Source organism: Paractinoplanes pyxinae, from assembly GCF_026626335.1.
Classification (GTDB): Bacteria; Actinomycetota; Actinomycetes; order Mycobacteriales; family Micromonosporaceae; genus Actinoplanes; species Actinoplanes pyxinae.
Map to the genome: position 1 here is coordinate 451750 of NZ_JAPNTZ010000001.1, position 115343 is coordinate 567092.

The 115343-nt window shown below is 71.0% G+C and carries 77 protein-coding genes and 1 pseudogene (2 of these 78 only partly in view); 45 read left to right on the plus strand and 33 right to left on the minus strand.

What is annotated here, in order from left to right; all coding sequences use genetic code 11:
* A protein-coding gene (locus tag OWR29_RS02040) for a helix-turn-helix transcriptional regulator (protein ID WP_267560532.1) crosses the window boundary here: on the minus strand, positions 1 to 576 show its 5' portion. The gene continues 357 nt to the left of window position 1, outside the view; only the first 576 of its 933 coding nucleotides appear in the window; the start codon lies at positions 574 to 576; its stop codon lies off the left edge, out of view.
* A 103-nt stretch (positions 577 to 679) separates the two neighbouring features.
* Between OWR29_RS02040 and OWR29_RS02045 the strand changes: the two genes are divergently transcribed.
* The 3 genes from OWR29_RS02045 to OWR29_RS02055 are packed head-to-tail and all read left to right on the plus strand — an operon-like array spanning position 680 to position 2916.
* Positions 680 to 1366 (plus strand): SDR family NAD(P)-dependent oxidoreductase, encoded by a 687-nt coding sequence (locus OWR29_RS02045; RefSeq protein WP_267560533.1) that lies wholly within the window; start codon positions 680 to 682, stop codon positions 1364 to 1366.
* Between the two features lie 23 nt (positions 1367 to 1389).
* On the plus strand, positions 1390 to 1830 hold the full coding sequence (locus tag OWR29_RS02050) for an OsmC family protein (RefSeq protein ID WP_267560534.1): 441 nt from the start codon (positions 1390 to 1392) through the stop codon (positions 1828 to 1830).
* Between the two features lie 60 nt (positions 1831 to 1890).
* A complete protein-coding gene (locus tag OWR29_RS02055) occupies positions 1891 to 2916 on the plus strand; it encodes a magnesium and cobalt transport protein CorA (RefSeq protein WP_267560536.1) in 1026 nt (341 codons plus the stop codon).
* 413 nt (positions 2917 to 3329) lie between these two features.
* On the opposite strand, the gene OWR29_RS02060 is transcribed toward OWR29_RS02055, so the two are convergent.
* Entirely contained in the window at positions 3330 to 4367 is a 1038-nt protein-coding gene (locus OWR29_RS02060; RefSeq protein ID WP_267560537.1) for a helix-turn-helix domain-containing protein, read from the minus strand.
* 120 nt (positions 4368 to 4487) lie between these two features.
* Here OWR29_RS02060 and OWR29_RS02065 point away from each other — a divergent pair, with 120 nt between their 5' ends.
* The 4 genes from OWR29_RS02065 (at position 4488) to OWR29_RS02080 (ending at position 8182) form a co-directional block, all read left to right on the plus strand.
* Entirely contained in the window at positions 4488 to 4973 is a 486-nt protein-coding gene (locus OWR29_RS02065) for a hypothetical protein (RefSeq protein ID WP_267560538.1), read from the plus strand.
* 54 nt (positions 4974 to 5027) lie between these two features.
* The gene (locus OWR29_RS02070) at positions 5028 to 5858 is read left to right on the plus strand and encodes an oxidoreductase (RefSeq protein WP_267560539.1); all 831 of its coding nucleotides are present in this window, start codon (positions 5028 to 5030) and stop codon (positions 5856 to 5858) included.
* 25 nt (positions 5859 to 5883) lie between these two features.
* The gene (locus OWR29_RS02075) at positions 5884 to 7038 is read left to right on the plus strand and encodes a hypothetical protein (protein ID WP_267560540.1); all 1155 of its coding nucleotides are present in this window, start codon (positions 5884 to 5886) and stop codon (positions 7036 to 7038) included.
* Positions 7039 to 7216: 178 nt separating this feature from the next.
* A complete protein-coding gene (locus OWR29_RS02080; RefSeq protein ID WP_267560541.1) occupies positions 7217 to 8182 on the plus strand; it encodes a hypothetical protein in 966 nt (321 codons plus the stop codon).
* A gap of 106 nt (positions 8183 to 8288) precedes the next feature.
* Here OWR29_RS02080 and OWR29_RS02085 read toward each other — a convergent pair whose 3' ends face one another.
* From OWR29_RS02085 to OWR29_RS02100, 4 genes are all read right to left on the minus strand, one after another.
* The gene (locus tag OWR29_RS02085) at positions 8289 to 8777 is read right to left on the minus strand and encodes an NUDIX hydrolase (RefSeq protein ID WP_324291212.1); all 489 of its coding nucleotides are present in this window, start codon (positions 8775 to 8777) and stop codon (positions 8289 to 8291) included.
* Between the two features lie 373 nt (positions 8778 to 9150).
* On the minus strand, positions 9151 to 10494 hold the full coding sequence (locus OWR29_RS02090) for a DNA polymerase IV (RefSeq protein ID WP_267560542.1): 1344 nt from the start codon (positions 10492 to 10494) through the stop codon (positions 9151 to 9153).
* A 35-nt stretch (positions 10495 to 10529) separates the two neighbouring features.
* Positions 10530 to 11105, minus strand: a complete 576-nt coding sequence (locus OWR29_RS02095) for a dihydrofolate reductase family protein (protein ID WP_267560543.1) — start codon at positions 11103 to 11105, stop codon at positions 10530 to 10532.
* A gap of 29 nt (positions 11106 to 11134) precedes the next feature.
* The gene (locus tag OWR29_RS02100) at positions 11135 to 11533 is read right to left on the minus strand and encodes a cupin domain-containing protein (RefSeq protein ID WP_267560544.1); all 399 of its coding nucleotides are present in this window, start codon (positions 11531 to 11533) and stop codon (positions 11135 to 11137) included.
* 109 nt (positions 11534 to 11642) lie between these two features.
* Between OWR29_RS02100 and OWR29_RS02105 the strand changes: the two genes are divergently transcribed.
* The 5 genes from OWR29_RS02105 (at position 11643) to OWR29_RS02125 (ending at position 18209) form a co-directional block, all read left to right on the plus strand.
* Complete coding sequence (locus tag OWR29_RS02105) at positions 11643 to 12797, plus strand: cellulose-binding domain-containing protein (RefSeq protein ID WP_267560545.1); 1155 nt, start codon at positions 11643 to 11645, stop codon at positions 12795 to 12797.
* Positions 12798 to 12868: 71 nt separating this feature from the next.
* Positions 12869 to 14038, plus strand: coding sequence for a Cys-Gln thioester bond-forming surface protein (locus OWR29_RS02110; RefSeq protein WP_267560547.1), 1170 nt, complete (start codon positions 12869 to 12871; stop codon positions 14036 to 14038).
* Between the two features lie 64 nt (positions 14039 to 14102).
* Positions 14103 to 17123: an ATP-binding protein gene (locus OWR29_RS02115; RefSeq protein ID WP_267560549.1), complete on the plus strand. Its 3021-nt coding sequence runs from the start codon at positions 14103 to 14105 to the stop codon at positions 17121 to 17123.
* Between the two features lie 72 nt (positions 17124 to 17195).
* Complete coding sequence (locus OWR29_RS02120) at positions 17196 to 17573, plus strand: response regulator transcription factor (protein ID WP_267560550.1); 378 nt, start codon at positions 17196 to 17198, stop codon at positions 17571 to 17573.
* A gap of 75 nt (positions 17574 to 17648) precedes the next feature.
* Positions 17649 to 18209 (plus strand): dihydrofolate reductase family protein, encoded by a 561-nt coding sequence (locus OWR29_RS02125; RefSeq protein WP_267560551.1) that lies wholly within the window; start codon positions 17649 to 17651, stop codon positions 18207 to 18209.
* A gap of 55 nt (positions 18210 to 18264) precedes the next feature.
* On the opposite strand, the gene OWR29_RS02130 is transcribed toward OWR29_RS02125, so the two are convergent.
* The 3 genes from OWR29_RS02130 to OWR29_RS02140 all read right to left on the minus strand — a co-directional run bounded on the left by OWR29_RS02130 (position 18265) and on the right by OWR29_RS02140 (position 25835).
* On the minus strand, positions 18265 to 23484 hold the full coding sequence (locus tag OWR29_RS02130) for a diguanylate cyclase (RefSeq protein ID WP_267560553.1): 5220 nt from the start codon (positions 23482 to 23484) through the stop codon (positions 18265 to 18267).
* 73 nt (positions 23485 to 23557) lie between these two features.
* The gene (locus OWR29_RS02135) at positions 23558 to 24118 is read right to left on the minus strand and encodes an RNA polymerase sigma factor (RefSeq protein ID WP_267560554.1); all 561 of its coding nucleotides are present in this window, start codon (positions 24116 to 24118) and stop codon (positions 23558 to 23560) included.
* Between the two features lies 1 nt (position 24119).
* Positions 24120 to 25835: a zf-HC2 domain-containing protein gene (locus OWR29_RS02140; protein ID WP_369077348.1), complete on the minus strand. Its 1716-nt coding sequence runs from the start codon at positions 25833 to 25835 to the stop codon at positions 24120 to 24122.
* On the opposite strand from OWR29_RS02140, the gene OWR29_RS02145 reads away from it, so the two are divergent.
* On the plus strand, positions 25730 to 29245 hold the full coding sequence (locus OWR29_RS02145; RefSeq protein ID WP_267560556.1) for a penicillin acylase family protein: 3516 nt from the start codon (positions 25730 to 25732) through the stop codon (positions 29243 to 29245). The two genes, OWR29_RS02140 and OWR29_RS02145, sit on opposite strands and share 106 nt — an antisense overlap.
* Here the strand turns inward: OWR29_RS02145 and OWR29_RS02150 are convergent.
* From OWR29_RS02150 to OWR29_RS02170, 5 genes are all read right to left on the minus strand, one after another.
* Positions 29240 to 29461 (minus strand): 2TM domain-containing protein, encoded by a 222-nt coding sequence (locus OWR29_RS02150; RefSeq protein WP_267560557.1) that lies wholly within the window; start codon positions 29459 to 29461, stop codon positions 29240 to 29242. The genes OWR29_RS02145 and OWR29_RS02150 overlap by 6 nt on opposite strands.
* 59 nt (positions 29462 to 29520) lie before the next feature.
* Positions 29521 to 31032 carry a hypothetical protein gene (locus OWR29_RS02155; protein ID WP_267560558.1) on the minus strand — a complete coding sequence of 504 codons (1512 nt, stop codon included), beginning with the start codon at positions 31030 to 31032 and terminating at the stop codon, positions 29521 to 29523.
* 1 nt (position 31033) lies between these two features.
* Complete coding sequence (locus OWR29_RS02160; RefSeq protein WP_267560559.1) at positions 31034 to 33076, minus strand: hypothetical protein; 2043 nt, start codon at positions 33074 to 33076, stop codon at positions 31034 to 31036.
* 62 nt (positions 33077 to 33138) lie between these two features.
* Positions 33139 to 34893, minus strand: a complete 1755-nt coding sequence (locus OWR29_RS02165) for a trypsin-like serine protease (RefSeq protein WP_267560560.1) — start codon at positions 34891 to 34893, stop codon at positions 33139 to 33141.
* A gap of 67 nt (positions 34894 to 34960) precedes the next feature.
* Positions 34961 to 35920 carry a helix-turn-helix transcriptional regulator gene (locus OWR29_RS02170; RefSeq protein WP_267560561.1) on the minus strand — a complete coding sequence of 320 codons (960 nt, stop codon included), beginning with the start codon at positions 35918 to 35920 and terminating at the stop codon, positions 34961 to 34963.
* Between the two features lie 53 nt (positions 35921 to 35973).
* On the opposite strand from OWR29_RS02170, the gene OWR29_RS02175 reads away from it, so the two are divergent.
* A complete protein-coding gene (locus OWR29_RS02175; RefSeq protein WP_267560562.1) occupies positions 35974 to 37068 on the plus strand; it encodes an epoxide hydrolase family protein in 1095 nt (364 codons plus the stop codon).
* On the opposite strand, the gene OWR29_RS02180 is transcribed toward OWR29_RS02175, so the two are convergent.
* Both OWR29_RS02180 and OWR29_RS02185 read right to left on the minus strand, forming a co-directional pair.
* Positions 37069 to 39012, minus strand: coding sequence for an elongation factor G (locus OWR29_RS02180; RefSeq protein ID WP_267560563.1), 1944 nt, complete (start codon positions 39010 to 39012; stop codon positions 37069 to 37071).
* Positions 39013 to 39129: 117 nt separating this feature from the next.
* Positions 39130 to 39738 (minus strand): dihydrofolate reductase family protein, encoded by a 609-nt coding sequence (locus OWR29_RS02185; RefSeq protein WP_267561171.1) that lies wholly within the window; start codon positions 39736 to 39738, stop codon positions 39130 to 39132.
* A 57-nt stretch (positions 39739 to 39795) separates the two neighbouring features.
* Here OWR29_RS02185 and OWR29_RS02190 point away from each other — a divergent pair, with 57 nt between their 5' ends.
* Positions 39796 to 40503 (plus strand): helix-turn-helix domain-containing protein, encoded by a 708-nt coding sequence (locus OWR29_RS02190; protein ID WP_267560564.1) that lies wholly within the window; start codon positions 39796 to 39798, stop codon positions 40501 to 40503.
* Here OWR29_RS02190 and OWR29_RS02195 read toward each other — a convergent pair.
* Entirely contained in the window at positions 40488 to 41060 is a 573-nt protein-coding gene (locus tag OWR29_RS02195; protein ID WP_267560565.1) for a dihydrofolate reductase family protein, read from the minus strand. The genes OWR29_RS02190 and OWR29_RS02195 overlap by 16 nt on opposite strands.
* 156 nt (positions 41061 to 41216) lie before the next feature.
* On the opposite strand from OWR29_RS02195, the gene OWR29_RS02200 reads away from it, so the two are divergent.
* The 10 genes from OWR29_RS02200 to menC all read left to right on the plus strand — a co-directional run bounded on the left by OWR29_RS02200 (position 41217) and on the right by menC (position 55840).
* Positions 41217 to 42764, plus strand: a complete 1548-nt coding sequence (locus OWR29_RS02200; protein WP_267560566.1) for an ABC transporter substrate-binding protein — start codon at positions 41217 to 41219, stop codon at positions 42762 to 42764.
* 3 nt (positions 42765 to 42767) lie between these two features.
* Complete coding sequence (locus tag OWR29_RS02205) at positions 42768 to 43736, plus strand: ABC transporter permease (RefSeq protein ID WP_267560568.1); 969 nt, start codon at positions 42768 to 42770, stop codon at positions 43734 to 43736.
* Positions 43736 to 45754: a dipeptide/oligopeptide/nickel ABC transporter permease/ATP-binding protein gene (locus OWR29_RS02210; protein ID WP_267560570.1), complete on the plus strand. Its 2019-nt coding sequence runs from the start codon at positions 43736 to 43738 to the stop codon at positions 45752 to 45754. Before OWR29_RS02205 ends, OWR29_RS02210 begins: the two co-directional genes overlap by 1 nt.
* Positions 45751 to 47103 carry a serine hydrolase domain-containing protein gene (locus OWR29_RS02215; protein ID WP_267560571.1) on the plus strand — a complete coding sequence of 451 codons (1353 nt, stop codon included), beginning with the start codon at positions 45751 to 45753 and terminating at the stop codon, positions 47101 to 47103. Before OWR29_RS02210 ends, OWR29_RS02215 begins: the two co-directional genes overlap by 4 nt.
* A complete protein-coding gene (locus OWR29_RS02220) occupies positions 47091 to 47828 on the plus strand; it encodes an ABC transporter ATP-binding protein (protein WP_267560572.1) in 738 nt (245 codons plus the stop codon). Before OWR29_RS02215 ends, OWR29_RS02220 begins: the two co-directional genes overlap by 13 nt.
* 24 nt (positions 47829 to 47852) lie before the next feature.
* A complete protein-coding gene (locus tag OWR29_RS02225) occupies positions 47853 to 49460 on the plus strand; it encodes a PucR family transcriptional regulator (protein WP_267560573.1) in 1608 nt (535 codons plus the stop codon).
* A gap of 99 nt (positions 49461 to 49559) precedes the next feature.
* The gene (locus OWR29_RS02230) at positions 49560 to 52817 is read left to right on the plus strand and encodes a serine hydrolase (protein WP_267560574.1); all 3258 of its coding nucleotides are present in this window, start codon (positions 49560 to 49562) and stop codon (positions 52815 to 52817) included.
* A 1-nt stretch (position 52818) separates the two neighbouring features.
* The gene (locus tag OWR29_RS02235) at positions 52819 to 53898 is read left to right on the plus strand and encodes a M20 family metallopeptidase (protein WP_267560575.1); all 1080 of its coding nucleotides are present in this window, start codon (positions 52819 to 52821) and stop codon (positions 53896 to 53898) included.
* Positions 53895 to 54737, plus strand: a complete 843-nt coding sequence (locus OWR29_RS02240; protein WP_267560577.1) for a GNAT family N-acetyltransferase — start codon at positions 53895 to 53897, stop codon at positions 54735 to 54737. The genes OWR29_RS02235 and OWR29_RS02240 overlap by 4 nt, the downstream gene beginning before the upstream one ends.
* Complete coding sequence (menC, locus tag OWR29_RS02245; protein ID WP_267560579.1) at positions 54734 to 55840, plus strand: o-succinylbenzoate synthase; 1107 nt, start codon at positions 54734 to 54736, stop codon at positions 55838 to 55840. Before OWR29_RS02240 ends, menC begins: the two co-directional genes overlap by 4 nt.
* An 83-nt stretch (positions 55841 to 55923) precedes the next feature.
* Here menC and OWR29_RS02250 read toward each other — a convergent pair whose 3' ends face one another.
* The 3 genes from OWR29_RS02250 to OWR29_RS02260 form a co-directional block, all read right to left on the minus strand.
* Positions 55924 to 56487, minus strand: a complete 564-nt coding sequence (locus OWR29_RS02250; RefSeq protein ID WP_267560581.1) for a hypothetical protein — start codon at positions 56485 to 56487, stop codon at positions 55924 to 55926.
* A gap of 98 nt (positions 56488 to 56585) precedes the next feature.
* A complete protein-coding gene (locus OWR29_RS02255; protein WP_267560583.1) occupies positions 56586 to 57194 on the minus strand; it encodes a response regulator transcription factor in 609 nt (202 codons plus the stop codon).
* A 135-nt stretch (positions 57195 to 57329) separates the two neighbouring features.
* The gene (locus OWR29_RS02260; RefSeq protein ID WP_267560584.1) at positions 57330 to 59744 is read right to left on the minus strand and encodes a hypothetical protein; all 2415 of its coding nucleotides are present in this window, start codon (positions 59742 to 59744) and stop codon (positions 57330 to 57332) included.
* Between the two features lie 186 nt (positions 59745 to 59930).
* Between OWR29_RS02260 and OWR29_RS02265 the strand changes: the two genes are divergently transcribed.
* Positions 59931 to 60062: a hypothetical protein gene (locus tag OWR29_RS02265; protein WP_267560585.1), complete on the plus strand. Its 132-nt coding sequence runs from the start codon at positions 59931 to 59933 to the stop codon at positions 60060 to 60062.
* Positions 60063 to 60128: 66 nt separating this feature from the next.
* On the opposite strand, the gene OWR29_RS02270 is transcribed toward OWR29_RS02265, so the two are convergent.
* Positions 60129 to 61025 (minus strand): hydroxymethylglutaryl-CoA lyase, encoded by an 897-nt coding sequence (locus OWR29_RS02270; protein WP_267560586.1) that lies wholly within the window; start codon positions 61023 to 61025, stop codon positions 60129 to 60131.
* 91 nt (positions 61026 to 61116) lie between these two features.
* On the opposite strand from OWR29_RS02270, the gene OWR29_RS02275 reads away from it, so the two are divergent.
* The 7 genes from OWR29_RS02275 to OWR29_RS02305 all read left to right on the plus strand — a co-directional run bounded on the left by OWR29_RS02275 (position 61117) and on the right by OWR29_RS02305 (position 70693).
* Positions 61117 to 62094 carry a GntR family transcriptional regulator gene (locus tag OWR29_RS02275; protein ID WP_267560587.1) on the plus strand — a complete coding sequence of 326 codons (978 nt, stop codon included), beginning with the start codon at positions 61117 to 61119 and terminating at the stop codon, positions 62092 to 62094.
* Positions 62091 to 63284 (plus strand): CaiB/BaiF CoA transferase family protein, encoded by a 1194-nt coding sequence (locus OWR29_RS02280; RefSeq protein WP_267560588.1) that lies wholly within the window; start codon positions 62091 to 62093, stop codon positions 63282 to 63284. The genes OWR29_RS02275 and OWR29_RS02280 overlap by 4 nt, the downstream gene beginning before the upstream one ends.
* 8 nt (positions 63285 to 63292) lie before the next feature.
* Positions 63293 to 65335, plus strand: coding sequence for a hydantoinase/oxoprolinase family protein (locus OWR29_RS02285; protein WP_267560589.1), 2043 nt, complete (start codon positions 63293 to 63295; stop codon positions 65333 to 65335).
* A 104-nt stretch (positions 65336 to 65439) separates the two neighbouring features.
* On the plus strand, positions 65440 to 67308 hold the full coding sequence (locus OWR29_RS02290) for a hydantoinase B/oxoprolinase family protein (protein WP_267560590.1): 1869 nt from the start codon (positions 65440 to 65442) through the stop codon (positions 67306 to 67308).
* 31 nt (positions 67309 to 67339) lie between these two features.
* Positions 67340 to 67861: an isochorismatase family protein gene (locus OWR29_RS02295; RefSeq protein WP_267560592.1), complete on the plus strand. Its 522-nt coding sequence runs from the start codon at positions 67340 to 67342 to the stop codon at positions 67859 to 67861.
* Between the two features lie 284 nt (positions 67862 to 68145).
* Entirely contained in the window at positions 68146 to 69303 is a 1158-nt protein-coding gene (locus tag OWR29_RS02300) for a tryptophan dimethylallyltransferase family protein (RefSeq protein WP_267560593.1), read from the plus strand.
* A 16-nt stretch (positions 69304 to 69319) separates the two neighbouring features.
* Positions 69320 to 70693, plus strand: a complete 1374-nt coding sequence (locus OWR29_RS02305) for a tryptophanase (protein WP_267560595.1) — start codon at positions 69320 to 69322, stop codon at positions 70691 to 70693.
* On the opposite strand, the gene OWR29_RS02310 is transcribed toward OWR29_RS02305, so the two are convergent.
* From OWR29_RS02310 to OWR29_RS02335, 6 genes are all read right to left on the minus strand, one after another.
* Positions 70683 to 71237: a GTP-binding protein gene (locus OWR29_RS02310; protein WP_267560596.1), complete on the minus strand. Its 555-nt coding sequence runs from the start codon at positions 71235 to 71237 to the stop codon at positions 70683 to 70685. The genes OWR29_RS02305 and OWR29_RS02310 overlap by 11 nt on opposite strands.
* 16 nt (positions 71238 to 71253) lie before the next feature.
* A complete protein-coding gene (locus OWR29_RS02315) occupies positions 71254 to 71619 on the minus strand; it encodes a DUF742 domain-containing protein (protein ID WP_267560597.1) in 366 nt (121 codons plus the stop codon).
* Positions 71616 to 72026 carry a roadblock/LC7 domain-containing protein gene (locus tag OWR29_RS02320; RefSeq protein ID WP_267560598.1) on the minus strand — a complete coding sequence of 137 codons (411 nt, stop codon included), beginning with the start codon at positions 72024 to 72026 and terminating at the stop codon, positions 71616 to 71618. The genes OWR29_RS02315 and OWR29_RS02320 overlap by 4 nt, the downstream gene beginning before the upstream one ends.
* Complete coding sequence (locus OWR29_RS02325; protein WP_267560599.1) at positions 72023 to 74329, minus strand: sensor histidine kinase; 2307 nt, start codon at positions 74327 to 74329, stop codon at positions 72023 to 72025. The genes OWR29_RS02320 and OWR29_RS02325 overlap by 4 nt, the downstream gene beginning before the upstream one ends.
* Before the next feature lie 175 nt (positions 74330 to 74504).
* Entirely contained in the window at positions 74505 to 75284 is a 780-nt protein-coding gene (locus OWR29_RS02330; RefSeq protein ID WP_267560600.1) for a hypothetical protein, read from the minus strand.
* 242 nt (positions 75285 to 75526) lie between these two features.
* The gene (locus OWR29_RS02335; protein WP_267560601.1) at positions 75527 to 75883 is read right to left on the minus strand and encodes a hypothetical protein; all 357 of its coding nucleotides are present in this window, start codon (positions 75881 to 75883) and stop codon (positions 75527 to 75529) included.
* Positions 75884 to 76033: 150 nt separating this feature from the next.
* Here OWR29_RS02335 and OWR29_RS02340 point away from each other — a divergent pair, with 150 nt between their 5' ends.
* From OWR29_RS02340 to OWR29_RS02350, 3 genes are all read left to right on the plus strand, one after another.
* Positions 76034 to 77110, plus strand: a complete 1077-nt coding sequence (locus OWR29_RS02340; protein WP_267560602.1) for a hypothetical protein — start codon at positions 76034 to 76036, stop codon at positions 77108 to 77110.
* Between the two features lie 67 nt (positions 77111 to 77177).
* Entirely contained in the window at positions 77178 to 79439 is a 2262-nt protein-coding gene (locus OWR29_RS02345) for a putative bifunctional diguanylate cyclase/phosphodiesterase (RefSeq protein WP_267560603.1), read from the plus strand.
* A 19-nt stretch (positions 79440 to 79458) separates the two neighbouring features.
* On the plus strand, positions 79459 to 80691 hold the full coding sequence (locus OWR29_RS02350; RefSeq protein ID WP_267560604.1) for an alpha-hydroxy acid oxidase: 1233 nt from the start codon (positions 79459 to 79461) through the stop codon (positions 80689 to 80691).
* Here OWR29_RS02350 and OWR29_RS02355 read toward each other — a convergent pair.
* A complete protein-coding gene (locus OWR29_RS02355) occupies positions 80684 to 81625 on the minus strand; it encodes an endonuclease/exonuclease/phosphatase family protein (protein WP_267560605.1) in 942 nt (313 codons plus the stop codon). The genes OWR29_RS02350 and OWR29_RS02355 overlap by 8 nt on opposite strands.
* Before the next feature lie 75 nt (positions 81626 to 81700).
* Here OWR29_RS02355 and OWR29_RS02360 point away from each other — a divergent pair, with 75 nt between their 5' ends.
* Complete coding sequence (locus OWR29_RS02360) at positions 81701 to 82612, plus strand: GNAT family N-acetyltransferase (protein WP_267560606.1); 912 nt, start codon at positions 81701 to 81703, stop codon at positions 82610 to 82612.
* Here OWR29_RS02360 and OWR29_RS02365 read toward each other — a convergent pair.
* Together OWR29_RS02365 and OWR29_RS02370 are read right to left on the minus strand one after the other, a co-directional pair.
* Positions 82569 to 83069 carry a GNAT family N-acetyltransferase gene (locus OWR29_RS02365; protein WP_267561172.1) on the minus strand — a complete coding sequence of 167 codons (501 nt, stop codon included), beginning with the start codon at positions 83067 to 83069 and terminating at the stop codon, positions 82569 to 82571. The genes OWR29_RS02360 and OWR29_RS02365 overlap by 44 nt on opposite strands.
* A 186-nt stretch (positions 83070 to 83255) precedes the next feature.
* On the minus strand, positions 83256 to 83552 hold the full coding sequence (locus tag OWR29_RS02370) for a hypothetical protein (RefSeq protein ID WP_267560607.1): 297 nt from the start codon (positions 83550 to 83552) through the stop codon (positions 83256 to 83258).
* 419 nt (positions 83553 to 83971) lie between these two features.
* Here OWR29_RS02370 and OWR29_RS02375 point away from each other — a divergent pair.
* Positions 83972 to 84298 (plus strand): annotated as a pseudogene (locus OWR29_RS02375) (AAA family ATPase); the annotation flags it as partial.
* Here OWR29_RS02375 and OWR29_RS02380 read toward each other — a convergent pair.
* A complete protein-coding gene (locus OWR29_RS02380; protein ID WP_267561188.1) occupies positions 84260 to 84697 on the minus strand; it encodes a hypothetical protein in 438 nt (145 codons plus the stop codon). The pseudogene OWR29_RS02375 and the gene OWR29_RS02380 sit on opposite strands and share 39 nt — an antisense overlap.
* Positions 84698 to 84730: 33 nt before the next feature.
* Positions 84731 to 86377 (minus strand): cytochrome bc1 complex cytochrome b subunit, encoded by a 1647-nt coding sequence (gene qcrB / locus OWR29_RS02385; RefSeq protein ID WP_438872545.1) that lies wholly within the window; start codon positions 86375 to 86377, stop codon positions 84731 to 84733.
* Between the two features lie 102 nt (positions 86378 to 86479).
* Between qcrB and OWR29_RS02390 the strand changes: the two genes are divergently transcribed.
* The 3 genes from OWR29_RS02390 to fxsT all read left to right on the plus strand — a co-directional run bounded on the left by OWR29_RS02390 (position 86480) and on the right by fxsT (position 93487).
* A complete protein-coding gene (locus OWR29_RS02390) occupies positions 86480 to 87328 on the plus strand; it encodes an alpha/beta fold hydrolase (protein ID WP_267560609.1) in 849 nt (282 codons plus the stop codon).
* A 156-nt stretch (positions 87329 to 87484) separates the two neighbouring features.
* Positions 87485 to 89800 (plus strand): DUF4062 domain-containing protein, encoded by a 2316-nt coding sequence (locus OWR29_RS02395; RefSeq protein ID WP_267560610.1) that lies wholly within the window; start codon positions 87485 to 87487, stop codon positions 89798 to 89800.
* 6 nt (positions 89801 to 89806) lie between these two features.
* Positions 89807 to 93487 (plus strand): FxSxx-COOH system tetratricopeptide repeat protein, encoded by a 3681-nt coding sequence (gene fxsT, locus OWR29_RS02400; RefSeq protein ID WP_267560611.1) that lies wholly within the window; start codon positions 89807 to 89809, stop codon positions 93485 to 93487.
* A 19-nt stretch (positions 93488 to 93506) separates the two neighbouring features.
* On the opposite strand, the gene OWR29_RS02405 is transcribed toward fxsT, so the two are convergent.
* Positions 93507 to 94817, minus strand: coding sequence for a lysine N(6)-hydroxylase/L-ornithine N(5)-oxygenase family protein (locus tag OWR29_RS02405; RefSeq protein ID WP_267560612.1), 1311 nt, complete (start codon positions 94815 to 94817; stop codon positions 93507 to 93509).
* Positions 94818 to 94958: 141 nt separating this feature from the next.
* Here OWR29_RS02405 and OWR29_RS02410 point away from each other — a divergent pair, with 141 nt between their 5' ends.
* The 4 genes from OWR29_RS02410 to OWR29_RS02425 form a co-directional block, all read left to right on the plus strand.
* Positions 94959 to 95903 carry a methionyl-tRNA formyltransferase gene (locus OWR29_RS02410; protein WP_267560613.1) on the plus strand — a complete coding sequence of 315 codons (945 nt, stop codon included), beginning with the start codon at positions 94959 to 94961 and terminating at the stop codon, positions 95901 to 95903.
* Between the two features lie 69 nt (positions 95904 to 95972).
* The gene (locus tag OWR29_RS02415; protein ID WP_267560614.1) at positions 95973 to 100136 is read left to right on the plus strand and encodes a non-ribosomal peptide synthetase; all 4164 of its coding nucleotides are present in this window, start codon (positions 95973 to 95975) and stop codon (positions 100134 to 100136) included.
* Positions 100133 to 110407, plus strand: coding sequence for a non-ribosomal peptide synthetase (locus OWR29_RS02420; protein WP_267560615.1), 10275 nt, complete (start codon positions 100133 to 100135; stop codon positions 110405 to 110407). The genes OWR29_RS02415 and OWR29_RS02420 overlap by 4 nt, the downstream gene beginning before the upstream one ends.
* Positions 110404 to 115343: the 5' portion of a non-ribosomal peptide synthetase gene (locus OWR29_RS02425; RefSeq protein ID WP_267560616.1), read on the plus strand. It continues 6703 nt past the right edge of the window; 4940 of the gene's 11643 nt are visible here — the first part of the coding sequence; its start codon is at positions 110404 to 110406; its stop codon lies beyond the right edge, outside the window. The genes OWR29_RS02420 and OWR29_RS02425 overlap by 4 nt, the downstream gene beginning before the upstream one ends.

The window sequence follows — 115343 nt, forward strand, 5'->3', positions numbered from 1 at the left end:
GATGAAGCGGGGGTCGTCGGTGTCCGTGCCGACCGCCTGGCGCAGGTTGGCGATGAAGCACTCGGTGACCTGTTTCCACTCCGGGTGCAGGGCCTGCTCGCTCGGGTCGAGGAACAGGTCGCGCATCTGGTTGCCGCCTGCGTCGAGGCGCGGCGACAGCGCCCGGGCCAGATCGTTCGAGGCCAGGATGTCGAAGTAGCGGTCCTCGATGAAGGCCGGCTGGATGAGCGAGTGCAGCAGTTTCAGCGCGCCCGGCGGCGGGGTCTCGCGGCGAGGCCGGCGCCGCCGCGGCCGGTGCGGCTCGGCGACCAGGGTCAGCAGGTGGGCCACGTGGTCGTCGTCCAGCTGCAGCACCCGGGCGATCGACTCGAGCACCTGCACCGACGGGTTGCGGTCGCGGCCGCGCTCGAGCCGCAGGTAGTAGTCGGCGCTGATGCCGGCCAGCATGGCGACCTCCTCGCGCCGCAGACCGGGCACCCGGCGCACCCCGACCTCGGGGATGCCGGCCTGCTCGGGCGTCACCAGCTCGCGCCGGGCCCGCAGGAAGGCGCCGAGGGCGTTGGTCGTCTCGCTCACGGAACCAGCCTAGGTCGGCCCGCCGGGACAGAGGGGGTCCTGCCGCACCCCAGGCTGAAGGGGGCTCTGGGTCCGGCGTCCGGCCGTTCCTAGCTTGGGTCCCATGACCGTCACACTGATCACCGGCGCCAACAAGGGCATCGGCTTCGAAACCGCCCGCCAGCTGCTCGAACTGGGCCACACCGTCTATGTCGGGTCCCGTGACGCCGTACGGGGTGAGAAAGCCGCAGCCGACCTCGGAGCGCAGTTCGTGCAGCTCGACGTGACGGACGACGCCTCCGTCAACGCCGCCCTGGCGCACATCGGCGAGGCCGAGGGCCATCTTGACGTGCTGGTCAACAACGCCGGCATCCTGGCCGACGGACCGGTCGACGGGCCGGCCGCCCTGCGCGCCTTCGACACCAACGCCGTCGGCATCGTGCGCGTCACCGAGGCCGCGCTGCCGCTGTTGCGAAAATCGTCCAACCCGACAGTCGTCACCGTCTCGAGCAGCATGGGCTCGTTCTGGGCCGTCACCAACCCCGACCGCCCCGAGTACGGCATGCCGCTCGCCCTGTACGCGGCGTCCAAGGCGGCCGCCACCATGCTGACCCTGCAGTACGCCAAGTCCGAGCCGGCCGTCAAGTTCAACGCGCTCGAGCCCGGCACGACCGCCACCGACATGACCGCCGCCTTCGGCATCGGCCGCGCCGTCGAAGAGAGCGCCCGCGTGGTCGTCGGCCTGGCCACCCTGGGTCCGGACGGCCCGACCGGCACCCTGCGCGACGAAGCCGGCGAGCTGCCCTGGTAGATCGCCGGGTAGCGTCGGCCGGCATGACGAACGAGAGCATCCGGTCGGTCGAGATCGAGCGGACCAGCGCCGGCCAGTACGACGTGCGCAACGTCCGCGGCGGGGTCATCCCGATGGGTTCGGGCGACGACGAGCGTTTCACCCCGGTCGAGCTGCTGCTGGCCGCGCTGGGCGGCTGCTCCGGGATCGACGTCGACCTGGTGGCCAGCCGCAAGACCGAGCCGTCGCGGTTCGTGATCCGCGTGCGCGGCACCAAGGTGAAGACCGAGGAGGGCGAGAACCGGCTCGAGAACCTGGAGATCGAGTTCGACCTCACCTTCCCGGACGGCCCCGAGGGCGACCGGGCGCGCCAGGTCGTGCCCCGCGTCATGCGCCAGTCCCACGACAAGCTGTGCACCGTCACCCGAACCGTCGAGACCGGCACACCGGTGGCAACCTTCGAGCGCGAGGACGCCGGGAAGTAGGCTCCGGTCCGGGGGTGACTCTTGGACGGGCGACGCACCTGGCAACCGCCGCGGCCGGTCGTGCGGGGACGCGCTGACCACACCGCCATCGTGGGCTGCGAGCTGTACGTCGACGGGCTCGCCGTCGAGAGCCCGGGCCCCGCCGCCGACCTGGCCGACCTGTACGCGCGGGCCCAGGAGCGGGAGGACGCCTTCGTCTGGCTCGGCCTGCACGAACCGACCGAGGCCGCGCTCAACCGCGTGGCCGAGGTGTTCGGGCTGCACCCGCTGGCCGTCGAGGACATCCTGCACCGCGAGCAGAGAATCAAAATTGAGCGGTACGAGGATGTGGTGTTCCTGGTCGTCCGGGCTGCCCAATACGTCGAGCACGAGCGCGTCACCGCGACCAGCGAGATCGTCAGCACCGGCTTCGTCCGGCTCTTCATCGGCCCGCACTTCGTGATCACCGTCCGCCAGGGCACGGTCATGGAGCTCAGCTCGCTGCGGGCCGACCTCAGCCACGACCAGCAGGCGCTGTCCCACGGCCCGTGGTCGGTGGTGCACGCCATCCTCGACCGCCTGGTCGACGCGTACGTGGACATAGCGGCCGCCATGCAGACCGACTTCGAGCTGACCGAGGCGGCCGTGTTCGCCCCCGGCACCCCCGTCACGGTCGAGCAGATCTACCAGCTGAAGCGCCAGCTCATGAAGTTCAAGGCAGCCGTGCTCCCGCTGCAGCGCCCACTGGCCGCCCTGGCCGGCAAGCAGTTCGCCGACCTGCCCAAAGAGACCCGCCGCTACTTCAACGACGTGGCCGACCACCACGCCGCCGCCGTCGAGCAGGTGGTCGCCTTCGACGACGTGCTCAACGCGTTGCTGCAGGCCCGCCTGGCCCAGCTGACCGTCGAGCAGAACAACGACCTCCGCAAGATCGCCGCCTGGGCCGCCATAGCCGCACTGCCGACCGCGATCGCCGGCATCTACGGCATGAACTTCACCCACATGCCCGAGCTGACGTCCCGCTACGGCTACCCCAGCGTCCTCCTGCTCCTGCTGGTGAGCGCCTTCATCCTGCACCGAGTCCTACGCCGAGCAGGCTGGCTCTGACCCACCACGGACCCGCCTCACATTGACATGTTGACGTGTTGATTATGTGTATCAACATGTATCAACACGTCAACATGTACCCGTCATCCACAGGCCACGCGCAGTCATCGGCTTGCTCGGCGCCGCTGGTGCTGATCGTGCCGAACCCTCAAGACGCGTGACCCCGCCCGCGATCGGCCTCCCTACCTAGTTCCTAGCCTCCTAGGATGCTCTAGCGGCGGTGCCGCACCCCACAAAGGACGCCTTCGGCGCCGAGTTCACAGTTTCCAGTCCAGCCGCCGCTGCCTTGTTCATCACGACGGGCCGCCGCCGGCTCGGTCGCCGGGGTGGGCTGCCGTTGCTGAGCGCGCCGCGGTCATTCGCGCCGGCAGTCGGTCGCCGGGGCGGGGCGTCGTTGCTGAGCGCCGCCGGGGTCATCCGCCCAGGCAGGCCGTTGTGGCTGAGCCGCCGCCGGCGGAGGAGTGGACCGTGACTGTGATTTCGACCGGGCCCGGGCCGACGAGCAGGATGTCGCCGTACACGGCCTGGCCGTCGAACGTTGCGGTGAACGGGGTGCCGACCGTGTGGGTGGACGGGCGGGCGGCGACGATCGTGACGGTTGCCTCCAAGCGCAGGTAGAGCATGCGGTCGCTGGGCAAGAAGCGGCCCCAAGCTGCCCGGTGGGTCGGCGCGTGCCGCAGCTCGGCCACCCCCAGCAGTTCTTGGCGGGCGGTGTGCACCTCGACGCGGTCAAGAGTCACGATGCCGGCCGGGTCGTCGGCGCAGCCGCTGCGCTTGGGGTCGGCGTTGTCGGCAACGGGCTCGCAGCGGCCCACGAAGCGCGGCGTCCGTGCCGACTCGGTCCCAGGGCGCGCCTCTTTATCCACAGGTCCGCAACTACGACGGCTCCCGGCCCGAGTAGGGTCCTCGACCGGCATCCCCGGCACGAGTCGCGGGCGGCGAATCGGTTCGCCAGCGGTGGACGGCGACGATCCCGGCGCGAGCCGCGGGTCGCGAATCGGCTTGCCGGCGGTGGACGGCGACGTTCCCGGCGCGAGCCGCAGGTCGTGAATCGGTTTGCCGGCGGTGGACGGCGGCGGTCCCGGTGCGAACTGTGGGGCGCGGATTGGTTCGTCTCCGGTGCGTGCCTCCCTGCGCGACGGCGACGACCCCGGCGTGCGGGCCTTCGGGTCCGGCGACAGGCCAAGCTCGATCCGAGCGTCCTGCCACCGTTGAAGCCAGGCGTCGACGTTGCCGTTGCAGGCTTGGACGAAGCCGCTTGTCACCTCCCAGGTTGGCAGGCGGCGGCCGCTTGCGGCTTCGGAGAGGCTGGCCTTCGAGCACAGAGCCCGCGGCGCGAGCTGGCGGTAGGTGGGCCCCCCGGCTTCGCGGCGTAGGGCTCTCAGGGCCTCGGCGAAGCGCACCACCACGGCGTGGGCGGCCGGGTCGAACGGGCGCTCGGGCCGGGCCATCGGACCTTCCCTTCGTACGAGGAAATTGTCCAGCCTTTGATTGTCCAAGCCGTCGCTTGTTTCGGCCAATACCCGGAAATGCCACTCTGGCCGACAGGTACGCAGGGGAGGAGTGTCCACATGACAGTTTCTCGAGGCCTGGCGGTTGTGGCAGCGCTGATGATTGCGGCTGCCGGTTGTGACGTGTCGGTGCGGCCGGCTCCGGAGACCACGGTTGCCCCCTCGCCCTCGCCGGCGCGTAAGGCCGCCATCGGCAAGAAGATCGACGTGCAGCGGGGCAACCTCAAGCTCTCGGCCACCCTGAAGCCGACGGACGGACCGGACGGCCCGGAGGGTGAGGACGCGCTGTTCTTCGAGCTTTCGATCGCCGTACGGTCGGGGTCTTACGTCTTTTTCCCGAGCCTCCTGAAGTACTACGGCTCCGAGGACAAGCCGCCTCAGCCCCGGGACACCGGCTACGACGAGGCCATGGTGCTCATCCTCCAAGGCGGCAGCGAGCAGCGCACGGTGTCGGTTTCGAACCCGGCGTCCGGTCCCAACGGCGACCTCGTGGTGGCCCTCTACCACCAGGACGGGACCCGGCTCGCGACCTGGACCGACAGGTGATGACATGGGGTGTGCCGATCGGCACGCCGACAGTCGCGCTTGAGGGAGTTCGAGATGGCCACCTGGCTGATCACCGGATCGTCGACCGGGCTGGGGCGGGCGCTGGCTGAGGCCGTGCTCGCTCGCGGGGACAACGCGGTCGTCACCGCGCGGAACACCGGCTCGGTGGGTGATCTCGTCACGACGTACCCGGGAAGCGCTCTGGCCTTGGAATTGGACGTGACCGACCCTGGTGCCGTGGCCGAGGTGGTGGCGCAGGGGGAGAGTCGCTTCGGGGGCGTGGACGTGCTGGTCAACAACGCCGGATACGGGTATCGGGCGGCCGTCGAGGAAGGTGACGACGAGGATGTGCGGCGGCTGTTCGCGACGAACTTCTTCGGGCCGGTCGCGTTGATCAAGGCGGTTCTTCCGGGCATGCGGCAGCGCCGGAGCGGGACGATCGTGAACATCTCGTCGATCGGGGCCAAGGTGTGCCCGCCGGGGTCGGGCTACTACGCGGCCAGCAAGGCGGCTCTGGAAGGCGTGTCCGGCTCGCTGCGGCAAGAGCTGGCGCCGCTCGGCATCAACGTCATCGCGGTCGAGCCGGGCGGGTTCCGCACCGACTTCGCCGGGCGGTCGCTCACCCAGTCGGCCACCGTGATCGACGACTACGCGGACACGGCGGGCAAGCGCCGCAAAGAGCATGACACCGCGCACGGCAACCAGCCCGGCGACCCGGTCAAGGCGGCGCAGGCCCTGATCACCGCCGCCGAGTCCGACCGGCCGCCGGCTCTGCTGATGCTCGGCACCGACGCCGTGACCGCGGCGACCGCCGTTCTCGACGGCCAGCTGGCCGAGATCGACCAGTGGCGCGAGCTGAGCGTGTCGACCGACCTCACCGACTGATGGGGTTCATGGTTCGATCGTGCGCGTGAGCGGATCACTCGCGGCGACCCTGAACCGTACTGAGCGCTGGTTCGTGCGGGCCGCGCTGCCCCAGATGATTGCCGACTTCTCGGCCCGGGCCCAGGTGGTGCCGCGGATGCTGCCGCTGCTGAGCGGGGCCACCGTGTACTGGCTGCTGCAGGTGGCCTCGGTGCCGACGTTCCTCACGCTGGTGCTGGGTTTGCTGGTGGTCGCGGCTATCTGGCCGTTCACGGCCGGGCTCAACGGGCGCCGGCCGCCGCGGCTGAGTCGGGGCGGGCTGATCGGGGTGGCGGTCTTCTTCGGTGTGCTGTTCGTGGTCGGCGGGCCGCTGGTGCACGCGGCATGGCCGGGCGCGTTCAGCGAAGAGCTCGCCGGCCCTTCGGGCGACGTCTCGCTGATCGTCGGGCTGGCCGGGCTTTTCATCTATCTGGCCGTCTTCGCGGGCGCCTATCTTGCTACCGCGTACGGTGTTGTGGCGGCCCTTCGTCACGCCCTCGGTGACTTGGCCAAAGGCCTGGCCGACGTTCCGCGTTCGTTCGGCCGCTCGCTGCCGGTGGTGCTGTTCGGCACGCTGTTCCTGTTCTTCACCGGCGAGCTGTGGCAACTTCTCGACAGGCTTTCCTGGGTACGGGTCTGGCTCGTTCTGGCGCTGCTGACCGTCATTGTCGGGCTGGCGACCTGGCGGGTGGTCAAGGGCTACGACGAGGACCCGGTGGGCCCGACCCCGACGCCGCAGGACCTGGCCGAGGCGTGCGAGGGCACCCCGCTGGCCGGGGTCGACGTGCCGCCGGCCGAACTGCAGCCGTTGCAGCACTCGCAGGAAATCAACGTGCTGGTGCTGCTGACCGTCCGCCAGCTGGTGCAGGCGGCGGTCATCGGGCTCGGCCTGTTCCTGTTCTTCGTGGCGTTGGGCCTGATCACCGTCCAGCCCGAGACGGCCGAGACGTGGATCGGGCACGAGCCGACCCTGCAGATCGGCCTGCCGGTCGCCCTGTTCAAGCTGGCCGCGCTGCTCGCCTCGTTCGGCGGGGTCTCGTTCTCGACCACGTCGATGACCAACCCCGACTACCGCCAGGAGTTCTTCGAACCCGTCCTGCGAAGCGTCCGCCGCCCCATCCTGGTGCACTCGGTCTACCAGGCCCTTCTGCGCCGCAGCTGATTCCGCGGGCCGTCACCCGGGGCGGCCAGTACCTGATCCATCCGGCCGGTTCAACGCGCTGCCGGAACGCCACCTAGACGCAGCTTGCGCCTTTTCGGGGCCGGTCCCGATCGAACCTTCGCGGGCCCGAGCGCCGTACCTCCAGGCGACCCTGACGGCCGCAGCGAGGAGATCCCCGATGGACGGGCTCGACGACCCGACCGAGACCTACCCGTTGCTGTCCGGCGCGGCCGGCTTCGCCTACCGAGCCGAGCAGCCCGGTGACCCCTCACCGGGCGCGGCCGGCTCCGCCTACCGAGACGAGGCCGCTCAGCCCGTTGATCGATCGCTGGATTCGGCCGGCGGGCGCAGCGGCCCGACCCGGCCGACGTCCGACGCGGCGGCGGCTCGGCCGGATGAGGAACCGCCCACGGAGGAGTTCGACGTGGTTCCGGACGCGCGGACGGAACCGTCGACGGGCGGGCTGCGGTTGAAGGTGCTGGCGGTGGCCGGCGTCGCGGTTCTGGTCGGGGTGGCCGCCCTGGTCATCTCCACCTCGTCGACGCCGGCGACGTCGGTGGGTAGTAGCGGCCCGGCGTTCGCCGCGGGAACGTTTGACCTGGCCAGCAACGTGACCGAGCTGAACCTGACATTAGGCCGGCCCGCCGACAGCCCGATCCGGGTCAGCACACCGACCGGCAGCGCCCTGAACCCCGCTGCCACCGTGGACGGCACCGACGTGCGGCTCACCACCCGCCCGACCGGCTCTGAGGGCGACGGCCGCCTCGACGTGCAACTGGACGACCGAATTGCCTGGACGATCCGCATGAACGGAGGCGTGCGGGCAGCGACGTTCGTGCTGACCGGCGGCACAGTCCGCGAGGTAGACCTGTCGGGCGGCGCCGACCGCGTCCACCTGACTTTGCCCGGCTCCGACCAGCCCCTGCCCATTCGCATGTCCGGTGGCGTCCGCGAGTGGAGCATCGATACCGAGGGTGAAGTCCCGGTCCGGGTCCAGGCCCGCTCCGGCGCCGGCGAGGTGAGCCTCTACGGCAAACGCGAACGCGGCATAGCCCAGAACACCGTCCTGACCACCGGCGACGGCTCCGGCCTGGACGTGACCGCGGCCGCCGGCTTCGGCTCCCTGGCCATCACCTCACGCTGACCACTTCCCGCCTGATGAGCGCGCAGTTGCCCGCCCACGCGATGTGCCGCCTGAGGATCGCACTCACACGCTGAACACCCAGCGCGCTGGCCGCTCGAGACAGCGATCACGCCGGCGCGGGCGGCTGCAGGCGGCCCTCTAAGGCCAGGTGGGTGAAGAGGGCGCGGTTGTAGGCGTTCATCTCTGGCAGTTCGAGCGGGTCGAAGAACTCGAGGTCGGTGGTTTCGGGGTCGGCCCGGTCGAGATGCCCAGACCAGGACTCGGCGCGGTAGGTCAGGGAGATCACCTGGCACTGGTCACCGTTGGGGTAGACCAGGAAGCACTCCGGGCCGGATCGGGCCGACAGCAGGGTGAGCTTTCCGGCGACGAGGCCGGTTTCCTCGCGAAGTTCCCGCCGGGCGGCGTCTTCGAGCTGTTCGCCCGGCTCCACGGCCCCTCCGGGAATGCACCAGGTCTGGTCGTCGGAGCGCTTCTGAAGCAGCACCCTCCGCCGGTCGTCCCAGACGAGCACGCCGGCCGCCGCCACCACGAGCGGTTCGCGGCCGACCAACGCTCGCATGCGCTCCACGTAGGACCGCGTCCCGACCTCACTCATGATCGCAGGATAGGCGGCCGGCTCCAGGGAGCGGCATCGGTCGGCGGGCGCGCCACGCGACACAGGCCGAACGCGCGGGGCGACGCGATCCGAATGCGCGGGGCGACGCGAACCGGACGCGCGGCGACGCGATCCGAACGCGCGGGGCGACGCGATCCGAACGCGCGGGGCGACGCGATCCGAACGCGCGCGGCGACGCGAACCGAACGCGCGCGGCGACGCGAACCGAACGCGCGCGGCGACGCGAACTGTACGCAAGCGGCGACGCGATCCGAACGCACGCGGCGACGCAAACCGAACGCGCCGGGCGACGCAAACCGAACGCACCGGGCGACGCGGGCGGAACGCGTCGGACGATGGGGTGGTCGGGCAGTTACAGCGGTGGCCTCCAGTCGGGTGGGTCGGCGGGGTGGAGGGTGGGGTCGTCGACGGGGAAAGTGCGGACCGGGCCGGGCGGCGTGAGCGGCCCCTCGAAGCGGACGGTCACCCGGCCGCGGCCGCTGCCCCAGACCCAGCCGGGGCCGTGTTCGTCGTGGTGGACGTCCTGGCCGGGGCGCCATTCGGCCGCCGCGGCTGGGGCCGGCGTAACCGAAGCTTCCGGTTCGAGGGGTTCGGGTTCGGTGGTGGTGGCCGCGGCGCCGAAGAGGTCGTCCTGGACGAAGTCGGCCAGGGTGGTCGCGCCGACTCCCAGCAGGCGGATGCCGGATGAGGTGTCGACCTCGGCGAGCAGGCGGCGGGCGAACTGGGCGACCAGCCTCGGGTCGTCAGTGGGCTGGGAGCGGGTGGCCGAGCGGGTGATCGTCGTGAAGTCGTGGTGTCGCACCTTGATGGTGACCGTGCGGGCGGAGAGGCCGCCGGCTCGTAGGCGGCCGCCGACTCGGGTGGCCAGCAGGTCGATCTCGTGGTTGAGGCGGTTGCGGTCGGTGAGGTCGACGTCGAACGTTTCTTCGGCCGAGACGGACTTGGCCTCGCGTTCGCCGACGATCGGGCGGTCGTCGTCGGCGCGGGCCAGCCGGTAGAGGCCGGCGCCGTGGGCCTGGCCGAACCAGTCGATCAGCTCGGGCAGTTCGACGCGGGCCAGGTCGCCGATGGTGTGGCGGCCGGCGCGGCGCAGCCGTTCGGCGGTGGCCGGGCCGACGCCGGGCAGGCGGGTGACCGGCAGCGGGTGCAGCAGCGCCTGCTCGTCGCCGGGGGCGGCCACCGTCAGCCCGTCCGGCTTGTTCAGGTCGGATCCGATCTTCGCGACCAGCTTGGACGTGCCGAGGCCGATCGACGCCGTGACCCCGCCGGTGGCGACGGCGATTTCCGCCCGGACCTGCTCGGCGAGCTTGGTGACCGCCTCGACGGTGAGGTCGTGCCCGGCGGCGGCCAGATCGACGTACGCCTCATCGATGGAAACCTGCTCGACCAGGGGCGACACCTCGGCCAACAGCGCCATGACGACCTCGCTGGTCTTGCGGTAGGCGGCGAAGCGGGGCGCCAGGAAAGCCGTGCCGGACGGGCAGCGGCGGCGAGCCTCGGCGGTGGGCATGGCCGACCGCGCCCCGAACCGCCTGGCCTCGTACGACGCTGTCGCCACGACGCCGCGACCGGCAACCCCGCCCACGATGACCGGGCGGCCGCGCAGCGACACCTTGTCGCGCTGCTCGACCGCCGCGAACATCGCGTCCAGGTCGACGTGGGCCACACTCGCCTCACGCCTTCGTCCACCGCTCACCCGACAAGTGTCCGCCGGGGGTACGACAAGAATCGTCAGCCGTGCCGGGTCGGGCGGTAGACCAGTTCCTGCGTACGCCCGTCGAGCGTCCGGGTGTCGACGAGTTCCAGGTCGAAATCCTCGGCACCCCGGAAGATCGGGTCCTGCCCGTTCCGGCCGGTGATCACGGGGAACAGGCTGACCTGCACGAAGTCGACCAGGCCGGCCGCCATCAGGGCCCGGTTCATCGACAGGCTGCCGTGCGAGCGCAGCGGCACGTCCGACTCCTGCTTGAGCCGGGCCACGACGTCGACGGCGTCACCGGTCGCGATGGTGCCGTCGGCCCACTCGAGCGGGCCCTGCAGGGTGTTCGACACCACCGTGGCCGGCAGGTTGATCATCTTGGTCACCCACGGATCGCGTGCGGCTTGCTCCTCGTCCGAACCGAGCAGCTGCACGAAGGCCCGGTACGTGTTGGCTCCGAAGACCATCCGTTGCTCCCGCTCGTACTGGGAAAGCCGGTGATTCAGCAGTTCGGGGCCTTGCTTGCCCCAGTAGCCGGTCCAGTCGCCGGTGGCCGTGCCGAAGCCGTCGAGGCTGGAGAAGACGTCGAAGGTGTAGGTAGCAGTCATACCGGTTGGACCACCTTCGACGCCGGATCTCATCGCTCGCTGAAGCGCAGATGTTTGCGTTCGGCCAGTTCCTCCTCGCTGACCACGGTGAGGATCGGCGTCCCGGGCGGCGCGAACATGATGACCAGGAGCTGTGACTGCGCGTCGGCGAGATTGTTGGCGCCCACGTAGTGGATCGTGTCGCCGCCCGGCTCGAACAGCGACTCGCCCGCCTTGATCACGCGCGGCGGCTGCCCTTCCAGCTCGAACAGGATCTCGCCCTGGGTCACGTAGCCGAAGACGGGACCGGGATGCCGATGCGGTGGGGCGCCCGGATCGCCGGGGCTGAGCGTGACGGTGATGGTTCTGGCCTCGGCGCCGTCCGGGATGAGGGCGGTCGCGTCGGGCCGGGTCGAGACGAGGTCGACCCCTGGTGGTAGCTGATTCATGTCTGCCTCCTTGAACAGCCAGGACAGGGCGGCCGCTGATTTCGTGACAACGCGCCCGTACGCAACTACAGTCATCGATGTATGGGAGCGCTCCCAAGGAGGTTGAGCCGTGCGCGTGAGGGTTCTGGCAGTCATGACGGCGGCCGCGGCAGCGGTCGCGGCCGGGTTCGTGGGTTCACAGTCGGCGTCGGCCGCGCCGGCCTGCACCGTGGGGTGGACGGCCAACAGTTGGTCCAGCGGGTTCACGGCCGACGTGCAGGTCACCAACGGCGGCGCCCCGGTCACCTCGTGGACGCTCTCGTGGACCTTCGCCGGGAACCAGCGCGTCACGAGCGGCTGGAACGCCACGGTAACCCAGACCGGCAACGCCGTCAGCGCGACCAGCGTCGGCTGGAACGGCCCCCTCGCGACCGGCGCATCCACCCGCTTCGGCTTCCAGGCGACGTACTCGGGCACCAACACGGCGCCGACGGACTTCAGCTTCAACGGCGTCTCCTGCAACGGCGACACCCCCACCCCGACGCCCACAACCCCAGCGCCCACCACTCCGGCACCCACAACACCGCCACCCACCACCCCGCCGCCGACGCAGGGCGGAGGCGACAGCTTCGAGGATCAGACCGGCAGCGTCCCGGGCGGCAACTGGGCCGTCACCTACCCCGACTGCTCCGGCGCCGGCACCGCCGCCATCGACCGCACGGTCGCGCACAGCGGCTCAACTTCCTTGCGCATCAACGGCGCCGCCGGCTACTGCAACCACGTCTTCGTCCGCAACACCCAGATCCTCGGCACGGCGGCCAACGCTTGGTACGTACGGTTCTGGGTCCGGCACACGACCGCGCTGCCCGCCGCCCACGTCACCGCCGTGGCCATGCGGGACTCGGCCGACGGCAACCGGGATCTGCGCTTCGGCGGCCAGAACGGCGCCCTGCAGTTCAACCGGGCCTCGGACGACGCCACGCTGCCCGAGCAGAGCCCGGCCGGCGTTGCTCTCTCCAGCCCGCTTCCGGTGAACACGTGGAACTGCGTGGAGTACAAGGTCGACGGACGCGACGGCACCATCGAGACCTGGCTGAACAACACGTCCGTGCCCGGGCTGCTCGAGGACGGCGTGCCGACGCACGACATCGACAGCCAGTGGCTCAACCGCACGTGGCGCCCGGCCCTGACCGATCTGCGCCTGGGCTGGGAGAGTTACGGCGACGGCGCGGACACCCTCTGGTACGACGACGTGGCCGTGAGTGGCACGCGAAACGGCTGCTGAACCAGGCCGCAGCGGGAACCCGGTGAACGTGGTTGAATGCCCCGGCACACGTGATCACGGGGGAGAAGTAAGTGAGAAATCGTTTGTCGGGGCTGATTCCTGCCCTCCTGGCCGGCGCCGGGCTCGTGCTCGGCGCGGCCGCGCCGGCGATGGCGGCCGACGAGCCGCTGACGGCCGTCGCCTGGCCCGACGGGACATCGCGCACGCTGCTGCTGGGCGGGACGCCGACGGTCGTTCGTGGGCTGCAGATGGCGGAGACGCGCGGTCCGTCCGTTCCCGCCTTCTCGCTCGAGTTCAGCCGCACGGCCCCGGCCGGCTCGGACGATTACGCCAACGTGACCTGGGCCGAGGCCGGCAACAACAATCTGGCGTACGCGCAATGGGTGATCGAGCACGGCTACCCGTCCGTCGGCCGCGACCAGCTCGTCGCGGCCGCCGGCGCGAAGGTGCCGCCGCGCGCCTCGGCCGCGACCGTCAACCAGCTGCTGCGCCTGGGCACGCAGGCCGCCATCTGGAAGCGCACCGACAACGTGACGCTCGGCGCCTGGCGCGCCAATGCCGGCCTGGGTGCCGAGAACGAGTACGCCGTCATCAAGAAGGTGTACGACTACCTGACCCGGGCCCGCGAGGCGACGGGCGAGCCGCACCGCACGGTGACCTTCGAGGAGCCGGGCTACGTCGACGCCCCCGAGCTGGTCGTCAACGGCCCCGGCCGGATGGCGCTGACCGTCGAGAACGGCTACGCCATCACCGACAGCCGCTACGACGGCGGCACCTGGCTGATCACCCACGTGATCAACGGAGGCGGGGTGGCGTTCGTCCGCTCGATCGACCCCGACCGGATCACCAAGGTGACGGCCACCGCCGAGCACGGCGTCACGCCCGGCCTGGTCTTCCAGGCCGACGACGCCCCGCTGGTCACGCCGGCCCGCGCCTACGGCGACCCGGTCTCGGGCACCTTCGAGAAGAACTACCCGAAGTACAACGGCCCGGTCCCGACGCCCAGCCCCGCTCCCGGCGGCGGCGGCACCACCGAACCCACCGCGCCGGCCTCGCCGAGCGCGTCCCCGACGAAGACGGCCGCCCCGGCTCCGGCGCCCACGGACGGCGGCGAGGGCGGCGGCCTGCCGGTCACCGGCGCCCCGACCGGCGCCGTGCTGGGCGGCGGCGCGCTGCTGCTGGCCGCGGGCGCCGTCGCGGTGCTGCTCGTGCGGCGCCGACGGCTGCGCTTCACCGCCTGACGGCTCAGCCGGTGGTTCCCGGTGCCGATGGGTCTTGAGAGACCACACGCAGGACGGGGGACCCATGAGCTGGCGCTCGTCGGCGGCGCGCACGCTGGGGTTCTCGCTCGCCTTCCTGGCCGCGACCTGGGCCGGCCGGCTGACGGTCATGGACGAGACCAACCTGAGCCTGGTCTGGCCGGCGGCGGGCGTCTCCGCGGTGTGGTTCCTGGTGCAGTTCGAGTCGCGGTGGCGCTCGGCCGACGTCGCCGCCCTGAGCTTGATCACTATCGTGGTCAACATGGCCACCGGGGCCTCGCTCTCGCTGGCGGTCTGGTTCGTGCTGGCCAACGTCGTGCAGGCCGGGTTGTTCGCCTGGCTGGTTCGCCGATGGGTGGTGCAACCCCTTACTCGTACGCGGGAACTGTGGCGATTGATGGCGGTCGCCCTCGTCAGTACGGCGGGCGGGGCGCTCATCGGGCCGACCGGCGTGTGGGCGGTCTCCGGCTCGTACTCGTGGCCGGCCACCGCGGTCTGGATGACCCGCAACACCGTGAGCATTCTGGTGCTCGCCGCGGTCTGGTTCACCTGGAGCCACGCCCGCGAATTGCGACTGCGTCTCGAGTACGTCGCAGTAGTGGCGTTGTCGGTCGGGGCTTACGCCGCTGTCTTCGGCATCAACCACCACCTCCCGCTGGCCTTCACCGTCATCGGCCTGACCGTGTGGGCCGGCTCGCGCCTGAACACCGCCTTCGTCGTCCTGCACGGCCTGGTCTTCGGCACGACGGCGGTGCTGTTCACGCTGCACGGCTCGGGGGCGTTCGCGTTCATCGGCTCGCACCCGGCCCGGGCGTTGGTCGCGCAGGCCTTCGTCGGCATGATCGCCGTGGTCGGCCTGGCCCTGGCGCTGGGCCGCGACGAACGGGTCGCCCTGGTCCGGCAGCTGCGCACCGAGCAGGAGGCCACCGCCGACCAGGCCCGGCTGATGACCGCCATCGTCAACTCGATGGTCGAGGGCCTGCACGTCGTCGACGATCAGGGCCGGCTGCTGCTGCGCAACCCGGCCGTCCGGCGGCTGATGGGCGGGGTGGTCAGCGATTCCGAGCACATCGGCCGGCCGGACTACTACGGCCTGTTCCACCCGGACGGAACCCCGGTGGCGCCCGAAGACGTGCCGCACCGACGCGCCCTGGCCGGCACCGACGTACGAGGGATGGACATTCTCGTCCGCAATCCCGGTGTTCCCCAGGGCCGTCTGCTCAGCGTCAGTTCGGCCGTGGTGCCCGGCGACCGGAACGGCGCCCGCTGTGCCGTCACCGTGTTCCACGACGTCACCGCCGAGCGCCGGCACCGCGACGAGCTGGCCGCCTTCGCCGGGGTCGTGGCCCACGACCTGCTCAACCCGCTGGCCACCGTCGAGGGCTGGACGGACTGGCTGACCGACGCCCTCGACGAGCCCGGCACGCCCGACGACCCGCAGGCCCGCGACGGGCTGGGCCGGATCAGCCGGGCCGCCCGGCGGATGCGCGGCATGATCGACGACCTGCTGGCGTACACCACCGCCCGCGACGCCGCCCTGACCCCGACCCTGGTCGACCTGGGCGCGCTGGCCAACGACATCGCGATCGCCCGCATCGACCAGGCGCAGAGCGCGGGCACGCCGGTGCCGGCCTTCGACATCGGCGAGCTGAGCCCGGTCTACGCCGACCCGGTGCTCGTGCGGCAGCTGCTGGAGAACCTGATCAGCAACGCGATCAAGTACACGGACGCGGGAGTGGTCCCACGGCTGCGCATCCGCACCGAGCACGCCAACCACCTGGTCACCGTGACGATCGACGACAACGGCATCGGCATCCCCGAAGGCCAGCACGAAAGCATCTTCGAGAGCTTCCACCGGGCGCACCGCGCCGCCGGCTACAGCGGCACCGGGCTCGGCCTGGGTATCTGCAAACGCATCGTGGAACGGCACGGCGGCCACATCTCGGCTTCCGCCTCTCCGGAGGGCGACGGCTCCCGCTTCACGTTCACCCTGCCCGCCGACGCCACCATCGCGCCCCCGCCCGAGGAGGAGGCGCCCGCGCCCGGCGTCACGCCGCCGTCCTCGTCGTCGCCGTCCTCGTCGTCTCCGGACGGGGAGGAGGAACAGCTTTTCGCGGCGGCCGGCTTCGAACACGCCTCGCAGCTCGTGCTCGACTACCTGCACGAGCAGCTGCCGCTGGCGTTCTGGGCGGTCACCCGCGTCGAGAACGGCCGGCAGACCTACCTGTATCTGGACTCGGACAACGGGTACGGGCTGCGCCAAGGCCAGAGCCATCCGTGGGAGGACAGCTTCTGCATCCACATGGCCGCCGGTGACACCCCGGCCGTGGCGGTGGACGCTCAAGCCGTACCCGCGTACGCGAAGGCCGGGGTCAACAAGCTGATCAACATCGGCACGTACGCCGGGGCGGCCATCACCGAGCCGGACGGCACGTTGTTCGGGGCGATCTGCGGGCTGGACCCCGAGGTGCGCGCCAACGACCCGCGGCTGGCCGAGGCCGAACCGCTGCTCGTGCTGCTGGGCCGGCTGCTCACCGCCGCGTTGGCCAACGACCGCCTGCAGGACCTGGCCACCAACGCGCTGCTGCGCGAGCAGCTGAGCGCCGACACCGACGCTCTGACCGGGCTGCCCGACCGGCGCGGCTGGCAGCGCATCGTCGAACGCAACCAGGCCCGCTTCGAACGGCTGGCCGACCCGACGGTGGTGGCCGTGATCGACCTGGACGGGATCAAGACGATCAACGACACCCGCGGTCAGGCCACCGGCGACGCCTACATCAAGGCCGCAGCGGTGGTGGCTCGGCGGGCCGTACGCGACACCGACTTCGTGGCCCGCATCGGCGGCGACGAGTTCGGCCTGGTGCTGCCCGGATGCACGCCGGCCGGCGCCGAGGCCGTCATGAGCCGCATCGCCGCCGAGCTCGACGCGGCCATGGTCGGCGCCTCGGTCGGCTGGGCGGCGGCCGAGCCCGGGGAGGGTCTGGAGGCCGCCCTGGACCGGGCCGACGCCGCCCTGTACGCGGCGAAGCAACGGAAACGCTCCCAACTGCTCTCGTCCCGCTACTGAGAAGGTCTCGTACGGCGGCGGGCCCGCCCGATAGATGTGGGCATCAGCCCCCTCTCCCCAGGAGCGTCCGCCATGACCTCAACCGTGCTGATCGCCGAGGACGACGAGGACGTCCGCGACCTCGTGGCCCTGCGCCTCGCCGCGGCCGGATACCAGACCGTGACGGTCAACAACGGCAACGACGCGTTGACCGCGGCCAACTTCCAGCACCCCGACCTGGTCGTGCTCGACATCGACATGCCCGGCCTGGACGGGCTCTCGGTCTGCCAGCAGCTGCAGGGCATGGCCCGTACGTCTCGCATCCCCGTGCTGATCCTCAGTGCCCGGGGCCGCGACCTCGACGCGAGCTACGGCCGCTCGATCGGCGCCAGCGAGTACATGGCCAAGCCGTTCGACTCGGCCGACCTGGTCGAGCGGGTCGGCCGCCTGCTGGACGACGCCCGCCGCTGAGCGGTTGCATTTCGCAAGCAGTCTGCCTACGGTGAACTCTGGTTGCAAGGTGCAACCAGAGTGGGAGGCGCAGGCATGGCCAAGCTGATCAACACCGACATCGTGTCCCTGGACGGCTACGTCAACGACGAGAACGGCAAGTTCGGCTGGAGCGAGCCGGTCGAAGAGGTGCACCGCTTCCTGAACGACCTCGACCGGGGCATCGGAACGCATCTGTACGGCCGCCGGCTGTACGACGTGATGGCCTACTGGGAGACGGCGCACGAGCAGCCCGGCCACCCCGACTACATCCTCGACTACAGCGAGATCTGGCGCTCAGCCGACAAGATCGTGTACTCGTCCACGCTCGACGAGCCGCGCAGCGCCCGCACCCGCATCGAGCGCACCTTCGACCCGGCGGCGGTGCGTGCCCTGAAGGAGTCGGCCACGCGCGACTTGGCGATCGGCGGCGCCAACCTGGCCGCCCAGGCCCACCGCGCCGGCCTGGTCGACGAGATCTGCCTGGTGATCTGCCCGGTAATCATCGGCGGCGGCACCTCAGCCCTGCCCGCCGGCGTCCGCCGCAACCTGACCCTTTTGGAACATCACACCTTCTCCAAGGGCACGATCTTCGCCCGCTACCGAGTCGACGGCTGACCGCCCAGCGTCGCCCCCCGCGGCCGGCCGGTGGCGGCCACCCGACCCGGACCGGTCAGTTCGGGTAGGCAACGACGCGGTCGCGGCCGGTTTGTTTGGCCTCGTAGAGTGCTCGGTCGGCCTGGGTGAGCAGCTGGTTCAGGTCGGGGGCGTCGTCGCGCGAGCAGGCCAGGCCGACGCTGATCGTGACCGGCAGCAGGCCGGCCGCGGTCGGGACCGGGTCGCCCGAGACCACCCAGTGCAGGCGGGCTGCCAGGTCGGCGGCCAGGGCCGGCGTCTGCGGGGTGACCACGGCGAACTCCTCGCCGCCGTAGCGGCCCAGCACGTCGAGCGGGGTGACGGCGCTGCGCAGGCGGTCGGCGACCACCCGGATGACCTCGTCGCCCACCGGATGGCCGTACGTGTCGTTGATGCTCTTGAAATGGTCGATGTCGATCATGATGGCGGCCACCGGGTCGCGGCGCAGGCGGCCCGCCTCGGCGAAGAAGTGGTTGCGGTTGTTCAGGCCGGTCAAACCGTCCATCGTGGCCATCCGGCGCACCTGGCTGAACAGGCGGGCGTTCTCGTACGCGGTCATGCCCTGCCCGGCGATGGCCGCCGCCACCTCCGCCTGGGCCTCGGTGATCGCGTTCCGGCACCCGACCAGCAGGATGCCGGCCTGCTGGTCGTGCTGGGCGACCGGGATGGCCCACCAGCTGCCCACCGGGCCGAGCAGGTCGTCGAACCCGGCCGTGACGGTGGACGTGCGCGGGCCCTGCAGATCGAGCAATTCGGCCGGTACGGGGTAGATGTGCCGCCCGATCTCGGCCGTGTCGCCGTGGGCGGCCGCGACCACCAGCTGGCCGTCCGCCGCCCCGGTCAGCAGCACGGCCGCGGGGGCATCGAGCGTACGGGAAAGACTGCTCAGCAGGCGACGCATCACCTCGTCGGGATCGAGCGACGAGCTCTGATCGGCCATCGCCGCGCGCAGCGTCTCGGCCACGTCGCGCTGGCGGCGGGCGGCCTGCACCGCCACCTCGAGCTGGGCCGCCCGCGCGGTCTCGAGCGACACCGCGATGTGGTTGGTGATCGCCTTGAGGATGGCCACGTCGTCCGCGGTGAACACGCCCTTGGCGATCCGGCTGTCCAGATAGACCACGCCGCGCAGCTGATTGTCGAACTGCAGCGGCGCGATCAGGATGCTGCGCAGGCCGTGCACCTGGACGCTGTGCGAGCCGAGCGCCTCGCCCTCCTCGCTGCCGGTCACCACGATGGGCTCGGCCGTCCGCCGCACCCGCTCGACCAGGGTCGCGCTGTAGCCGGTGAGTTGCCGCAGGTCGTGCCCGCCGCCGTCACGGCCGACCAACGGCACCAGCTGGCCGTCGCCCGGACCGGGCAGGAACAGCAGGGCCCGCTCGGCGCCCAGGATGCGCAGCGTCTCGTCGAGCGCCACCCGGGCCAGTTCGCGCGGGTCGAGCACGCTGGCCGAGGCCAGGCTGACCTGCTGCAACGCCTCGAGCCGGCGCCGGAACAGGTCGGTCGGGCGGTGGCTGTCGGTGGCGGCCCGGACGGGACTGGCCGGTTCGGGCCGCCCGGCCGGGAACTCGTCCTCGACCCAGCGCACCCGCTGCGGCCACTGCTGCTCGGTGGCGATGGTGTGGGCGGCCTTTGCCTGCAGGGCGGCCGAGGCGGTCTGATTCAAAGCGGTCAAGGCCCTTGCCCGTACGCGGGCCGCCTCGAACGCGATGAGCGGGGCGTCGAGCGGCAGCAGCTCCACCTCGACATCGGCCAGCAGCCGCACAGCCTCCAGCGGCCGCCCGTCGAGCCGCTGGAACTCGGCGTGCGCCACCTGGTGGAACCCGCGCAGCGGCTTGTCGGTCGCCTTCTCGCCCAGCCGGTCGACGGCCTGCTCGGCCGCCGAGCGCAGGGCCTCCCGGCTCTCCGACAGCCCCGCCCGGTGCCAGCGGGCGAGCCGGCCCAGCGCCTCGAACACGAAGAACACCCGCTGCTCGGGGACCATCGAGCCGGGCTTCATCCGCAGCGCCGCGAACTCGGCCGTGAGCTGGTCGAACGGCTCACCCAGCTGGTCGGTCTCGAACAGGGCGACCATCCGGGCCCCGTACAGGTTGATCAGCTGCATCGGGTTGTCCGGGTTGGCCAGCAGGAACCGGCGCAGCGCCTCGATGTGCGAGGCGGCCTCGTCGGCCCGGCCCAGCTGAGCGGCGATGATGGCGGCCACCGCACGCACCGCGGCCCCCTCGGCCTCGGCGCCCGGACCGAGCCGGGCCCGCCCGCGACGCAGCCAGGCCTCGGCGTCGGCGGTGCGCCCGCGCTTGTAGAACTGCATGCACACGCCGCCCACGCCGGTCAGGTAGTCGCCCAGCTCGAGCCACTTCTCGTGCTCGATCAGCACCCGGCCCCAGATGTGACTGTCCTCGTCGCGGCCACCGAAGTGGCTGCCCACGCCGCGCTTCCACTCGACGTAGCCGACCAGTTCCGGGTCGCCGCTCTCGGCCGCGACGGCGGCGGCCCGGTCGAACAGGCGGTCGGCGAACTTCGGCTTGCCGGCCACGTCGGCGATGACGCCCAGCCCGGCCATGTGCTGCGCGTACTCGCGACCCGGGCCGAGCCGGTTGATCGGATAGAGCGCGCGGAAGCTCATCACCGCCCGCATGACCCGGTGCATCCGCATCGACAGCGAATAGGTGGCGATGTCGTACAGGATGGCCTGCAGCCGATAGCGCTCTCGGCGGCGGCCGTCGGCGGTGCCGAACCCTATTCGCGTACGCCCGACGAAGAGCCCGAGCAGCAAGGAGATCAGCGTCGTCACGGCCAGGCCGGGCCGGCTACGCGGCAACGGTGAGCCCAGCTCGGACAGTCCGCGGCGGACGGCGTCGAACGCGCGGTCCGGGTTCCAGGCGCTGTTGTGGACGAGGGCCACCAGGGCCCGGATCTCGGCCCGGCGCAGCTTGTCCGGCTCGCCGCGCAGCGCCTGGTCCAGGTGGCGCAGGGCCTGGGAGAAGCGGCCGGTGCGCGCGCAGCTGGTGCCCAGCGCGACGAAGAACCCCGGCTGCGGGGTCAGCCCCGCGGCGTCGGCGGCCCGGGCGGCCACCTCGAGGAACTCGCGGGCCTCGGCCGGCGCGTGCTCGGCCAAGGCCAACCGGCCGGCCGCGTATCCGCTGAGGTAGACCCGCTCGGGCCGGCGACCGGGTTCACCGCGTGCGTAGTGGCGGGCCGTCGCGTACACGAAACGAGGACTGTCGAGGCGGGCGTTGTCCAGCACCTCGGCGATGCGCTGGTGCAACCGGCGTTCCGTCTGCCCGTCCAGTCCGGCCAGCAGGGCCTCGCGGATCCGGTCGTGGCGGAACCGGTAGCCGTCCGGACCGGAAGCGATCACCAGCCGCCGCGACTCGGCCTCGGCCAGCAACGCCCGGGCCCGGCGGGGCTCGCTGTCGCAGACCGCCGCGACGAGGTCGGACGGGAACCAGCGCCCGGCGGCGGCCCCGGTGATCAGCAGATGGCGGCTCTCCAGCCCGAGGCCGTCGATGCGCTGCAGCACCAGGTCGGCCGCGTCGCCGGTGACGTCGATGCGGTCCAGGCCGGCCAGGTCGAGCCGCCACTCGCCCCACGCCGGCGAGATCAGCCCGGCGTCGATGACCGCCCGCACGTACTCGCCGACCGTGAACGGGTTGCCGCCGGCCCGCGCCGCGAGTTCCCGCACCTGCTCACCCGGCAGCTGCACGGCGCCCAGCAGATCGTCGACCAGCCGGGCCACCGCGTCCTGCCCGAGCGGGCCGAGCGTGATCCGCGTGTCCAGAGTGGTGTCCATGTCCGTACCGAACCGGTCAAGCGCCGGCGCGTCGCCCGCGCCGTCCCGGGCGGTGGCGATGACCAGCAGGGGAGTGGCGGTCAGGCGGCTGGTCATCTGCTGCAGCACGCGGCGGGTCGGGCCGTCCAGCCACTGCACGTCGTCGATGTGCACGACGGCGCCCTGGAACTCGTCGGCCAGCCCGATCAGGAACGCCGACACCGCGTGGGTGAACTGCTCGTGCCGGCTCTGCTCGCCGATCTCGGGCATCTGCACCAGGTCGGCCAGCAGCGGCGACAGGCTGTGCAGCAGCGGCCCGCCGCGCCCGGCCGCCCGGCGCAGCCGTTCCACGGCCTGGTCGCGGTCGCGGGCGGGCAGCCGCTCGACAGTGCGCAGGTACCGCTCGACGGCGACTCGCAGCGGCGCCAGCGGCACCGGATCGTCCGGCATGCACTTGCCGTGCAGCACGAGGTCGCCGTCCACCGCGACGGCGTTGGTCAGTTCGCGTACGAGCCGGGTCTTGCCCGCCCCGGCCGGGCCCTCCACGATGACCGCCCCGCCGGTGCCGTCGCGGGCCTGCAGCCAGCGGTTGGCCAGCGTGATCATCTCTTGGTCGCGGCCGACCAGCAGCACCGGCCCGGCCGGCTGGATCGGCCGCCGGTCGGTGGCCACCGGGAACGGGCCCGCGGCGGCCCGGCGCAGGTCGCTGAGCAGGCTCTCGCCGCTCTGGTAGCGGTCGTCGGGGTCCTTGGCCATGAGCGTGGCGATGATCGCGGCCAGGGTGGGCGAGACGGCCCGGTTGCGCTCGTGGGCGTCGGGAATGGGCGCGGTGGCGTGCAGGCGGATCAGCTCGCCCGCGTCCGGCGACCGGTAGGGCGGCTCGCCGGTGACACATTCGAACAGCAGGACACCCAACGCGTACAGGTCGGACCGGCCGTCGACCGGACGTTTGAGCATCCCGGTCTGCTCGGGCGGGCTGTACGCCGGGGTGCCCGCGACCCCGCCGTCGTACGCCCCGTCCCGCACGGCGAGACCGAAGTCGATCAGGCGCGCGGTGCCGGCCGGCTCCACGATGACGTTGTCCGGCTTGATGTCGCGGTGCACCAGCCCGGCGCTGTGCGCGGCGGCCAGCGGCCCGGCCAGGTCGATCGCCAGCCGTACGGCCATGTCCTCGTCGAACGGCCCGCGGCGCAGGGCCTGGGTCAGCGAGGACCCCTCGACGTACTCGAGGACCAGGTACGGGCCGGCGACCGTCTCGCCCACCTCGAAGATCCGGGGCAGCAGCGGATTCCCGACGCACCCGAGCAGGGCGGCTTCCCGCCGCACGGCCGTCAAGGCGTTCGGGTCGGCCGAGGACAGCACCTTGAGCGCATACTCGTCGCCGTGGCGGCGGACCCGGTAGACGGCCGTACCGGCCCCGCGCCCCAGCTCCGAGATCACCTCGAAGTCCGAAAGTGATCCGGGCGCCGTTCCGAAGATCGCGGTCAACGTGTCCTTCCCCACCCCTGCGAGCTATCCGGACGGTACGCCTTGGCCAGGTCAGACACCAACCATCGAAGGTCTACGGATGAATGCCCTCGGCGGTGAGCCGCTCGCCGATGCGGTGCAGGGCGTTGCGCAGCCGCCACTTGGCCGTGCTCTCGGGGATGTTCAGGGTGCGCGCGACCTCCCGGTAGGTCAGTCCGTCGTAGTAGGCCAGCAGCACCGCCTGGCGATGGGGCGCGGGCAGCGCGGCGACAGCCCGCCGCACATGCGTGTAGGTGACCGAGACCAGAGCGGCGTCCTCGACGTGATGGTCCGGCTCGCCGTAGGCCCCCGCCAGCAGGGCGTTCTCCTGCGTACGGCGCCGGCGCACCCAGTCGATGCCCCGCCGCCGCGCGATCATGCTGAGCCACCCGCCGAGCGGCGCACGGTGTGGATCGAACCGTTCCGGCCGCTGCCAAAGGTCGACGAACACCTCCTGAGTGATGTCCTCAGCGGCGCCACGGTCGCGAGTCATGTGCAACGCCATGCCGTAGACGATCGGGCTGTACGTGTCGTACACCTCGGCCAAACTGTCTTCGGACCCAGCGACGAGGCCGTCCCGCAGCCGAACGTCGTCCGCCGTAGGAAGCGATCGCATCTCAATCACAACCCAACGTGGCCGCGACGCTCAGCAGCTTCGTGGCCGCTTCTCGGTCGCCACTGATCACGGCACCGGAATCGGCCGGGGTCAGCCGCCCCGCCACCAGCCGGCAGAACCGCTCAGCCGGCAACGTGATCTCCGCGACCGGTTCATGCAGGCCAACCAGGTTGGCGCTGACGCCGGTCAGCGCCGAGCTGGCGACCGGCTCATCCGGCCCGACCAGATAGGTATCGACGCCGGCCAACGCCGAGCTGGCGACCGGCTCATCCGGCCCAATCAGGTGGGTGCCGACCCCGGTTAAGGCCGAGCTGGCGACCGGCTCATCCGGCCCGACCAGGTGGGTGCCGCCGCCGGTCAACGCCAAGCGGACCGTGTGGTTGTGACCGGCGGCCTTCAACGCCGCCGGCAGAAGAGACAGTGCAAAACCGACGATCCCCGCGGTTTGGCCCCCAGCCGGCGGACGCGGCGGCAGCCCGAGCACGGCCCGCACGTCCTCGGCGTGGATCCAGGTCTCGAACCCCCGCTGGATCAGGGCCTGTCGCACCGGCCGATGCACTTCGGCCCGCCCCGCCAGCCGAACCCGCCGATCAAGCAAGGCCCCGTCGTCCCGGTCGGCCGCCTCAAGAATGGCGTCCGCCTGCGAACGCCATTGCACCCGTACGTCCGGGTTCGACCGCCGCGGCCCGACATCAGCCGCGCCGGCAACCAGAGCGTCATTCTCCGACAGATGCACGATCATCGCCCGAACACTCGTATGCGGCCGCGACGGCCTCTGCCAAAGCTCAGCGGGCAGGTCACCCAACAGCCGATCGAGCTCAGCGACCTGGACGCGGTAGGCGTCACCCGGCCGCGCCTCGTCCAGCCGTCCGTCTCCCAGTCGCGCAGAGTCCGATCGCGTCTCAGCCGTTCGCGCGTCGACCGGCTGCGCCGCAACAGGTCGCGTGATCTCTGCGCTGATCAACCGTTCGCCGGCGGACTGAGCGATGTCAGATTGCGCGTTTGCTCGTTGCCGTTCGTCAAGTTGCTCGTTTTCTGTCCGTGCACCGTCGTTTTGCGCGTTTGTTGTTCGCGCGTTGTCCACTTGAGCGTTTGATATTCGCGCGTCGTCGGACTGCGCGCCGGCTGTTCGTGTGACGTCCGGCTGCGCAGTGCTTGCCTTCGCGCTGGTGGTTTCCACGATGACGGGCTGAGCGACCTCGGGTTCCCGGTCCTGGCCTGCGGCGGATCCCGTTCGCCTCCGCGCAAGTGGTTGCGCACTCGCTCGTTGCGGTTCGTCGAGTTGCGCGTTTACTGTCCGCGCACCGTCGTTTTGCACGTTTGATGTTCGTGCGTTGTCCGCTTGAGCGTCTGCAGTTCGCCCGGTGCCCGAGTGCATGTCTGTTGCTTGAGCGGTGTCCGGGTGCGCGTCCTTTGATCGCGCGGTGACCGGTTGGGTGGCTGGTGGTTGCGCGGTGTTGGGCTCGGGAATGGCTTGTCGGGTGGTGGCTGGGCGGGCGGCCAGGGCGGCGGCCAGCACTCGAGGGCGTAGGGCTGGGTCGGGTGGGCGGGCGGCGGTCACTCCGATCCACTCGGCTGTGCGCGAGAGGGTGTCGACCTCGGCGGCGCAGGATGGGCAGCTTCGCAGGTGCTCGGCGACGGCCATGGTTTCGGCCGGGGAGCACGCGCCGACCGCGTAGGGGCCGGCCAGGTCTCCGACGTGTCCGTTCTCGATCATTTTGTCTCCGATCCGGCGACTCCGCGCAGAGTTGCACCGCCGATGCGCATTTCGTGTCGGCAACCCGAAACTGTCGCGAGGGAGACATGAGCGAGAACCGTCCAAATGTGCGCGCCCGGCGAACGAAGGTTGTCCATTCGTTGCTCGAGGGGAGTCGTTCGATGTTCGGATCGCTCATTCCGATGCTCGCTGTCGGCACATTGGCTGCCGGCTTGTTCGGCGGAGTTCCGCCGGCCGCAGGGGCCGGCCTTGACGGTGGCGATTGCTGCGTGCGGTCGCTGCGGGCCGGGGTCGACGTCGTGGGTGGCGCCACCGGCATGCGAGATGTGCGGGCCGGGGCCGGCGTTGCCGGGGATGCGTCCGGCATGCGAGATGTGCGGGCCGGGGCCGGCGTTGCCGGGGATGCCTCCGGCGTGCGAGATGTGCGGGTCGAGGCCGGCTTTGCGAAGGGCGCCTACCGCGCGCGAAATGGGCAGGCTGGGGCTGGCATCGCTGGGGACGCTCACCGCGTGCGAAGTGGGCTGGCCGCGGTCGGCGCTACCGGAGACGCCTACGGCGTCCGTCGACTGCGTGCGGGCGGCGAAGTTGTGCGGGACGGGTATGGCGTGCCGCATCTGCGGGCGGGAGATCAGTACGGGTTGTTCCGGCTGCAGGGGTGGGTGCATGCCGAGGATCGGTTGTTTCAGATGGACGTTTCGCGGCGGCGTGGGGCTGGGACGTTGGCTGAGCTGATCGGTGGTGGCGCGCTGGCGAGTGATGTTCAGATGCGCACTTTGGGGCTGCGGCGGGCGGCCGAGAAGGGGCTCGCTGTGCTGTCGGGGGAGACTCGGGCCGCGCTCAAGGCGTACACGGAAGGGGTCAACGACAGGATTGCGAGCGGGGACCTGCCTGAGCAGTACAAGACTGTGCGAATCACGAAGGTGGCGCCTTGGACTGAGGTGGACAGTCTGGTGGTCATCAAGACGCTCGCGTTCAGTTTGTCGTTCGACCTCGACATCGACCGCAATACGGCCGTGCGCGGCTACCAGGCGGCGGGCTTCGACGGTCAGAAGGCGGTGTTCGGCGACTTGATGCCGTTCGCGCCGTTCTCCACCGCGTCACCGGTGAGCGATTCCGCCGCCAAGCCCAGCGCCGCGCCGGCGGGGGCCGCGTCCGCTGCCGAGCTGGGCGTCGCGCCGTCGGTGGCCGGACTCAGTGCGAAGAAGGCCGCTGTGCCGTCAGCGGCCGACGCTGTAGCGAAGCCAGCTGCCGTGCCGTCGGCGGTTGACGTTGTAGCGAAGAACGCTGCCGTGCCGTCGGCGGCCGACGCTGTAGCGAAGCCAGCTGGTGTGTCGTCACTGCCCGATGCTGTAGCAAACTCGGGCACGAAGAAGTCTGCGGCCGATGCTGTTGCGAGGCGGCATGCCGTCTCGTCGGCGGCTGGCTCCGCGGCAAGCGCGAACGCGAAGAAGTCGGAGCGGGTCGGGGAGCTTCCGCTGGCGGTTGTGCGTATGGCGGGTGAGTATCTTGCGCGGGCGAAGCGGGCGCCACTCATTGAGGCTGCGCTCAATCGCAGTGGGGATCGCGGCTCCAACTCCTGGGTCATCGGTGGGCGGCACACCGCCAACGGGCGGCCGATTCTGGCCAGTGATCCGCATCTGAGCCTGGAGACGCCGTCCACGTTTTATCCGATCGACCTGCGGGGCGGCGGGTTCGACGTTCAGGGTGACAGCCTGCCCGGCACGCCCTTCGTGATCCTCGGGCAGAACCGGGACATCGCCTACGGCGCGACCCAGCACTTCATGGACGTCAGCGACACGTACGCCGAGAAGGTTGAGACCGACGCGGGCTCGCCGAGCGGGCTGGCGACCGTCTATCAGGGCCGTCGCGAAGCTGTGGTGGCGATACCGGAGACGTTCCGGGTCAACCCGCGCACGACACCGGACACCCTGGAGACAGCGCCGCCCAGCGCGACCGTCCCGGAACGCACCCTCATCGTGCCCCGGCGTAACAACGGGCCCCTGTTGACGTACGACCAGAAGGGCGGCACCGGAATCTCGGTGCAGTACACCGGCTTCTCTCCGACCGCTGAGCTCGAGGCCTTCCGCCAGTTCAACCTCGCGCGCGACGTCGGCGACTTCCGCCGGGCCCTGCAGCATTTCGATGTGGGCGGGCAGCATTTCGTGTACGCCGACCGGCGCGGCACCATCGCCTACTTCACAAATGCCGAGGTGCCGATCCGCGAGGATCTGCAGGCCGGAAAGGTGCGGGGCAACCCGCCTTATCTGCTCCGCGACGGCACCGGCGGCAATGAGTGGCTTCCCGTGCGCCACCGTCAGCCAAACCAGACACTGCCGTACGAGATTGTGCCGTTCGCCGAGATGCCTCAGGTGGTCAATCCGCCGGCCGGGTTCGTCGTTTCGGCCAACAACGACCCGACGCGGAACAGCTTCGACAACGACATGCTCAACCAGCGCCGGCCCGGCGGCGGGATTTCGTATCTGAGCTTCTTCCACAACGGTTTCCGGGGCGGCCGCATCACCGACATGGTGAGGGCGGCCGTGCGCAAGGGCTCCGTCACCGCGGCCGACGTCGTCCGGATGCAGGCCGACACGACGGCGCTGGACGCCCAGTACTTCGTGCCCATGATCCCAGCCGCGCTGTCCCGCGCCCGCGGCAGCTCGGTGCCCGCGCTGGCGAAGCTGGCCCAGGACGAGCGCATCGTCGAGGCGGCCGGGCGGCTGAACCGGTGGGATCACACCTATCCGACCGACAGTGCGGCCGCCTCGATTTATGTGCTGTGGCGGGGCCGCTTCATCGTCGAGGTGTTCGACCGCCACCTGAAGAGCGGGCTGGCGGTTCCGGGTGACTTTCACGCCATGCAGGCGCTCAAGCGGCTGGTCGAGCGCGGGGGCGTGGGCGAGTCCGGCATCGACTTCTTCGCCGTGCCCGGCCTCACCGATCCGACGGCCCGCCGCGATTACCTCATGCTCAAGAGCCTCGGCGACGCGTTGACGCTGGCCGCGAGCGACAACTTCAAGGCGGCCTTCGGCAACTCCACCGACCAGCGCGACTACCGCTGGGGCAAGCTGCACCGGATCACCCTGGTGTCGCCGCTCGGGCCGCCCTACACCGTCCCGTCCGCGGGCAACCGGTTCACTCCGCCGCTGCCGGGGCTCTCCGGCATCCCGGTCGACGGCGGCGCCAACGTGCCCGACGTGGCCGGGCATCCGCTGCGCGCCGACGACCCCGAGAAGTTCACGGTCAGCCTGGTGCCGGCGCGCCGCTTCGTGGCCCAGGCCGAGGCTTCCTGCTGGCGCACAGTGGATTCCCTGCCGGGCGGCGTCAGCGAGCGCCCGGGCCACCCGTACGAGCAGAATCTCTTGCGCGGCTGGCTGGCCAACGAGACGTATCCGCTGACTCGCTCATGAGACCGCCGCGGCGCGGGCCCGCAGCGTCCGGCGGGCCGCCCAGACGTGGAAGCCCAGCCCGATGCCCCAGCCCACGATCGACCACAGCGGCCAGAAGAACAGTTCCGGCGTGGCGTAGTACCAGGTGAAGATCTGGCCCACGTTGGCCAGCACGTACCACGCGATATGGATCCACAACCACCATCGGATGGCGGCGTCACTCGGTTGCGTCGTCATGCCCCGAATGCTGACCGGGCCCCCTGGATTCTTACGGGATTACTTGTGGATCCAGGGGGTCAGGCCGAGATGTCGGCGTACGTCAGCCAGCGCTCGCGCGGGGACAGGCGCAGCCGGATCTTGCTCGGGTCGACCTGGCCCAGGGCGGGCAGCCGCTCCCGGATGCGCAGCTGGGCGGCCTCGGTGGCGTCGGCCAGCAGGCGCTGGACGACGGTGTGGTCGCGGTGTTCCTGCGAGAGCACGACGACCAGCTTCGCGCGGCCGCGGACGACGTCGCCCCGGCACAGGCGGGACTGGGCGTACGCGATGTCGCACCGCCGGGCGTGCGGCTGCAACGCCGCCTGCACCTCGGCCAGCAGCGTGGGGGTGTCGACCGTACGGTGGGGAAGTTGCCACCACAGCCAGATCGGGTAGGGCACCTTGCCGGTGAACGTGGCGCCGGTCTGGCGGCTCGACGGCGGGTAGCTGCAGCGCATCGCCGGGCTCACCGCCACCTTCCAGTCGGCGATGAGCGGCTGGTCGGCCACCTCGAGCTGATGACCCGCGCACGCGCTCAGACGGGGCAGCGCGTCGAGCCAGCCGCCCGACCACTGCGGCGGCGTCTCTTTGACCTCGGCCGTGACCGGCAGCACCAGGTTGATGAAGGTTGTCTTGCGCATGCTGGAGATCGAGGCGGCCAGCACCCCGATGCCGCGTTCGCGCAGGGCGGCCACGGCGGCCGCGGTCGTGCCGGTGCGGGACGGGCCGATGACGCTGGCGATGACCGCCCGCTTGGGGATCGAGGCCGGTGCGGCCGGGAAGAGCTGGTTGCGCGCCTGGCGGTACCTTTCCCGGTCGAAGCCGCGAATCGTGAACCATTCCCCGCGTACGCGGTTGAAGCGCTGGTCGTTGAGCTTGAGCCCGAAGCCGTACTCCTCGGCCAGCGCGGCCAGCTCCGTCTCGAAGTCCAGGCGCGACTCGGACATCTGCGGGTCGACGCCGATCGAGAACCGCAGGCAGGGTGCGATCGCGTCGCGCAGGCGCTCGTTGGAGCCGTCGCCCCGCTCGCTCTTGATGCTCAGCGGCACCGGCGCGACCGGGGTGTGCAGGTGCAGCACGGGGGCGTCGCGCTCGGCGGCCAGCGCGGTCAGCTTCTCGATGACCAGCGCCTGCATCAGCGCCTCACGGTAGGTCGGCGACCAGTGCGCGGTGCCCAGGGTGATCAGCACCTCGACCTTGCGCGTGGACTGGTTGAGGAACCCCGGGTTGGGCACGGCATGACCGAAGTACGAGTACGTGTCCCCGTGCCCGGTCTGCTCGGCCGGCCCGATCTGCACCCGGCCGCTGAACGCCGACATCACCGACGGCCAGGTCGACATGGACATCGACAGCCCGGCCGCCGAGAAGTAGCAGAAGTCGGTCGGCCAGCCGTTCGGGTCCTCCTTGTCGGGGTCGACGATCGACTCCGGCAGCGGCGCGTCGGCCGGGCCGTGGGTCAGGGTGAACTCGACCGACGAGAAGTGCGTGCCGGCCGCCTCGGCCGCTATCCGGGCCAGCTCGGACGACTTGGTGGAGTTCATCGGCTGCGTCATCTCACCCCTCGCCGCGGGCGTCGAAGAAGTCGTCCGGCTCGACCACCGGGCGGGTCGATCGGCGGGCGTCGCGCAGCCAGCGCGGCACCCGGGACGAGCGGGGGACCGGGCAGCTGCGGTGGATGCGCCGGGCGTAGAACTCGCACAGGCAGCAGATCAGAATGACGATCAGGACGCCCAGCGCGAGCTGGAACAGCCGGGTCATCTCGCGGTCGGAGTCGACCGTGCCCACCACAATGGCCAACGCCGTGGTCACCACCACCGAGGCGGCGGCGAGCGTCCGCTGAAATTTGTGCAATTGGCCGAGTACGGATTTGGTGCTGGGCAGGTCGAGCCGGGCCAGCAGCAGGCCGGGCACCAGCAGCAGCACGGCGACCACGGCGTCGGCCTGGTCCGGCACGAAGCCTTCGGGAATCGCCGGCGAGTACAGCCAGCTGATCCCGCCCGACAGCAGCGTGCCGATGCCCAGCACCACCAGGGCCAGGCCGGCCACCATCCGGGTGATGCTCTCGATCAGGGCCGGCGCCTCGTCGGCCAGGGCCATGAACGCGAACACCCGCACCGGCTCGGTCGACTGCGGGCTGAGCTCGACCGGCGGCCGCCGCCAGTGCGCGTGGGCGCCGTGCTCGCGGGGGTCGTTGTCGGTCGTGATGTCCCGGCCGGCCTGGGCGGCCCGCAGCCCGGCGGCGATGTTGCGCAGGGCCGGCCCGGGCAACCCGCTCTTGGCCAGGTGCTGCAGGCCGTCGGCCGCGTAGTGCGCGCAGAACGCGGCCAGCACGTCCAGCGAGCAGTTGCCGGCCGACAACGCGGTCAGCACCTCGTCGGCGGTCAGCCGCGCCGGCGGGGGCGCCGATTCCGGGCCGACCGGGATCGGCAGGCGGGCCAGGTATGCCTCGTAGCCGGCCAGGTCGACCAGCCGGCGGTGACCCAGCTCGGCCAGCCGCGAGGCGATGCCCTGCATCTCGAGCTCGAGCAGCTTGTGGTGGCCGCCCAGCCGGTCCGCCCGCCGGGCCACCGATTCCAGGTCCTGCGCCAGCACCTCGACGAACTCCTCGTCGACGTTGCTGGACATGACGAACCGGCGGACGCTGATCTCCTGCCGGACCTCCAGGGTCAGGTGGTACGCCTTGACCGAGCGCGGGATCTCCGTCTCGTACTCGACGACGAACTCACGGTTCACCGGCAGCACGTTCTTGGCCAGGTTGCGCAGCGGGGCCGGGCGGTGCTGGGCCGGCAGCAGCGGCGCCTCCCAGGTCAGGAAGCGGCGCGGGCGGTCCCGGCCGAGCTGCGCGACCAGCACGTACTGGCGGACGGCCAGCTGCAGCAGGCGGGCGAACGGCACGGCCTGGTCGTCGGCACCCACCGGGAAGAGCGCATCGAGGCCGTCCAGTGCGAGATCGCGTACGGAATGGGAATTGCGCAGCCCGGCCGCGTGATCGAGCGGGGTGTGCAGCCGCTGACCGGCCGGCGCGCCCACCATGATCAGCTCGGTGATGGCCGCCTCGATCAGCCAGCGCGACCGCTGGTGGGTGTGCCGCAGCTGGTGGATCGGGCCGGTCGGGTCGGCCACGTCGTCGTGCGCGTTGATCAGCATGAACAGCAACTTCACGAAGGCGGCCGCGGTGACCCGGTTGGCGTCGCGGTGCGAGAGCCGGGGCACGACGTCGCCGTTCGAGTCCCGGATGACCACGGGGGCCAGGTCGCGGCGGCTGTACCGCGACACCGGCACCCACAGCGCCGTCCCGCCCGGCACCAGCAGCGTCTCACCGAGCCGGCCCGAGATCTCGTCGAGGTCGACGTCGACGCTGATCGTCCGGCTCATGTGCCCGCGGTCCATCAGCGTCAGATGCTCCGAGAGCCGCGGCAGATGGTCGAGCCGGAACGACAGGTCCATCAGGGCCAGCCCGAGCGCCGCGTCCCGGCTGGGGAAGCTGAGCGGCGCGGTCGGGACGGGCAGGGCCCGGATCATCGTGCGCAGATGATCCAGGGCCCCGTCACCGCTGCGTTCGACGACCGTCGAGTGTCCGCGGAGGTGGACAGTCATGCAGTGATCCTTGCCGCAAGGTGGGGAACGACGGCTGATCTGTCGCCATGACGACTGCTAACTCACTTCTGATCCTCGGTGAAGTGCACCCGGTCGTACGCCCCGAAGGTCGCCGAACTGTACGAACGCACGGGCGTGGCGAACCCGCCCTGCTCGTTGGCGATCAGCGTGTGGAAGCCGATACTGCCGTCGGCGTAGCCGTAGAACGCGGCCAGGTCGTCGCGGCCGTCGCCGTTGAAGTCGCCCGCGGTGAACCGGGTCTTCTCCCACGAGCCCCACGACGACGTGCTCGACTTCCACGAGCTGAACGCGTTGTTGAAGCCGCCGCCGGCCTTGGCCGTGAAGGTCAGCATGGACAGGTTGCCGTCGGCGTAGCCGTAGAAACCGGCCACGTCGCCCCGCCCGTCGCCGTTGAAGTCACCGGCCGCGATCTTCATCCGCTTCGGGTCGCCCCAGTACGGGGTGGCCGGCGCGTACCAGCCGCGGACCGGGGCGGCGAAACCGCCGGCCGCGTTGGCCGTCCAGCTCAGCAGCCCGACGCCGTTGTCGGCGTACTTGTAGAACGAGCCGATGTCGGTGCGGCCGTCGGCGTTGAAGTCGCCGCTGAAGATCTGCATCCGGGCGATCTCGCCCCAGACCGGGGAAGCGGCGGTCAGCCAGCTACGGGTCGGATTGGCGAAGCCGCCGTCGGCGCGGGCGAGCCAGGTGAACAGCCCGACCGACTTGTCGGCGTAGTTGTAGAAACTGGCGACGTCCGTACGCCCGTCGCCGTTGAAATCGCCGCTGGTGATCAGCATCTGGTCGTACGAGCCGAAGCCGCTGCTGGTCCACGAGCGCAGCGCGCCCGAGTAGGCGCCGCCCGGCCCGGCCAGGAACGTGTCCAGGCTCAGGGTGCCGTTGGCGGCGCTGTTCAGCACGGCCTGGTCGACGATGTCGTCGCCGTTGAAGTCGCCCCGCAGCACCTTCATCTTCGCGACGTTGTAGGCGCCGTCCGCGCTCTTGAAGCCGCCGCGGGCGGTCAGCGCGCCGTTGGCCGCCGTGGTGAAGGTGAACGGGCCGGCCGCGCCGGTGGAGTAGCCGTAGACCAGCGTGACGTCGTCGCGGTGGTCCTGGGCCAGGCCGCCCGGGGCGATGCCGCGGATCCAGCCCGCGAGGTCGTCGATCCGGGTCTCGGTGGCGTCCCGGCGGGTCTCGTCGGTGCCGATGCACCCGCCCTGCCAGGACGCGTGGTTGAGGGCGACCAGCTCTACGGCACCGTCGGTCTCGCGCAGCGCGGGCCCGCCGGCGTCGCCCTTGCACAGGCCCGGCTGCCCCGGGCTGACGCCGGTGATGTCGAGCAGCGCGGAGCCGACCGCGCCCACCGTGAACTGCGCGGTGTGCAGCTTGTCGGGCACCCACGTGGTGGCGGTGCGGCCGAACCCGGCCACCCCCAGCACGTCACCCTCGACCGGAGCCGTGGTGCCCAGGGCGACGGGCGGGACGGTGGTCGGCTGATCGAGCTTGACCAGCTGGATGTCGCGCTCGGGGTGGGACACGAACCGGCTCGCCGTGCGCACCTGCCCGCCCACGGTCACCGTGGTGGTCTCGCCCGGCTGCTGGGAGCAGGTGGCGGCAGTCACGACCCACTGCGGGTCGATCAGGGCGCCGGTGCAGGCGCGGCCTACCCCGGGAGTGCCGATCTGGAGGCGAGCGACGAAGCCGTACGTTCCGTCGGCCGCCTCGGTGCCGTCCACGACCCCGTACGCCGGAATGCTCCCCGCGAGCACTCCGGCCAGCACGGCGGCCGACAGCCCGGCCAGTAGTGATTTGTACCGCAAGCGTGTCACCCCTCATCGACGACCGTCTCCGTGACGGTCGCCTGGATGATAGATGGCGCGCGATGCCTCAGCTGCCCCGGACCGACCGGCGGCAGCGATCGGCCAGGCGGTCGAGCGCCGCCACGAGCTCCGGCCCGTCGGCCACGGTGAAGTCGGCGTCGAGCAGCCCGAGGTGGACGGCCAGCTGGTACGGGTCGTCCGAACCGGGCGTGAACTCGCACCGGTCCGGCCCGAGCGGCCGCACGTCGACCGGCACCGGCATCCGGCTGCGCACGTAGCCGGCCGGGGCCTCGACCACCACGCGGGCCCGGTAGCGCCAGGTCGCCGTGCCGACGCCCCGGGCCACCCACTCGGCGATCTGCTCGTCGGGCGGCAGCGGCCGCGGCGTGAACCGGGGGCCGCCCGGCACCAGCGGGGTGATCCGGTCGGCGCGGAACGTCCGCCAGTCGGCCCGGGCGGCGTCCCACGCCACCAGGTACCAGCGCCGGCGGTCGTGGATCAGCCGGTACGGCTCGACCTCACGCCGGCTCTCGTGACCGTCGTGCGACCGGTAGTCGAAACGCAGCCGCTCCTGGTCGCGGCAGGCGGCGGCGATCGTGGTGAGCACCGACGGGTCTGCTCGCGGCCCGGCCGCCGGCATCGGTACGACGTACTCCTGGAAAGCCGCGACCCGGCGTCGCAAGCGCGACGGAAGCAGGGTCTGCAGTTTGGCCAGCGCCCGCACCGAGGCCTCCTCGACCCCGGTGACCGAGCCGCCCGCCGCCGCGCGCAGGCTGACCGCGACGGCCAACGCCTCTTCGTCGTCGAGCAGCAGCGGAGGCAGATTCGCGCCGCCGCCCAGCCGATAGCCGCCGCTGACTCCCGGGCGTGCGTCCACCGGATATCCCAGCCCACGCAGGCGTTCCACGTCCTTCCGAACCGTCCGCGTGGTCACCCCCAGCCGCTCGGCCAGCCCGGCCGAGGTCCAGTCGCGACGGCTCTGCAGCAGCGACAGCAGCCGGAGGAGACGGGCAGAGGTTTCGGCCATGTCTCTCTCTAATGCGGAACGATCGGAACCGCAATGGCCACCACGATGAGGGCATGGAACCCTTCCGCATCGCCGTGCCCCAGGCCGACCTCGACGCGTTGCACGCCCGGCTGGACGACGCCCGCTGGCCGGTGGACGTCCCCGGCACGCCGGAATTCCGAGGCATCGATGCGGCCCGGCTGCGCGAACTGGCCGATCATTGGCGTACGGGATTCGACTGGCGCCGGGCCGAGGCCGAGCTCAACCGCCACCCCCAGTTCGTCACCGAGATCGACGGCCAGCGCATCCACTTCCTGCACCTGCGGTCGCCCCGCCCCGACGCCGTTCCGCTGCTGCTGACGCACGGCTACCCGAGCTCGCCGGTCGAATTCCTCGGCCTGGCCGCGCGGCTGACGCCCGACTTCCATCTGGTCGTTCCCTCGCTTCCCGGGTACGCCTTCTCGACGCCACTGTCCGGGCCGGGCTGGACGATGGGCCGCACGGCGCGGGCCTGGGTCACGCTGATGAGCCGCCTCGGCTATGACCGCTACGGCGTACACGGCGGCGATGTCGGCGCGGGTGTCTCCGGTGCCGTGGCTGCCCTCGACGCCGCGCACGTCATCGGTGTCCACGTGGTCACCGACCCGATGACGGCCGCCGCCACCGCCACCTTCCTGCCCGGAATGGCCGACCGCCTCGACCCGTCCGACCCGGTCGACAAGCTGATCCGGCAACGCATGGACGAGTTCACCCGGGACGGCTCCGGCTATCTGGCCATCCAGAACACCAGGCCCCGGACCATGGCGTACGGGTTGACCGACTCGCCGTTGTTCCAGCTGGCCTGGATCGCCGAGAAGTTCGACGCCTGGACCCGCCTGCCCATCGACCGGGATGCCTTGCTGCTCAACGTGAGCCTCTACTGGTTCACCGGGTGCGGCGGATCGGCCGCCCACACGCTGTTCGACCAGGCGCACTCCCTGGACTGGGGCGGCCCGGTCACGGTGCCGCAGGCCTTCGCCGTCTTCGGCGCCGACGAAACCGTGCGGCGGCTCGTCCCCGCCCCGGCGGACGCCCATTGGAGCGAGTTCGCCGAGGGCGGGCACTTCCCCGCCCTGGAACCGCCCGAGCAACTGGCCGGCGATCTGCGCGCCTTCTTCGGGACGGCCTGACTACCGCGGCACGGCACGGAACCACGCCTCCCGGTCGGCGGGGTCGGGGCCCCGGTGGGGCAGGGTGGGCGGGGCCTCGCCGGTGACCGGGGCGTAGTGGTCGAAGTGGGTGGTCAGCACGGCCTCGCCGCCGGTCAGGTCGGGCAGAGCGGCCACCACCGGCGGGATCCGGGCCGACGGCAGGGTGCCGCTCACCTCCAGGTACTCGCCGGTGGCCGAGGTGTCGTCGATGACCGCGCCGGCCCGGCCGAGCAGGGCGGTCACCGCGTCGAACGTGTCGGCCGGCAGGTTGACGTCGAAGCGTTCGATCGGCTGGCAGACCCGGGTGCCGGCCCGGCCCAGGGCGGCCGTCACCACCACCTGGGCCAGGTGGCGGAAGTCGGCGGCCACGCTCGAGATGGACTTGTCGAACTTCTGGTGCGGACGGCTCTGCCTCGGCCAGTACTGCGAGGACGTCATGGTGACCACGCAGTCGGTGACCGGCCAGCCGTGGCGGCCCTGGCGCAGCGCGGCGCGCGCACCCTCCTCGGTGGCGGCCAGGAAAGCCGGTGTGAGGCGGCCGGGTTCGACGCCGGGGCGGAACTCGATGCCGTGCCCGACGGGGGCCGCCTCGATGCGCAGGCCCACACCGGCCAGGTACGGGTTGCCGCGCTCCTTGATGCGGTCCTCGGCCGCGCCGGTGCCGGCGACCCGCTCGATGCAGGCGGTCAGCGTGCCCGAGAAGCGCACCTTCACGCCGTACCGGTCCTCGAGCAGCGACGCGATCACCTCTTTCTGCACCTCGCCGTGCAGCCGGATCACCGCCTCGCCCTGCGCCTCGTCGAGCCGCAGATCGACCAGCGGGTCCTCGTCGGCCAGTTCGGCGAGTCCGGCGAACAGGGCCAGGCGTTGCGAGGGCTCGACCGGTTCGACGAGCGCCTGCCGGGTCGGCGGGGGAAAGCGGTACAGGTCGCGCCGCGGCGGATCGCCCACGTGCTGCCCGATCCGGGCCGACAGTCCGCGTACGGCGGCGATCTGACCGGCCGACGCCGCGGAACGCACCAGCACCCCGCCGGGCTCGCTCACGGCTATCTCGGTCACCGTCTGCGGCCGGCCCTCGGCCAACTGCACCTTGTCCCGTACGCGAAGACACCCCGACCAGAGACGCAGCCAGGCCCGCCGTCCGTGCCCGTCACGGTCGACGGCGAACACTGTTCCCGCCGGCGGCCCGTCGTGGGACGCCGCGCGGGGCATCAGGTCGGTCAGGAAGTGACGCAGCTGCGGCACGCCGGCCCCGGTGATCGCCGAGCCGCACGTCAACGGAGTCAGCTCGTCGCGCCGCAGAGCCCGTCGCACCTCGCGGGCCCGCACCGGCTCGCCGGTCAGCCAGCGCTCGGCCACGGCGTCGTCGGCCTCGGCCACCGCCTCCACAACACTTTCGGCGTCCAGGCCCAGGGCGCGCACCCGTGCTTCGTACGTGCCCTGACCGGCGACCTTCGTCAGGATCACCGGCGTCGTTCCCAGCCGGCGGCGCACCTGGGACACCACCCGCGGCACGTCGGCGCCCCGGCGGTCCACCTTGTTGACGAAAAGCATTGTGGGTACGCCGATCCGGCGCAGGGCCCGCCAGATGGCCACGGTCTGCGGCTGCACGCCCTCGACGCCGGAGATCACCAGGACGGCGGCGTCGAGCACGGCCAGCGACCGTTCGACCTCCGCGATGAAGTCCGGGTGGCCCGGCGTGTCGAGCAGGTTGACGGTGAGCTCACCGAGGCGGATCGAGGTGACGGCGGCGCGGATCGTGATGCCGCGCCGCCGCTCGAGCTCCATCGAGTCGGTGCGGGTGGTGCCGTCGTCGACGCTGCCGAGACGGGTGACCGCCCCGGCCTCGTACAGCAGCCGCTCGGTCAGGCTGGTCTTGCCGGCGTCAACATGGGCGACGATCCCGAGATTCAACAATGCCAAGGCGCAACTCCACGGTGGGACGGAAAAGGGTCCGGAGCGTGGAAGCTGCTCGCATTGCATTCTCCTCGTCGTCGGTGACGCGTACGGAATCACCGTGGCACGACGGACGGGCCGCCGCTACTGATTTACCTTGCCCACCGAATCCTCGTAGCCGGCCTGGGCGGGAGCGGCGGCCGGCGCGTAGATCACCCGGATGACGCCGGTCGGCAGCGGCTCGGTCAGAATCACCTTCAGGTGGTACGGGGTGTCGCCCTCGTCGAAGAGGCGGCGCCCCTTGCGTGCGGCCACCGGATGGATCAGCAGGCGCAGCTCGTCGATCAGGCCCGCCGCCAGCAGCTGCTGCACGATGCTGATCGAGCCGGGGATGAGGACGCCCTTGACGCCGGGGTCGGCCTTCAGCGCACGGGCCGCCTCGATCAGGTCGCCGTCGATCAGCTCCGAATTGCGCCAGGTGAACTCGAGCTTCTGGCGCGAGGCGACCACCTTGCGGGTGTCGCCCAGCTGCTTCGCGAACGGCGCGTCCTCGCCGCCGGCGGCCTCCCGGCCGGGCCAGGCGCCGGCGAAGCTGTCGTACGTGTCGCGGCCGAGCAGCAGCACGTCGGAGGTCTCGTAGTCCTCGGTGACGGCGCGGCCCATGGCCTCGTCGAAGTAGGGGAAGTGCCAGTCGGGGTCGATCTCGGCTACGCCGTCGGCCGCGATGAACAAGGTCGAGATGATGTTCGCCATGCCGGGTAGACCGGCGGCCGCCCCGAAACTCATCGGTCGTCGCGTACCGTCGGGCCCATGCGGCTGAGGTTCACCACGCGCGGGTCGGATTCGCCGTGGGTCAGCGAGGTGTGGAGCTGCGTCAATGACGGCGTGGCCGAGATGACGTCGGCCGCCGGCGTGCGGCTGGGTCTGGTCTTCTGGCAGCAGGACGGGCGGGCGTACGCCGGGGTCACCGGGCCGGAGACGCGGGCCGGCACGGCGCCCGTGCCGGAGGGCGCCACGTTCTCCGGCATCGAATTCGCGGTGGGCATCTCGTTGCGGGCCGTGCCCACGCCCAGCCTGGTCGACAGCGGCCTCGGGCTGCCGGACACCACGCACCGGTTCTTCCGCTTGGGCGGCGACCGGTGGGAGACGCCCGGCCCCGACGACGCCGAGGCTCTGGTCGATCGGCTGGTCCGCGCGGGCGCGCTGGTGCGGGATCCGGTCGTGGCCGAGCTGCGCCGCGGCGGCCGCCCGCCGGTCACCCCGCGGACGGTCGAGCGGCGGTTCCGGGCGGCCACCGGGCTGGCCCAGGGGGCCGTGCGGCAGATCGAGCGCGCTCGCGAGGCGTCGGTGCTGCTGACCGGCGGGGCTGCGGTGGCCGACGTGGTGACCAAGCTCGGCTACTTCGACGAGCCGCATCTGGCCCGGGCGACGCGGCGGTTCGTCGGGCGTACGCCCAAGCAGTTGCGCGACGGCGCGATCGGGACGCTCAACCTCAACCTGGATCAGACGACGTCGTAGATCAGTTTGACGATGCCGTTCTCGTACGCCTCGGAGTCGCGCAGCTTCAGCATCCGCTTGTCGTTGTCCGCGCGGCTGAACAGGCTCTTGCCCGCGCCGAGCAGCACGGGGTACATGAGCAGGTGGTAGCGGTCGATCAGGCCCGCCTCGGACAGGCGCCGGGCCAGTTCGGCGCTGCCGTGGATGAAGACGGCGCCGCCCTCGCCCTTCTTCAGCTCGGCGATCTCGTCGGTGGAGCGCAGGATCGTCGTGTCGCCCCAGCCCTCGGTGAGCTCCGACTCCGAGATCGTGGTCGAGACGACGTACTTGGGAAGGTCTTTGTAGCCGGCGTGATCGGCCGAGCCGACCCAGACCGGCGCGAACGCCTCGTAGCTGCGGCGGCCGAACATCAGCGCCGAGGTCTGCTCGAGCTCCTCGCCCTTCAACGCGTACACCTCGGGCCGGAACTCGATGTCCTGGAAGACCCAACCTCCGCTGCGGTGGCCCTCGGCGGGACCGCCGGGGGAGTCGACCACACCGTCGAGCGAGACGAACGCCGTATACACAAGTTCACGCATGCCGCCCAGCCTAGAAGTTGATCACGAAGGCGTCTTGGACGAAAACGACAGTGGTCCACCGCGACAACTCGATGGTCGTCATGTTGTCGGCAGCGCCAAAGACAAGGAGCCCGCGTGCTCGGCAGGCTGCTGTGACACGCAGCACGTGGAGGCACGATGAAGGCTTTGCGATGCGCGGCCGCGCTGGGGGCTGTAGTTCTCCTGGCCGCTTGCGGCAATGACGGCGGCGGAGGTGCCAACGGGCGCCAGGCCGTCGATGGCAAGACATTCACGATGGCTGTCGCGGGCGACCCCGGCAACCTCGATCCCCATTTCACGTCCCTGTCGGTCACCGGCCAGGTCGACCGCTTCCTCTACGACTCCCTGCTCGGCTTCGCGCCCGACGGCAAGACGCTGCCCGGGCTGGCCGAGAAGTGGGAATCGACCAGTACGACGGCCACGTTCACGCTGCGCAAGGGCATCACGTGCGCGGACGGCACGCCGCTGACGGCGGCCACGGTGGCCAAGAACATCTCGTTCGTGGGCGACCCCAAGAACTCGTCGACCCGGATCAGCCTGTACGTGCCGGCCGGGGCCAAGGCGACGGCGGACGAGGCGGCCGGCACGGTGTCGGTGACCTCGCCCAGCCCGGACGCGTTCCTCGAGCGCAACCTGGGCGGCCTGCCCATCGTCTGCGAGAAGGGGCTGGCCGACCGGACCAAGCTCAAGCAGGCCTCCGAGGGCACCGGCATGTACACGGTGACCGAGGCCGTGCCGGACGACCACTACACGCTGACCCGGCGCAAGGGGTACGCGTGGGGCCCGGGCGACTTCAAGGCGGACACGGTCGGCCTGCCCGAGAAGGTGGTGATCCGGGTGATTACCAACGAGACGACCGCGGCCAACCTGGTGCTCTCGGGCGAGGTGAACGTGGCCCGCTTCACCGGCCCGGACAGCCAGCGCCTGCAGGGCGATCAGTTCCTCAAGCGGGACGTGCTCGCCCCGACCGGCGAGATCTGGTTCAACCAGAAGGCCGGCCTGCCCACGGCCGACCTGGCCGTGCGCAAGGCGCTCATCCAGTCGGCCGACCTCAACCAGATGCAGCAGGTCTTCACCAGCGGGCGGGGGACCGCGGCCACCGGCCTGGTCGCCCCGGCGATGACTCCCTGCAAGGGCGACACGGTGGCCGGGACGCTGCCGGCGTTCGACGCGGCGGGGGGCAAGACGGCCCTGGCCGCCACCGGGGCCGTCGGCAAGAAGCTCGTCGTGGCCTGGGGTGGCACCGGCAACCCGGGCGCGCAGGCCGCCGCCGAATTGCTGCAGCAGCAGTGGCAGGCCGCGGGCATGCAGATCGAGCTCAAGTCGGTGACCACCACCCAGGTCGGGCAGATCGCGGCCGGGCAGCTGGCCTGGGACGTGGCGATGTTCCCGATCGGCGTGACCCTGCCCAGCCAGCTGGTGCCGTTCCTGAGCGGGCCGACCCCGCCCAACGGGGCCAACTTCGCCGCCTTCGACAACAAGCAGTACGCGGCGGCGGTGGCCGAGGCGCAGAAGATGACCGGCGAGAGCGGGTGCCCGAAGTGGGCCGAGGCCGAGAAGGCGGTGGTGGCCAATCTGGATCTGGTGCCGTTCGCCAACTCCAACGCGCCGTCCATCGGCAACGGGGCCGAGTTCAACCTGTCCGAGGGTGACGTCGACCCGTCGTCGATCCGGATGCTGGGCTGAGCCGTGGTTGCCATCGGTGGGCCGGAGAACGCGTGGGCCCGGTTCGGGATGCGCCGGGCCGGGCAGCTGGTGCTCAGCGTCTGGGTGCTGGTGACCGCCGCGTTCCTCATGATCCACGTGCTGCCGGGCGATCCCGTCCGGGCGTCACTGGGCCCCACCGCCCCACTGGCCCTGATCGAGCAGCGGCGGGAACAGCTGGGGCTCAACGACCCGCTGTGGCTGCAGTACCTGCACTACCTGGGCAACCTGTTCACCGGCGACCTGGGCGTCTCGATGTCGTCCGGGCTGCCGGTGCAAGAGGTGATCTCGACCCGGCTCGGGTCCACGGTGGAGATGGCGTTGCTGGCGTTCGCCGTGGCGGTGGTCGTCTCGGTGCCGCTGGGCCTGCTGATGGCCGTGCTGGCCCGCGACACCCGCCGCCGCGGCGGTGACTGGGCGCTGACCTCGGCCGGCGTCGTGGTCGCCACCATCCCCGAATTCCTGATGGCGGTCGGCTTGGTGTTCGTGTTCAGCGTCCAACTGGGATGGCTGCCGGTGGCCGGTCGGTCCGGGCCTTCCTCGTACGTGTTGCCGGTGCTGTCGCTGGCCGTCGGGCCGGCATTCATGCTGGCGCGCATCGTCCGGGTCGAGCTGCTGGCCGTGCTGCAGGCCGATTACATCCGTACGGCTAGAGCCAAACGGCTGCGGTCGGGCGCCATTTATCTGCGGCACGCCCTGCCCAACGCGCTGACCGCCACCTTGACCATCGGCGGCCTGCTGCTGGGGGCGCTGGTGGCGGGCACGGTGCTGATCGAGAACATCTTCGCCTGGCCCGGCCTGGGCGGCACGATCGTCGGCTCGATCCTGGCCAAGGACTACCCCACCGTCCAGGGCGTGGTGCTCGTGTACGGCCTGGGCGTCCTGCTGATCAACCTGGTGGTGGATGTGGCGCTGGCCGTGCTGGACCCCCGCTCCGCGATCCGGGAGGCCTGATGCCCGTGGCTTCCCATGCATCAAAGCGCTGGATCGGCGCGTTGCGGAGCCCGCTCGGCATCACCGCGGCGGTTCTGCTGGTCGCAGTGCTCGTGCTGGCGGTGGTGGCGCCGCTGATCTGGCAGGGCCGGGCCGATGCCGTGCAGTCGGCCGAGATCCTGCAGGGGCCGTCGTCGGCGCATCCGGTCGGCACCGACCTGCTGGGCCGCGACATCTTCGCGCGGGTGCTGGTGGCCACGCGGCTGTCGGTGGGGCTGGCCCTGCTGGCCACCGCGATCGGCGTGACCACCGGCTTGCTGCTCGGCACCGCGCCCGTGCTGCTCGGCCGCCGGGCCGGCCGGTGGATCGGCGCGCTCATCAACATCGCCGTCGCCTTCCCGGCGCTGCTGCTCGCGCTGTTCTTCGCCGTCATCTTCGGAGTCGGCGCCAAGGGGGCCGTGCTGGCCATCGGCTTCGCGACCGCGCCCGGCTTCGCCCGCCTCACCCAGACCATGACCGCGACCGTCTCCAGCCGCGACTTCATCGCCGCCGCGCGGGTGGCCGGCATCGGCCGGATGCGCATTCTGGCCCGGCACGTGCTGCCCAACATCGCCGAACCGCTCGTGGTCTCGGCCACGATGGCCGCCGGAACCGCGCTGCTCTCGTTCGCCAGCCTGTCGTTCCTCGGCCTGGGAGTGCAGGCGCCCAGCTACGACTGGGGCCGCCTGCTGGGCGAGGGCCTGGCCCAGATCTACGTCCACCCCGCCGGCGCCCTGGCCGCCGGCATCGCCGTGGTGCTGGCCGCGATGGCCTTCAACCTGTCCGGAGAGGCCGTAGCCCGCGCGATCGGCCTGCGCTCAACCCACGCCGGCAAACGAGCAGAAACAGCCACCGACCACCAGATCGCTCAGTCCGAACCCGAGCCGGACGCCTCCGACCAGCCCTTGCTGGCCGTGCAGAACTTGCAAGTCAGCTTCCCCACGGCGTCCGGCGAGGTCACCCCGGTCCGCGGCGTCAGCCTGACCGTCCGCAAGGGCGAGGCCATCGGCATCGTCGGCGAAAGTGGCTCCGGCAAGAGCCTGACCGCGCTGGCCATAGCCCAGCTGATCGAGCGCCCAGGCCAAGTACGAGCCGACCGCCTCGACTTCCTAGGCGCCGACCTGCGCGAGGGCGTCGAACAGAGCAAGAATGAGCTGCGGCGGCTGCTGGGGACGTCGCTGTCGATGGTGTTTCAGGATCCGATGACTTCGCTCAATCCGACGCAAAGGGTGGGGCGGCAACTGGCCGAAGTCGTGCGTGAGCATCAGGGGGCTGATCGGCGGACGGCTTGGCGGCGGGCTGTTGATCGGCTGTCGGCTGTTCGCATTCCGGGGGCCGAGCGGCGGGCGCGGCAGTTGCCGCACGAGTTCTCGGGTGGCATGCGGCAGCGGGCGATGATCGGGATGGGCGTGATGGCCAATCCCAAGCTGATCATTGCCGATGAGCCGACCACTGCTCTTGATGTCACCGTTCAGCGGCAGGTGCTGCAGTTGCTGGCCAACATCCGGGCCGCGGAGGACGTCGGGCTTCTGTTCATCAGTCACGACGTCACCGTGGTGGGGCAGGTCTGCGACCGGGTGCTGGTCATGTACGCCGGGCGGGTTGTCGAAGACCTGCCGACCGAGGCCTTGCTGCACGATGCGCGGCACCCCTACACGCGGGCACTGGTGGCCGCCGTGCCCGACATGACCACCGACCGGGACCGGCCGCTGGCCGTGATCCCGGGTCGCCCGCCGGACCCGCACGACCTGCCGACCGGCTGCCCGTACGCGCCCCGCTGCCCGCTCGCCAGCGACCAGTGCCGCCAGGAAGACCCGGCCCTGACGACGTACGCCGCCGGCCGTCGCGTCGCCTGCTGGCACGCCGACCTGGCCCCGGCCGCGGTGCCCGACAACCGCACCGCGAGCGACGAGACAAACGGCCTAGTGCAGGGCGACCCGGTCGCGAGCGAGAACACCGACGACCAGATTGCCGCACCGTTGGGAGGAGAAAGACCGTGACTATTGATACCGAGCACTGGAACCGGCGTCTGGCTGAGCTGGCCGAGAAGCATGACGTTCCGGGTGCGACGCTGGGCGTGCTGCTCGACGAAGAGGTGAGCGAATCGGCGTACGGCGTTCTGAATGCCCGCACCGGCGTCGAGACGACCACCGACTCGCTGTTTCAGATCGGGTCGGTCAGCAAAGTGTGGACGACCACGCTGGTCATGCAACTGGTCGACGAGGGGAAGCTGCAGCTCGACGCCCCGCTGGTCGAGGTGCTGCCGGAGCTGCGGCTGAGCGACCCCGGCGTCACGGCCAAGGTGACCATGCGGCACCTGCTGACCCACACCAGCGGCATCGACGGGGACGTCTTCACCGACACCGGGCGCGGCGACGACTGCCTCGAGAAGTACGCCGCGGCGCTGGCCGACGCGGCCCAGAATCATCCGCTCGAGGCGACCTGGTCGTACTGCAACTCCGGGTTCTCGCTGGCCGGCCGGGTCGTCGAGAAGCTCACCGGCGGCACCTGGGACGCGGCCGTACGCGAACGGCTGGTCGCCCCGCTCGGGCTGACCCACACGGTCACGTTGCCCGAGGAGGCGCTGCTGCACCGGGCCGCCGTCGGGCACGTGACGCACGACGGGAAGCAGACCGTGGCGCCGGTGTGGGGCATCCCGCGATCGGCGGGGCCGGCCGGCAGCATCGTCTCGACCGTGGCCGACCTGCTCAAGTTCGCGCGGATGCACCTGGACAACGGGGCCGATGTGCTCAGCGCCGCGAGCGCCGCCGCCATGGCCGAGCACCAGGTCGAGCTGCCCGACAAGCACCTGCTGGGCGATTCCTGGGGTCTGGGCTGGGAACGGGCCGGCTGGGACGGCCACCGGGTGATCGGGCACGACGGCAACACCATCGGCCAGGCCGCGTTCCTGCGCATCCTGCCCGAGAAGAGGCTGGCGGTGGCGCTGCTGACCAACGGCGGCAACGGCGCCAAGCTGTACGAGGAGCTGTTCCGCGAGATCTTCGCCGAGCTGGCCGACGTGCCCGTGCCGCACCCGCTGAGCCCGCCGTCCACGCCGGTCGACATCGATCCGGCGCCGTACGTGGGTGTCTACGAGCGGGCCAGCATCCGCCAGGAGGTCAGCGTCGGCGAGAACGGCCCGGTGATGCGGGTCAGCGTCACCGGCGCGATGGCCGAGCTGCTGCAGGAGGAGCCGACCGACTACCCGATGGTCGCGGTCGCGCCCGACCTGTTCGTCTGCCAGGACCCGGAGACCGGCAACTGGATCCCGGCCACCTTCTACCAGCTGCCCACCGGCGAGAAGTACGTGCATTTCGGCGCTCGGGCCACCCCGCTGTGCGCGAGCTGACGTTCGAGGACGTGACCGTGCGGTTCGGCTCGCGCCGGCTGGGCACGGTCGCGGTCGACGGCGTGAACCTGGTCGTGCCGGCCGGCCAGGTGGTCGGGCTGGTCGGCGAGTCCGGCTCGGGCAAGTCGACGCTGGCCCGGGCCGCGGTCGGCCTGGCCCCGCTGACGGCGGGCCGGATCCTGCTGGACGGCCGGCCCGTCCAGCGGGACAAACTGCAGATGATCTTCCAAGACCCGTACTCGGCGCTGGACCCGCGGATGAGCATCGGCGACTCGATCGCCGAGCCCATGCCCCGGAAGATGCCCGGCCGCCGGGCCGAGGTGGCCCGCCTGCTGGAACTGGTCGGGCTGGCCGCGGACCGGGCCGGCGCCCGCCCCGACGAGCTCTCCGGCGGTCAGCGGCAGCGGGTCGCGCTGGCCCGCGCCCTGGCCGGCCGGCCCGAGGTCATCGTGGCCGACGAGATCACCTCGGCCCTGGACGTCTCGATCCAGGGCGCGGTGCTCAACGTGGTCAAGGATCTGCAGCGCCGGATGCGGCTGACGATGCTGTTCATCTCGCACAATCTGGCCGTGGTGCGCTATGTCAGCGACATCGTGGCCGTGATGCGGCAGGGCCGGATCGTCGAGTACGGCCCGGTCGAGCAGGTGCTGACCGACCCGCGGCACGAGTACACGCGGGAGCTGCTGGAGGCGGTGCCGCGTCCCGGCGTACCGCTCGGGAACTGAGCCATGCCACTAGGCTCGACTGGCATGAGCCAGCTGCCGCGCGCCAGTCTCGGCCGGGTCCTCGACGACCTGGGGGCCACGCTGCTCGACCTGGTGCACGGCCGGGTGGGCTCGGCCGAGCCGATCGCCGGGATCGCCATCCACGACCCGTACGACGAGCCGAACCTGCCTTCGCCCGCGCTGGTGCTCGGCGTCGGCCTGCGTGAGCCGGCCGAGATCGCCGCGCTGCTGCGGGCCCTGGGCAAGCAGGGCGCGGCCGGTCTGATCGTGCGGGCCCCGGTGCCGCCCGGCGACGAGCTCCGGGCCGCCGCCGAGGAGTCCGGGGTGGCCCTGCTGGCGTTGACCCGCGGGGCTTCCTGGGCCCAGCTGGCCGCGCTGCTGCGCTCGATGCTGAGCCAGGGCGACGTCGGCGACGCCGGCCCCGAGATGCTGGGCGGCCTGCCCTCGGGTGACCTGTTCGCGCTGGCCAACGCCGTCGCCGCGCTGGTCGACGCACCGGTGACGATCGAGGACCCGGATTCGCGCGTGCTGGCCTTCTCGGGCCGGCAGGAGGAGGCCGACGAGTCCCGGGTCGAGACGATTCTGGGACGCCAGGTGCCCGAGCGCTACGCCCGCCTGCTGTCCCGCCAGGGCGCGTTCCGCGATCTGCACCGCAGCGCCGACCCGGTGTTCGTGACCCCGCCGGCCAGCGCGCCGGAGGACTTCTCGGTGCCCCGGGTGGCGGTGGCCGTGCGGGCCGGCGACGAGTTCCTGGGCTCGATCTGGGCCGCCGTGCACGAGCCGCTGACCCCCGATCGGTCGCGCGCGTTCAGTGATGCGGCCAAGCTGGTCGCGCTGCACCTGTTGCGGCTGCGCGCCGGCGCGGATGTCGAGCGCCGATTGCGTACGGAATTGGTCGGCACCGCCTTGGAAGGGGGCTCAGGCGCGCGCGAATCGCTGGCCCGGCTCGGCCTCACCGACCAGCCGCTGGTGGTGCTGGCGCTGGCCCCGGCCGAACCCGAGGGCGCGGCCGACCGGTCGGGCCTGGCCGCCGACCGCCAGAGGCTGACCGACGCGCTGGCCATGCACCTGAGCGCGGTGCACGCCGGAAGCGCGGTGGCCCTGCTCGGCGACGTCGCCTACGGGCTGCTGCCGGTGGCCACCGCCGAGCGGGCCGTCCAGGTGGCCGGCGAGTTCCTGGACCGGGTGGGTGAGCGGGTGCCCGCGCTGATCGGGGTCAGCCCGTCCGCATCCTCGATCAGCGAGCTGGCGGCCGCGCGGGCCAGTGCCGACCGCGCGCTGCGGGTGCTGCGCACCGATTGCGGGCTGCGGGTGGCGCGGCTGGCCGACGTCTACACCAAGGCGATGGTGCTGGAACTGCGCGATCTGGTGGCCGAGCGCGGTGACGCCCCGACCGGACCGCTGGCCAAGCTTCTCGCGTACGACGCCGAGCACAACGCCAACCTGGTCGAAACCTACGCGGCCTGGCTGGACGCGTTCGGCGACGCGGTGGCCGCCGCGGCCGCCCTGCACGTTCACCCCAACACGTTCCGCTACCGGCTGCGCCGCCTGGCCGAGGTGGGCGAGGTGGATCTCACCGACCCCGAGGCCCGGTTCGGCGCCATGCTGCAACTGCGGGTGTTCTCGGCGTAGCGGACGAGTCGGGGGCCCTCGACTCGTCCGGGCGCACCATGACACCGGCCGCCGCGGCGGGCAGGCTTCCCGCTAAGACCCATGAGGCGAGGGGGAACCGTGGCACGTCGTGCGCAGATCGAGGACCTGGTGTCGGTGGCGACGCCCGAGCAGCCCGCCCTGAGCCCGGACGGCGGCCGGATCGCGTACGTGCTGCGCACGGCCGACCAGGAGGCCGACCGCGTCCTGCGGGGCATCTGGCTCGTGGACGACAACGGCGCGCGGAAAAGGCTGACCAGAGGAAAGGCCGACACCTCGCCGGCCTGGTCGCCGGACGGCCGGCAGCTGGCCTTCCTGCGCGGCGGCGAGGAACCGCCGCAGGTGTGGCTGCTGCCCGCCGACGGGGGCGAACCCGAAGCGGTCACCGACCTGCCCAAGGGCGCGGGCGCCCCGGCATGGAGCCCCGACGGCACGAAAATCGCCTTCTCGGCGCCCGTCGCGACGGCGGACGCGGACGAGAAGGCGCCGATCGTCACTGAACGCCTCGACTATCAGGCCGACGGCGCCGGGTGGCTGCGCGACGTCCGCAAGCACCTGTTCGTGCTCGACGTGGAGACCCGGCAGGTCCGCCAGGTGACCGAGGGTGACTGGCACGCGGGCGATCCGGCCTGGTCGCCCGACTCGGCCCGGCTGGCCTTCGCGGCGGCCACCGGTTCGGACGCCGATCTGGTGTTCCGCGCGCCACTGCACGTCCTGGACATCACCGATCCCAAGGCCCGGCCGCGGGTGGTCGGACTCGACGAAGGCGTCGCCGGGCCGGCCGTGTGGACGCCGGACGGCGACGCGCTGGTGGTCGTCGGCTATGCGGGCGAACCGATCGGGCACGCGCGTCTGCTCTACGTGCCGCTGGACGGCGGGCCGGTGCGGGACCTCGCGGAGAGCCTGGACCGCAACGTGATGCCGGGCGGGCCGGCCTATCCGGGCGCGGTGCCACGGTTCCTCGGCGACGGGCTGACGGTCCTGTTCTGCGTACGGGATAGGGGGTGTTCGCACTTGTACGCGGTGTCCACGGACGGCGGCGAGCCGCGTGCGGTCGTGGCGGGCGCCGGACGTGTGGTCTCGGGGCTGTCGGTCGCGGGCGACACTGCGGCGATCGTGTTGGCCACCCCCACCTCGTACGGGGAAGTTGTCTCGATCGACGTCGCGGGCGGCGCCGAAAGCGTGCGCACGAGCCACAACGAGAGCGACATCGACCTGTACGTGCGTGAGGAACGCGAATTCAGCATCTCCGACGGCACGGTCGTCCAGGGCTGGCTGATCCGCGATCCCGAGGCGACCGGCCCGCACCCGCTGCTGCTGGACATCCACGGCGGCCCGCACAACGCCTGGAACGGCGCCGCCGACGACGTCCACCTGTACCACCAGGAACTGGCCGCGGCCGGCTGGATCGTGCTGCTGCTCAACCCGAGGGCCAGCGACGGCTACGGCGAGCGGTTCTACAACGCCGCCCTGGGCGCCTGGGGTGTGGCCGACGCCCGCGACTTCCTCGAACCGCTCGACCAGCTGGTGGCCGACGGCACCGCCGATCCGCAGAAGCTGGCGGTGGCCGGCTACAGCTACGGCGGCTACATGACCTGCTATCTCACGGCCATCGACAACCGGTTCGCCGCCGCCGTCACCGGGGGTGTGGTCAGCGACCTGACGAGCATGGCCGGCGCCTCGGACGACGGGCATCTGCTGGCCGACATCGAGCTCGGCGGCCGCCCGTACGCGAATCCGGAGCACTATGCCGCGATGTCGCCGCTGACCCGGGTGGCCGACGTCGACACGCCGACCCTGATCATCCAGGGCGACTCGGATCTGCGCTGCCCGGTCGGCCAGGCCCAGCAGTGGTTCACCGCGCTGCGCGAGCGCGGCGTCCCGGCCGAGCTCGTGCTGTACCCGGGCGGCTCGCACCTGTTGATCGTCGAGGGGCCGCCGTCGCAGCGCCTCGACTTCAACCGCCGGATCGCCGAGTGGGTGCAGCGGCACACCGGAACCGGCCGCAAGCCGCTCGACGCCGCGCACTGGCAGCGGCGGCTCGACGTTCTCGCGGCACGGCACGGGCTCCCGGGCGCCGTTCTGGGAATCTCGCGCGGAGACGAGCTGGTCGAGGCCGCGTACGGATTGGTCAATGTGGACAGCGGCGTCGAGACCACCACCGAGTCGGTCTTTCAGATCGGCTCGATCAGCAAGGTCTGGACGGCCACCCTGGTGCAGCAGCTGGTCGACGAGGGCAAGCTCGAACTGGACGCGCCGATCGCCGACGTGCTGCCCGAGCTGACCCTGGCCGACTCCGGTGTCGCGGCCAAGGTGACCATGCGGCACCTGCTGACCCACACCAGCGGCATCGACGGCGACGTCTTCACCGACACCGGCCGCGGCGACGACTGCCTCGCGCTCTACGTGGACGGCCTGCGGGACGTGGCGCAGAACCATCCGCTCGGCGCCACCTGGTCGTACTGCAACTCCGGGTTCTCGCTGGCCGGCCGGGTGATCGAGAAGCTGACCGGCGGCACCTGGGACGCGGCCGTCCGCGAGCGCATCATCACCCCGCTCGCCCTGCGCCGCACCAGCACCCTGCCCGAGGAGGCCCTGCTGCACCGCACGGCGGCGGGCCACCTGCCCGGCCCGCAGGTCGCGCCCGTGTGGATGCTGCCGCGGGCGCTCGGCCCGGCCGGGCTCATCAACTCGACCGCGGCCGACCTGCTGGCGTTCGCGAGGATGCACCTCGACGGGGGCGGGGACGTGCTGAGCGCGGCCGGCGCCGCCGCGATGACCGAGGAACAGGTCGAGCTGCCCGAGAAGTACACGCTGGGCGACTCGTGGGGGCTGGGCTGGATCCGGTTCGGCTGGGACGGGCACCGGCTGATCGGGCACGACGGCAACACCATCGGCCAGTCGGCGTTCCTGCGGCTGCTGCCCTCCCAGGGGCTGGCCGTGACCCTGCTGACCAACGGCGAAGGGGCCCGCGACCTCTACCAGGACCTGTTCACCGAGATCTTCGCCGAGGTGGCCGGGGTGACGATGCCGCGGCCGCTCACCCCGCCGTCGCCGCCGGTCGACGTGGACGTCACCCCGCACCTGGGCACCTACGAGCGGGCCAGCGTGCGCCTGGAGGTGCTCGAGGGTCCCATTTTGAGAATGACCCAGACCGGGCCGCTGGCCGAGCTCAGCCCCGAGCCGGTGCACGAGCTGCCGATGGTGGGCGTGAAGGAAGACTTGTTCCTGGTGCAGATGCCCAACAGCGACGTCTGGTTCCCGGCCTACTTCTACCGCCTGCCGACCGGCGAGCGCTATCTGCACCTGGGCGTGCGGGCCACCCCGAAGGTGGCCTGAGATGGACCTGGCCGCCATGCTGGCCGACCTGCGGGAGCTGGTGACGTGCGAGTCGCCCTCGGACGACCGCGCGGCCGTGGCTCGCAGCGCCGAGGTGCTGGCGGGCGTCGGCCGGCGGTTGCTGGGCGCGGAACCGGAGCGGATCGTGCTCGACGGCCGTACCCATCTGCGGTGGCGTTTCGGCGATGGGCCGCCCCGCGTGCTGGTGCTGGGTCACCATGACACGGTGTGGCCGGTCGGATCGCTCGCTTCCCACCCGTACGAAATCGTGGGTGAGATCCTGCGCGGCCCGGGCTGCTTCGACATGAAGGCGGGGCTGGTTCAGGCCCTGCACGCGGTGGCCGCGCTGCCCGACCGGGACGGGGTGAGCGTGCTGGTCACCGGCGACGAGGAGCTGGGCTCGCCGACCTCGCGCGAGCTCATCGAGAAGGAGGCCACCGGGTGCGCGGCCGCCCTGGTGCTGGAGGGCGCGGCCGACGGGGGCGCGCTCAAGACCGAGCGCAAAGGCGTTTCCCTTTACCGCGTACGAGTGACCGGCCGGGCCGCCCACGCCGGGCTCGAGCCGTTCCGGGGCATCAATTCGACCATCGAGCTGGCTCACCAAGTGTTGGCCGTCCAAGCCTTGGACGATCCGGCACTTGGTACGACGGTGGTGCCGACCAGGATGACCGCGGGCACCACAACCAACACCGTGCCGGCGACGGGTGAGTTCGCCATCGACGTCCGGGCTCGCACGGTCGCCGAGCAGGAACGGGTCGACGCCGCGCTGCTGGCCCTGACGCCGGTGCTGCCGGGCGCCCGGATCACCATCGAGGGCGGCCCCAACCGGCCGCCGCTCGAGGCCGCCGCCTCCCAAGTTTTGTTCGCGCGGGCCCTGGCCATCGACGGCAAGCTGAGCCAGGCCGCGGTCGGCGGCGCCTCGGACGGCAACTTCACGGCCGGCGTCGGCACGCCCACGCTCGACGGGCTGGGCGCGGTCGGCGGGGGAGCGCACGCACCGGGCGAGCACGTCGTCGTGGCCGAGATCCCGCGCCGGGCGGCACTGGTGGCGGCGCTGATCCGGGAGGTGACCGGCCGATGAGCGACCTGCTCACCCCGGCCACGGCGGCCGACGCGGCGGCCGAGGCGGCCGGAATCCACATCAGACCGTTGACCGAGCTGGCCGAGCTGCGCGACCTGTACGAGCTGTTCGACAGCATCTGGCACTTCAACCCGGCCAATCCGCCGGTGACCCGCGACCTGTTGCGCGCCATGAGCAAGGCCGGCAACTACGTGGTCGGCGTGTTCGACGCCAGCGGCATGATCGGGGGCTGCGTCGCCTTTTTCGCCGCCCCCGACCGGCGTGAGATGCACAGCCACATTGCCGGCGTCACCCGCGCGGCCCAGAGCCGCAGCGTCGGCCGGGCGCTCAAGCTGCATCAGCGGGCGTGGGCGCTGAGCCGGGGCGTGACCCGGGTCAGCTGGACTTACGACCCACTGGTCAGCCGCAACGCGTACTTCAACCTGGTCAAGCTGGGCGCGCTGCCGGTGCAGTACCTGCCCGACTTCTACGGCGCGATGGGCGACTCCATGAACCGCGGCGACGACACCGACCGCCTGCTGGTGCATTGGGAACTGAATTCCCCGTACGTCGACCAGGCGGCGCACGGAGGCCGGCCCGAGCCTCGCGACCTGACCGGCGCCGTCGTCGTCCTGGACCGCACACCGGACGGGGAACCGGCTCCCCGCCCGGCCGAGGGCCGCACAGTTCTGGTGGCGGTGCCGCCGGATATCGGCCTGCTGCGCCGCGCCGATCCGGCCAGCGCCCGGCGGTGGCGGGTGGCCGTGCGCGAGGCGCTGGCGCCGTTGATGGACAGCGGCGCCCGGGTGACCGGCTTCGACCGCGCCGGCTGGTACGTGGTGGACAGGGAGGACCGATGAAACTCACCGGGATCGAGCTGCGACGGATCCGGATGCCCTTGGTGGCCCCGTTCCGGACGTCGTTCGGCACGGCCACCGAGCGGGATGTGCTGCTGCTGCGGGCGGTCACCGACGAGGCCGAGGGCTGGGGCGAGTGCGTCGCGATGACCGATCCGCTGTACTCCAGCGAGTACGTGGAGGGGGCGGCCGACGTGCTGCGGCGCTATCTGGTGCCCGCGCTAGCCGCTCAGCCTCTGAACTCGGCGCTCGGGGTCGCCCCGGCCCTGCACCGGTTCAAGGGCCACCGGATGGCCAAGGCGGCGCTCGAGACGGCCGTGCTCGACGCCGAACTGCGCGGCGCCGGCCGGTCGTTCGCCCGCGAGCTCGGCGCCACCCAGGAACGCGTGCCGTGCGGGGTGTCGGTCGGCATCATGGACTCGATCCCCGAACTGCTGGACGCCGTCGACGGCTATCTCGCCCAGGGATACGTCCGGATCAAGCTCAAAATCGAGCCGGGCTGGGACGTGGAACCCGTACGCGCGGTCCGCGAACGCTTCGGCGATGAGGTCCTGCTTCAGGTGGACGCCAATACGGCGTACACGGTTGGCCAGGCGCCTTTGCTGGCCGCGCTCGACCCTTTCGGCCTACTGCTGATCGAGCAGCCCTTGGACGAGGAGGACGTGCTCGGCCACGTCGAGCTGTCCCAGCGCGTCAAAACGCCGATCTGCCTGGACGAGTCCATTGTGTCCGCCCGATCCGCGGCCGACGCCATCCGCCTCGGCGCGTGCAGCATCATCAACGTCAAGCCGGGCCGCGTCGGCGGCTACCTCGAGGCCCGCCGCATCCACGACGTGTGCGTGGCCAACGGCATCCCCGTGTGGTGCGGCGGCATGCTCGAAACAGGCCTGGGAAGGGCGGCCAACGTGGCTTTGGCCGCCCTTCCCGGTTTCACCCTGCCCGGCGACACGTCGGCGTCCGACCGCTATTTCCGTACGGACGTCACACCCCCGTTCGTGCTGGAGGACGGCCACCTCCCCGTCCCGACGGGCCCCGGCCTCGGCGTCGAGCCGGTGCCCTCGATCCTGGCCGAGATGACCACCAGCCTGGAGTGGCTGCCGCTCTAGCTCACATGCTCGAGCCCGGCCCGCGCGGCGAAAGGGTCGTCCTGCTCAGTGGCGGCTGAGCAAGACGACCCGGTCTGTCGCGGTCAGAGCTGGCCGAGCAGGGCCAGCAGGAAGTTGAGGATGGCGGCCAGCTGGCCGGCGGTCGGGGTGCCGTCGAGCAGGCCGGCGATGGCGCACAGCAGGTTGCCGAGCAGGTTGCCCGGGCCCGAGACCGCGTTGATCACCAGGTGGAGCTGGTTGAGGTCGACCGTCAGGCCGAGCAGGTCGAGGTGCAGCGGGCCGAGGACCAGGTCGAGGATCCCGCAGGTGGCCTGGGCCACGACGGCGGTCGTGCTGACGGGCTGGTTGACCGTGCCGACGGCGCTGCCGGCCGAGTCGGTGAGCGTACCGGTCAGGTTGCCGGTGGCCATCAGCTTGCCGTTGCGTGCCGCGAACTTGGTCGGCGTGAAGTTGCCGGCGAAGGTGCCGGTGCCTCCCTTGGCGTCGGTGAAGCTGCCGGTGACGGGGGTGGTGGGGACGGCGCTGGCGGTGGGCGGCGCGGCCGCTTGGGCGCCGGGGGCGGCGCTGGCCACGCTCGTGCCCGCCACGACCAGCCCTAGCGCTGCGAGCACGGACACGACGAGCATCGAGAGTCGTTGCCGGATCATCGTTCCTCCTGCTGCTGTGAAGTCCTGTCACCGACAAGCTTCGATGTCCGGGCGGCCCGGTCGTAGTGAGCGTTGTCATCGACGCGTGTTGACAAAAGTCATCCGAACCAGCCCGCAGCCTCGGCCACCCGGACCGCCTCGAGCCGGTTGCGGGCACCGGTCTTCCGCAGGATCACCGAGATGTAGTTGCGCACGGTTCCGGCGGTTAGGTGCAGCCGAGCCGCGATCTCGGGCGACGGCGCACCGGACGCGGCGACGCTCAGCACGTCCATCTCCCGAGCCGACAGCGGACTGCGCGGTGCCGCGACCATGGCCACGGCCAGACCGGCGTCGATGACGCGTTCCCCGCGGGCCAGCTGCCGAATGGCGCGCACCAGTTCACAGGGAGCGGCCTGAGTGCCGATGACACCCCTCGCGTGCCCGTCCAGCGCGCGGTGGAGCCGTTCCGGCGCGTCCGGCCCGGCCAGCACGAGCGTCGCACAGCGAGGCTGCTCCACGGCGAACCGGCTGAACAGGCGCAACCCGTCCTCGGTCAGCAGCTCGACGTTGACCAGAGCCACGTCCGGCGGCACGGCCCGGGCCATGTCGAGAGCTTCACCGAGCCCGTCCAGCTCGGCCACAACAGCGAAATCGTCTTGCAGGGAAAGGGTCGCGGCCAGGGCGCCGCGCAACAGATTCATGGGTTCGACAAGCAGAATGCGGATCACGATGGCCTCCCAGCCAAGGTTCAAGCTTCGCGGTGGGAAGCCGGCTTCCGTCCAAAGATCGGATCACCGGAGGCCGGCCGAAGGCCGTCGCCGGGTCATCTACACCGGCGAGGGCCGCGTCTCCAACCGCGAGTTCTAGCTGGGAGGACCGCAATACCGGACAGTACGTCCGGAGCCGCCGACATCAGTCAGCGAAAGAACAGAGGCGCCGGACATCTCCGGCCGCCAAGACGACGGAACAGTGCCCACCGGAGGCGCAGAGCCCCCACCGGAGTCCCGAACATGCCCCGCACCGGCGTCATACCCGTCCGGGTGCGGCGAACCAGGAGCCGGCACACCCGGCGCCGACTTTAACGCGACACCGGCGTGCCGCTCGCCGGCTCGCTGAGCGTCGGCGTCCACTCGTCCGTCGAGTTCGTGGCCGAAGCACTCGCGCGTCAATTCAGCCATCCACGACCAGCCTGGCAACACGCCGACACCACGGATGTCCATTCGCGCAGTACCGCTCACTCGCGCAACAGAACCGTTCATATGCGCAACCGCGGTGTTCACTCGTGCACGTTCGCTGCTCGTTTGCGCGACCATGTCGCCGACCGGCGTGGGTTGTCCGCTCGTTCGCCCAACGACGGCATCGCCCCTCGCAGCCGCGGCAATGACGCGCGTGGCGAGGTCGGCGGCCGGCGTGAACTGACTGCTCGTCTGTGTGAAGTAGTGGTCGGCTCGCCCAGCCATGCCGCCGAGCTGAGCGATCACGTCGTAGGCCGACGAGAGCTGGCTGCTGGTTCGACCCACCAGATCGACGCCTCGTGCAAGCCCGTCGCTCATCTGCACGACCACGTCGTCGGCCCGTGCAGCAGCCTCGGTGAGACGCGTGATCAGGTCGCTGGCCGACGGGAGTTGGTTGCTCGTCCGCGCGAGGTCGTCGTCGGCTCGCTGAGCGGTGCCGCCGAGCAGAGCGAACACGTCGGTGGCCGGTATGAGCTTGTTGCTTGTTTGCGCCTCGAAGTCGCTGACTCGTGCAAGTTCGTTGCTCGTTTGCGCGACGAGATCGTTGGCCCGTGCGGTCGGGTTGATGAAGTGCGTGGCGAGGTCATTGTCCGACGGGAGCTGGTTGCTCGTTTGCGCGACGACATCGTTGGCCCGTGAAGTCGCGTCGATGAAGTGCGTGGCGAGGTCGTTGGCCGACGGGAGCTGGTTGCTCGTTTGCGCGAGGTCGTGGTCGGCTCGCTGAGCGGTGCTGCTCAGCTGAGCAATCACGTCGTTGGCTAACGTGAGCTCGTTGCGCGTTTGCGCGACCACGTCGTTGGCCCGTGCGAGTTCGTCGCTTACTTGCCCGACCACATTGCTGGCCCGCGCAGTCGACTTAAGCAGCTGCGAGTCAAGGTCCTTCGCTTGCGCGATCACGTCGTTGGCTCGCGCGGCCGGATTCTTCAAGTGCGCGACCGCGTCATCGGCTCGTGCCGCTTGATCGTTCACGCGCGTGAGCAAGTCACTGGCGTGCGCAGCTGGGTTGTTCGCCCGCGCGACCACGTTGATCGCTCGGGCGGGCGAGGCCGCTTGCGCGAGCGTCAACGTGCCCGGGGCCTCCTGCTCGCCGCCCGGCCCGACTGATGCCACCTGCGCTCGAACCACGGGGACTGTCCGTTGCGTAACCGTTCGAACAGTGCCTTGGACGGCTGTAGGGATCTTCAACTGCACTGCTGGGCGGTCGACGGCAGATGCTGCGCGTTTGGTGGGTGGGAGGTCGGCGGGCCCGGCGCGTCCCGGCACTGTGGTGATCGGGAGTGCGCGTTCGGCGTTCGACGCTTCGCGTCTGACGATCGCCGGTTCGGCGTTGCCGGCCGTTTCTGCGTTCGAGTGTCGCGTGACTGAGCGTTTGATGGCCGAAGTTGCGCGTTTGGTGGCCGTGGGCTTGGTGGGTCTTGAAGATTGCGGCACGGCGTGGTGCGTGGCTGAGGAGAGTGCGCGTCCGGCGTTCGGCAGTGCGCGTTTGGTCATCGCAGAGGCTTTTGGCCGGGGCGCCTTGTGCGGGTCGGCGTTACTCGGCGCGCCCTGCAGCGGAGTGCCCTTTGTGAGGGCGACGGCGTGTTTCGGCTTGGCAGTCTTCTTGAGGGCGGCGACTTGCTTCGAGGCGGCGGCCTTCTTGGGGGCGACGGCCTTCCTCGAGGTCGGGGCGGCGGCATGTTTCGAGGTGGCGGGCTGCCTTGAGGCGGCGACGTGTTTCGGAGCGGCGGCTTGCTTCGCGGTGTCGACCGTGACCGGCCGGGGGGTCGCGTTCTTGGAGCTAACGGACTGCCCTTCCGCCGGCCTGCGCTTGGCGTCCTTGAGCTTCGGCGCGCTGGGGGGCGGGCGAGTCTTGGTGACGTCGCCAGTCAGTTTGGGCGCGGTGGGGGACACGTTGGTGCTCGACTGTGGAATGGTCGGACCGTCGTCGGCGTGGGCGGGGTGGTCGAGCAGGCTCAGGGCGAAGTAGGCGGCCACGGCCAGGCCGGCCAGGATCAGGAGGCGGGCAGCGCGCTGAGCTGCGGCAATTGCCGTGAACCCGCGCATGACAACACCTCCCGCCGGCGCGGCTCGTCGATCCATCGATGTTCGCCTACCCGTTCAGTGCGGGCTGACACCGACTTCGGTGTGCCGTTTCGGCTAAACCGGGAAAGAGCCGGTTTGACCCGCTGTGTGAGGGCGAATGGCTCGCCTAAGTGAGCGCGTCGGGGCGAACTGTGGCTCGATGTCGGTGTGCTGCTGCAGCGGCTGGCCCTGGCCGAGAACGTGACCGCTCAGCTGAGTCAGTGCTTCGGGCGTCTGCGGCCCGATGTCGTTGTGCTGCTGCAGTGCCTTGCCTCGGCCGAGGACGGGACGGCCCGGTGATCACGCCAGCTTGGGCAGCCGACCCGATGATGAACGGCGCTAATCGGGCTTCGACGGGTGAGGGGTTCAGGACGGGAACAGGCCGGCTCGGGCCAGCTGGCCCGGCACCTGATGGCCGAGCAGTTCGCCCAGGCGCTCACCCAACGGCAGCAGAGGATCAACGGCGACACCCGTGTCGAAGCCGTTTCGGTGCAGCAGGTAGAGCAAGTCCTCGGTGGCGATGTTCCCCGTGGCGTTGGGCGCGAACGGGCACCCACCGATCCCGCCGGCGCTACTGTCCAGGGCTACCGGGTCGGAGCCGGCCAGTTCGGCTGCAGCCAGGGCGTTCGCGTAGCCCGTATTGCGGGTGTTGTGGAAATGCCAGCGCAGCGGGACGCCAGGGGCCGCCTCGGCCGCCGCCTTGTGCAGGGCTCGGACCTGGACCGGCACCCCCACTCCGATCGTGTCGGCCAGGGCCAGCTCGTCAGGGCGAGCCGCGGCGCACGCTTCGATCACTGAGCGCACCCGAGACACGGGCACTTCGCCTTCGAACGGGCAGCCGAACGCGGCCGCGACGGTCACTGTTGTGCGCAGGCCGGCCTCGCGGGCGCGGGCAGCGATGCGGGACCACGCAGCGGCCGCTTCCGCAGTGGGTACGCCCTGGTTGCGCTTGCTGAAGGTGTCGGTCGCTACGACTACGACGTTGACCTCGTCCAGGCCGGCGGCGATCGCCCGGTCCAGGCCCTTCTCGTTGAGCACCAGGCCGATCCAGGACACCGCGCCGCGGGGGAGGCCGGCCGCGACCGCCTCGGCGTCGGCCATCTGCGGCACCCGCTTCGGGTGGGCGAAGCTGACGGCCTCGATGCGGCGCACGCCGCTTGCCACGAGCGTGTCGATCAGCGCCAGTTTGTCGGCCGTGGACACGATCGCGGACTCGTTCTGGAGCCCGTCGCGCGGCGACACCTCGACGATCGAGACGGTCATTGCATACAACCTGAGATCCGCATGGTCGCCACTCTTGCGGAAGCGCCGGGGTCATGGCAAGGATTGCATACAACTTTCGAGGGGAGAGCCAGTGCGACCAGCGGCGGAACAGGCGGCGCAGTCCCTGCGGGAGGAGATCCTGTCGGGGGCGATCCCGTCCGGCGCCCGGCTCGGCGAGGCCGAACTGGCCGGACGGCTGTCGGTGAGCCGCACTCCGATCCGTGAGGCGCTGTCCCGGCTGGCCGCCGAGGGCCTGGTCGAGATCCAGCCCAATCGCGGGGCGCGCGTTGCGACCTGGTCGGCCGAGCACCTGCGCGAGATCTTCGAGCTCCGATTGCGGCTCGAGCCCTACGCCGTACGCCAAGCAGTGCCGAACCTTCGGCCGAAACAACTCGACGAGCTGGACGACCTGGCCGCCGAGATGCTGCGAGTGGGGAAGCCTGGGCGCAACCAAGATCTGGGGGCGATCGTCGAGCTGAACCGGCGGTTCCACGGCTTGTTCATTGATGCGGCCGGGTCGCCGCCGCTGGCCGGCGCGCTGCGCGGCGTCACGCACGCGGCCGTAGTCACCCAGAACTTCCACGACTACACGCCGGACGCTTTGTCGCGCAGCCTGCACCACCACGTCGAGATGGTCGCCGCCGCCCGCGCCGGCGCCGGCGAGTGGGCCGAGGCGATCATGCGCGCCCACCTCTACAACGCCCGCGCCACCATGATCGGCGGCGGCTCGGAGGTGGCCGGCGTCAGCACGACGACGAGCGGCGACGGCGCCGGACGGAGCAACGCCCGCGCCACGACGGCCGGGAACGGCCCGGTGGACGCCGACGCCCGCGCCACGACGGCCCCGAACGGCCCGGTGGACGCCGGCGCCCGCGCCACGACGGCCGGGAACGGCCCGGTGGACGCCGGCGCCCGTGCCGCCACGATCGGCGACGGCAAGGCGGACGGCGGTGCCCATTCAACAACGAGCGCTAATGACCCGTACCAAATCGAAGCCGGCGCCACGACCAGCGGGAACGGCCCCGACGAAGCCGACGCCCGCGCCACGATGATCGGGGGACTTTCATGACCGGGCCGCTGGGGGATCTGCGGGTGGTCGAGTTCGGGCAGCTGCTGGCCGGGCCGTTCTGCGGGCAGCTGCTGGGGGACTTCGGGGCCGAGGTCATCAAGGTCGAGGACCCCGGTCGCGGCGACCCGATGCGCCAGTGGGGTCGCGAGAAGCCGCACGGCAAGTCGCTCTGGTGGCCGGTGGTGGCGCGCAACAAGAAATCGGTCACTTGCGATTTGCGTACGGATGAAGGCCAGGCACTGGTGAGGCAGCTGATCGACACGGCGGACATCGTCGTGGAGAACTTCCGGCCGGGCACTCTCGAGCGCTGGGGCATGGCGCCCGAGACGCTGTGGCAGACCAACCCGGGCCTGATCATCACCCGGGTCACCGGCTACGGGCAGAACGGCCCTTACTCGAGCCGGGCCGGATTCGGCTCGATCGGCGAGGCCATGGGCGGCATCCGGTACGTGATGGGGGAGCCTGACGGTCCGCCGGTGCGCGCGGGCATCTCGCTCGGTGACTCTCTTGCGGCGACGTACGCGTGTCTGGGCACCCTCGTCGCCGTGCACGCCCGCACCAACACCGGCCGCGGTCAGATCGTCGACTCCGCCATCTACGAGGCCGTACTGGCCATGATGGAGTCGCTGCTGCCGGAGTGGGCGGTCGCCGGCTACCAGCGGGAACGCACCGGCGCCACGCTACCTAACGTCTCGCCCAGCAACGTCTACCCGACCGGCGACGGCGACCTGATCCTGATCGCCGCCAACCAGGACGCGGTGTTCGGCCGCCTGGCCACCGCCATGGATCGGCCCGAGCTGGCCAAGGATCCGCGCTACGCCACGCATTCGGCGCGGGGCGCGGCGATGGCCGAGCTGGACACGCTGATCGCCGAGTGGACGTCGACCGTCGAGGCCGAGGCCCTGCTGGCCACCCTGCACGAGAACGGCGTACCGGCGGGCCGGATCTTCCGGGCCAAGGACATGTTCGACGATCCGCATTTCGCGGCGCGCGAGGCGATCGTGCAGGTGCCCCACCCCGACTTCGGCGCACTGCCGATGCAGAACGCGACTCCCAAGCTCTCGGCCACGCCGGGTTCGGTCCGTACGGCCGGTCCGGCGCTGGGCGAGCACAACGACGAGGTGTACGGCGGCCTTCTGGGCCTGGACGAAACGGAGCGCGCGCGTTTGCGCACTGCCAAGATCATTTAAGGAGAGCGATGTCATATCGGCTCGGTGTGGATGTGGGCGGCACGTTCACCGACGTGCTGCTGGTCGACGAGGATTCCGGATCTACCTGGCGGGCCAAGACCGCCTCGACGCCGAGCGATCAGTCCGTGGGCGTCCTGAACGGCATCGACAAGGTGTGCGCGGAGGCCGGCATCGACCGCGCCGCGGTGGCGAACGTTCTGCACGGCACGACGGTGGCGACCAACGCGATCCTGGAGGGCAAGGGCGCGACGGTCGGCCTGGTCACCACGCAGGGTTTCCGGCAGGTGCTGCAGATCGCCCGCTCGTTCGTGCCCGGCGGCCTGGCCGGCTGGATCATCTGGCCCAAGCCCGAGCCGCTGGCCGCGCTGGAGAACACCGTCGAGGTGCCCGAGCGGATGGGCAGCGACGGCACGGTCGTGCACGAACTGGACGAGGAAGCAACTCGCGCAGCTTTGCGCAAGTTGCGCGCGAACGGTGTCGAGGCGTTGGCCGTTTCGCTCATCAACGCGTTTGCGAATGATGCGCACGAGCGTCGCATCGCTCAACTCGCGGCCGAGGAGCTGCCCGGCATCGAGGTGTCACTGTCGAGCGTCGTCCTTCCGGAGATGCGCGAATATGAGCGAGCGTTGACGACGGTTGCGAACGGATACGTGCAGCCCCAAGTTGCGCGATATGTTGCGAACCTGTCCGCGAAGCTCACCGCCGAGGGCGTTCCGGCCGAGTTGTCCATCCTGCGCAGCGACGGCGGCCTGTCCGGAGCCGACGCGGCGATCGCGGCGCCGGTGACGATGCTGCTCTCCGGCCCGGCTGGTGGCGTGGCCGGCGCGGTGTGGGTGGCCGAGCAGTCCGAGCACACCGAACTGCTCACTTTTGACATGGGTGGAACGTCGACGGACGTCGCCCTCGTGCAAAACGCTCAAGCGCGCATCGGCCGGGAGACAAAAGTCGGCGATCTGAGCGTTCGCGCATCGGCGGTCGATGTACGAACAGTCGGCGCCGGCGGCGGTTCGATCGCGCACGTCCCGCAACTGACCCGCGCACTGCGCGTCGGCCCGCAGTCGGCCGGCGCCGAACCGGGTCCTGCCGCGTACGGCAAGGGCGGCACCGAACCGACGGTCACCGACGCCAACGTCGTGCTCGGCTATCTGCCGACGACGCTCGCCGGCGGCGAGATCAGCCTCGACCGCGAGGCGGCCCGCGCCGCCGTGCAGACGATCGCCGACGCCATGGGCCTGGACAGCGCCGAAGCGGCCGCGGCCGGGATCATCGACATCGTCAACGAGAACATGCTCGGCGGCCTGCGCCTGGTCAGCGTCCAGCAGGGCTTCGACCCGCGCGACTTCGCGCTCGTCGCGTTCGGTGGGGCGGGCCCGCTGCACGCCAATGCCCTCGGCAAGCTGACCGGCGCCTGGCCGGTGATCGTGCCGCCGTCACCCGGCGTGTTGTGTGCCCTCGGCGACGCCACCACGTCGGCCCGGGACGAGTCGGCCCGGACCGTCCTGCGCAAGCTGGGCGACCTCAGCTCGTCGGATCTCGAGCAGATCTTCGGCGAGCTGGCCGAGGCCGCGGCCCAGCGGCTGGTCGATCAGGGAATCGCCAAGGAGCAGCAGACCGTCACCTACTCGGCGGACGTCCGGTTCGTCGGTCAGGGCAACGAGCTGCCGGTGACGTTCGAACTGGCGGACGGTCCTGAGGGTCTGGCGACGCGGTTCGACGCCGAGCACGATCGGCTGTTCTCGTTCACGCTGCCGGTCGACCACGAGCTGGTCAACGCCCGCGCCACGGTCACCGGCGAGCGCCCGCGGGTAGCACCCACCCACTTGGAACCCGGGGACGGCAAGCCCGAGAAGTCAGGCAGCACGCGAATCTACGTCGAGGGTGAGTTCGTCGACGCGGACCTCTACGACCGCCTCAAGCTGCAGGCCGGCGACGTCATCGCCGGCCCCGCGATCGTCACCGAGATGGACTCGACGACCCTCATCCTGCCCGGCCACATCGCCACCACCCACGCCAGCGGCAGCCTGCTGATCACCCCCGCCAAGGAGGCCTGAGATGGCGACGACCCCCGCCCGCGGCCGCCTGATGGTCATCCCGGCCAGGAGAGCCGGGACGAAGACCGGCAGTCCGCTGATCACCTCGGTCAAGGAGGCCTGAGATGGCGACCATCGTCGAGACCAACACCGCGGCCCTGGCCGGTAAAGACGTCGACCCGGTCACGCTTGACCTCGTGGAGAACGGGCTGCGCAACGCTCGCTACGAGATGGACGAGGTGCTTTTCCGTACGGCGCTGTCGCCCGGCATTCGGGAGCAGCACGACGAGTTCCCGCTCATCGCCGACCCGGCCGGCAAGATGGTGGTGGGCCAGTTCGGCCTTTCGATCCCCGACTTCCTAGCCGGGTTCGCGGGCGAGATCCGTGAGGGCGACGTCCTGCTCACCTCCGACCCGTACTCGTGCGGGGCCGCGATCAGCCACGCCAACGACTGGCTCGTGGTGATGCCGATCTTCTTCGACGGACGGGTCGTCGGGTGGGCGTCCATGTTCGGCCACATGTCGGACGTCGGTGGCAAGACGCCCTCGTCGATGCCGACCGACGCCAAGACCATCTACGAGGAGGGCGTGGTCATCCCGCCCTTCAAGCTGTACGACGGCGGGAAGCTCAACGAGGACGCGTTGCGCATCATCCTCAATCAGGTGCGCGTTCCTGACTGGAACCGCGCGGACCTGAACGGTCTGGTCGCCGCCTGCCGCACGGCCACCCGCCGCGTACAGGAGATGTGCGCTCGTTTCGGCGTCGAGACGTACGTCTCCGCACTCGACGCCCTGCTGCAGCGCAACTACGACGCCATGAAGACGCTGTTGCAGGTGGTGTTCGAAGAGGGCCGCACGCTTTCGTTCACGGACTACATCTGCGACGACGGCGTGGGCTACGGCCCGTACGAGCTGAAGTTGTCGTTGACCCGCACCGGCGAACGCGTGCACCTGGACTTCAGCGGGTCGTCGCCGCAGGCCATCGGCCCGGTCAACTACTACCTGAACGAGAACCTGGCCCGGATGTTCTTCGGGATCTACATGATCACCGTGGCCGACCCGCAGATCCTCTGGAACGACGGCTTCTATCCGCTGGTCGACGTGACGATTCCGGACGGCTCGTACTGGAAGCCGAAGCACCCGGCCGCCCTGAACGCCCGCAACCACGGCATCGGCCGGGTGTTCGACCTGTTCGGCGGGCTGCTCGGGCAGACAAATCCGGCGCTGCTCAACGCGGCCGGCTTCTCGTCGTCGCCGCACTTCATGTATTCCGGCAACTATTCGGGCGGCGACCGCAAGGGGGAGTGGTTCCAGCTCTACTCGATCGGGTTCGGTGGGATTCCGGGGCGGCCGCTCGGTGACGGGCCGGACGGGCACTCGCTGTGGCCGAGCTTCGTCAACATCCCGTGCGAGTTCCTGGAGTCGTACTACCCGCTGCGCATCGAGAAGTGGGAGACGGTGGCCGACACGGGCGGCGCCGGGCTGCACCGCGGCGGCAACGGGGTCGACGTGGCCTACCGGTTCCTCGAGCCGGGCACGATCGCCATCCACGACGACCGCTGGCTGATGTACCCGTGGGGCGTCAACGGCGGCGCGCCCGGGGCTCGCGGCACCAAGTGGATCAACCGGGCCGATGGGGAACGCGAAATCCTGCCCAGCAAGTGTCACGACGTGCCGGTGCGCCCGGGCGACGTGCTGCACTTCGTCACCTGGGGCGGCGGCGGGTGGGGCGACCCGCTCGAGCGCGATCCCGCGCTGGTCGCCAAGGAGGTCCGGCGCGGCCTGGTCACGGCTGAAGGCGCCCGCGCGTATGGCGTAGTGGTGACCGAGGGCGAGGCCGACCTCGCGGGGACGGAAGCGCTGAGGCAGGAAATGCGCGCACAGCGGCCGGACGAGCTGCCGGTGTTCGACATGGGCGGCTCGATGGACGACATCCTGGCCCGCTGCGAGGAGGAAACCGGACTGCCCGCCCCGAAGAAGCCGGTGTGGACATGAGTCCGGCCTCGGGCAGCGGGCCGGTGTGGACGTGACGGAGACCCCGTTCGGCGGCGCCCTCGGCTGGGGGCGCCGCCCGGCCCTGCTCCTGATCGACATGATGCGGGCCTACTTCACGCCCGGCAGCCCGTTCGACTTGGGCTCCCGGGAATCGCTGGACGGGTGTGCCGCCCTGCTCGCGGCCGCCCGTGCGGCCGGCGTCCCGGTGCTGCACACCCGCGTACGGTTCTCGCCCGACCTCAGCGACGGCGGCCTGTTCGTGCGGAAGGTGCCGGCCCTGGCCGCCCTGGTCGAGGGCTCCGAGGTGGCCGAGTTCGTGCCCGAGCTGACCCCGGCCCCGGGCGAGGTGGTGGTGACCAAGCAGTACGCGTCGGCCTTCTTCGGCACGTCGCTGGCGGCCACGCTGACCGCCCGCGGCGTCGACACCACGATCATCGCTGGCGTCTCGACCTCGGGCTGCGTGCGGGCCAGCGCCACGGACGCGATGCAACACGGCTTCCACCCGGTGGTGGCGGCCGACGCCTGTGGCGACCGCACTCCCGAGGTGCATTAGGCGAATCTCTTCGATCTGGGCGCCAAGTACGCCGACGTGACCACCGTGGACGAGGTGATCACCCATCTAAGATGAGGCATTTTCCTGTTTCCGCAGACGGTTGCGAACAGTAGCTGCTGTTCGCCCGACGTCGGGTGATTGATCCTTATCGGACGTCACCGCTCGTGATGAGACGCCGATCCAGGCTGCATTGTGATCCATGTCTCTCTCGACTAAGGGTGACTGTCCACTCACGATGGGTGAGTCAGCGGATCTTCCCCCCAGCCGCGGAACAGGAAAACTCCATGCGCCACTTCTCGGTCCTTCAACATCTGGCCGGGCAGCTCAACCCGTTGTGCCGGGTGCTCGATCTCGACCCGGCCGTTCCCCTCGACCTGCTGGCCGGCCTGCTCGGACCGCACGGCGCCCGCTCCTTGGCCGACCCGCCGGCCTGGCTTTCCGACATCGCCGACGATCACTCGCCGGTCGAGTTCTCCGTCGCCTTCAACGACCACGAGCCGCCGGCCCTGCGCATCCTGGCCGAGGTGCCCGGGATCGCGCCCGGCCTCGGGTCGAACACCCAGGCCGCGTACGCGTTCCTGGCCGCCAACGCCGACCGGTTCGGCCTGGCCACGACCCGCCTCGACGCCATCCGCAACCTGTTCACGGCGGCCAGCCCGACCAGCAGCGCGCCGACCTGGCCCGGCAGCGCCGCTCCAACGCTCACCAAAAGCGCCGCGACAACGCCCGGCGGAAGCTTCGCGCTGTGGTGCTCGCTGGTGTTCCGGCACGGCCGCGACCCCGAGTTCAAGGTCTACTTCAACCCGGAAGTGGCCGGAATAAGTCGCGCCCCCGAACTGGTCGAGGAGGCGCTGGGCACGCTCGGCCTGCGCGATGCCTACCGCATGATGCTGGCCCGCTCGATCCGCCCCGGCGAGCTGGGCCGCCGCGACCGCCTCTCGTTCTTCGCCCTCGACCTGCACGACGGCCCCCAGGCCCGGGTGAAGCTCTACGTCAGCCATTACGACGCCGACCCGGCCGACGCCGCCCGGGCGGCCGCCGTGGTGCCCGGCGTCGACCCGGACGAGGTGGCGGACTTCTGCCGATCCGCCGGTGGCCCCGGCCCTTTCGACCGCCGCCCGCTGGTCGGCAGCTACACGCTGGCCGGTGGCGCCGCCCAGCCGGTCGGCTACAGCGTCTACGTGCCGATCCGTGACTACGTCGACGACGATCTGGAGGCCCGAGACCGGGCCGCCGCCCTCGTCGCGCACCACGGTTTCAGCCCGGCCCTGCTGCACCGCTGCGTGGCCGCGGTGTCCCGCCGCCCGCTCGGCGCCGGGGTCGGCCTGATCGCGCACGTCTCGCTGCGGCTCGGCCCGCCCCGGCCGGGCGTCACGGTCTATCTGTCCGCCGAGGCGTACGACGTCACCCCGCCCCGATCGGTGTGGGTACCCGCAGCTTGACCGACAAGGAGAAACCGTGCCGCTGTCCCCGTACCGGATCAAGGTCGTCGAGCCGATCCCGTTCCTGAGCCCCGCCGAACGGGCCGCCGCCCTCGGCGAGGCGGGCTACAACCCGTTCAACCTGCGGGCCGACCAGATCACCATCGACCTGCTCTCGGACTCCGGCACGGGCGCCACCTCGGCCGCTCAGGAGGCGGCGGCCGCGCTGGGCGACGAGTCGTACGCCGGCGCCCGCTCGTGGTTCCGCTTCCTCGACGAGGTGGCCGACCTGACCGGCTACCCGCACGTGCTCCCGGTGCACCAGGGCCGGGCCGGCGAGCGCATCCTGTTCTCGACGATGCTGCGGCCGGGCCAGATCTGCGTGAGCAACACCCACTTCGACACCACGCACGCCAATGTGGAGCTGGCCGGGGCCGAGGCCCGCGACCTGCCCTGTCCCGAGGCGCTCGACCTGGACAGCCACGAGCCGTTCAAGGGCAACATAGACGTGGACGCGCTGGCCGCCCTGCTCGCCGGACCCGAGGGCGGGAAGGTCGGCCTGGTGCTGATGACCATCACCAACAACGGGCTCGGCGCGCAGCCGGTCTCGATGGCCAACCTGAACGCCGTACACAAGCTCTGTCGTCAGCACGGCGTGCCGTTCTTCCTCGACGCCGCCCGCTTCGCCGAAAACGCTTGGTACGTACGCGATCGCGAGCCCGGATACGCCGACTGGACGCCGCGGGCTATCGCCCGGCAGGCGTTCGACCTGGCCGACGGGTGCGTGATCAGCCTGAAGAAGGACGGGCTGTCGAGCATCGGCGGGTGCCTCGGCCTGCGGGACGACAGCTTGCACGCGCGCTGTGAGGCCCTGCTTATCGCGACCGAGGGCTTTTCGACGTACGGGGGATTGGCGGGACACGACCTGGAGCGACTCGCCGTGGGGCTGCGCGAAGTGGTGGATCCCGCGTATTTGCAAGCGCGCGCTTCGGCGACCGCGCACCTGGCCCGCATGATCAACGAGGCCGGGGTGGATATCGTGCAGCCGGCCGGCATGCACGCGCTCTATCTCAACGCGGGCCGCCTGCTGCCGCACCTGTCGCCGGCCGAGTTCCCCGGCCACTCGCTGGGCTGCCAGCTCTTCCTTGACGGCGGCATCCGCTGCGCCGAACTGGGTTCGCTGTATCTGGGCACCATGGACGAGCAGCATCGGCTGGTCACCGCGGCGCCCTTCGAACTCGTCCGGCTCGCCATCCCGCGCCGCGTCTACGGCCAGGAGCATTTCGAGTACGTGGCCGAGACGCTGGCCGGCATCGCCAAGGATCCCGAGCGGATCACCGGCTACCGCATCGTCTCCACGCCGCCGATGCTGCGGCATTTCAAGGTGCGGCTGGAGCCGATCAGGCCTTGACCTTCAGCCGGGCCATCGCGTGCCGCACGAGCGTGATCAGGGCCAGCTTGCTCGATTCCTTGTCCCGGGCGTCGCACCACACCAGCGGCACCCGGGAGTCCAGCTCGAGCGCCCCGCGGATCTCGTCCTCGGTGTAGTCGCACTCGCCGAAGAACCGGTTCACCGCGGTGACGAACGGGATGCCCCGCCGCTCGAAGTAGTCGACGGCGGGGAAGCTCGTGTCGAGCCGCCGCGTGTCGACCAGCACGATCGCGCCGACCGCGCCCTGGGCCAGCTCGTCCCACATGAACCAGAAGCGGTCCTGCCCCGGCGTGCCGAACAGGTACAGCACCACGTCCGGGCTGATCGTGATGCGCCCGAAGTCCAGCGCCACGGTGGTGGTGGACTTCCCCTCCACCCCCGTGGTGTCGTCCACCCCGAGGCTGGCCTCGGTCAGGATCTCCTCCGTGGTCAGCGGCGGGATCTCGCTCACCGAGGCCACCAGCGTCGTCTTGCCGGTGCCGAAGCCGCCGGCCACGACGATCTTGACCGATGTCCGGTCCACGTTGCGTCCCTTCGTCCTACAACCGTTCCAGGCCGGCGATCACCTGGTCGAGCACGTGGGTGTCGATGATCTTCTGCTGGGCCGGGGTGCCGACCGCGAGGTAACCCTGCTCGACCAGCACGTCGACCATCACCTTGGTGATGGCCAGCGGCAGCCGCAGGTAGGCGCCGATCTCGGCCACCGAGATCCAGCCGGCGCAGCGCCGCACGATCTCGAGGTACTCCGGCTCCAGCCGGCGGGTGTCGACCGGCAGCGCCACCACCTGCGTGGCCAGGTCGAGCGTGGAGTCGCGAGGCGACGTACGGCCGTTGACCAGCACGTACAACGGCACGAAGCGGCCCGCGGCGGACTCGTCGTCGCCGTCCCAGGTCTCGAAGCTCACGAGTCGACCGGCGCCGCGGTCCTCGCTCCGGTGCCCAGGAAGTCACCGATGCGGGTCACCAGCCGGCTCACCTCGTACGCGACCAGGCCCATGTCGACGTCCTGCTCGCACAGCACGGCCAGGCGCGCGTTCTGCCCGGCGGCCGCGATGAACAGGGTGTGCTCGCCGTACTCGATGATCACTTGGTGCACCGGCCCGCTCTTGAACCGGCGCCCGGTGCCGGCGGCCACGCTGTACATCGACGAGGCGCCCGCGGCCAGGATCTCGGCCAGGTCCTGAGCCATGAGCGACGACTTCTGGATGATCAGCCCGTCGGTGGAGAGCACCACCACCGAGACGACGTGCGGCACCTCGACGAGGTCGTCCAGCATCCAGGGAAGGTCGGTCGGGGTAGTCGGATCGGTCACGCGTTCCCGCCTTGCTCAGCGTCGGTGGTGTTCTCGTCGGTGCGTTCGGCCGCCGCGCCCTCGGCCCAGCCGCGCTGGTACCGGGCGAACCGCTGGCGGGCCTCCTCGGGTGAGCGGACCGGGATGGCCGCCGTGTCCTCTTCCTCCTCGTCGGCCTCCAGCAGTTCCGGGGCCAGGTGCTGCTGCGGGCGGCGGTGCGGCAGGGGCGGCTTCCCGGCCGGCTTCTCGGCCACCGGCTCCAGCACGGCGACCGCGGACCGGCTGGGTTGCACCTCAGGCGGGGCCGGGGCGGCGGGCGGGGCCGCGGGCACGATCGGCATGCCGCGGGTGTCGCCTTCGCGGTCGTTGTCGGCGCCCACGAGGATGCGCTCCGGCAGAAGCACGATTGCCAGCAGACCCCCGTACGCCGAACGCCGAAGGCTGATTTGCACGCCCTCACGCTTCGCGAGCTCGGCGACGACGTGCAGACCGATCTGAGCGCCGTCCCGCAGTTCCGTCACGTCGGGCGTCGGCGCCGTGGCCAGCAGCGTGTTGGCGCGCTCGACGGCCTCGGCCGACATGCCGACCCCGGCGTCCTCGATCTCGATCGCCACGCCGTGCTGGACCCGGCTCGAGGTGACCCAGACGGTCGTGTCCGGCGGCGAGAAGGCCAGCGCGTTGTCCAGCAGCTCGGCCAGCAGGTGGATGACCTCGGCCACCGCGTGCCCGGCCAGCGACACGTCGTTGGCCCGGCGCAGCGTGATCCGCTGGTAGTTGCGGGCCTCGGCGAACGCGGCCAGCAGCACCCGGCGCAGCGCCACCGGATTGTGGAAGCGCCGGCCGATCTGCCCGCCGGCCAGAATGACCAGGTTCTCGAGGAACCGGCGGGTCTGGTTGAGCTGGTGGTGGATGTCGAACAGGTTGGTCAGCAGCTTCTCGTCGCCCACCTGGGCCTGCAGATCCTCGACCACCTTGAGGCCGCGCTGCAGGGGACGCTGCGGGCGCCGGGCGACACCCATCAGCATGGCCGTGCCCGCCGTCCGGGCCTTGGCCTCGTCGACCGCCGCGCCCGCGGCCGCCTGCAGCGACCGGTTGATGACCCGGGCCACCTGGCCGATCTCGTCGCCGCCGTAGTCCGGTGCGGCGAACTCGGTGGCCAGGTCGACCTGCTCGCGGCGGCGCAGCCTGTCCATGACGGCGGGCAGCCGCTGGTCGACGAGCGTGTCGGCGTCGCTGCCGAGCTTGGCCAGGCGCACCGACAGGGCCCGGTCGACCAGCACCCGCGACTGGCGGACGGCCCACAGGATCGCCCCCAGCGCGATCGCGAGCGCCAGCAGCGAACCGAGGCTGGCCGTGAGGAGCTGATTGTTTCCCGTACGCAGGGTTCGCGCGGACACCTGGTCGGCTTGCCGGATCGTCAGGTCGATGAGGTCACCCGAGACCGCCGCCGTCAGCTGCGACCACCGGTCGACACCGATGCCGAGCGTGGGCGAGACCCGCTTGGCCCAGGGCCCGCCGGCCGTGATGCCGCCCTCGAGCTGGGTCAGCTGCTTCCACTCGGGACTCGCCTCGATCTCGGCGAACCGCTGCCGCACGGCCGGCTCGAAGTGCGGCGCGTTGGTGGCCAGCGCGGAATGGTAGGCCCCGACGAGGCGGACGAACTCGAGGTAGTCGGCCCGGCTGAGCGGGCCCGAGGCGAGCGCGCCGTCGATCAGCGACCCGGCCCGCGACATGAGGTCGCTGGCCCGGAACACCTCGGTGGCGATGATGCCGCCCTGGGTGGCGGTCACGTCGGGCACCACGCGGGCCTGGTTGTCGAACAGCTCGGTGGCCGCGTCGAGCAGGCTGTTGTAGAAGGCGTACGCGTCCGGCCCGGTCATCGTGCGGGCGTCGATCGCGCTGCGGGTGGTGGCCAGCCGGTCCAGGTAGCCGGTCAGCTCGCTCCAGCGATCCTTGATCGACTGCGGGGCCTGCCCGAGCGCGCCGTCGGCCGCCTGGCGCAGCGCGTCCACCTGCTGGTCGCTCTGCCGGCGGCGGTCGAGCAGGGCGGTCAGGCCGTTGGCCGGGCGGGCCAGGTAGGCCACGCTCAGCCGGCGCTCCTGCTGCAGGGAGGACAGGGCGGTCACGGCCGGGATGGAGACCTGCCGCACCGAGTTGGCCACGGCCCGGTTGTAGAAGCCCTGGAAGACCAGGTAGCCGGAGGCCGCGAACCAGATCAGCAGGGCCACCACACTGGGCACCAGCACGAGCCGCACGACCCGCCGCGCGATGGACTGCTGCCGCGGGTTGCGATCCGCCGCCTGACCAGCCGATGTGGACGTCAAAAGTCGTTCCAATCCGGTTCGAGGAAGGGTGGCGCACGGCGCCCCGTGACCGGCGGAAAATCCCCGCGCCGGCCCGCCGTCGATCAAGCGCTGCAAACCCTAGCGTCGCCCGTTACCCGGCACCAGTCGTCAGACGTATCCCCGGGTCCGAAGTAGATCACAATCTGGTCGACCTTCAGTCCGCCCCCAGATCAGGCCGCCGGCTCAGCGCGAACGCACCCGCCACCACCAGCCCGATCCCCGCCCCGACCACCATGCGGACGTCCTCGGTGTCGCTCAGCAGCGCCAGGAACCCGATCAGGGCCAGCCAGGTCGCCGGCGTGAACAGCACCTTCGACGTGCTCACCATGAGGTGGTAGCGCGGCCCTTCCTGCGCCCACGACCGCGCGTCATCATCGGCGGCGCCGGCGTCCGCCTCCTCGGCGATCGCGTGCCACCGCTCCTCCCGCTTGTGCTCACGCCGCTCGTAGTAGCGCCGCCAGAGCCGCGGCCGGGACGAGTCGGTCCAGAAGCCGGACGGCATGCCGAGCTGGTCGAAGATGTAGACGCAGGCGACGAACAGCGCCAGCGACGAGGCGAGGGCGACGACCGCGATCACCTGGGCGACCGTCCACCGGTCGGTGGCCAGCAGCAGCAGGCCGCTGAGCGCGGTGAACACGAAGCCGGCGAGGAAGGTGGACACCGTCATCTTCGACTGCACCTTGGGCTGCAGCTGACCGTCCTGATGGTCGTACGTCGGATAGCGGAACCAGATCGTCCCGCGCCCCGCCACCAGGTCGGCCAGGCAGTCACCCTGGACGCAGACCACCTCGCCGTGCGCCAGTGGCCGGGCGCGGGTTCCGGTCAGCTCGGCGACGAGGTTGCTCAACCGTCCCTCGTGCCCGACCAGCAGAACACCCCGGCGCCGTTCCAGATCCGGATCCAGAGCGGTGGCCTGCTCGACGAGAGTGTCCACGTCGTCCGGCCCACCGCACGGTGTGAGGGCGGGCAGCTCATGAACCGGGATTGCCTGGTCCGGTTGGGAGAGATGCGCCATTTCGACGGCGTGACTTCTCGAACTGCTGAAGCAGGAATCGACGGTGCACTTCCGCAGCCGTAAGGCCCGGGCGACGAGCTGCGCCTGGTGCCGCCCGTGCCCACTCAGCTCACCCTCGCCGGGGAGCCGAGCCCCGTGGCGGACCAGCAGCACATCCACGGTCAGCGCCCTTCGAGCGCAGCCTTGATCGTCGGGTTCTCCCGCATCAGCCGGCCGGTGTTCTCGTCGACCATGGTGACCGCGGTGGTCAGGGCGTTGTGCAGGACGCGCGAACGCTCGGTCTGTGCGTTCGCGTCCGACACCGTCCGGGCGGCGACGTCGGTCGCGGTCTGCGCGGCCTCGGTGGCCGCGACGGACGCCTGCCGGGTGAAGAAGTAGGTGACGAAGGCGCCTGTCACCACTCCCAGGACCGGAGCCAGCGTTTCAATGATGTCCCGCACGTCCGAGGCTTGCCAGCGAGCGGTGGCGGTGACCAGGACGGCACCCAACAGGAGGAGGATGCCGACCGCGACGACCACGGCCGGCCAGTCGCTCCTCGACGGTGCGCGTGGCGATCGGTACGTCATGCGGCCAGAGTGAGCCCGCCGGGCCGTTGTGTCAGTCAATTGCGCGACGCGGGCCGTTTCGGTGATCGACCTGGGCGGTGCAGGGGCGGAAGATAGGTAGCCGTGAGCACCGGGGCTGCCGTGGTTTTCGTCGCCGTCGTGGCGGCGCGGTTTCTGCTGCCGTTGGCCATTCCGTACTACCCGTTGCCGGCGGTCATCGCCTGCCTCGTGCTGGACGGGGTGGACCAGACGATCTTCCAGGCGTTCGGCTACGACCCGCCGGGGTATCAGTCGTACGACAAAGCAATGGATGTCTATTACCTGGCCATCGCCTACCTGTCGACGCTGCGGAACTGGACCAGCGAACCCGCGTTCCGGATCTCGCGGTTCCTCTTCTTCTACCGGCTCGCCGGCGCGCTGTTGTTCGAGTTGACGCAGTTGCGCTGGTTGCTGCTGGTGTTCCCGAACGTCTTCGAGTACTTCTTCATCGCGTACGAGACGGTCCGCTCCCGCTGGTCGCCGCTGACCTTCCTGGTCAGCTGGTGGCTGAGCGCGGCCGGCCTGATCTGGGTGGTCATCAAGCTGCCGCAGGAGTGGTGGCTGCACGTGGCCCAGCTCGACGTCACCGACGAGCTGGCCAAGCACCAGTGGGCCATCGGGCTGCTGGTCGCCCTGGCCGCCGGGCTCGTCGTCCTGTTCCAGCGGGTGGTCCGGCCCCGGCTGCGCCCGGCCGACTGGGACTGGCAGATCAAGCCCGAGCCGCTGCCCGAGCAGATCGACGAGCCGCACGAGCGGGAGGCCTGGCGGGTCAAGTACGACGCCGTGTGGTCGCGCAACACGCTCGAGAAGGTCTTCCTGCTCGGCCTGATCTGCGCCATCTTCGCCGAGATGCTGCCCGACTACACCGGCTCGATGAGCAACCTGTTCGTCGGCACCGCCATCGTCGTCGTCCTCAACACCGTGGTCTCGCTGGCCATCGCCCGCCGCGCCTGGACCATCAAGACCATCGCCGCCACGTTCGGCGTCCGGCTGCTGCTGAACATCGCCTTCGCCACCCTGGCCAACTGGATCCTCGACAACCAGCTCGACGGCTGGGACACCCTGTTTTTCCTGACGATGATCTCGCTGATCACCACCCTGCACGACCGCTGGCGCCCGATCCACGAGTTCCGCACCCGGGAGCCGGTGCCGGCGGCCTGACATTTCCCTCACCTCGACGTCCGGCCGGCCGATGGTCAGAAGTCGAGAGCTAGGGGGAGGTGGCCAGATGAGGGCGTTTCGGCGGGATCCGATCCTGATGGCGCTGCTGGCCGTGACCCTGACCGGTTTCGCGCTGTTCGTGCTGTTCGAGGGCGATCCGCGACGGCAGTCGCAGGTGTTCTGGTGTGCGCAGGTGCCGATGGACGCCGCCCTCGCGTACGGGGCTTGGCGGTTGCGGGCGCTCGTGCCGCACTACCGGAAGTTCTGGTCGGCCATCGCCTTCGCCGGCTCGTCGTTCACCGTGGGCGACAGCTTCCAGGCGGTGCACACGCTGCTGAACCCGGCCACCGCCTCGACCGCCGGGACAACCGTACAGTCGGCGTTCTTCATCGTCGGAATGTCGAGCAACGTCCTGGCCTGCCTGCTCTTCCCGCACGGTCTGCGCTCGGCCCGCGAGAAACTGGTCTTCTGGCTCGACGCGACCACCGTGCTCGTCGGCGGCGGCGTCATGGCCTGGTGTTTCGCCGTCTACCCGGTGACCGCGCCGGCCGACCGGGTGACCGCCAGCATCACCGCCGCGCTGGTTGTGGTCGGTGCCTTCTCGGCCACGAAAGCGGCACTGGTGCCGCGTCCGCCGATGGCTCGCAAGGCGGCCTGGCCGATGGTCGCCGCGCCTGTCGTCCAGGGTCTGGCCTCGTTCCTGCCCGGCTCGTTCCAGAACCAGGACCGCTGGTACGTCTTCGTTGTGCTGCTGATGCCGTCGCTGCTCATCGCCATCGGGCCCCGCATCCAGGAGACGGTGGTCCGCGCCGACGGACCGGTTCAGCCGGCCAAGCGCAAGCCCTACAGCCTTCTGCCGTACGGCATGATCGCCGTTACCTTCGCCGTCTTCCTCATCGTTCTGCCGGCCGACGTCTCCACCCGGTTCTGGGGCGCCACCGCGGGCGTCGTCGTCATCACCGCGCTGGTCGCGGCCCGGCAGCTCATCGCGTTCCAGGACAACGTGCGGCTGATCGACCGGCTCGACGTCGCGCTCGAGCACCTCACCGACCAGGAGGTGCTGCTGCGCGAGCAGGCCTCGACCGACGGGCTGACCGGGCTGGCCAACCGTACGCACTTCACCGAGCAGCTCGAGATCCACCTCGACGCCGGCCGGTCGCCGTCGGTGCTGCTCATCGACCTGGACGACTTCAAGACGGTCAACGACACGATGGGCCACGCGGCCGGCGACGCGCTGCTGGTCGAGGTGGCCGGGCGGCTGCGGGCCACGGTCCGCGCCGACGACCTGGTCTCGCGGCTGGGCGGCGACGAGTTCACCATCCTGCTGCCCGACACCGGCCCCGAGGGCGCCCGCCGGGTCGCCGACGACCTGCAGGCCGGGCTGGGCGGATACACCCGGGCCAGCATCGGCGTGGCGTGGGCCCGGCCCGGCGACGAGCCGGCCACCCTGCTCAGCAACGCCGACATCGCCATGTACGAGGCGAAGCGGCGCGGCAAGGGCACCTCGGTCTGCTTCAGCGACGAGATGGGCGAACGCACCGCGGCCGACGCCGAGATCATCCGCGACCTCGGCCAGGCCGTCGAGGCCGGTCAGTTCACGCTGGTCTACCAGCCCATCGTGGCGCTCGACGACCTGCGGATGACCGGCGTCGAGGCCCTGATCCGGTGGAATCACCCAACCCGGGGCCTGGTCTCGCCGGTCGAGTTCATCCCGCTGGCCGAGCGCTCCGGGCACATCGTGGCCATCGGGGCGTGGGCGCTGCGCGAGGCGTCCCGCCAGGCCGCCCAGTGGCGAGCCGACTTCCCGGGCGCCGGCAGCCTGACCGTGGGCGTCAACGTGGCCGGCCGTCAGCTGCGCAGCCCCGGCTTCGTCGATGAGGTGGCCGCCGTACTGCGCGACACCGGCCTGCCGCCGGGCCTGCTCAGTATCGAGGTCACCGAGACCGCGGTGCTCGACGACGAGGAGTCGGCGGCGGCCCTGCTGGGCCTGCGCGGTCTCGGTCTGCGGCTGGCCCTGGACGACTTCGGCACCGCCGCGTCCTCGCTCGGCCTGCTGCTGACCGTCCCCGTGACCACGCTCAAGCTGGACCGCTCGTTCGTCGAGTCGATCACCACCGTCGGGCGGCAGGCGGCCGTGGCCAACGCGGTCAGCCAGATGGCCAACGCGCTCGACTTCTCGTCGGTGGCCGAGGGCATCGAGACCGACGAGCAGCGCGACCTGATCCGGGGCCTGGGCTACAAGTACGGCCAGGGCTACCTGTTCGGCCGTCCGCTGCCGCCGCACGAGGTGGCGGCCCGGCTGGAAACCATCGACGGCGTTGTGGTCTGAACGGTCGTAGGCTGGCCCTATGGTCCAGCGACAGGTTCCCCGGCCGGCCGAGATCCTCGAGCTCATGCGGTTCAAGAAGCCGCAGCTGAACGGGCGCACGCGCCGGCTCGAGGCGGCGCTCACGATCGAGGATCTGCGGCTGATCGCCAAGCGCCGCACGCCCCGGGCCGCCTTCGACTACACCGACGGCGCGGCCGAGGGCGAGCTCTCCCTGGCGCGGGCGCGGCAGGCGTTCCAGGACGTCGAGTTCCACCCGTCCGTGCTGAGCGACGTCGCGAACGTCGACACGGCCACCACCGTCTTCGGCGGCCCGTCGGCGCTGCCGTTCGGCATCGGCCCGACCGGGTTCACCCGGCTCATGCAGACCGAGGGCGAGACGGCCGGCGCCGGTGCGGCCGCCGCCGCGGGCATCCCGTTCTGCCTCTCCACCCTGGGCACGACCAGCATCGAGACGGTGAAAGAGGTCAACCCGGCCGGCCGCAACTGGTTCCAGCTCTACGTGATGAAACAGCGCGAGATCTCGTACGCGTTGGTCGAGCGCGCCGCCAAGGCCGGCTTCGACACGTTGTTCTTCACCGTCGACACCCCCGTGGCCGGCGCCCGGCTGCGCGACAAGCGCAACGGCTTCAGCATCCCGCCCCAGCTCAGCCTGCGCACGATCGCCAACGCGGTGCCCCGTCCCTGGTGGTGGTACGACTTCCTGACCACGCCGAAGCTCGAGTTCGCCTCGCTGTCGGCCACCGGCGGCACGGTCGGCGAACTGCTCGACGCGGCCATGGACCCCACCATCAGCTACGAGGACCTGCGCATAGTCCGCGAGATGTGGCCCGGCAAGCTGGCCGTCAAGGGCGTGCAGACCGTCGAGGACGCCAAGAAGCTGGCCGGCCTGGGCGTCGACGGCATAGTGCTGTCGAACCACGGCGGCCGCCAGCTCGACCGCGCCCCCATCCCGTTCCACCTGCTGCCCAAGGTGGTGCGCGAGGTCGGCCAGGACGTCGAGGTCACCGTCGACACCGGCATCATGAACGGGGCCGACATCGTCGCGTGCATCGCGCTGGGTGCGCGGTTCACCTTCATCGGCCGGGCTTATCTGTACGGGTTGATGGCGGGCGGACGACCCGGTGTCGACCGGGCCATCCAGATCCTGACCGAGCAGATCGTCCGCACCATGAAGTTGCTCGGCGCCCACAGCCTCGACGAGCTGAGCCCGGCCCACGTCACCCAGCTCACCCGCCTCGTACCCGTCAATTGAGGCGCAGACGGACCTGGACGGGGAAATGGTCGCTCGGGAACTGGCGGCCGGTGTGATGGGTGTTGACGAGCGCGGCCGTGGCGGTGACGCCCGGTGAGGTGAGGATCCAGTCGATGCGGGGGCCGTCCGGCTGGATCGGCTGGTAGCCGTGGAACGTGTTGTAGGCCGGGCCGCGGGTGGCGGCGGTGGTCCACGTGTCCTGCAAGCCGGCCTGGTTGACCAGCAGGTTGTAGACGTAGCTGCCCGATCCGGCGGGGGTGTTGAAGTCACCGGTCAGGATGATCGGCAGCTTCGGGTTCAGCGCGGACAGGCGGCTGCGGATCAGCTCGGCGGCGTGGCGGCGGGCATTTTCGCTGGCGTTGTCGAGGTGGGTGTTGACGGCGTAGAAACGCGTGCCGGTTGCGCGATCGACGAACCGGACCCAGGTGACCATGCGTACGGAGAAACCGCCCCACGTCTCGGAACCGGGCACGGTCGGCGTGTCGGAAAGCCAGAAATTTCCGTACGCCTGGGGAGTGAGCCGCTGCTTGCGGTAGAACACGGCCATGAACTCGCCGATGGTGCCGCCCAGCCGCCCCTTGCCGATGTAGTCGTACCCGTCGCCCAGGTCGGCCTTGATGTCCTGCAGCTGGTGAACGAGGCCTTCCTGGGTGCCGATCAGGTCGGGCTGCTCGGCCGTCAGCAGCTTTTTCATGACCGGCCGCCGCTGAACCCACGAGTTCGGCTCGACGATCCCCGCGTACCGGAGGTTGAAGGTCATCACCTGCAGATCGGCGGCCGCCGCCCGACCCGCGAGCGCCTCCATCGCCGGCAGAACCGGCCCGATCGCCGCCACGGTGACCGACAGCATGCTCACGACGGCGAGCGCAGCCGAGATCAGCGACCGCAGGGCACCCCGCCGCCCCGCCGCGAATCGACCGCCGCGAATCGCCATGCCGCCATGATAGTTGGCGGGGTCCGCCGGCCACCGCGCTTGCCCGCCTGTCGCGCTCCGCTGCAGGATGCGGACATGCCCGACTCCAAGGCCATGGGGCAGTGGTTCGACCTGATGGTCGCGGCGCCCGACTTCCTCGCGCCGAGCCGTCGCGAACACGAGGCCCGGTTCGAGCACCCATGGCCCGCGACGGTCGAGGAGGTGTCACTGGCCCGCGACGGCGACCAGGTGGTCGGGGGCGCGTCGTATCTGCTGCCGCAGGCCGAGAACCAGCACATGCTGCAGGCGGAGCTGGTCGTGCACCCGAAGTATCGCCGTCGCGGTATCGGCACCGGGCTAATGAACGACGTTGTCGCGGCCGCCCGGCGGCACGGCCGTAGCCTGATCGAGGTCGAGGTGGCGCGGCCCGGCGACGGCTACGACTATCTCAAGCACCGGGGGCACCGGCCGGGCATGACCAGCATCAGGTCGCGCCTGGAGGTGACGGACGCCGAGGTGCCGAGTCCGGCCGACGGCTATTCGCTCGTGCAGTGGCGCGACGCGGTGCCCTCCGAGATCATCGGCGACGTGGCCGCGCTGCAAGGCCGGCTGTCGCTGGCCACCTCCACCGGCGGCCCGCAGGTCTTCGACCCCGATCGCGTATGGGCCCAAGAGGCGACGCAGCTCGGCCGGGGTCACCGCTGGTATTCCACCGCGGCCCGGCACGATGCGACCGGCCGGATCGTCGCCCGCACCAAGCTGGCCTTCGAGTCGGACGACGACGCCCAGGCCCGCCAGCGGATCACCATCGTCGAGCCCGCCCACCGCGGCCACGGCTTGGGCTTGGCGGTGAAGGCGGCCAATCATGCGTACGCGAGATCGTTCGAGCCGAGAATGCGGTACATCGAGGCGTGGAACGCCGAGAACAACACGCACATGCGCGCGGTGAACGCCAAGCTAGGCTTCAAGCCGGTCGACGAGTGGTGCGTGTTCCAGCTGCCGGCCTGAGCAGCATGGTGTCGGAGTTGCCGTTGCGCCCGACCACCTCGAAGCCCGGCCGCTCGTACAGCCATCGAACGGCGTTGCCGTCCTCGACGCTGAGGCTCAGCCCAGGCAGACGTCGCTCCCAGGCGGCCTCGATGACGTTGCTCATCAGCCGCGTCGCCACGCCGCGACCGCGGGCCTGCGGCAGCACACCGAGCGTCAGCTCAGGAACATCGGGTGCCACGAAGCCGTAGCCGGCGCGGTCGGCCGGCAGCGCACGGCCCCAGACAGCACCCACCGGCGCACCGTCGACCATCGCCACCACGCCCAAGTCGCCGTCGGCCGGGAATTCTTCGAGATAGCGCCGCGCCATCGCGTCGGTCCGGATCCAGTCGAGGGTGAAGCGGGCTTCGGACCAGTTGTACGCCTCCAACAGCACCCGCTCGAGGAAGGGCACATCCCGCACGTCCGCCGGCCGCATCAACACAGGCCCACGCTATCGAGAGCCACCGACCGCGGACGATCCGATCGTGCCGCGGGTTCGGCGGCAGCTCGCTCCGATCGCGCCTGCCGGGGGTTCGACGACAGCCCGCCCCGAAGGCGCCCGCGGCGACCTCGAAGCCCGAGCGAGCACGGCGGCCCGCCCGGCGTCTTCGATCAGCCGGCCTCAGCGACCGGCGGCCGGCGGACTGTACTGGTCGCATCGGCTGGCCTGCCCGGCCTCGGTGAGGGTCCACCCGGCGCAGAGGCGCAGCGGAGGCTGGACTCCCCGGAACATGTAGGACGCCTGCGCACGGAACGGCGTGCGCCCGCGACCACAGTGGCGCGCGACCGTACGCCATTCGAGCCCGTCGGCCGGTCCGCTGGCCCCCACCTGCAGGACGGCACACCGGAACAAATTCCGGCCGGTCAGAGCGCCGGTGATGCGGAACGGAGGCACCGGCCGCTCCGGAATGCTCATCATGTGCTCGTACTTGCCCTGCGCAACGACACTGCCGATGGAAAGGCGAAACCTGGCCGGGTCGACGGCAGCGGCCGCGGAGGCGGGGTCCGCAGCGACGCGAGCTGCGAGGTCTTGTGCTCCAGCGGCAGGAGCTGCGGCGGTCGGAGCTGCGACGGCGGGGGCTGCGGTGGCGCGGCCTGCGACGGCGTGTGCCGCAGCGCCGCGGCGCGCGACGACGGGGCTCGTGGCGGCCTGCGCTGCAGTCGCGGGGGCGGCGAGCTCAGAAGTTGTAGCGACGGGGGCCGCGACGGCACGGGCCGAAGCGGCGTCAGCTGCCATGGCGGGCGCTGCGGGGGCAAGCAGGGTGACGCCGGCAAGCGTGCTGAGGACGAGGTTTTTCACAAGAAGAACAACGGTGATCGCTGGTGGGAGGACTCGTTATGCGCAATTACATCCTTACGGGCACGCCGGGCTCGGGAAAGACAGCCCTGCTCCGGTGGCTGGAGCTGGCCGGTTACGCCGTCGTCGAAGAGGCGGCCACGGACGTCATCGCCCTACGACAGGCGCTAGGCGTCGAGGAGCCGTGGCGCGAACCAGGCTTCCTTGAGCGCATCGCAGACCTGCAGCGCCGCCGTCACCAAGCCGCCGAGCGACAAGGCGCCGGAGTCGAAAGTGGCCTGTCCGGACCAGCGCCGAGCGGCCCAGGTGCCATCGTCTTCTTCGACCGGTCACCGGTGTGCACTCTGGCGCTCAGCCGCCACCTCGGCCTTCCGGCACCCGACAACCTGTTGCAAGAGGTTGAGCGAATGCGCGCTGACCTGCACGTATCGGCCGGCGAGTTGGTCGAAGGTGAGCGAATGTTGCGTGCGCGGGCTGAGTCGTTGGTTGAAGGTGAGCGAAGGCGTACGGGCCCGCTCGCGGCGGGTCGGCCGATGGCTGAAGGTGAGCGAATGCGTGCCGACTTGCGCGCGGCGGCTCTGTCGACGGTCGAAGGTGAGCGAGTGGACGGCGGATTGCACGTTTCGGCCGACGGACTGGCTGAAGGTGAGCGAATGGACACTGGGTTGCACGTCTTGGGTGCCGCACTGGTCGAAGGTGAGCGAATGGGCGGTCGGCGGATGTACGAAGCGACGGTCTTCTTCGTGCGCAACCAAGGGTTTGTGCAACCTACGGCTGCTCGACGGATTGGTCTTGCGGAGTCACTGGCGTTTGAGCGGATCCATGAGGCGGCGTACCTCGAGCTCGGCTTCCGGCTCGTCGACGTGCCGGCTGGGCCTCTCGAGGGGCGGGGCGCTCTCGTCCTTCACAGCCTCGGGGGGTGAGGGGCGTTCGAGCGGGAAGAAGAAACCCTTGATCGCGGGGGCCAGGGCGCCTAGGCGGTTCATCTTCTTCGGCACTACCCAACCTGCGTACGGGGAAGGCTTTTCGGACAAGGGCTGATGGACCTCGACGAAAGCGCCGGTGGGGAGGCGGCGGATTATTCCGGTTTCTACGCCGTGGGCCAGGACCTCGCGGTCGTGTTGTTGCAGGCCCAGGCACAGGCGGACGGTGATCCAGTAGGTCAGGGGCGGGCCCACCAGCAGGCCGATGCGGCCGGCCCAAGTCATCGCGTTCAGGCTTACGTGGAACTTGTCGGCGATGATGTCGTTGCCGCCGGAGATCGTGGCTATCAGGAAGAACGTGAGGGCCATGACCCCCACGCCGGTGCGGTGTGGGACGTCGCGCGGGCGTTGCAGCAGGTTGTGGCGTTCGTAGTCCTTCGTCATGCGTCTTTCGAGGAACGGATAGATGGCGGTCAGCGTCAGCAACGCGCCGAAACCGACGACCGACGGCCAGAAGATGGGCGGGATGCTGTAGCCGTCGCCGATCGGGATGGTGATCTGCCAGGCCGGCATGAGGCGCACCAGGCCGTCCAGGAACATGACGTACCAGTCGGGCTGGCTGGCCGCTGACACGTCGGCCGCCCGGTACGGGCCGAACAGCCAGACCGGGTTGATCTGGAACAGGCCGGCGCTGAGCGCGATCACGGCGGTCACCGACAGGAACATGCCGCCCTGCTTGAGCGCGTACCGGGGGAACATGCGCTCGCCGACCACGTTGTGCTCGGTCCGGCCGGGGCCCGGCCATTGTGTGTGTTTCTGCACGAACACCAGGCCGACATGCACGACCACGAGCGCCAGCAGCACGGCCGGGATGAGCAGGACGTGCAGGATGAAGAACCGGCCGATGATCAGCTCGCTGGGGAACTCGCCGCCGAACAGCGCCGCCGACAGCCAGGTGCCGACGACCGGGATCGACAGGATGATGGCCGAGGCGATGCGCAGCCCGGTGCCGGAGAGGCCGTCGTCGGGCAGCGAGTAACCGGTGAAGCCGGCCAGGAACCCGAACACGAACAGGCCCACACCCAGCAGCCAGTTGGCCTCGCGCGGCTTGCGGAAGGCGCCGGTGAAGAACGTGCGCGCCATGTGCACGACGATCGCGGCCATGAACAGCAGCGCCGCCCAGTGGTGCATCTGGCGCAGGAACAGCCCGCCGCGCACCTCGAACGACAAGTTGAGTGTCGATTCGTACGCCCGGGACACCTCGACGCCGCGCAGCGCCGGATACGAGCCCTGATACGTGACCTCCTGCATCGACGGCTCGTAGAACAGCGTCAGGAACACCCCGGTCAGGATCAACATGACGAACGAGAACAACGCGATCTCGCCCAACAGGAACGACCAGTGGTCGGGGAACACCTTGTTGAGCAGCCCGCGCAGGGGCGTGGCGACCCGGAATCGCTCGTCCACCCCGGCCGCGGCGGCTGACACCTGCTGAGCTCGCGTCCGTTTGGTTCGCACCACCATGACCACATGACTGCGGAGCCCCGGCCGATGTGACAGTTCTGGCGCTCAGTGAGGCGCCGGTCACACAGCTGAGGGAAAGGCGCGTTCCCGCGTATGCCGGGCATGGACCAGATCACCACGCGTGGATTGACGTTCGATGTGTACGCGGCGGGGCCACCGGACGGCGAGCCGGTGCTCCTGCTGCACGGCTTTCCCCAGGACCGCCGGGAGTTCGCGGGGTTGCTGCCCAAACTGCACAAGGCCGGAATGCGTACGTACGTGTACGACCAACGCGGCTATGCGCCGGGCGCCCGGCCGGCGGACGTCGGCGACTACCGGCTGACCGAGGCCGTCGCCGACGCCGTAGCCGTGCTGGACGCGCTCGGTCTGAATGCGGTTCATGTCGTCGGGCACGACTGGGGCGCCCAGGTCGGCTGGCGGCTCGCGGCCGACCATCCCGAGCGGGTGCTGAGCCTGACCGCCGTGTCGCTGCCGCATCCGGAGGCCCTGGCCCGCGCGGTCAAGAAGCACGGCGTCCAGCGCCTTCGCCTCGCCTACACCGCCTTGTTGCGCTCGCGGGCCGGCGAGGGCCTGGCCCGGCTGCTGATGCAGCAACTGCTGCGCCGCTTGGGGGTGCGAGGCCTTCCCTACGTACGAGCGATGCGCGACCGCCGCCGTCTGACCGCGGCCCTCAATTGGTACCGGGCGCTCGACGACCCCCGGGTGCCGGTGATCGGCCCGGTCGGCGTGCCGACGACCTTCGTCTGGGGCACGCGCGACTTCGTGGTCGGCCGGGCTGCCGCGGAAAGCACGGCCGACCTGGTCGACGAGGACTACCGCTTCGTGACGTTGCGCCGGGTCGGCCACTGGGTGCCGGAGGAGGCGCCCGGCCCGCTGCTCGAAGCCATCGTCGATCGGGTGCGAAAGGGCGCCCGCGAGGAACACCGGGGCGGCCTGGCGTCCGGCCGATGAAGCGCGACGTGGCGGCCGTCGGCGGCTCGTGCGCGCAGCTGGAAAGAAATGCGTGCACGCAGCTGGGGGAGAAATGCGTGCACGCAGCTGGGGAGGAACACGTGCACGCAGCTGGGGGAGGGAAGAGATCGACCGTGGACGGTAGGGTGGCCTGCTGTGGCGGACGACATACTGCGCGTGTTTCTGAGCCACACGTCTGAGCTCAGGGCCCACCCGGACGGGCGCAACTTCGTCGCGGCGGCCGAGTCGGCGGTGCTCAAGGTGGGCTGGGTGCCGGCCGACATGCAGTACTTCGCGACCCGGGACGAGAAGCCGGCGGCGGTGTGCATCGAGGCCGTCGAGAAGGCCGACATCTTCGTCGGGCTGCTCGGCTTCCGCTGGGGCAGCGCGGTCACCGACGAGCCCGGCAAGTCCTACACGGAACTCGAGTTCGACACGGCCAGCCGGATGAAGCCGCCCCTGACCCGGCTGATGTTCCTGCTCGCGGGCAATCGAGCGCTGCCCATCCCGCCCGACCTGCTGCGCGACGAGAACAGCGCCAAACAGGACGCTTTCCGTACGCGAGTGCTGCACGAAGGCCTGGTCGTCGGTTCGGTGGCCGGCCCGGACGAGTTCGAGGCGGCGCTCATCCACGCGCTGACCGAGGAGAAGGACCGGCGGCGCCGCAAGGACAACGCCGAACGCGCCACGATCGGGCCGGCCACGTCGCCGCTCGCACGCGGGCGCACGGTGCGGTTGCATTCCCATCCGGCCGACGGCGAGCGGCGCGCGCATCTCGCCGGTCTGCTCGGCCGGGTGGGCTTTGTGGTGTCGGCCGAGGACGGCGACGGGCCGATGATCGTCGGCGCGACCTACCGCGCGGTGGCCACCGGGATGCTCAGCGACCCCGGCTCGCGGCCCGACGTCATCGTGGAGCTCGACGAGGATCTGGCCATCACGTCCGACGCCGTACGCGTCCCGGCCTACGACACGACAGCGGACGAGGTCGTCGAGCGGCTGCGGGTGGCGCTGGCCGCGTTCTTGCCGCCCGAGCCGGTCGTCCCGGTGGCGGCCCCGGCGTCGGCGGCCGCCCCCGACGCCCTCGACCAGCTGACCGACGAGCTGGACTTCGACCCGGAGCACATCGCGGCCTTCCGGGCCGACCTGCGGCCGGAACGGCTGCGCATGTTGCCGGCCGGGCTGTCGGACCGGCAGTTCCTGGAGAGCTGCGCCCTGATGAGCGGCGGCCGGCTGACCCGGGCCGGCGTGCTGCTGTTCGGCCGCCAGCCGGAGCGAGTGCTGCCCTCCGCGCTCGTGCAGTGCACCCATTACCTCGGCACCGACAGGACGGCCGCCCGCGAGTCCGAGCACATGCACGGGCCGATCGCCCAGCAGATCGAGCGGGCCCGGCAGTTCATCGCCGACCGCACGGGCGAGGGCCACCCGGCCGAGTATCCGATGATCGCCGTACGCGAAGTGCTTGCCAACGCCCTGGTGCACCGCGACTACGAGGACCGCGAGCGCACGGTCCACGTCCGCCTGTTCGCCGACCGCCTCGAGATCAGCAGTCCGGGCGCCTGGGCCGGCCGCGACCTGGCCGACGACCAGGCGCAGGACCTGGGCGCGCTGGCCGGGGAGTCGCGCCGCCGCAATTTCCGGCTGGCCAGCGCGCTGACCTGGGTCAAACTGGTCGAGGGCGAGGGCAGCGGCATCCCGACGGCGGTGGCCGACTGCACCCGGCTGGACGCCCCGGAGCCGGTCGTCGTCCGGCAGAACGGTTTCGTCAAGGTGGTGCTGCGGCCGGGCCGGCGCAACCAGCCGGCGCCGGTGTGGAACATCCCGGCCCACACGGTTGATTTTGTCGGCCGCGAAGACCTGCTGCGCCAGGTCGAGGACGCCTTTGCCGAGGGCGGGCCGTCGGCGGTGGTCCTGCACGGCGGCGACGGGGTCGGCAAGACGGCCCTTGCCATCGAGTACGCGCGGCGGCACGCCGACGACTACGACATCGCCTGGTACATCAGCAACGGCGAGCCCTACCAGGTCGCGGACCAGCTCACCCTGCTGGCCCGGACTCTCCAGCCGTCGGTGGCCCCGGGCCTGGCCGACCTGGCCACGGCCCTGCGCGGGAAGCGGTCGTTGGTGGTGATCGACGATGTCGCCGACCCGGCTCACGTTCTGCCGCTGTTGCCGGCCGAAGCCGGGCACGTGCTGATCACCTCACCGCGCGGGGACCGAACCGGTGTCAGGCCGATCGCCGTCGGGACGTTCGGCCGCGCCGAATCGATCGAGCTGCTGCGGATCCGCGACGAGGAACTGACCGTCAGCCAGGCCGACCGGCTGGCGGCGGCGGTGGAGGACTTCCCGAAGGATGTGGCGGTCGTGGTCGATCTGCTGCGGGAAGCCGGACTCAGCGTCGAGGACTATCTGCGCGCGTTCGGGCGCGAGGCACGCGACGAGACGCCGGGGCCGGACCGATCCGGCCCGGTAGATTGACCTGCTGTGTCGGACCGTTCCCTGCGGGTCTTCCTGAGCTACAGCTCAGACCTGCTCGCGCACCCGGCCGGGCGGGACTTCGCGTCCGCGGCCGAGAGGGCGGTCACCCGGGCCAATTGCTCGTTCGTCCACACGGAAGGCCACGGCGGCCCGCGCCTGGCCGAGCAGATCGACGCGGCTGATGTCTACGTGGGTCTGGCCGGTTCTCGCTACGGATCGCCGGCCGAGGACGACCCCACCCGGTCGTACGCGGAAATCGAATTCGACGCCGCCAGCTCGCAGAAACCGCCGCTGACGCGCCTGGTTTTTCTGTTCGCTGATCGGTCCGGCACCGATTCGAGGCAGCGGGTCTTCCAGCGCCGGCTGCGGGAATCAGGCCTGGTCGTCGCGGAAGTCACCGACCTGTACGAGCTCGAAACCGCTCTTTTCGAGGCGCTGACCGAGGAGAAGGACCGCCGGCGGGCCAAGGATGCGGCCGAGCTGCCCGCGCGTCCCGGCCAAGCGGTCCGGCGGCGCGTCGTCCGGCTGCTCGCGCACCCGAAGGACCGCGAGCCGGCCGCCGAACTCACCCGCTGGCTGCACGCCGCCGGTTTCACTTCGGACGACGGCTACGACGCTCCTCAGGTGGTGTGTGCGACCTATCGCGCGGTCGGCACCGGATGGCTCGACGAGCAGGTGCTGGGGCCGAGGTCGGTGCTGGTCGAGATGGACGAGGACCTCGATCTGGGTCCGCTGGCCGGTCGGCACAGCGTTCCCGCGTACGGGTTGAGTGGCGAGAGTGTGACGTCGGGCCTCCGCTCGCTGTTAGCTCCGTACTTTCCGCCCGAGCCGCCCGGCGAGGAGCCGGCCGCCGTGGTCACCGACCCCGAGCACGGCCAACTGGACTATCTGGAGCAGCTGACCGACGCCGACACGTTCGACCTGGACGAGGTCGGCGACTTCCGCCGGAAGCTACGCCGGGACGTGGCCGAGCGGCTGCCCGACAGCCTTTCGGCGTGGCAGTTCCTGGAGCGTTGCGGCCTCATGCGCGGCCGCCGGTTGACCCGGGCCGGGGTTCTGCTGTTCGGCAACGACCCCACCGTCGTGCTGCCCACCGCCGTGGTGCAGTGCGTCCAGTATTTCGGCGACGACCTGACCGCCCGCCGCGAACGCGTCGACCTGCACGGGCCGCTGGCCCGCCAGATCGAGCGGGCGTGGCGGTTCATCGCCGACCGGGTGCGGCAGGGCGAGGCGCCGTCCGCGTCCAGCGCGCGATCCGAGCCGGTCTACCGCTATCCCATGGTGGCGGTGCGCGAGGTGCTGGCCAACGCGCTGGTGCACCGCAATTACGAGGATCGCGGGCGCTCGGTCCACGTGCGCCTGTTCGCGAACCGGCTCGAGATCAGCAGTCCGGGGGACTGGGAGGGCCGGGATCTGCCGCCCGGCACCGAGCAGAGCCTGTCGGCGCTGGCCGGCGAGTCGCGCCACCGCAATTTTCGCGTGGCCAGCACGCTCAGCTGGACCGGGCTGGTCGAGGGCGAGGGCAGCGGCATTCCCAGCACGGTGGCCGACTGCGCCCGGGCCGGGGCGCCGGAACCGGTGGTGACCCACGCCGACGGGTTCGTCCGGGTCGTGCTGCGCCCCGCCGCCGGCAAGGGAGGTGAGGCGGCCGCGGGCGAGAAGGTGTGGAACATCCCGGCCCGTACGGCCGCCTTCACCGGCCGCGAGAGCGAGCTCGGCGACCTGTCGCAGAAGATCGAGCGCGGCGGTCCGACGGTGGTTCAGGCCATGGTCGGCATGGGCGGCGTGGGCAAGTCGGCGGCGGCCATCGAGTACGCCCATCGGCACAGCACCGACTACGACGTCGCGTGGTGGGTGAACGCGGGCGACCCGGCGCTGATCCCCGACCAGCTGGCCGAGCTGGCCCGCGCTCTCGGCGTGGTCGACCGCAACGCCCCGGTGGAGAGCGCGGTGGCCCGCCTCGGCGGCGCCCTGCGCGACCGCGACCGGTGGCTGATCGTCTTCGACAACGCCGAGGATCCGCAGTCGCTGAACCGGTTCCTGCCCAGCGGGCGCGGCCACATCATCATCACCTCGCGGACCTCGGACTGGCGGCACGTGGCCCGCACCCAGCAGGTGGACGTCTTCTCGCGCGAGGAATCGGTGCGGCTGCTGCGATCGGGCGTACCTAATCTCAATGATCGGGACGCAGGCCGGGTCGCCGAAGCGCTCGGGGATCTGCCGCTCGCGGTCGCGCTGAGCGCCGCCTTCCTGGCCGAGACCGGCATCGAGGTCGACGAGTACCTGCAGAGCATCACCGCGCACGAGCTGCTGGGGCGCCCGGCCAACCGCTTCCCCGAGTCGGTGGCCGTCTCGTCCCAGCTGGCCTTCGACCGCCTCGACGACCAGAACCCGGCCGCGTTGCAACTGCTGACGATGCTGGCCTGGCTGGCCCCGGATCCGGTGCCTCGCACACTGTTCACCGACCACGCGGACACGCTGCCCGGACCACTGTCCGACACGGCCCGCCGCCCGTTGGCGTTCGCCGAGGCGGCCGGCCTCCTCACCCGTTTCAGCCTCGCCCGGGTCACGCCGGACACCCTGCAGCTGCACCGCCTGATGGCCGCCCTGCTGCGAGAGCGCGCCACGGATCAGAACCCCGGCCACGACTGGCGGTTCCGGACGGCGCGGCTGCTGACGAACGCGACCGACGACCTGCCGGCCGACGAGCCCCGGAGCTGGCCGCAGTGGTCGCGGCTGCTCCCGCATGTGCTGGCGACGGGCGACGCGGTCGAGGATCCGCGCCTGCTGAGCCGGGCCGCCGACTATCTGCACGCCCGCGGCCAGGCCTCGGCGGCGCTACCGCTGCGCGATCGCGTGCTGCGGATCGACCGCGAGCATCTGGGCGAGAACCATGCCAAGACGTTGACCTCGGCGGCCAACCTGGCGGTGGAACTGGCCGCGACCGGCCGGATCGCCGAGGCGCGCGACCTGCTCGAGGACACGGTGGGCCGGCAGCGACGGGTGCTGGGTCAGGACGATCCGGGCACGCTGGCCGCGACCGAGAACCTGGCCAACGTGCTCCGCGCGCTGGGCGAACTGGAGCGCGCCCGCGAACTGTCGGAGGATGTCTTCACCCGGCGGCGACGGCTCTTGGGCCCGGAGTTCCCGGCGACGCTCACGAGCGCCGGCAATCTGGGCACCAGCCTGCTGGCGATGGGGCTGCTGGACGAAGCCCGGGCCTTGTTCGAGCACGTGCTCGAGCTGCAGCGCCGGGCCGTCGGCCCCGATCATCCGGACACGCTCACCACGGTCAGCAATCTGGCCGCCGTGCTGCGCCAGGCGGGGCGCTACCGGGAGGCCCGCGACCTGGACGAGGAGAACCTGGCTCGCCGCACCCGGATCCTCGGCGGCGACCACCCGGCCACCCTCACGACGGCCTACAACCTGACCGTCGATCACGCGGGTCTGGGCGACGAGGCCGCCGCGAGACGGTCGGCCGGCTCGATCGTGGCGCAGTCGTCGCAGGCGGGCGGCGATCCCTCGCGGCAGCAGTTGGCGGTGCTGGCCGCCCTCATCGATCAGGGCCTGGTGAACACGGGGGACATCGGCTCGGCCTGGGAAGCGGCACTGCGTCAGGTCGTCCGCGACAGTGATGTCGTGGTCCCCCCGGCCGAAGACCTCTACCGCCTGGAAAGGCGCGATTAACGGCCGGGGTGACCGCCTTTCAGGAGACGCCGAGAGACGTACGGGCCGGGGCCGTGATCGAAGCGAGGATGTCGCCCGACCGCACCGCCGACGTCGACAGCAGCGAGGCCGTGATGCCGTGGGTGTGCTCGGTGCCGCCCTGCAGATAGATGCCGGCCGCCATGCTGTCGTCGGTGCGGATGCGGTAGTCGCGGTCGACCAGGGCCCGCCCGAACTCGTCCCGCGCACACCGGTCGGCCACCTCGCCGAGCAGCGGGAACGGGTCGACCGGGGCGTACCCGGTGGCGCAGACCAGCACGTCGGCGTCCAGCGTGGTCACCTCGCCGGTGGTCAGCATCTCGACGTCGACCGCCACGTGGTCCACGTCCTCGCGGGCGCCGGCCAGCCGGGACATGTTGAGCAGCCGCAGCCGGCTCACCCCGGCCACCCGCTCCCGGTAGACCCGGCGGTAGAGGTCTTCGATCAGGTCGTTGTCCACCACCGAGTAATTCGTGTTGCTGTGATAGTTCATCAGCATGGTCTTGACCTCGGCCGGGGCGTCGAAGAAGTCGTCCACGGCGGCCGGGTCGAAAATGCGGTTGGCGAAAGAACTGTCATCGGCCGGGCTGTAGCCGTAGCGCGAGAAGACCCCGCACACCTCGGCTGTGGGAAATTTCTCGTGCAGGAAAGCCGTGATCTCAGCCGCACTCTGACCGGCCCCGACCACCACGAATCGGTCCGCCTTCTCGACCCGGCCCACGTTGGTGAGCAGGTCGCGGCTGTGCCACACGCGCTCGCCGAGGTGCACCCCGGACGGCAGGATCGGCCGCAGACCCGTGGCCACCACCAGGTTGCGGGCCCGGCACGAGGTGACCAGGCCGTCCGCGTCCCGCGCGAGCACGTCGAACGCCTCGATCACGCCGTCACGGATCACCGGGACGACCTCGGTCACCTCACAGCCGTACCGGACCACGTCGCCCACCTTGGCCGCCGCCCACTCCAGGTAATCGTGGAACTCGACGCGCAGTGGGAAGAACGTCTTGTGGTTGATGAAGTCGATGAGCCGGCCGCGGTCCTGCAGGTAGCACAGGAAGCTGTAGCGGCTGGCCGGGTTGCGCAGGGTGACCAGGTCTTTGAGGAACGACACCTGCATGGTGGCGTCCTCCAGGAGCATGCCGCGGTGCCAGCCGAAAGCGGCCTGACGCTCGAAGAACGCGGCCGTGACGGGGTTCGCGGGGGTGTCGTCGTTGTGCTCCTGGACGGCGATGGCCAGAGCCAGATTGGACGGACCGAAACCCACTCCCACCAGGTCGTAGACCGGGATATCGCGCTGCGGGCCGTTCGGTGACATCGGCAGTCCTCGTGGTCGGTGTCGAGTGTGTCGACACGTGCGTCAAGGGGTTCGGCTTCCCCTCCTAGTCGGCGGAAGCGAGGTTAGACTAACCTAACTTTCGCGGGCCTCGATGGGCCAGCCGAAGGGTCAGGAGGAGCCGTGCGGGTTGTCATGTTCGGGTACCAGACGTGGGGTCATCGCACCCTGCAAGCGCTGCTGGACTCGGAGCACGAGGTCACACTCGTCGTCACCCACCCGAAGAGCGACCACGCCTACGAGCGCATCTGGAGCGATTCGGTGGCCGACCTGGCCGCCGAGCACGGCATCCCGGTCGAGACGCGCGACCGGCCGGACGACGACCTGCTGGTGCCGCTCAAAGAGGCCGCGCCCGACGTCATCGTGGCCACCAACTGGCGTACGTGGATCCCGCCCCAGGTCTTCGAGCTGCCCCGGCTGGGCACGCTCAACGTGCACGACTCGCTGCTGCCCAAGTACGCCGGCTTCTCGCCGCTGATCTGGGCCCTCATCAACGGCGAGAGCGAGGTCGGGGTGACCGCCCACATGATGGACGGCGAACTCGACGCGGGCGACATCGTGCTGCAGCGCTCGGTGCCGGTGGGTCCGCGCGACACCACCACCGACCTGTTCCACAAGACGCTCGAGCTGTTCGGTCCGATCACTGTTGACGGGCTGGCGCTGATCGAGTCGGGGCGTACGGACTGGACGCCGCAGGACAGGTCGCAGGCCAGCTTCTTCCACAAGCGGTCGGACGAGGACAACCGGATCGACTGGACGTGGACGGCCGAGGAGCTCGACCGCCTTGTGCGGGCCCAGTCCGACCCGTACCCCAATGCCTATACCTTCCACAACGGGCAGCGCCTGCGCATCGTGGCGGCGCGCGTGTCCAAGGGCATCTACGGCGGCACGCCCGGCCGCATCTTCTACCGCGAGGACGACGCCGTCGTGATCGTGGCGGGCGCCGAGGCCCGTCGCGGCACGAGCCACGGCCTGGCCGTCGAGCGGGTCCGTCTTGACGACGGCACCGAACTCGGCGCCGGCGAGTACTTCCGCTCCATGGGCGGATACCTCACCCAGCACCCCTGACGCCAGATCCCACGACAGGCCGGTGGCGGGTGCCACCCGGCCCGCTTCACCCTGACCGGGAGTGACTTCATGCTGCAGATCCTCGGCGAGCACACCAGCGGCGGACCGTTGACCGTCGCGCCGGCCACGTTCCCCGACGTCTTCGCGACCGTCGTGCGCCGTGACCCCGACGCGGTGGCCGTGGTGTTCGAGGACACCGAGGTCAGCTACGCCGAGCTCGACGCGCGGGCCAACCGGCTGGCCCACGCCCTGCAGGCGCGCGGCGTGGGACCGGACAAGGTGGTCGGGCTCGCGGTGCCGCGCTCGGTCGACATGATCGTGGCCGAGCTGGCCGTGATGAAGGCGGGCGGCGCCTATCTGCCGCTCGACCCGGCCGACCCTGCCGAACGCCTCGCTTACCTGGTCGGAGACGCCAAGCCGGTCTGCATGGTGACGACGCCCGAGCTGGAGGACCGGCTGCCCGCCGGCCCGCGACTCCTGATCGGCGAAGCGACCAGTTACCCGGCAAGTGAGCCGGAACGCCCGGGACTGAAAGTCGAGAACGCCGCGTACGTCATCTACACCTCAGGCTCGACCGGACGCCCCAAAGGCGTTCTGCTCACCCACACCGGCGTGGCCAAGCTGATGTCCACCGGCTACGAGCGCTTCGGCATGACCCCCGACATCCGCGTGCTGCACTTCGCCTCGCCCAGCTTCGACGTCGCGTTCTTCGACCTGTGCCTGGCCCTGCTCAGCGGCGGCCGCCTGGTCATCGTGCCGGCCGAGCGCCGGGTGGCCGGGACGGCGCTGACCGAGTACGCCATGAAGCACCGCACCAACTTCATGATTCTGCCGCCGGCGCTGCTGGCCGCCCTGCCCGCCGAATGCGAGCTGCCGCCGGGCATCCTGCTGGCCGGCACCGAGCGCGTCTCGCCCGAGCTGGTCGCCCGCTGGGCCCGCGGCCGTCGCATGTTCAACGCGTACGGCCCGACCGAGGCCACGGTGAACTCGACACTCGGCGAGTGCGACCCGGACCGCGCCGAGGGCTCGTCCGTGCCGATCGGCCGGCCCGACCCGGCCACCGAGGCGTACATCCTCGACGGCGAGCTGCGGCCGGTCGGCCCTGGTGTCACCGGTGAGCTCTATCTGGCCGGGCCCGGTCTGGCCCGCTGCTATGTGAACCGGCCCGACCTGACGGCGGAACGGTTCCTGGCCGACCCGTTCGGGCCGGCCGGCGGGCGCATGTACCGCACCGGCGACCTGGCCAGCCGGCGCGAGGACGGCCGGATCGACTTCCTGGGCCGGGTCGACGACCAGGTGAAGGTGCGTGGCTACCGGATCGAGCTGGGCGAGATCGAGTCGGTGCTGGCCCGCCACCCGGGCGTCGGGCAGGTCGCCGTGGTGGTGCGTGACCAGCGGCTGGCCGCGTACGTCGTGCCGGCCACCGACGCCGCGCCCGAGGAGAAGGCCGAGACCCAGGTCGCCGAGTGGAAAGAGCTGCACGAACTGCTCTATCAGGCGGGCCGGGTGGAACGCTTCGACGAGAACTTCACCGGCTGGAACTCGAGCTACGACGGCTCGCCCATCCCGCTCGACGAGATGCGGCAATGGCGTGACGCGACGGTCGCCCGGATCCGGGAGCTGGAACCGCGGCGGATCCTCGAGATCGGCGTCGGCAGCGGCCTTCTGCTGTCCCGGCTCGCGCCGGATGTCGAAAGCTACTGGGGTCTCGACCTCTCCGAAGAGGCCATCGAAACCTTGCGAGGCGCGGTCACGGATCTGCCGGGCGTCGAGCTGCGCGCTCAGCCGGCCCACGACCTGAGTGGCGTGCCGGAGGGCTTCTTCGACACCGTCGTCATCAACTCGGTCGCGCAGTACTTCCCGAGCGCCGACTATCTGGCCGGCGTGCTGCGGTCGGCCGCCGCCAAGCTGGCGCCCGGCGGTCGTGTGTTCGTGGGCGACGTACGGAATCTGCGGCTGCATCGCGAGCTGCTGGAAGGCATCCACGGACCGGACGGCGTCGAGGAGGCCGAGAAGGCGGAGAAGGAGCTGCTGCTCGACCCCGACTTCTTCACCACGCGGCCCGAGTTCCCGTCGGCCGAGGTGCTGGTCAAGCGCGGCTCCTACGACAACGAACTGAGCCGTTTCCGATACGACGTAGTGCTGTCTACTGTGGAAGCCGAGCCCGCGCCGGCCGAACGCCTTGGCGGCCCGGAGCTGCTGGCCGAACGCCCGCAGAGGTTGCGCGTGACCGGCGTGCCCCGCCGCCCCGGAACAGTGGAGGAGTTCCACGCCCTCGCGGCGGACCACGGTTACCACGTGGCGGTGACCTACGACGGCTCCTCGGCGCGCGGCGACCTGGACGTCGTGTTCCAGCTCGGCGGACCACCGACCGGCGCCTACCGCCCCGGCGGCTTCCCGCACGCCAACAGCCCGGCCGCTTTCACCGACCCGGCCGCCCTGACCAAGGCTCTCCGCCTGCACGCCGAATCGTGGCTGCCGGCCTACATGGTGCCGACCGGCTGGGTGCAGCTCGACGCGCTGCCCGTGCTGACCAGCGGCAAGCTCGACCGGGCAGCCCTGCCCGCACCCGACTTCGCCGCGCTGGCCACCGGAACGGCCGCCCGCAACGCGCGCGAGCAGCTGCTGTGCGACCTGTTCGCGGATGTTCTGGGCGTGCCCGGCGTGGGCATCGACGACGACTTCTTCGCGCTCGGCGGCGACAGCATCGTCTCGATCCAGCTGGTGCTGCGGGCCCGCGCGGCCGGCCTGGTCTGCACGTCGCGGCAGGTGTTCGAGCACCGGACGCCGGCCGCGCTGGCCGAGATCGTCACCGAGCTGGACAGCAAGCCTCGCGAGCAACCCGACGACGGCGTGGGTGACGTGCCGTTCACCCCGATCCTGCACTGGCTCGACCAGACCGGCGGCGCGTTCGAGGCGTTCAGCCAGTCGATCGTCCTCACCACCCCGATCGGCGCGACGGCCGAGCGGTTGCGGTCGACGCTCGACCTGCTGGCCGACCGGCACGACCTGCTGCGTTCGCGGTGGATGCGCGAGGAACGCGTTCTGCGCGTCGCGCCGCGCGGCGAGCACACCGACTGGCTCACGGTCGCGGCGCCGGGCGCGTCGGTCGAGGCCGAGGAGCAGGCGGCAGCCGGTCGCCTCGACCCGTTCGGCGGTGTCATGGCCCAGGCCGTGTGGTTCGAGGCGGAGCGGAAACTGTTGCTGGTGCTGCATCACAGCATCGTGGACGGGGTCTCGTGGCGCGTGCTGCCGGCCGACCTGGCCACCGCCTGGACTTCGGGCGCCTTGGAGCGTACGGGAACCTCGTTCCGCCGCTGGGCGCTCGACCTGCGTTCGGCGGCCGGTGACCGAGCGGGCGAGGCCCCGCTCTGGGAGGGCATCCTGAGCGGGCCCGATCCGGCTCTGTCGGTGCGCCCGTTGCGGCCGGTCGACGACCTGGAATCGGTGGCCCGTCACACCGTACGGCTGAAGACCGCGACCACCGAGCCGGTCATCACGAGCGTCCCCGCCGCCTTCAACGCCGGCATCAACGACGTCCTGCTGACCGCACTCGCTCTGGCCGTGGCCGAGTGGCGCGACAGCGACGAGCCGTCCGTGCTGATCGCGCTCGAGGGCCACGGCCGCGAGGAGCAGGTGGTGCCGGGGGCCGACCTGAGCGCGACCCTGGGCTGGTTCACCACCGTCTTCCCGGTGCGGCTGAATCCCGGCGACGCCGACCGTTCCGAAGCCCTGGCGGGCGGGCCGGCCGCCGGCATCGCGCTCAAGCGGGTCAAGGAACAGCTGCGCGCGATCCCGGATCGCGGCATCGGCTACGGGATGCTGCGCTATCTCACGTCTTCCCTGGCGGCTTCCGCGGCGCCGCAGATCAGCTTCAACTACCTCGGGCGGTTCACGACGACCGACGGGGACTGGGCGCCGGTCGCCGGTCACGGCATCCTCGCCGGCGGCTTCGACCTCGGCATGCCAGTCGCGCCGTACACCCTGGAAATCAATGCGTACGTCCAAGACACCGCAGCCGGGCCGGAGCTCGGCGTCACGTGGGCCTACCCGCGTGAGCTGATCAGCGACGAATCGGTGGCCCGCTTGGCCGCCGGGTGGTTCGCCGCGCTCGAGGCCTTGGTGGCGCACGCCCGCGGCCCGGCCGCCGGCGGTCTCACGCCGTCCGACCTCACGCTCGCGCTGAGCCAGGACGAGATCGACGAGTTCGAATCCGAATGGGAGCTTTCGTGACCGCGCCCGCCGGCCTGGCCGACGTTCTGCCGCTCACCCCGCTGCAAGAGGGCCTGCTGTTCCACACCCAGCTCGCCGCGGACGGCCCGGACGTCTACACCGGACAGCTGACGCTCGACCTGTGCGGCCCGCTCGACGCCGATCGGCTGCGCGCGGCCGGACAGGCCCTGCTTGACCGGCGGCCCAACCTGCGAGTCGCCTTCCGCCGCCGCAACAACGGCCAGGCCGCCGCGCTCGTGCCGCGGCAGCTCGCCCTGCCCTGGGCCGAGCTGGAACTGACCGAGGACGAGCTGCAGGCCTTCCTGGACGAGGATCTGCGCCGCCGCTTCGACCCGGCGCAGGCGCCCCTGCTGCGGATGACCCTCGTACGGCTCGGATCCGACCGCCACCGGCTGGTCTTCACCCATCACCACCTGCTGCTCGACGGCTGGTCGGTGCCGCTCGTGCTGGATGAGCTGATTGCTCTCTACCGCGGCGACGAGCTGGCGGAACCGGCCGACTTCCGGGCCTATCTGGCCTGGACCGCGGCCCAGGACAAGCCGGCCGCCGAGACCGCCTGGCGCGATGCTTTGGCCGGGCTGGACGGGCCGACGCTGGTCGCCGGGCAGCCGCCGGCCCGGGCCGTGGTGCCCGACCGGATCCTGCGTGACCTGCCGGCCGACCTCACTGCTCGCCTGGTGGCGCTGGGCCGGGCTCGCGGGCTTACGTTGAACACCATCGTGCAGGGCGCGTGGGGCATCGTGACCGGCGCGCTGACCGGCCGCGACGACGTGGTGGTGGGCGCGACAGTGGCCGGGCGGCCGCCCGACCTGGCCGGCTCGGACACGATGATCGGCCTGTTCATCAACACCATTCCCGTCCGGATCGGGCTCGACCCGGCCCGGCCGGCGGTGGACGCGCTGCGGCGGCTGCAGGACGGTCAGGCCCGGCTCATGGACCACCAGCACCTCGGGCTGGCCGAGATCCAGCGGCTGGCCGGGCACGGCGAGCTGTTCGACACGCTGACCGTGTTCGAGAACTACCCGCTCGGCGCCTCGCTGCCCGACGCGGGCGACTTGCGGGTGGCCAGGGCCGAGATCCGGGACTGCGCCCACTATCCGCTGACGCTGACCGCACGGCCGGGCGAGCGGCTGCACCTCGACCTCGAATACCGCGGCGACCTGTTCGACGCGGCCGCCGCCGGGACGCTGCTCGACCGGCTGACGACCGTGCTGACCGCGCTGTGTGACGCGCCGGACAGTCCGTTGGGCCGGATCAGCGTGCTCGCGCCGGGGGAGCGGGAGACGATCCTGCGCGGCTGGAACGACACGGCCGCCCCGACTGCGGACACGACGATCAGCGGGGTGCTCGCGGATCTGGCCGTGCGCACGCCGGATGCGGTCGCCCTGAAGACCTCGGACCGGGTATGGACGTACGGGGAACTGGAAGCCTGGGCGGCCGGGCTGGCCGGAACGCTGCGCGCGCGGGGCGTCGGCCGGGGCGACCGGGTGGCGCTGGCGTTGCCGCGGGCCCTGACCGTGCCGGCGATCTTCGGTGTTCTGCGGGCGGGGGCGGCCTATCTGCCGCTGGACCCGGAGCAGCCGGCCGAGCGGATCGCCGGGATGCTGGCCGACGCGGAACCGGCTCTGCTGCTGACCGTAGGGGCGGATCCCGCGCCGGGTTGGGCGGGCGAACGGCTGACCGAACTGCTGATGGGTACGCCCGTCGAGCACGAAACGGCCGGGCCCGACGATCCGGCGTACGTCATCTTCACCTCCGGGTCGACCGGGCGTCCCAAGGGTGTCGTCGTGCCGCACCGGGGCATCGTGAACCTGCTCGGCGGCCACCGCGCTTCCCTGATGGCCGGCCCGCACCGCCGCGCCGCGCACACGACGTCGTTCACCTTCGACGCTTCGTGGGAGCCGCTGTTGTGGATGCTGGCCGGGCACACCGTGGACGTGCTGGACGCCGACGTGTACCGGGATGCGGGGGCTACGGTCGGGCACCTGCGGAAGCACGGCATCGACGTGCTCGACGTGACGCCGACCTATCTGCGTGAGCTCATCCCGGCCGGGGTGCTCGACGCGGGCCTGAGCGTCCTTCTGGTCGGTGGCGAGGCGATCGATCCGCAGCTGTGGGCCCAGGTCTGCGCGGTTCCGGGTTTGGCTTGCCACGACCTGTACGGGCCGACCGAGGCCTCGATGGACGCCTACGGCTGGCACGGCCCGGCGCGGGAACCCTACCGGCTGGCCAACGTGCGCACCTACCTGCTCGACGCGGCGCTGCGGCCGGTGCCGGTGGGGGTGCTCGGTGAGCTTTATGTGGCGGGGGAGGGGCTGGCGCACGGCTACCTCAACCGGGCCGGGCTGACGGCGGAACGCTTCGTGGCCGACCCCTTCGGTCCAGCGGGCGCGCGGATGTACCGCACAGGCGATCTGGCCCGATGGACCTCTGACGGCGTGCTGCAGTTCGCGGGCCGGGCCGACGCCCAGGTGAAGGTGCGCGGATTCCGTATCGAGCTGGGGGAGATCGAGGCCGCGCTGGGCGGTCAGGCCGCCGTGGTCGTGCGCGACGGGCGTCTGGTGGCCTATACCGTCGGCACGCCCAAGGATGTGCGCGGCGTGCTGCCGGACTACATGGTTCCGGCGGCCTTCGTCGAGGTCGACGCGCTGCCGCGGACGGTGGCCGGCAAGCTCGACGTGGCCGCTCTGCCCGATCCGGACTTCTCCGTCCTGAGCGGCGGCCGGGCCGCCCGGAACACCCGCGAGCAGCAGCTGTGTGACCTGTTCGCCGAGGTGCTGGGCCTGCCCACCGTGGGCATCGACGACGACTTCTTCGCGCTGGGCGGGCACTCGCTGCTCGTCATGCGGCTGGCGAGCCGGGTGCGCGCGGTGCTCGGGGTCGAGCTCCCCGTGCGCGCGGTGTTCGACACTCCGACCGTGGCCGGGCTGTCGCCGTCGCTGACCGGCTCGACGCGGGCGCCGCTGGTGCGTGCGGAACGGCCGGCGCGGATCCCGTTGTCCTATGCCCAGCAACGGCTCTGGTTCCTCTACCGCCTGGAGGGCCCGAACCCGACCTACAACATGCCGATCGCTTGGCGGCTGCGCGGCGCCCTCGACCGCGACGCCCTGGCGGCTGCCGTAGGCGATGTGGTCGCCCGGCACGAGACGCTGCGCACGGTCTTCGCCGAGGACGAGGACGGCTCGTACCAACGGATTCTGCCCGCCGAGTCGCTGCCGATCCCGGTCGAGGACATCGCCGAAGCCGATCTCGCCGGCCGCTTGGCCGAGATCGGGGAGTACGGCTTCAAGCTCGATGCGGAGCCGCCGTTGCAGGTGCGGCTCTTCCGGCTCGGGCCCGACGAGCACGTGCTGCTCCTGCTGATGCACCACATCGCCGGCGACGAGTGGTCGGACGTGCCGCTGCGCCGGGATCTGGTGGCCGCCTACACCTCCCGCTGCGCCGGTTACGCTCCCGCGCTGGCGCCGCTGCCGGTGCAGCACGCCGATTTCGCGCTGTGGCAACGCGATCTGGCGCTCGACGAGCAGATCGAGGGCTGGCGTACGGCGCTGTCCGGGCTGCCGGAAGAACTCGAGCTGCCGGCCGATCGTCCCCGCCCGGCCGCGGCCAGTTATCACGGCGACGTGGTCCGGTACGACCTGCCGGCCGATGTGACCGCGCAGCTGCGGGATCTGGCCCGGTCGACCGGCACGTCGATGTTCATGGTCGTGCAGGCCGCGGTGGCGGTGTTGCTGACGAAACTCGGTGCGGGCACGGACATTCCGCTCGGCTCGCCGGTCGCCGGGCGGCCCGATCAGGCCGTGGACGATCTGGTCGGCTTCTTCGTCAACACGCTCGTTCTACGCACGGACACGTCGGGTGACCCGTCGTTCCGGGAGCTGCTGGGACGGGTGCGCGAGACTGACTTGGCCGCCTTCGACCGGCAGGACGTGCCGTTCGAGCACCTGGTCGAGGCGATCAATCCGGTGCGGTCGCTGGGCCGGCACCCGCTGTTCCAGACGATGGTGTCGTACCTCGGCGAGGCCGACCGGGCCTGGCACCTCGGGCGGCTGCGGGTCGAGACCGAGCACGTACGCCAGCAGGTCGCCATGTTCGACCTGTCCTTCGACTTCTTCGAGACCCGGGACGGTGTACGGGGCGAACTCGAATACGCCACCGACCGCTGGAACCGCGACTCGGCCGAGACCCTGGTCGCCCGGCTGGGCCGCGTGCTCGCCGCGATGGCGGCCGACCCGTCGGCGCCGATCGGCCGCACCGACGTGCTCGATCCGGCCGAGCGGGCCCGCCTCCTCAGTTTCGAAGCAACGGAAACGCCTGCGGGCACCATCGTCGAGCTCTTCGCGGCTCAGGTGGCAGCGACTCCCGAGGCGAGCGCGCTGGTTTCCAACGGCCGGTCGTGGACCTTCGCCGAGCTGGACGACTGGAGCTCGCGCCTGGCCGGAAGCTTGGCCGCGCACGGCGTCGGGCCGGGCGACCTGGTCGCGCTGGCCACCGCACGCCCGCTCACCGTGCCGGCGCTGCTCGGCGTGCTCAAGGCGGGCGCGGCCTATCTGCCGCTCGACGCGTACCAGCCGTCGGCCCGGATCGCGGCCATGCTCGACGACGCCAAGCCGGCCCTGCTCGTGACGACCGCCGGTTCCGACCTGGCCTGGAGCGGCGCTCGCGTGGTGGTCGGTGACGCCGCCCCGGCCGCCAAACCTTTGCCACCGCGCCGGATCGACCCGCTCGACCCCGCGTACGTCATCTACACCTCGGGCTCGACCGGCCGGCCCAAGGGTGTCGTGGTGCCGCACCGGGGCATCGCCAACCTGTTCGCCAGCCACCGCCGCACGCTCATGCCGGGGCCCAAGCGGCGGGTCGCGCACGTCGCCTCGTTCACCTTCGACGGGTCCTGGGAGCCGCTTATCTGGCTGCTCGACGGACACGCGCTGCACGTGCTGGACGATGACGAATACCGGGACGCGGCGGCCCTCGTGCCGTTGCTGCGCTCGCAACGCGTCGACGTGCTCGACGTGACGCCGACCTACCTGCGCGAGCTGATCCCGGCCGGGGTGCTCGAGGCGGGGTTGAGCGTGCTGCTGGTCGGGGGCGAGGCGATCGATCCGCAGCTGTGGGCGCAGGTGTGTGCCGTACCGGGCCTGGCCTGTCACGACCTCTATGGGCCGACCGAGGCGTCGGTGGATGCCTATGGCTGGCACGGCCTTCCCCGTACGCCGTATCAGCTCGACAACGTGCGGACCTATCTGCTGGACGACGCGCTGCAGCCGGTGCCGCCCGGCGTCCTCGGCGAGCTTTACGTGGCTGGGGAAGGGCTCGCGCAGGGCTATCTGAACCGGGCCGGGCTGACGGCGGAGCGGTTCGTGGCCGACCCGTACGGTCCCGGCCGGATGTACCGCACCGGTGACCTCGCTCGCTGGAACCGGGCGGGCGCCCTGGAGTTCGCCGGGCGCGCCGACGGTCAGGTGAAGGTCCGCGGCTTCCGGATCGAGCTGGGCGAGATCGAGGCCGCCTTGGGCGGCCAGTCGGCGGTCGTCGTGCGCGACGGGCGGTTGGTGGCCTACACCGTCGGTTCCTACAACGACGTACGCGGTGTCCTGCCGGACTACATGGTCCCGGCGGCCTACGTCCCGGTCGACTCGCTGCCGCGGACGGTGGCGGGCAAGCTGGATGTGGCCGCGCTGCCGGACCCGGACTTCTCCGGTCTGTCGAGCGGGCGGGCGGCCCGGAACACCCGGGAGCAGCAGCTGTGTGATCTGTTCGCCGAGGTGCTGGGGCTGCCTTCGGTCAGCATCGACGACGACTTCTTCGCCCTGGGCGGGCACTCGCTGCTCGTCATGCGTCTTGCGGGGCGGGTACGGGCGGTGCTGGGCGTCGATCTGCCGGTGCGCGCCGTGTTCGATGCTCCGACGGTGGCCTCGCTGGCGCCGTCGCTGACCGGGTCGACGCGGACGCCGCTGGTGCGGCAGGAGCGGCCGGCTCGCGTGCCGCTTTCGTATGCGCAGCAACGGTTGTGGTTCCAGTACAAGCTCGAGGGGCCGAACCCGACCTACAACATCCCGATCGCCTGGCGGCTGCGCGGCGACCTCGACCGCACCGCGCTGGTGGCGGCCGTCCGCGACATGGCCGACCGGCACGAGACGCTGCGCACCGTCTTCCCCGAGGTGGACGGGACGCCGTACCAGCACCTGCTCGACGCCTCGGCGGTGCCGGTGGCCTTCCACGACGGGCCGTTCGACGACTCCGCGGCCGAGCACACCTTCGAGCTCGACCGCGAGGCGCCGCTGCGGGTCGACGTGTACGCGGTCGCGCCCGGCGAGCACGTGCTGCTCCTGCTGCTGCACCACGTCGCCGGAGACGAGTGGTCGGAGGAGCCGCTGCGGGCCGAGCTCGCCACCGCGTACGAGGCCCGCCGAGCCGGCCGCGCGCCGCAGTTCCCGCCGCTTCCGGTGCAGTACGCCGATTTCGCTCTGTGGCAACGGGATCTGGCGCTCGACGAGCAGATCGAGGGCTGGCGTACGGCGTTGGCCGGGCTGCCCGAGGAGCTGGAGCTCCCGTCCGACCGGCCCCGACCGGCCGAGGCCAGTCACCGGGGCGAGCTCGTGGAATTCGCCGTTCCCGGCCCGGTCGCCGAACGCCTGCGCGCCCTGTCCCGCGGCACCGGAACCAGCCTGTTCATGGTCGTGCAGGCCGCCGTGGCCGCGCTGCTGACCAAACTCGGTGCGGGCACGGACATTCCGCTCGGCTCGCCGGTTGCGGGCCGCCCGGACGCGGCCGTCGACGACGTGGTCGGCTTCTTCGTCAACACGCTCGTTCTGCGCACGGACACGTCGGGCGACCCGTCGTTCCGGGAGTTGCTGTCCCGGGTGCGCGAGATCGATCTGGCCGCCTTCGACCGTCAGGACGTGCCGTTCGAGCACCTGGTCGAGGCGATCAACCCGGTGCGGTCGCTGGGCCGGCATCCGCTGTTCCAGACGATGGTGTCCTACCTGCCCGGCGGTGGTGACACCTGGCGGCTGGGCGACCTGGACGGGCGGCCCGAGCCGGTCGGGCATCGCGCGGCCATGTTCGACCTGTCCTTCGACTTCACCGACGCGCCCGGCGGCGGCATCGACGGCACCCTCGAGTTCGCCACCGATCTGTTCGACGCCGACACCGCCCGGACGTTCGTCGAGCGCCTGCAACGGATTCTGGCCGCCGACCCCGCGCTGTCGCTCAGCCGGATCGACGTCCTCAGCGCGGAGGAGCGGTCCCGTCTGCTTTCCGCGCCGGAAACACAGGTCGCCGGCGGCAGCATCGTCGACGCTTGGAAGCAGGCGATCCGCGACGGCCGGGCTCTGGTCTCGAGCGGCCGCGAGTGGACGTTCGCCGAGCTGGACGAGTGGTCGGACCGGCTCGCCGCCATGCTGGCCGGGCGGGGGATCGGCCGGGGTGACCTGGTCGCGCTGGCCACGCCACGCCCGCTCACCGTGCCCGCGATCCTCGGCGTGCTCAAGAGCGGCGCCGCGTACCTGCCTCTGGACGACGCCCACCAGCCGCCCGAGCGCATTGCCGCGATGTTCGACGACGCTCGGCCCGCTCTGGTGCTGACTACAGCCGGCCGCGTGGTGCCCGAGGGCCCGGATCGGCTGCTGCTGGACGATCCGAGGTTGTTCGACGGGCCGACGGGAACCCCGGCCGCGCCACTGGCGGGCGATCCCGCGTACGTCATCTTCACCTCGGGATCGACCGGGCGGCCCAAGGGCGTGGTGGTGCCGCACCGCGGCATCGTGAACCTGCTCGCCACGCATCGCAGCCGCCTGATGAAGGGCGCCGGTCGCCAGGCCGCCCACGCCGCCTCGTTCACGTTCGACGGCTCGTGGGAGCCGATGCTCTGGATGTTCGCCGGGCACACACTGCACGTGCTGGACGACGACGAGTACCGCGACGGAGAGGCACTGATCGGGTACGTGCGCCGGCACGGCGTGGACGTACTCGACGTGACGCCCACTTACCTGCGTCAGCTGATCCCGGCCGGGGTGCTCGAGGCGGGGCTCAGCACCATGCTGGTCGGTGGTGAGGCCATCGATCCACAGCTGTGGGCTCAGATCTGCGCCGTGCCGGGTCTCGACTGCTACGACCTGTACGGGCCGACCGAGTCGTCCGTCGACGCGTACGGCTGGCACGGCCCTTCCCGTACGCCGTATCAGCTCGACAACGTGCGGACCTACCTGCTGGACGACGCGCTGCAGCCGGTGCCGCCGGGTGTTCTGGGTGAGCTCTATGTGGCCGGGGCCGGGCTGGCCGACGGCTACCTCAACCGGGCCGGGCTGACGGCGGAACGGTTCGTGGCCGACCCGTACGGTCCCGGCCGGATGTACCGCACCGGTGACCTGGCTCGGTGGAACCGGGCAGGGGCGCTGGAGTTCGCCGGGCGCGCCGACGGCCAGGTGAAGGTGCGCGGCTTCCGGATCGAGCTGGGCGAGATCGAGGCCGCCCTGGGCGGACAGGCCGCTGTCGTCGTGCGCGACGGACGGTTGGTGGCCTACACCGTCGGTTCCTACAACGACGTAAGGGGTGTCCTGCCGGACTACATGGTTCCGGCGGCCTACGTCCCGGTCGACGCGCTGCCGCGGACGGTGGCGGGCAAGCTCGATGTGGCGGCTCTGCCGGATCCCGACTTCTCCGCCCTGTCGAACGGCCGTTCGGCGTCCAACACGCGCGAGCAGCTGCTGTGCGACCTGTTCGCCGAGGTCCTCGGGCTGCCGCAGGTGGGTGCGGATGATGACTTCTTCGCGCTCGGCGGCGACAGCATCGTCTCGATCCAGCTGGTCAGCCGGGCCCGGGCGGCCGGTCTGGCCATCAGCCCGCGCGACGTGTTCCGCCACAAGACTCCGGAGGCGCTGACCCGCGAGGTCGCCGTCGAACCGGTGGTGGTCGAGGACCCGAGCGAGGCGTGGGGGAAGGCGCCGTTGACGCCGGTGATGCGGTGGCTGTTCGATGTGGACGGACCGATTCGTGGCTACAGCCAGTCGATGCTGCTGCGCGCCCCGGACGGGCTCACCGCCGCGCGGCTGACCGAGGTGCTGCAGGCGGTGGTCGACCGGCATGATCTGCTGCGGGCCCGTATCACGGCCGACGGCGTCGACATTCCCGAGCCGGGTGCCCCGATCGAGGTTGTCACCGAGCAGGCATACGAGGAAAGCAGTTTGCCGGCGATTGCCGCGGCCGCCCGCGATCGGCTCGATCCGGCCGCCGGCGTGCTGCTGCAGGCGGTGCTGCTGAACCCGGGGCACGTGCTGCTCGTCATTCACCATCTCGCGGTCGACGGTGTCTCGTGGCGGATCCTGCTGCCCGACCTGGAAGCGGCTTGGGAGGGGAAGGCGCTGGAGCGGGGCGGCACCTCGTTCCGTCGCTGGGCTCGGGAGCTCGAGCGGCTGGCGGCCGACCCCCGCACGACGGCCCAGACACCGTACTGGGAAGAGGTTCTGGACGTCCCGGCCTTCACCGAGCGGGCGCTCGACCCGGCGCGGGACACGGTCGGCACCAGCGAGGTATTCGCTCTGATCCTGCCGCCCGAGGAGACGGCTCCGCTGCTGACCAGCGTGCCGGTCGCCTTCCACGCCACCGTCAACGACGTGCTGCTGAGCGGGCTGGCTCTCGCGTTGCGCGGCTGGAACGGCGGCGGGCTCATCATGCTCGAGGGCCACGGCCGCGAGGAGCACCTGGTCGAGGGGGCGGACCTTTCCCGTACGGTCGGCTGGTTCACCACCGAATATCCGGTGCGCCTGGACCTCGGGCTCGAAGACGGCGGCGACGCTCTCAAAGTCGTGAAGGAACGGCTGCGGGCGGTGCCGGACAACGGGATCGGCTTCGGACTGCTGCGCCTGGACGCCGTACGGGGAAAGCAGTTGATCGGTTTCAACTACCTCGGCCGATTCGCGGCCGGGGATGCCGCCGACGCGCCCTGGCAACCCGCCGGCGAGGGGTGGGGCGGCGGCGCCGACGACGCGATGCCGGCCGACTATCCGTTGGAAATCAACGCCACCGCGGAGGACCACGCCGACGGTCCCCGCCTCAACGCCACCTTCACCTGGCCGCGCGGCCTGCTCAGCGGCGAGCGGGTGCACGAGCTGGCCGACCGCTGGCGGGCTGCGCTGCGGTCGCTGGCGGCCGAGCAGGACGCGGGCGGGCACACGCCGTCCGACCTTGACCTGGTCTCGCTCAGCCAGGACGACATCGACAGTTTCGAGGCCGAGTTCGCCGACCTCGACGCCTCGTGGGAGACGCAGTGACCGCCAAGAAGTCCGGGCTCGAGGATGTCCTGCCGCTGACGCCGCTGCAGGAGGGCCTGCTGTTCCACGCCCTCTACGACGGCGATGCGCCGGACGTCTACACCGTCTCGATGACCCTCGAACTCGCCGGGCCGCTCGACCCCTCGCGGCTGCAGGCGGCCGGGCAGGCGTTGCTGGACCGGCACGCGAATCTGCGGGCGGGTTTCCGGCGTACGGCCAAGGGAACCACGGTCGCGGCGATCCCCACGCGGGCGCGGCTGCCTTGGACCATTCACGATGTGTCCTCGGTAGCGGAGGCTGAGCGCCTGGTCGAGGAGGATCGGCAGCAGCGCTTCGACATGGCCCGGCCGCCGCTCGTGCGCATGATGCTCGTGCGGCTCGGCCCGGAGCACCACCGGCTCACCATCGCCCACCACCACATCCTGCTCGACGGGTGGTCGGCGCCGCTGATGGTGAAGGAACTGCTCGACCTGTACTCGCGACCGGGATCGCTGCCGCCGGTGGCGCCCTACAAGGCATACCTGGCCTGGTTGTCCAAATGGGACAAGAAGGCGGCCGCCGAAGCGTGGCGGCAGGCCTTGGCCGGGCTGGACGAGCCGACCCGCATCGCTCCGGCCTCGACCTCGGCCGGCGTGCCCGATCCGGTGGGAACCGTGCTCGACTCGTCGTTGAGCGCTCGCCTCACCGGGCTGGCCCGGTCGCACGGTCTGACTCTGAACACCGTTGTGCAGGCGGCGTGGGGGCTGCTGCTGGCCCGCACGATCGGGCGCGACGACGTCGTCTTCGGCGCCACCGTCTCGGGCCGTCCGCCGCAACTGCCCGGGGTCGAGTCGATGATCGGGCTGTTCATCAATACCGTTCCGGTACGGGTCCAGGTGCGGCCCGAGGAGTCGGTGAGCACGCTGCTCCGGCGCCTGCAGGACGAGCAGGCCGCCCTCATCGAGCACCAATACCTGGGACTGGCCGACATCCAGCGGCTGGCCGGGCAGGGCGAACTGTTCGACACGCTGACCGTGTTCGAGAGCTACCCCAGCGACGACGGCGACCCGGTGCCCGGGCTGAGCGTCACCCAGATCGACGACCAGGACGCCACGCACTACCCGCTCGTGCTGATCGCCGACCCCGGCGACCGGATCGGGCTGGAGATCCGCTACCGCGCCGATGTCGTGCCTTCGTCGCAGGCGTCGGCGCTGCTGGGCCGGCTCACCCGCATCCTCGAGGCGTTCGCCGCTGACCCGGCCGTGCCGGTCGGGCGGATCAGCCTGCTCGACCCGGCCGAGCGCGCGACCGTGCTGGGAGAGTGGGCGGGCAGCGTCGAGGGGATCTCGCTGACGACGTTCCCGCAGCGGTTCGCCGAGATGGCCGCGGAGTTTCCCGGGCACACGGCCGTCGTGCTCGGCGACGAACAGGTCAGCTACGCCGAGTTGGACGCGCGCTCGGCCCGGTTGGCGCGGGCGCTGGCCGCCCGTGGGGTGGGGCCGGGGGATGTCGTCGCGGTGGCGCTGCCGCGGTCGACCGACCTGGTCACGGCGTTGGTGGGCGTGCTCCGGTCGGGTGCGGCCTATCTGGCGCTCGACCTGGACTATCCGGCCGACCGGCTCGCCTACATGATCGAGGACGCGCGGCCGGTCTGTGTCGTGTCGCATACGGCGGTTCCCGGCGGGCTGCCCGTGATCGACGTGGCCTCGGACGGCGACGCTGTTCCCACGGAGCCGGGCCTGCTCGACGCCGCGTACGTCATCTACACCTCGGGGTCGACCGGCCGGCCCAAGGGCGTCGTGATGACCCACGAGGGCGCGGCCAAGCTGCTCGCCACCCAGCAGCGGCGGCTCGGGCTCGACGAGACCACACGCAGCCCGCTGTTCGCGTCGCCCAGCTTCGACCTCGCGTACTGGGAACTGTGCTGGGCGCTGCTGTCGGGCGGCACCCTGATCGTGGTGCCGGCCGGGCTGCGCGTGCCCGGTGCGCCGCTGGTCGACTACCTGACCAAGCAGGAGATCACGCAGGTCGCGCTGCCGCCTTCGGTGCTGGGCGCGCTGCCGGCCGGCGTGGAACTGCCGCAGGGCATCACGCTGATGGTCGGCACCGAGGAAGTGCCGGCCCGGCTGGTCGAGCGTTTCGCCACCGGGCGGCGCATGTTCAATTGCTACGGCCCAACCGAGACCAGCGTCAACGCCACGCTGTACCAGGTGCCGCCGACGGTGGACGGCAGTGTGCCGATCGGCTTCCCGGATCCCGGCCAGACCGCGTACGTGCTGGACAGCGGCCTCAATCCCGTGCCGCCGGGGACGGTGGGGGAGCTGTACCTGGGCGGGCTGGGGCTGGCGCGCGGCTACCTCAACCGGCCCGGCCTGACCGCCGAGCGTTTCCTGCCCGATCCGTTCGGTCCCGCCGGGAGCCGCATGTACCGCACGGGCGACCTGGTGCGGTGGAATGCTTCCGGCGCGCTGGAGTTCGTCGGGCGGGCCGACCACCAGGTGAAGATCCGCGGCTTCCGGGTCGAGCTGGGCGAGATCGAGGCCGTGGTGGCCCGCCAGCCCGGCGTCGACCAGGCCGCCGTCGTGCTCCGCACCGACAACGGCGTCAAGCGCATCGTCGCGTACGTCGTAGGCCGTGACTCCGCCACCGACGCGAATGCCCAGCGCTCGGAGGGTTTCTACCCGGGCGCGCAGCGGCTCGACGGCTTGGGCGTGGATGCGCAGCGGGCTGGCGGCGCCGACCCCGTCGCGTCGAGTTTTGATCTGCGCGCCGGAGTGGCCGCGGTGCTGCCCGACTACATGGTGCCTTCGGCGTTCGTACGGCTGGACGCGCTGCCGGTGTCGGTCAACGGCAAGCTCGACCGGAACGCGCTGCCCGCCCCCGAGTTCGGCTCGGCCGCGGGCGGCCGCCAACCGCGCACCCCGCGCGAGAAGCTGCTGTGCGACGTCTTCGCCGACGTGCTGGGTGTCGCATCGGTCGGCATCGACGACGACTTCTTCGCCCTGGGCGGCGACAGCATCATGTCGATGCAGCTGGTCGGCCGAGCCCGAGCCGCCGGCCTGGTCCTCACCCCGCGCCAGGTCTTCCAGAACCGCACACCGGCCCGCCTGGTAGCCGTGGCCGGCACGGTCTCGACCGCCGACGCCGTACCCGCGGCCCTGTCGCTGGTCACCCTCACCGACGCCGACCGCCGCGAGTTGGCCGCGCTACCCGGCGAGGCCCGCGAGGTGCTGCCGCTCTCCCCCTTGCAGAGCGGCCTGCTATTCCACACCCTGCTCGACGACGCCGGCCCCGACGTCTACACCGTCCGCATGGTCCTCAACCTGACCGGCCAGATCGACCCCGCCCGCCTACGCGAGGCCGCCCAGGCCTTGCTGAACCGCCACGGCAACCTGGCCGCCTCGTTCCACAACCTCACCTCCGGCACCGCCGTAAGCGTCATCCCGACTTCACCCAACCTGTTCTGGACCGAAGCCGACGTAACCGGGGACGATCAGGCCTGGGAGCAGTTGCTCGCGGAGCAGGGGCGGCGGTTTGATCCGGCAGTCGGGCCGCTCGTGCGGTTCGCGCTTGCTCGGACTGGGCCTGCGGAGCATCGGCTGGTGATCACGATGCACCACCTGTTGTTGGATGGGTGGTCGCGTGGGCCGTTGATGAGCGAGTTGTCGGCGCTCTATCGGTCGTTGGACGCGCCGTCGAGTGTTCGGCCTTATCGGGACTACCTGGCCTGGCTGGCTGGGCAGGACCGGCGGGTGGCTGAGCAGACTTGGGCTTCCGCGTTGCGAGGGCTCGCGGAACCGACGCGGGTTGCGCCGGTTGAGGGGCAGCTGGCAGCGCTTGCGCCATCGGTCGTTGAGGTTGCGCTGAGCGAAGAGCGGACGGCTGCGCTGACGGCGCTGGCCCGGGCTCGTGGCCTGACGCTCAACACTGTGGTGCAGGCGGCTTGGGCACTGTTGCTGGCCCGGCTCACCGGGCGCGATGACGTGGTGTTCGGGGCTACGGTGTCCGGCCGTCCCGCTCAGCTGCCCGGCGTGGAGGACATGATCGGGCTGTTCATCAACACCGTTCCGGTACGGGTTCGGCTGCGCGCCGAGGAATCGGTGCGCACACTGCTCGAGCGTCTGCAGGACGAGCAGTCCGCGCTCATGGAGCACCAATACCTCAGCCTGAGCGACATCCAGCGGGCGGCCGGCGGCGGCGAGCTATTCGACACGCTGCTGGTGTTCGAGAACTACCCCGACAACGAGGACGACGGCGACGACGGCGGCCTGCCCATCACCGGCACCGACGGCCACGACGCCACGCACTACCCGCTGACGCTGATCGCCGAGCCCGGCGCCACACTGCGCCTGGCCGTCGAATACCGCTCGGACTTGTTCGAGGACGCCCACGCCGCCCGCCTGGCCGACGCCCTGAAAAACATCGTCGACGCGCTCGCCACCGGCCTGGACGCCCCCGTAGGCCGGATCGGCCTGCTCCCCGCTCTGCCCGCGGGCGGCCAGGGCCTGATCGTCGAGACACCCGCCACGACGCTGCCGGAGCTGCTGACCGAGCAGGCCGCCGCCACACCGGACGCCGTCGCCCTGACCGGCCCCAACGGAACCACCCTGACCTACCGCGAGCTGGACGAACGCACCGACCACCTCGCCCACGTGCTCGCCGCCGTCGGCGCCGGTCCCGAGACGGTCGTGGCGATCGCCCTGCCGCGCTCGGTGGACCTGGTCGTCGCCATCCACGCCGTCGAAAAGTCCGGCGCCGCCTACCTGCCTCTCGACCTCGACCACCCGCGGGCCCGCCTCGACTCCATGCTCGCCGACGCCCAGCCGGTCGCCCTGATCGCCACCGACCCCACCCTCTTCGACGGCCCAGTCATCGAGCCAACCGCCACAAGCACTTCGCTCAACGTCGAGCAACATGCGAGCGATTCGCTCAACGTCGAGCAGCAGGTGAACGGTTC

Coding starts and splice junctions, on each gene's coding strand:
- OWR29_RS02140 (WP_369077348.1), bottom strand. CDS start 25,835: ATGATCGAGAACGGACACGTCGGAGACCTGGCCGGCCCCTACGCGGTC.
- OWR29_RS02370 (WP_267560607.1), bottom strand. CDS start 83,552: ATGATGAGCATTCCGGAGCGGCCGGTGCCTCCGTTCCGCATCACCGGC.
- OWR29_RS02225 (WP_267560573.1), top strand. CDS start 47,853: ATGAGCCAGCTGCCGCGCGCCAGTCTCGGCCGGGTCCTCGACGACCTG.
- OWR29_RS02150 (WP_267560557.1), bottom strand. CDS start 29,461: ATGACGACGCAACCGAGTGACGCCGCCATCCGATGGTGGTTGTGGATC.
- OWR29_RS02170 (WP_267560561.1), bottom strand. CDS start 35,920: ATGGCCGAAACCTCTGCCCGTCTCCTCCGGCTGCTGTCGCTGCTGCAG.
- qcrB (WP_438872545.1), bottom strand. CDS start 86,377: ATGGTGGTGCGAACCAAACGGACGCGAGCTCAGCAGGTGTCAGCCGCC.
- OWR29_RS02100 (WP_267560544.1), bottom strand. CDS start 11,533: ATGAATCAGCTACCACCAGGGGTCGACCTCGTCTCGACCCGGCCCGAC.
- OWR29_RS02070 (WP_267560539.1), top strand. CDS start 5,028: ATGGCCACCTGGCTGATCACCGGATCGTCGACCGGGCTGGGGCGGGCG.
- OWR29_RS02290 (WP_267560590.1), top strand. CDS start 65,440: ATGGCGACCATCGTCGAGACCAACACCGCGGCCCTGGCCGGTAAAGAC.
- OWR29_RS02175 (WP_267560562.1), top strand. CDS start 35,974: ATGGAACCCTTCCGCATCGCCGTGCCCCAGGCCGACCTCGACGCGTTG.
- OWR29_RS02210 (WP_267560570.1), top strand. CDS start 43,736: ATGCCCGTGGCTTCCCATGCATCAAAGCGCTGGATCGGCGCGTTGCGG.
- OWR29_RS02235 (WP_267560575.1), top strand. CDS start 52,819: ATGGACCTGGCCGCCATGCTGGCCGACCTGCGGGAGCTGGTGACGTGC.
- OWR29_RS02050 (WP_267560534.1), top strand. CDS start 1,390: ATGACGAACGAGAGCATCCGGTCGGTCGAGATCGAGCGGACCAGCGCC.
- OWR29_RS02115 (WP_267560549.1), top strand. CDS start 14,103: ATGAGCTGGCGCTCGTCGGCGGCGCGCACGCTGGGGTTCTCGCTCGCC.
- OWR29_RS02120 (WP_267560550.1), top strand. CDS start 17,196: ATGACCTCAACCGTGCTGATCGCCGAGGACGACGAGGACGTCCGCGAC.
- OWR29_RS02160 (WP_267560559.1), bottom strand. CDS start 33,076: ATGACTGTCCACCTCCGCGGACACTCGACGGTCGTCGAACGCAGCGGT.
- OWR29_RS02355 (WP_267560605.1), bottom strand. CDS start 81,625: ATGGCGATTCGCGGCGGTCGATTCGCGGCGGGGCGGCGGGGTGCCCTG.
- OWR29_RS02365 (WP_267561172.1), bottom strand. CDS start 83,069: ATGCGGCCGGCGGACGTGCGGGATGTGCCCTTCCTCGAGCGGGTGCTG.
- OWR29_RS02065 (WP_267560538.1), top strand. CDS start 4,488: ATGACAGTTTCTCGAGGCCTGGCGGTTGTGGCAGCGCTGATGATTGCG.
- OWR29_RS02045 (WP_267560533.1), top strand. CDS start 680: ATGACCGTCACACTGATCACCGGCGCCAACAAGGGCATCGGCTTCGAA.
- menC (WP_267560579.1), top strand. CDS start 54,734: ATGAAACTCACCGGGATCGAGCTGCGACGGATCCGGATGCCCTTGGTG.
- OWR29_RS02155 (WP_267560558.1), bottom strand. CDS start 31,032: ATGACGCAGCCGATGAACTCCACCAAGTCGTCCGAGCTGGCCCGGATA.
- OWR29_RS02345 (WP_267560603.1), top strand. CDS start 77,178: ATGAGGGCGTTTCGGCGGGATCCGATCCTGATGGCGCTGCTGGCCGTG.
- OWR29_RS02080 (WP_267560541.1), top strand. CDS start 7,217: ATGGACGGGCTCGACGACCCGACCGAGACCTACCCGTTGCTGTCCGGC.
- OWR29_RS02185 (WP_267561171.1), bottom strand. CDS start 39,738: ATGGCGAACATCATCTCGACCTTGTTCATCGCGGCCGACGGCGTAGCC.
- OWR29_RS02240 (WP_267560577.1), top strand. CDS start 53,895: ATGAGCGACCTGCTCACCCCGGCCACGGCGGCCGACGCGGCGGCCGAG.
- OWR29_RS02350 (WP_267560604.1), top strand. CDS start 79,459: ATGGTCCAGCGACAGGTTCCCCGGCCGGCCGAGATCCTCGAGCTCATG.
- OWR29_RS02125 (WP_267560551.1), top strand. CDS start 17,649: ATGGCCAAGCTGATCAACACCGACATCGTGTCCCTGGACGGCTACGTC.
- OWR29_RS02285 (WP_267560589.1), top strand. CDS start 63,293: ATGTCATATCGGCTCGGTGTGGATGTGGGCGGCACGTTCACCGACGTG.
- OWR29_RS02405 (WP_267560612.1), bottom strand. CDS start 94,817: ATGTCACCGAACGGCCCGCAGCGCGATATCCCGGTCTACGACCTGGTG.
- OWR29_RS02300 (WP_267560593.1), top strand. CDS start 68,146: ATGCGCCACTTCTCGGTCCTTCAACATCTGGCCGGGCAGCTCAACCCG.
- OWR29_RS02085 (WP_324291212.1), bottom strand. CDS start 8,777: ATGAGTGAGGTCGGGACGCGGTCCTACGTGGAGCGCATGCGAGCGTTG.
- OWR29_RS02200 (WP_267560566.1), top strand. CDS start 41,217: ATGAAGGCTTTGCGATGCGCGGCCGCGCTGGGGGCTGTAGTTCTCCTG.
- OWR29_RS02095 (WP_267560543.1), bottom strand. CDS start 11,105: ATGACTGCTACCTACACCTTCGACGTCTTCTCCAGCCTCGACGGCTTC.
- OWR29_RS02250 (WP_267560581.1), bottom strand. CDS start 56,487: ATGATCCGGCAACGACTCTCGATGCTCGTCGTGTCCGTGCTCGCAGCG.
- OWR29_RS02360 (WP_267560606.1), top strand. CDS start 81,701: ATGCCCGACTCCAAGGCCATGGGGCAGTGGTTCGACCTGATGGTCGCG.
- OWR29_RS02195 (WP_267560565.1), bottom strand. CDS start 41,060: ATGCGTGAACTTGTGTATACGGCGTTCGTCTCGCTCGACGGTGTGGTC.
- OWR29_RS02060 (WP_267560537.1), bottom strand. CDS start 4,367: ATGGCCCGGCCCGAGCGCCCGTTCGACCCGGCCGCCCACGCCGTGGTG.
- OWR29_RS02280 (WP_267560588.1), top strand. CDS start 62,091: ATGACCGGGCCGCTGGGGGATCTGCGGGTGGTCGAGTTCGGGCAGCTG.
- OWR29_RS02260 (WP_267560584.1), bottom strand. CDS start 59,744: ATGCGCGGGTTCACGGCAATTGCCGCAGCTCAGCGCGCTGCCCGCCTC.
- OWR29_RS02145 (WP_267560556.1), top strand. CDS start 25,730: ATGGGCAGCTTCGCAGGTGCTCGGCGACGGCCATGGTTTCGGCCGGGG.
- OWR29_RS02415 (WP_267560614.1), top strand. CDS start 95,973: ATGCTGCAGATCCTCGGCGAGCACACCAGCGGCGGACCGTTGACCGTC.
- OWR29_RS02390 (WP_267560609.1), top strand. CDS start 86,480: ATGGACCAGATCACCACGCGTGGATTGACGTTCGATGTGTACGCGGCG.
- OWR29_RS02190 (WP_267560564.1), top strand. CDS start 39,796: ATGCGGCTGAGGTTCACCACGCGCGGGTCGGATTCGCCGTGGGTCAGC.
- OWR29_RS02270 (WP_267560586.1), bottom strand. CDS start 61,025: ATGACCGTCTCGATCGTCGAGGTGTCGCCGCGCGACGGGCTCCAGAAC.
- OWR29_RS02135 (WP_267560554.1), bottom strand. CDS start 24,118: ATGCGATCGCTTCCTACGGCGGACGACGTTCGGCTGCGGGACGGCCTC.